The organism is Ralstonia pickettii (assembly GCF_000607165.1).
GTDB lineage: Bacteria > Pseudomonadota > Gammaproteobacteria > Burkholderiales > Burkholderiaceae > Ralstonia > Ralstonia holmesii.
In genome coordinates this window covers 686,607-801,949 of record NZ_JFZG01000024.1, presented here as the reverse complement: position 1 = coordinate 801,949, position 115,343 = coordinate 686,607, and the positions used below count along the sequence as shown (strand labels likewise).

General features: G+C 64.9%; 100 protein-coding genes and 1 riboswitch (1 of these 101 only partly in view). Of the genes, 55 read left to right on the top strand and 45 right to left on the bottom strand.

Features of this window, described 5'->3' with window-relative positions:
* The 5 genes from BG83_RS0121195 to BG83_RS0121175 form a co-directional block, all read left to right on the top strand.
* Positions 1–79, top strand: the end of a protein-coding gene (locus BG83_RS0121195; protein ID WP_024978603.1) for a MurR/RpiR family transcriptional regulator. 791 nt of this gene lie to the left of the window's left edge; 79 of the gene's 870 nt are visible here — the last part of the coding sequence; its start codon lies off the left edge, out of view; it ends in the stop codon at positions 77–79.
* 13 nt (positions 80–92) lie between these two features.
* Positions 93–1,589: a D-aminoacylase gene (locus BG83_RS0121190; protein ID WP_024978602.1), complete on the top strand. Its 1,497-nt coding sequence runs from the start codon at positions 93–95 to the stop codon at positions 1,587–1,589.
* Between the two features lie 42 nt (positions 1,590–1,631).
* The gene (locus BG83_RS0121185) at positions 1,632–2,018 is read left to right on the top strand and encodes a RidA family protein (protein WP_024978601.1); all 387 of its coding nucleotides are present in this window, start codon (positions 1,632–1,634) and stop codon (positions 2,016–2,018) included.
* Positions 2,019–2,109: 91 nt separating this feature from the next.
* A complete protein-coding gene (locus tag BG83_RS0121180) occupies positions 2,110–3,462 on the top strand; it encodes a gluconate:H+ symporter (RefSeq protein ID WP_024978600.1) in 1,353 nt (450 codons plus the stop codon).
* Positions 3,463–3,496: 34 nt separating this feature from the next.
* Complete coding sequence (locus BG83_RS0121175) at positions 3,497–4,123, top strand: bifunctional 4-hydroxy-2-oxoglutarate aldolase/2-dehydro-3-deoxy-phosphogluconate aldolase (protein WP_024978599.1); 627 nt, start codon at positions 3,497–3,499, stop codon at positions 4,121–4,123.
* Between the two features lie 36 nt (positions 4,124–4,159).
* Here BG83_RS0121175 and ribB read toward each other — a convergent pair whose 3' ends face one another.
* Positions 4,160–4,885, bottom strand: coding sequence for a 3,4-dihydroxy-2-butanone-4-phosphate synthase (gene ribB, locus BG83_RS0121170; RefSeq protein ID WP_024978598.1), 726 nt, complete (start codon positions 4,883–4,885; stop codon positions 4,160–4,162).
* A gap of 126 nt (positions 4,886–5,011) precedes the next feature.
* Positions 5,012–5,167, bottom strand: a riboswitch (FMN riboswitch).
* Positions 5,168–5,267: 100 nt separating this feature from the next.
* Positions 5,268–6,491 (bottom strand): Zn-dependent hydrolase, encoded by a 1,224-nt coding sequence (locus tag BG83_RS0121165; RefSeq protein ID WP_235193232.1) that lies wholly within the window; start codon positions 6,489–6,491, stop codon positions 5,268–5,270.
* Positions 6,492–6,876: 385 nt separating this feature from the next.
* Between BG83_RS0121165 and BG83_RS0121155 the strand changes: the two genes are divergently transcribed.
* Positions 6,877–8,571: a glycosyltransferase family 39 protein gene (locus BG83_RS0121155; RefSeq protein ID WP_024978596.1), complete on the top strand. Its 1,695-nt coding sequence runs from the start codon at positions 6,877–6,879 to the stop codon at positions 8,569–8,571.
* Between the two features lie 88 nt (positions 8,572–8,659).
* On the opposite strand, the gene BG83_RS0121150 is transcribed toward BG83_RS0121155, so the two are convergent.
* From BG83_RS0121150 to BG83_RS0121140, 3 genes are all read right to left on the bottom strand, one after another.
* Positions 8,660–9,100 (bottom strand): DUF333 domain-containing protein, encoded by a 441-nt coding sequence (locus tag BG83_RS0121150; protein ID WP_024978595.1) that lies wholly within the window; start codon positions 9,098–9,100, stop codon positions 8,660–8,662.
* Positions 9,101–9,227: 127 nt separating this feature from the next.
* Positions 9,228–10,514 (bottom strand): ATP-binding protein, encoded by a 1,287-nt coding sequence (locus tag BG83_RS0121145; protein WP_024978594.1) that lies wholly within the window; start codon positions 10,512–10,514, stop codon positions 9,228–9,230.
* Positions 10,498–11,229: a response regulator gene (locus tag BG83_RS0121140; protein ID WP_024978593.1), complete on the bottom strand. Its 732-nt coding sequence runs from the start codon at positions 11,227–11,229 to the stop codon at positions 10,498–10,500. The genes BG83_RS0121145 and BG83_RS0121140 overlap by 17 nt, the downstream gene beginning before the upstream one ends.
* Before the next feature lie 253 nt (positions 11,230–11,482).
* On the opposite strand from BG83_RS0121140, the gene BG83_RS0121135 reads away from it, so the two are divergent.
* From BG83_RS0121135 to BG83_RS0121115, 5 genes are all read left to right on the top strand, one after another.
* Positions 11,483–12,868, top strand: a complete 1,386-nt coding sequence (locus BG83_RS0121135) for an MdtA/MuxA family multidrug efflux RND transporter periplasmic adaptor subunit (protein ID WP_024978592.1) — start codon at positions 11,483–11,485, stop codon at positions 12,866–12,868.
* Positions 12,869–12,925: 57 nt separating this feature from the next.
* Positions 12,926–16,060, top strand: coding sequence for an MdtB/MuxB family multidrug efflux RND transporter permease subunit (locus BG83_RS0121130; RefSeq protein WP_024978591.1), 3,135 nt, complete (start codon positions 12,926–12,928; stop codon positions 16,058–16,060).
* The gene (locus BG83_RS0121125; protein WP_024978590.1) at positions 16,057–19,158 is read left to right on the top strand and encodes a multidrug efflux RND transporter permease subunit; all 3,102 of its coding nucleotides are present in this window, start codon (positions 16,057–16,059) and stop codon (positions 19,156–19,158) included. Before BG83_RS0121130 ends, BG83_RS0121125 begins: the two co-directional genes overlap by 4 nt.
* Before the next feature lie 2 nt (positions 19,159–19,160).
* On the top strand, positions 19,161–20,666 hold the full coding sequence (locus BG83_RS0121120) for an efflux transporter outer membrane subunit (protein WP_024978589.1): 1,506 nt from the start codon (positions 19,161–19,163) through the stop codon (positions 20,664–20,666).
* Between the two features lie 301 nt (positions 20,667–20,967).
* On the top strand, positions 20,968–21,531 hold the full coding sequence (locus tag BG83_RS0121115; protein WP_024978588.1) for an acyloxyacyl hydrolase: 564 nt from the start codon (positions 20,968–20,970) through the stop codon (positions 21,529–21,531).
* A gap of 80 nt (positions 21,532–21,611) precedes the next feature.
* Here the strand turns inward: BG83_RS0121115 and BG83_RS0121110 are convergent, their stop codons facing one another.
* Positions 21,612–22,952 (bottom strand): sensor domain-containing diguanylate cyclase, encoded by a 1,341-nt coding sequence (locus BG83_RS0121110; RefSeq protein WP_024978587.1) that lies wholly within the window; start codon positions 22,950–22,952, stop codon positions 21,612–21,614.
* Positions 22,953–23,605: 653 nt separating this feature from the next.
* On the opposite strand from BG83_RS0121110, the gene BG83_RS0121105 reads away from it, so the two are divergent.
* Entirely contained in the window at positions 23,606–24,088 is a 483-nt protein-coding gene (locus BG83_RS0121105; RefSeq protein WP_024978586.1) for a hypothetical protein, read from the top strand.
* A gap of 15 nt (positions 24,089–24,103) precedes the next feature.
* Here the strand turns inward: BG83_RS0121105 and BG83_RS0121100 are convergent, their stop codons facing one another.
* Positions 24,104–24,616, bottom strand: coding sequence for a GtrA family protein (locus BG83_RS0121100; RefSeq protein ID WP_024978585.1), 513 nt, complete (start codon positions 24,614–24,616; stop codon positions 24,104–24,106).
* Between the two features lie 118 nt (positions 24,617–24,734).
* On the opposite strand from BG83_RS0121100, the gene BG83_RS0121095 reads away from it, so the two are divergent.
* The gene (locus BG83_RS0121095; RefSeq protein ID WP_024978584.1) at positions 24,735–25,640 is read left to right on the top strand and encodes a flagellar brake protein; all 906 of its coding nucleotides are present in this window, start codon (positions 24,735–24,737) and stop codon (positions 25,638–25,640) included.
* Positions 25,641–25,863: 223 nt separating this feature from the next.
* Positions 25,864–27,279, top strand: coding sequence for a bifunctional diguanylate cyclase/phosphodiesterase (locus BG83_RS0121090; RefSeq protein WP_024978583.1), 1,416 nt, complete (start codon positions 25,864–25,866; stop codon positions 27,277–27,279).
* A 58-nt stretch (positions 27,280–27,337) separates the two neighbouring features.
* Here BG83_RS0121090 and BG83_RS0121085 read toward each other — a convergent pair whose 3' ends face one another.
* On the bottom strand, positions 27,338–28,906 hold the full coding sequence (locus BG83_RS0121085; protein WP_024978582.1) for a methyl-accepting chemotaxis protein: 1,569 nt from the start codon (positions 28,904–28,906) through the stop codon (positions 27,338–27,340).
* A gap of 289 nt (positions 28,907–29,195) precedes the next feature.
* Between BG83_RS0121085 and BG83_RS0121080 the strand changes: the two genes are divergently transcribed.
* Positions 29,196–29,336, top strand: a complete 141-nt coding sequence (locus BG83_RS0121080) for an entericidin A/B family lipoprotein (protein WP_024978581.1) — start codon at positions 29,196–29,198, stop codon at positions 29,334–29,336.
* 75 nt (positions 29,337–29,411) lie between these two features.
* On the opposite strand, the gene BG83_RS0121075 is transcribed toward BG83_RS0121080, so the two are convergent.
* Positions 29,412–31,139: a phospholipase D family protein gene (locus BG83_RS0121075; RefSeq protein WP_024978580.1), complete on the bottom strand. Its 1,728-nt coding sequence runs from the start codon at positions 31,137–31,139 to the stop codon at positions 29,412–29,414.
* Between the two features lie 189 nt (positions 31,140–31,328).
* Here BG83_RS0121075 and cls point away from each other — a divergent pair, with 189 nt between their 5' ends.
* Together cls and BG83_RS0121065 are read left to right on the top strand one after the other, a co-directional pair.
* Positions 31,329–32,762 (top strand): cardiolipin synthase, encoded by a 1,434-nt coding sequence (gene cls / locus BG83_RS0121070; protein WP_024978579.1) that lies wholly within the window; start codon positions 31,329–31,331, stop codon positions 32,760–32,762.
* A gap of 100 nt (positions 32,763–32,862) precedes the next feature.
* Positions 32,863–34,125 carry an MFS transporter gene (locus BG83_RS0121065; RefSeq protein WP_024978578.1) on the top strand — a complete coding sequence of 421 codons (1,263 nt, stop codon included), beginning with the start codon at positions 32,863–32,865 and terminating at the stop codon, positions 34,123–34,125.
* Here BG83_RS0121065 and BG83_RS0121060 read toward each other — a convergent pair.
* Positions 34,080–35,144 (bottom strand): AraC family transcriptional regulator, encoded by a 1,065-nt coding sequence (locus BG83_RS0121060; RefSeq protein ID WP_024978577.1) that lies wholly within the window; start codon positions 35,142–35,144, stop codon positions 34,080–34,082. The two genes, BG83_RS0121065 and BG83_RS0121060, sit on opposite strands and share 46 nt — an antisense overlap.
* 143 nt (positions 35,145–35,287) lie before the next feature.
* Between BG83_RS0121060 and BG83_RS0121055 the strand changes: the two genes are divergently transcribed.
* From BG83_RS0121055 to BG83_RS0121015, 9 genes are all read left to right on the top strand, one after another.
* A complete protein-coding gene (locus BG83_RS0121055) occupies positions 35,288–36,343 on the top strand; it encodes a 3-keto-5-aminohexanoate cleavage protein (RefSeq protein WP_024978576.1) in 1,056 nt (351 codons plus the stop codon).
* A 71-nt stretch (positions 36,344–36,414) separates the two neighbouring features.
* Positions 36,415–37,755, top strand: a complete 1,341-nt coding sequence (locus BG83_RS0121050; protein ID WP_024978575.1) for an MFS transporter — start codon at positions 36,415–36,417, stop codon at positions 37,753–37,755.
* Positions 37,756–37,886: 131 nt separating this feature from the next.
* Positions 37,887–38,867: a quinone oxidoreductase family protein gene (locus tag BG83_RS0121045; protein ID WP_024978574.1), complete on the top strand. Its 981-nt coding sequence runs from the start codon at positions 37,887–37,889 to the stop codon at positions 38,865–38,867.
* Positions 38,868–38,876: 9 nt separating this feature from the next.
* Complete coding sequence (locus BG83_RS0121040) at positions 38,877–39,725, top strand: TauD/TfdA dioxygenase family protein (protein WP_024978573.1); 849 nt, start codon at positions 38,877–38,879, stop codon at positions 39,723–39,725.
* A 57-nt stretch (positions 39,726–39,782) separates the two neighbouring features.
* Positions 39,783–40,916, top strand: coding sequence for a porin (locus tag BG83_RS0121035; protein WP_024978572.1), 1,134 nt, complete (start codon positions 39,783–39,785; stop codon positions 40,914–40,916).
* A gap of 92 nt (positions 40,917–41,008) precedes the next feature.
* Positions 41,009–41,584 (top strand): RBBP9/YdeN family alpha/beta hydrolase, encoded by a 576-nt coding sequence (locus BG83_RS0121030; RefSeq protein ID WP_024978571.1) that lies wholly within the window; start codon positions 41,009–41,011, stop codon positions 41,582–41,584.
* Positions 41,571–42,302: a DsbA family oxidoreductase gene (locus tag BG83_RS0121025; RefSeq protein ID WP_080693706.1), complete on the top strand. Its 732-nt coding sequence runs from the start codon at positions 41,571–41,573 to the stop codon at positions 42,300–42,302. The genes BG83_RS0121030 and BG83_RS0121025 overlap by 14 nt, the downstream gene beginning before the upstream one ends.
* Positions 42,303–42,307: 5 nt before the next feature.
* Positions 42,308–42,625 carry a Rieske (2Fe-2S) protein gene (locus BG83_RS0121020; RefSeq protein ID WP_024978569.1) on the top strand — a complete coding sequence of 106 codons (318 nt, stop codon included), beginning with the start codon at positions 42,308–42,310 and terminating at the stop codon, positions 42,623–42,625.
* A 47-nt stretch (positions 42,626–42,672) separates the two neighbouring features.
* Positions 42,673–44,319, top strand: a complete 1,647-nt coding sequence (locus BG83_RS0121015) for a fatty acid--CoA ligase (RefSeq protein ID WP_024978568.1) — start codon at positions 42,673–42,675, stop codon at positions 44,317–44,319.
* A gap of 52 nt (positions 44,320–44,371) precedes the next feature.
* Here BG83_RS0121015 and BG83_RS0121010 read toward each other — a convergent pair whose 3' ends face one another.
* The 10 genes from BG83_RS0121010 to BG83_RS0120965 all read right to left on the bottom strand — a co-directional run bounded on the left by BG83_RS0121010 (position 44,372) and on the right by BG83_RS0120965 (position 57,612).
* Positions 44,372–45,739 (bottom strand): MATE family efflux transporter, encoded by a 1,368-nt coding sequence (locus tag BG83_RS0121010; protein ID WP_024978567.1) that lies wholly within the window; start codon positions 45,737–45,739, stop codon positions 44,372–44,374.
* Entirely contained in the window at positions 45,736–46,350 is a 615-nt protein-coding gene (locus tag BG83_RS0121005) for a DUF2239 family protein (RefSeq protein WP_024978566.1), read from the bottom strand. Before BG83_RS0121005 ends, BG83_RS0121010 begins: the two co-directional genes overlap by 4 nt.
* Before the next feature lie 110 nt (positions 46,351–46,460).
* Complete coding sequence (locus tag BG83_RS0121000; protein WP_024978565.1) at positions 46,461–49,226, bottom strand: nitrate reductase; 2,766 nt, start codon at positions 49,224–49,226, stop codon at positions 46,461–46,463.
* 32 nt (positions 49,227–49,258) lie between these two features.
* Positions 49,259–50,491 carry an NAD(P)/FAD-dependent oxidoreductase gene (locus BG83_RS0120995; RefSeq protein ID WP_024978564.1) on the bottom strand — a complete coding sequence of 411 codons (1,233 nt, stop codon included), beginning with the start codon at positions 50,489–50,491 and terminating at the stop codon, positions 49,259–49,261.
* A 106-nt stretch (positions 50,492–50,597) separates the two neighbouring features.
* On the bottom strand, positions 50,598–50,936 hold the full coding sequence (gene nirD, locus BG83_RS0120990) for a nitrite reductase small subunit NirD (protein WP_024978563.1): 339 nt from the start codon (positions 50,934–50,936) through the stop codon (positions 50,598–50,600).
* A 25-nt stretch (positions 50,937–50,961) separates the two neighbouring features.
* Positions 50,962–53,517, bottom strand: coding sequence for a nitrite reductase large subunit NirB (gene nirB, locus BG83_RS0120985; RefSeq protein ID WP_024978562.1), 2,556 nt, complete (start codon positions 53,515–53,517; stop codon positions 50,962–50,964).
* Positions 53,518–53,538: 21 nt separating this feature from the next.
* On the bottom strand, positions 53,539–54,861 hold the full coding sequence (locus tag BG83_RS0120980; protein WP_024978561.1) for an MFS transporter: 1,323 nt from the start codon (positions 54,859–54,861) through the stop codon (positions 53,539–53,541).
* Between the two features lie 384 nt (positions 54,862–55,245).
* Positions 55,246–55,539 (bottom strand): hypothetical protein, encoded by a 294-nt coding sequence (locus BG83_RS0120975; protein ID WP_024978560.1) that lies wholly within the window; start codon positions 55,537–55,539, stop codon positions 55,246–55,248.
* A 161-nt stretch (positions 55,540–55,700) separates the two neighbouring features.
* On the bottom strand, positions 55,701–55,955 hold the full coding sequence (locus BG83_RS0120970; RefSeq protein ID WP_004627540.1) for a GlsB/YeaQ/YmgE family stress response membrane protein: 255 nt from the start codon (positions 55,953–55,955) through the stop codon (positions 55,701–55,703).
* Positions 55,956–56,067: 112 nt separating this feature from the next.
* Positions 56,068–57,612 carry a PAS domain-containing methyl-accepting chemotaxis protein gene (locus BG83_RS0120965; protein WP_024978559.1) on the bottom strand — a complete coding sequence of 515 codons (1,545 nt, stop codon included), beginning with the start codon at positions 57,610–57,612 and terminating at the stop codon, positions 56,068–56,070.
* Between the two features lie 705 nt (positions 57,613–58,317).
* Here BG83_RS0120965 and BG83_RS0120955 point away from each other — a divergent pair.
* The 5 genes from BG83_RS0120955 to BG83_RS0120935 all read left to right on the top strand — a co-directional run bounded on the left by BG83_RS0120955 (position 58,318) and on the right by BG83_RS0120935 (position 63,666).
* Complete coding sequence (locus tag BG83_RS0120955) at positions 58,318–59,718, top strand: GGDEF domain-containing protein (RefSeq protein ID WP_024978558.1); 1,401 nt, start codon at positions 58,318–58,320, stop codon at positions 59,716–59,718.
* 580 nt (positions 59,719–60,298) lie between these two features.
* Positions 60,299–60,859, top strand: coding sequence for a GbsR/MarR family transcriptional regulator (locus BG83_RS0120950; RefSeq protein WP_024978557.1), 561 nt, complete (start codon positions 60,299–60,301; stop codon positions 60,857–60,859).
* A gap of 18 nt (positions 60,860–60,877) precedes the next feature.
* A complete protein-coding gene (locus tag BG83_RS0120945; RefSeq protein WP_024978556.1) occupies positions 60,878–62,251 on the top strand; it encodes a cytochrome ubiquinol oxidase subunit I in 1,374 nt (457 codons plus the stop codon).
* Positions 62,248–63,279 carry a cytochrome d ubiquinol oxidase subunit II gene (locus tag BG83_RS0120940; RefSeq protein ID WP_024978555.1) on the top strand — a complete coding sequence of 344 codons (1,032 nt, stop codon included), beginning with the start codon at positions 62,248–62,250 and terminating at the stop codon, positions 63,277–63,279. Before BG83_RS0120945 ends, BG83_RS0120940 begins: the two co-directional genes overlap by 4 nt.
* A gap of 81 nt (positions 63,280–63,360) precedes the next feature.
* Positions 63,361–63,666 carry an NIPSNAP family protein gene (locus tag BG83_RS0120935; RefSeq protein ID WP_024978554.1) on the top strand — a complete coding sequence of 102 codons (306 nt, stop codon included), beginning with the start codon at positions 63,361–63,363 and terminating at the stop codon, positions 63,664–63,666.
* A 7-nt stretch (positions 63,667–63,673) separates the two neighbouring features.
* Here BG83_RS0120935 and BG83_RS0120930 read toward each other — a convergent pair whose 3' ends face one another.
* A complete protein-coding gene (locus BG83_RS0120930; protein WP_024978553.1) occupies positions 63,674–64,792 on the bottom strand; it encodes a helix-turn-helix transcriptional regulator in 1,119 nt (372 codons plus the stop codon).
* Between the two features lie 245 nt (positions 64,793–65,037).
* Here BG83_RS0120930 and BG83_RS0120925 point away from each other — a divergent pair, with 245 nt between their 5' ends.
* Positions 65,038–67,140: a hypothetical protein gene (locus tag BG83_RS0120925; protein ID WP_024978552.1), complete on the top strand. Its 2,103-nt coding sequence runs from the start codon at positions 65,038–65,040 to the stop codon at positions 67,138–67,140.
* On the opposite strand, the gene BG83_RS29910 is transcribed toward BG83_RS0120925, so the two are convergent.
* From BG83_RS29910 to BG83_RS0120905, 3 genes are all read right to left on the bottom strand, one after another.
* Entirely contained in the window at positions 67,112–67,459 is a 348-nt protein-coding gene (locus tag BG83_RS29910) for a membrane dipeptidase (protein ID WP_024978551.1), read from the bottom strand. The genes BG83_RS0120925 and BG83_RS29910 overlap by 29 nt on opposite strands.
* 117 nt (positions 67,460–67,576) lie before the next feature.
* Complete coding sequence (locus BG83_RS0120915; RefSeq protein ID WP_024978550.1) at positions 67,577–67,879, bottom strand: hypothetical protein; 303 nt, start codon at positions 67,877–67,879, stop codon at positions 67,577–67,579.
* A 421-nt stretch (positions 67,880–68,300) separates the two neighbouring features.
* On the bottom strand, positions 68,301–68,762 hold the full coding sequence (locus tag BG83_RS0120905; RefSeq protein WP_235193240.1) for a nucleoside deaminase: 462 nt from the start codon (positions 68,760–68,762) through the stop codon (positions 68,301–68,303).
* A gap of 261 nt (positions 68,763–69,023) precedes the next feature.
* On the opposite strand from BG83_RS0120905, the gene BG83_RS0120900 reads away from it, so the two are divergent.
* The gene (locus tag BG83_RS0120900) at positions 69,024–69,455 is read left to right on the top strand and encodes a PGDYG domain-containing protein (protein WP_024978548.1); all 432 of its coding nucleotides are present in this window, start codon (positions 69,024–69,026) and stop codon (positions 69,453–69,455) included.
* A gap of 4 nt (positions 69,456–69,459) precedes the next feature.
* Here the strand turns inward: BG83_RS0120900 and BG83_RS0120895 are convergent, their stop codons facing one another.
* Positions 69,460–70,377: a hypothetical protein gene (locus tag BG83_RS0120895; protein WP_080693717.1), complete on the bottom strand. Its 918-nt coding sequence runs from the start codon at positions 70,375–70,377 to the stop codon at positions 69,460–69,462.
* 188 nt (positions 70,378–70,565) lie between these two features.
* Between BG83_RS0120895 and BG83_RS0120890 the strand changes: the two genes are divergently transcribed.
* A complete protein-coding gene (locus BG83_RS0120890; RefSeq protein ID WP_024978546.1) occupies positions 70,566–71,462 on the top strand; it encodes an oxygenase MpaB family protein in 897 nt (298 codons plus the stop codon).
* A gap of 12 nt (positions 71,463–71,474) precedes the next feature.
* Here BG83_RS0120890 and BG83_RS0120885 read toward each other — a convergent pair whose 3' ends face one another.
* Together BG83_RS0120885 and BG83_RS0120880 are read right to left on the bottom strand one after the other, a co-directional pair.
* Entirely contained in the window at positions 71,475–73,055 is a 1,581-nt protein-coding gene (locus BG83_RS0120885; protein ID WP_024978545.1) for an MDR family MFS transporter, read from the bottom strand.
* An 89-nt stretch (positions 73,056–73,144) separates the two neighbouring features.
* A complete protein-coding gene (locus BG83_RS0120880) occupies positions 73,145–74,092 on the bottom strand; it encodes a LysR family transcriptional regulator (protein WP_024978544.1) in 948 nt (315 codons plus the stop codon).
* A gap of 127 nt (positions 74,093–74,219) precedes the next feature.
* Between BG83_RS0120880 and BG83_RS0120875 the strand changes: the two genes are divergently transcribed.
* Positions 74,220–74,846, top strand: coding sequence for an FMN-dependent NADH-azoreductase (locus BG83_RS0120875; RefSeq protein ID WP_024978543.1), 627 nt, complete (start codon positions 74,220–74,222; stop codon positions 74,844–74,846).
* Between the two features lie 143 nt (positions 74,847–74,989).
* Here the strand turns inward: BG83_RS0120875 and BG83_RS29730 are convergent, their stop codons facing one another.
* Entirely contained in the window at positions 74,990–75,136 is a 147-nt protein-coding gene (locus BG83_RS29730) for a hypothetical protein (RefSeq protein ID WP_037032136.1), read from the bottom strand.
* A gap of 447 nt (positions 75,137–75,583) precedes the next feature.
* On the opposite strand from BG83_RS29730, the gene BG83_RS30060 reads away from it, so the two are divergent.
* The gene (locus BG83_RS30060) at positions 75,584–75,715 is read left to right on the top strand and encodes a hypothetical protein (protein WP_024978542.1); all 132 of its coding nucleotides are present in this window, start codon (positions 75,584–75,586) and stop codon (positions 75,713–75,715) included.
* A gap of 37 nt (positions 75,716–75,752) precedes the next feature.
* Here BG83_RS30060 and BG83_RS0120860 read toward each other — a convergent pair whose 3' ends face one another.
* The 3 genes from BG83_RS0120860 to BG83_RS0120850 form a co-directional block, all read right to left on the bottom strand.
* Positions 75,753–77,462, bottom strand: a complete 1,710-nt coding sequence (locus tag BG83_RS0120860) for a S10 family peptidase (protein ID WP_235193231.1) — start codon at positions 77,460–77,462, stop codon at positions 75,753–75,755.
* Positions 77,347–78,945, bottom strand: a complete 1,599-nt coding sequence (locus BG83_RS0120855; RefSeq protein ID WP_024978540.1) for a S53 family peptidase — start codon at positions 78,943–78,945, stop codon at positions 77,347–77,349. Before BG83_RS0120855 ends, BG83_RS0120860 begins: the two co-directional genes overlap by 116 nt.
* 124 nt (positions 78,946–79,069) lie before the next feature.
* Positions 79,070–80,128, bottom strand: a complete 1,059-nt coding sequence (locus BG83_RS0120850) for a hypothetical protein (protein WP_024978539.1) — start codon at positions 80,126–80,128, stop codon at positions 79,070–79,072.
* Between the two features lie 887 nt (positions 80,129–81,015).
* Here BG83_RS0120850 and BG83_RS0120840 point away from each other — a divergent pair.
* Positions 81,016–81,357 (top strand): DUF1488 family protein, encoded by a 342-nt coding sequence (locus tag BG83_RS0120840; RefSeq protein ID WP_004627574.1) that lies wholly within the window; start codon positions 81,016–81,018, stop codon positions 81,355–81,357.
* 78 nt (positions 81,358–81,435) lie between these two features.
* On the opposite strand, the gene BG83_RS0120835 is transcribed toward BG83_RS0120840, so the two are convergent.
* The 3 genes from BG83_RS0120835 to BG83_RS0120825 form a co-directional block, all read right to left on the bottom strand.
* Complete coding sequence (locus tag BG83_RS0120835) at positions 81,436–83,133, bottom strand: AMP-binding protein (protein WP_024978537.1); 1,698 nt, start codon at positions 83,131–83,133, stop codon at positions 81,436–81,438.
* Positions 83,134–83,282: 149 nt separating this feature from the next.
* Positions 83,283–83,804 (bottom strand): hypothetical protein, encoded by a 522-nt coding sequence (locus BG83_RS0120830; protein ID WP_024978536.1) that lies wholly within the window; start codon positions 83,802–83,804, stop codon positions 83,283–83,285.
* Between the two features lie 145 nt (positions 83,805–83,949).
* Positions 83,950–84,834: a LysR substrate-binding domain-containing protein gene (locus BG83_RS0120825; protein WP_024978535.1), complete on the bottom strand. Its 885-nt coding sequence runs from the start codon at positions 84,832–84,834 to the stop codon at positions 83,950–83,952.
* 132 nt (positions 84,835–84,966) lie between these two features.
* On the opposite strand from BG83_RS0120825, the gene BG83_RS0120820 reads away from it, so the two are divergent.
* Both BG83_RS0120820 and BG83_RS0120815 read left to right on the top strand, forming a co-directional pair.
* Positions 84,967–85,725, top strand: a complete 759-nt coding sequence (locus tag BG83_RS0120820; protein WP_024978534.1) for a sulfite exporter TauE/SafE family protein — start codon at positions 84,967–84,969, stop codon at positions 85,723–85,725.
* A 17-nt stretch (positions 85,726–85,742) separates the two neighbouring features.
* Positions 85,743–86,027 (top strand): hypothetical protein, encoded by a 285-nt coding sequence (locus tag BG83_RS0120815; RefSeq protein ID WP_024978533.1) that lies wholly within the window; start codon positions 85,743–85,745, stop codon positions 86,025–86,027.
* 248 nt (positions 86,028–86,275) lie between these two features.
* On the opposite strand, the gene BG83_RS0120810 is transcribed toward BG83_RS0120815, so the two are convergent.
* The 4 genes from BG83_RS0120810 to BG83_RS0120795 all read right to left on the bottom strand — a co-directional run bounded on the left by BG83_RS0120810 (position 86,276) and on the right by BG83_RS0120795 (position 90,872).
* Positions 86,276–86,818 (bottom strand): redoxin domain-containing protein, encoded by a 543-nt coding sequence (locus tag BG83_RS0120810; RefSeq protein ID WP_024978532.1) that lies wholly within the window; start codon positions 86,816–86,818, stop codon positions 86,276–86,278.
* Positions 86,815–88,068: a sialidase family protein gene (locus BG83_RS0120805; RefSeq protein ID WP_024978531.1), complete on the bottom strand. Its 1,254-nt coding sequence runs from the start codon at positions 88,066–88,068 to the stop codon at positions 86,815–86,817. Before BG83_RS0120805 ends, BG83_RS0120810 begins: the two co-directional genes overlap by 4 nt.
* Positions 88,068–90,386 carry a TonB-dependent receptor gene (locus BG83_RS0120800; protein WP_024978530.1) on the bottom strand — a complete coding sequence of 773 codons (2,319 nt, stop codon included), beginning with the start codon at positions 90,384–90,386 and terminating at the stop codon, positions 88,068–88,070. Before BG83_RS0120800 ends, BG83_RS0120805 begins: the two co-directional genes overlap by 1 nt.
* Positions 90,387–90,470: 84 nt before the next feature.
* Positions 90,471–90,872, bottom strand: a complete 402-nt coding sequence (locus BG83_RS0120795) for a DUF2946 domain-containing protein (RefSeq protein WP_024978529.1) — start codon at positions 90,870–90,872, stop codon at positions 90,471–90,473.
* Between the two features lie 185 nt (positions 90,873–91,057).
* On the opposite strand from BG83_RS0120795, the gene BG83_RS0120790 reads away from it, so the two are divergent.
* Positions 91,058–92,236 carry a hypothetical protein gene (locus BG83_RS0120790; protein WP_419177615.1) on the top strand — a complete coding sequence of 393 codons (1,179 nt, stop codon included), beginning with the start codon at positions 91,058–91,060 and terminating at the stop codon, positions 92,234–92,236.
* Between the two features lie 12 nt (positions 92,237–92,248).
* On the opposite strand, the gene BG83_RS0120785 is transcribed toward BG83_RS0120790, so the two are convergent.
* Positions 92,249–93,703 (bottom strand): MFS transporter, encoded by a 1,455-nt coding sequence (locus BG83_RS0120785; RefSeq protein WP_080693704.1) that lies wholly within the window; start codon positions 93,701–93,703, stop codon positions 92,249–92,251.
* A 177-nt stretch (positions 93,704–93,880) separates the two neighbouring features.
* Here BG83_RS0120785 and BG83_RS0120780 point away from each other — a divergent pair, with 177 nt between their 5' ends.
* Positions 93,881–94,492 carry a TetR/AcrR family transcriptional regulator gene (locus BG83_RS0120780; RefSeq protein ID WP_024978526.1) on the top strand — a complete coding sequence of 204 codons (612 nt, stop codon included), beginning with the start codon at positions 93,881–93,883 and terminating at the stop codon, positions 94,490–94,492.
* Between the two features lie 41 nt (positions 94,493–94,533).
* Entirely contained in the window at positions 94,534–95,562 is a 1,029-nt protein-coding gene (locus tag BG83_RS0120775) for a TraB/GumN family protein (RefSeq protein WP_024978525.1), read from the top strand.
* Positions 95,563–95,580: 18 nt separating this feature from the next.
* On the opposite strand, the gene BG83_RS0120770 is transcribed toward BG83_RS0120775, so the two are convergent.
* Positions 95,581–95,889 carry a DUF1272 domain-containing protein gene (locus BG83_RS0120770; RefSeq protein ID WP_024978524.1) on the bottom strand — a complete coding sequence of 103 codons (309 nt, stop codon included), beginning with the start codon at positions 95,887–95,889 and terminating at the stop codon, positions 95,581–95,583.
* A 21-nt stretch (positions 95,890–95,910) separates the two neighbouring features.
* Complete coding sequence (locus BG83_RS0120765; RefSeq protein ID WP_024978523.1) at positions 95,911–96,864, bottom strand: sugar-binding transcriptional regulator; 954 nt, start codon at positions 96,862–96,864, stop codon at positions 95,911–95,913.
* A 192-nt stretch (positions 96,865–97,056) separates the two neighbouring features.
* Here BG83_RS0120765 and BG83_RS0120760 point away from each other — a divergent pair, with 192 nt between their 5' ends.
* The 11 genes from BG83_RS0120760 (at position 97,057) to BG83_RS0120710 (ending at position 109,120) form a co-directional block, all read left to right on the top strand.
* Positions 97,057–98,406 carry an ABC transporter substrate-binding protein gene (locus BG83_RS0120760; RefSeq protein WP_024978522.1) on the top strand — a complete coding sequence of 450 codons (1,350 nt, stop codon included), beginning with the start codon at positions 97,057–97,059 and terminating at the stop codon, positions 98,404–98,406.
* Complete coding sequence (locus BG83_RS0120755) at positions 98,406–99,395, top strand: carbohydrate ABC transporter permease (protein WP_419177613.1); 990 nt, start codon at positions 98,406–98,408, stop codon at positions 99,393–99,395. Before BG83_RS0120760 ends, BG83_RS0120755 begins: the two co-directional genes overlap by 1 nt.
* On the top strand, positions 99,392–100,213 hold the full coding sequence (locus BG83_RS0120750; RefSeq protein ID WP_024978520.1) for a carbohydrate ABC transporter permease: 822 nt from the start codon (positions 99,392–99,394) through the stop codon (positions 100,211–100,213). Before BG83_RS0120755 ends, BG83_RS0120750 begins: the two co-directional genes overlap by 4 nt.
* Entirely contained in the window at positions 100,210–100,926 is a 717-nt protein-coding gene (locus BG83_RS0120745; protein WP_024978519.1) for an HAD family hydrolase, read from the top strand. The genes BG83_RS0120750 and BG83_RS0120745 overlap by 4 nt, the downstream gene beginning before the upstream one ends.
* A gap of 34 nt (positions 100,927–100,960) precedes the next feature.
* Positions 100,961–102,061, top strand: coding sequence for an ABC transporter ATP-binding protein (locus BG83_RS0120740; RefSeq protein ID WP_024978518.1), 1,101 nt, complete (start codon positions 100,961–100,963; stop codon positions 102,059–102,061).
* Positions 102,062–102,089: 28 nt separating this feature from the next.
* A complete protein-coding gene (gene dalD, locus BG83_RS0120735; protein WP_024978517.1) occupies positions 102,090–103,505 on the top strand; it encodes a D-arabinitol 4-dehydrogenase in 1,416 nt (471 codons plus the stop codon).
* Positions 103,506–103,573: 68 nt separating this feature from the next.
* A complete protein-coding gene (gene xylB, locus BG83_RS0120730) occupies positions 103,574–105,073 on the top strand; it encodes a xylulokinase (protein ID WP_024978516.1) in 1,500 nt (499 codons plus the stop codon).
* Positions 105,070–106,017 carry a carbohydrate kinase family protein gene (locus tag BG83_RS0120725; protein ID WP_024978515.1) on the top strand — a complete coding sequence of 316 codons (948 nt, stop codon included), beginning with the start codon at positions 105,070–105,072 and terminating at the stop codon, positions 106,015–106,017. Before xylB ends, BG83_RS0120725 begins: the two co-directional genes overlap by 4 nt.
* A gap of 71 nt (positions 106,018–106,088) precedes the next feature.
* Positions 106,089–106,421, top strand: coding sequence for a YnfA family protein (locus BG83_RS0120720; protein WP_024978514.1), 333 nt, complete (start codon positions 106,089–106,091; stop codon positions 106,419–106,421).
* Positions 106,422–106,563: 142 nt separating this feature from the next.
* Positions 106,564–106,881 (top strand): hypothetical protein, encoded by a 318-nt coding sequence (locus BG83_RS0120715; protein ID WP_024978513.1) that lies wholly within the window; start codon positions 106,564–106,566, stop codon positions 106,879–106,881.
* 88 nt (positions 106,882–106,969) lie between these two features.
* Positions 106,970–109,120, top strand: a complete 2,151-nt coding sequence (locus BG83_RS0120710; RefSeq protein ID WP_024978512.1) for an ATP-dependent helicase — start codon at positions 106,970–106,972, stop codon at positions 109,118–109,120.
* Positions 109,121–109,145: 25 nt separating this feature from the next.
* Here BG83_RS0120710 and mdtD read toward each other — a convergent pair whose 3' ends face one another.
* On the bottom strand, positions 109,146–110,618 hold the full coding sequence (gene mdtD, locus BG83_RS0120705; protein ID WP_152543736.1) for a multidrug transporter subunit MdtD: 1,473 nt from the start codon (positions 110,616–110,618) through the stop codon (positions 109,146–109,148).
* Between the two features lie 135 nt (positions 110,619–110,753).
* Here mdtD and fumC point away from each other — a divergent pair, with 135 nt between their 5' ends.
* Together fumC and BG83_RS0120695 are read left to right on the top strand one after the other, a co-directional pair.
* The gene (gene fumC, locus BG83_RS0120700) at positions 110,754–112,139 is read left to right on the top strand and encodes a class II fumarate hydratase (protein WP_024978510.1); all 1,386 of its coding nucleotides are present in this window, start codon (positions 110,754–110,756) and stop codon (positions 112,137–112,139) included.
* 97 nt (positions 112,140–112,236) lie between these two features.
* Complete coding sequence (locus BG83_RS0120695) at positions 112,237–113,283, top strand: GGDEF domain-containing protein (protein ID WP_024978509.1); 1,047 nt, start codon at positions 112,237–112,239, stop codon at positions 113,281–113,283.
* 1 nt (position 113,284) lies between these two features.
* Here BG83_RS0120695 and speD read toward each other — a convergent pair whose 3' ends face one another.
* From speD to BG83_RS0120680, 3 genes are read right to left on the bottom strand one after another with little or no spacing between them, the layout of a single operon-like run.
* Positions 113,285–113,710 (bottom strand): adenosylmethionine decarboxylase, encoded by a 426-nt coding sequence (gene speD / locus BG83_RS0120690; protein ID WP_024978508.1) that lies wholly within the window; start codon positions 113,708–113,710, stop codon positions 113,285–113,287.
* Positions 113,707–113,892, bottom strand: a complete 186-nt coding sequence (locus BG83_RS0120685) for a hypothetical protein (protein ID WP_024978507.1) — start codon at positions 113,890–113,892, stop codon at positions 113,707–113,709. The genes speD and BG83_RS0120685 overlap by 4 nt, the downstream gene beginning before the upstream one ends.
* Positions 113,889–115,337 carry a DUF4178 domain-containing protein gene (locus BG83_RS0120680; RefSeq protein WP_024978506.1) on the bottom strand — a complete coding sequence of 483 codons (1,449 nt, stop codon included), beginning with the start codon at positions 115,335–115,337 and terminating at the stop codon, positions 113,889–113,891. The genes BG83_RS0120685 and BG83_RS0120680 overlap by 4 nt, the downstream gene beginning before the upstream one ends.
* Positions 115,338–115,343 lie beyond the last annotated feature (6 nt).

Sequence of the window (115,343 nt, the reverse complement as noted above, 5' to 3'; positions counted from 1 at the left end):
CAAGGAGCTCTTACGGCGCATCAAGTACGTGCTCGATGCGCATCGCGGCGGCGGCAATCGCCAGCCGCTCGGGGATTGAGCAGGAGCAGCACATGCAGCAGTACGACACTGTCATCCGTCAGGTCCGCATTGTGGACGGCAGCGGCCACGAACCCGAGGCCACGCTGTTCGACGTGGCCATCACCGACGGCCGCATCGCCGCCATCGCCACATCCGACTCCACCGCCTGGCTGGGGGATGCGGAAATCGCCGGCGAAGGCCGCGTCCTCGCCCCCGGCTTCATCGACGTGCATACGCACGACGACACCAACGTGATCCGCACGCCCGACATGCTTTGCAAGGTGTCGCAGGGCATTACGACGGTCATCGTGGGGAACTGCGGCATCAGCGCGTCGCCCGCTACGCTGAAGGGCGAACCGCCCGACCCGATGAACCTGCTCGGGCCCGCCAGCGCATTTGCGTACCCGACCTTCGCGTCGTACGTGGATGCCGTGGAGCGCGCCAAGCCGGCGGTGAACGTCGCCGCGCTGGTCGGCCACACGGCGCTGCGCAACAACCACCTGGACCGCCTCGACCGCCCCGCCACTCCTGATGAAGTCGAGGGCATGCGCACACAACTGCGCGAGGCGCTCGACCACGGCGCGCTGGGCCTGTCGACCGGTCTGGCCTACGCCAACGCCTTTGCGTCGACCACCGAGGAAGTGATGGGTCTGGCGGAGCCGCTGGCCGAGGCCGGCGCCATCTACACGACGCATCTACGTACCGAATTTGCCGCGATTCTGGATGCGATGGACGAGGCGTATCGCATCGGCAAGCATGCGCGCGTGCCCATCGTGATCTCGCACCTGAAGTGCGCGGGCGCCGCCAACTGGGGCCGTGCCGGCGAAGTGCTGGAATCGATCGAAGGTGCGCAGCGCTATCAGCCCGTAGGGTGCGACTGCTATCCGTACACCGCAAGCTCGTCCACGCTTGACCTCAAGCAGGTGACGGACGAATTCGACATCTTCATCACGTGGTCGGAGCCCGAGCCCGGCATGGCCGGACAGACGCTCAAGGAGATCGCCGCCGCGTGGGGCACCGACCTGATGGACGCCGCGCGCCGCCTGCAGCCGGCCGGCGCCGTGTACCACAACATGTCCGCGCAGGATCTGGACCGCATCATCACCCACCCTGCCACGGTGATCGGCTCCGACGGCCTGCCGAACGATCCGAAACCGCATCCGCGCCTATGGGGCGCCTTTCCGCGCGTGCTGGGGTACTACAGCCGCGAGCGCAAGCTGCTCTCGCTCGCGGCCGCCATCCGCAAGATGACAGGCCAGTCCGCCGAGCGCTTCGGCCTGACCGAACGCGGCCTGGTGCGCGAGGGCTATTGGGCGGATCTCGTTTTGTTCGATCCCGAAACGGTGCGCGATGTCGCCACCTTTACCGACCCGCAGCAACCCGCGGCGGGTATTGCGGCAGTGTGGGTCAACGGCCATCTGTCATATCAGGGTGGTGCCGCGCAGCCCGCGGTACAGACACCCGGCGCGGGGCGCTTTCTCAAGCGCGGGCCGCGTGCGCAGGCAGTTGCGGCCACCGAAGTCCACTGAAATCCGAGTTTGTTTGAGAGTTTTGAAAGAAGGAACGTAGCGATGACGATTACCCGAATTGGCGTTGAAGGCGGCACCGGCACCGGTGGCCAGCACCTGCCCTTTGCCCGCGCGGCCGGCGCAGACGGCTGGCTGTTTGTCTCGGGCCAGACGCCCATGGTGAATGGCGAGGTGGTCGGCAGCGGCATCGTCGAGCAATCGCACCAGACCATCAAGAACGTGCTCGCCATCCTGGCCGAAGCGGGCTACGGCCCCGAACACGTCGTGCGCTGCGGTGTGTGGCTGGATGATCCGCGCGACTTCCAGTCGTTCAACAAGGTGTTCAAGGAGTACTTCGGCGCCAACCCGCCCGCACGTGCGTGCGTGGTGTCGAGCATGGTGATCGACTGCAAGGTTGAAGTCGATTGCGTGGCCTACAAGAAGCCGTAACGCGCAATACAAGCGCAGTTCAAAACGGGCGCCCGCACAACGGCGCGCCCACGACAACAAGAGCCGTGAATATCCCTGAGGAGGAAACCCGATGGTCCCGATGCAAGGCAACTCGCTATTGCTGACCGCCGCGCTGGCGGTGGTTGCGCTGATCTACCTGATTGCTGTCCAGAAACTGAACCCGTTCGTCACGCTGATCGTCGTCTCGCTCGCGCTGGGCGTGGTGGTCGGTATGCCGATGGGCAATATCGTCAAAGCGTTCGAAACCGGCGTGGGCGGCACGCTCGGCCACATTGCACTGGTGGTGGGCCTGGGGACGATGCTCGGCAAGATGATGGCGGAATCCGGGGGTGCCGAGCGCATCGCCAAAACGCTCATCAGTGCCTTTGGCGAGAAGAACGCGCACTGGGCCATGATGGTCGTGGCGTTCATCATCGGTTTGCCGGTGTTCTTTGAAGTCGGTTTCGTGCTGCTGATCCCGATCGCCTTCAACGTGGCCAAGCGCACGGGCACGCCGATCCTGATGGTCGGCCTGCCGATGGTGGCCGGCCTGTCGGTGGTGCACGGTCTGATCCCCCCGCACCCGGCCGCGCTGCTGGCGGTGACGGCTTACCAGGCCGACATCGGCAAGACCATCATGTATGCGCTGATCGTCGGCCTGCCGACGGCCATTCTGGCCGGTCCGCTGTGGGCAATGCTGGTCTCGCGCTACGTCAAGCCGGACGAGAACAACCCGCTGGCCGCGCAGTTTGTTGAAGCCGACCAGAAGCGCGAACTGCCGGGCTTTGGCGTGACGCTGTTCACGATCCTGCTGCCGGTGGTGCTGATGCTGATCGGTAGCTGGGCCGACCTGATCGCCGCGCCCAAGACGCTGGCGAACGACATTCTCAAGCTGGCAGGCAACTCGGTGATGGCCCTGCTGATTGCTGCCATCGTGAGCTTCTACACGTTCGGCAAGGCACGCGGCTTCAACCGCGAGACCATCCTCAAGTTCACCAACGAGTGCCTGGCACCGATCGCCACGATCACGCTGGTGGTGGGCGCGGGCGGCGGTTTCGGCCAGATCCTGCGTGACTCGGGCGTGTCGAAGGCCATCGTGGCTGTCGCCACCGATGCCCATCTGTCGCCGCTGCTGCTGGGCTGGGTGGTGGCTGTGCTGATCCGTATCGCCACGGGTTCGGCCACTGTTGCAATGACGACCGCCTGCGGCATCGTGGCCCCGATCGCCGCCGCTTCGGGCGCCGCCGTCAAGCCGGAGCTGATGGTGCTGGCCACCGGCGCCGGGTCGCTGATCCTGTCGCACGTGAACGACGGCGGCTTCTGGCTGGTGAAAGAGTATTTCAACCTGACCGTGCCGCAGACCTTCAAGACATGGACGGTGCTGGAAACCATCATCTCGATCGTCGCGCTGCTGCTCACGCTTGCGCTGGCGACCGTCGTTTAAGCTTGTTCCGTTGAAGTTGATCTAGGAGAACGTTGTGGGTATCGATTCCGTCGTCAAGGCCGGCCCGGTCATCCCGGTGCTGCAGTTCCAATCTGTCGATGAAGGCGTCAAGGTGTGCCGCGCGCTGTACGAGGGCGGTATCCGCACGTTCGAGATCACGATGCGCACGCCGGTGGCGCTGGATGTGATCCGTGCGGTGGTGAATGACCTGGGCAGCGATGCCATCGTCGGTGCCGGCACGCTCACGCGGCCGGAGCATTTCCAGCAGGCGAAGGATGCCGGTGCGGTGTTCGCGGTGTCGCCAGGCATTACGCCCATGTTGGCCGTGGCACAAGCCAAGACAGAACTGGACTGGCTGCCGGGCATCGCTACGCCGTCCGAGCTGATCCTGGCACTGGAGTTCGGCCTGAACACGCTCAAGTTCTTCCCGGCCGAAGCGGCGGGCGGCATCCCGATGCTCAAGTCGATCTACGGACCGTTCGGCGATGTGCGTTTCTGCCCAACCGGCGGCATCACGCCGCAAAGCGCGCCCGACTACCTCGCGCTGCCCAACGTGGTGTGCGTAGGCGGCTCGTGGATGGTGCCCAAGGACAAGGTCGCTGCCGGCGACTGGGCAGGCATCACGGCGCTCGCCAAGGAAGCGGCCGCGCTCAAGCGGTAAGTCAACCTCGCCCCTTTCGCGCGGCCGGCTTTGGCGTTAGACGAAGCTGACCGCGCGCTCCATCTGCTCCCGGTATTGAACGATGTCTTCAATGGTCAGCACCGGCAGGTTGTGCTGATCAGCGAAACGCACCGCGTCGTCACGGCGCGCCATGGTGCCGTCGGGCAGCATCAACTCGCATAGCACGGCAGCCGGCGGCAGGCCCGCCAGGCGTGCCAGGTCGACCGAGCCCTCGGTATGACCGCGCCGCGCCAATACACCACCCTCCTTAGCCACCAGCGGAAACACATGCCCGGGGCTGACGACCGATTGCGTATCGGCGTCGTCCGCAATGGCTGCGCGGATGGTCGTGATGCGGTCCGCCGCTGACACGCCGGTACTGACGCCCGTGCGTGCCTCGATCGACACCGTGAACGCCGTGCCGTACTGGCTGCGGTTGTCTTCCACCATCGGGCGCAAGCCGAGCGATGCGCTCTTCTCCGCCGTCAGGCACAGGCAGACGATGCCGCTGCACTCGCGAATGAGCATGGCCATGCTGGCCTGCGTGAGCTTGTCTGCAGCGACGATGAGGTCGGCCTCGTTCTCGCGGTCGGCATCGTCGAGCACGACAACGGGCACGCCCAGCCGCACCGCATCGAGCGCAGCGGCCATGCGCGCGGGCATGTCGGCCGGATCAAAGCGGGCGTCGATGGCGTCAAGCATCACATTGCGGGCAGGCAATGCGGGCGGGTGAACTACAGGGGATTGCTGAGTGGACAACATGGAAACGCTCCTCGCAAGATTGGCGACAAGACGTTCCAGGGCAAGCAGACAAACACGCGCGCGCCATGCAGCGGCGCAGCCCGGCGCAAAGCCAAGCGCGCCCCTGTCGCACGGGCGTGTTGTTCCGCACATCTTCTTCCATCCGGACTCTGACCGTCGGCCCCGGCATCTCACCGGATCTGCTGACCCTTGCATGCAGGCGCATGCAAGGCGCTCGCGGGCTCACGGACGCACGGTCCGCATACCGCCGGTGGGGAATTCCACCCCGCCCTGAAGACGTACTGAACCGGCAGGATCGCCGGCAAGCGCAATGCTACCGCAACAAGTTGCAACGATTCGACCCTACTGACGGGGCGGGCAAAGTGCTATCTCGCTATCTCGTTCACTGCGCCCGGGCCAGCATGGCATGCAGCAGCACATCGGCGCCGCGCGTCACATCTTCGGGCAGCGCGTCTTCGGCTTCGTTGTGGCTCAGACCGTTGACGCACGGGATGAAGATCATCGCCGTCGGGCAATGCTTAGCGATGTGGATGGCGTCGTGCCCGGCGCCACTCACGATGCGCTGGTGCGGGTAGTCGAGTGCTTCCACCGCATCGGCCACCGCCTTCACGCAGGCCGCGTCGAACAGCGTGGCCGGGCTGACCCAATGCTGGTCGATCTGCACGGCCAGGCCACGGCGCTCGGCAATGGCGGCAAAACGCTCACGCAGCGCGGTTTCCATCTCGGCGATGCGAGCGTCTTCGTGGTGGCGCAAGTCCACCGTGAAGGTAAGATCGGCGGCGATGGTGTTGCGTGAGGCATTGCGGATACCGACTTCGCCAATGGTCACCAGACCATGCGGGGCAAACATCTCGACCAGCGTTTCCAGCGAGGCCGCCATCTCGGCGGCCGCGAACATCGCATCGCGCCGGAAGCGCATTGGCGTGGTGCCCGCATGCGCCGCCTGGCCCTGCACACGCACATCGAGCCAGCGGATCGCCTGCCCGCCGGTAACGACGCCAATCGGCACGCCGTTCTCTTCCAGGATCGGGCCTTGCTCGATATGCGCCTCGAAATACGCGTCGAACGGCGTACCGGGGATGGCGCGTTCGCCTGCGTAGCCGGTCGCCGCCAGCGCATCGGCCACGGAGACGCCCAGCGCATCACGCGAGGCCAGCGCCTGTTCCAGCGGCATCACGCCCGCAAATGCGGCAGAGCCCAACATGGCGGGCGTGAAGCGCGCCCCCTCCTCGTTGGTCCACACAACGATCTCGATGGGCTTGTCCGTTTCGATGCCCGCGTCGTTGAGCGTGCGCGCGACTTCCAGCGCGGCCAACACGCCGTAGACGCCATCAAAGCGCCCGCCTTCGGGCTGCGTGTCGAGATGGCTGCCGCTCGCCACAGCGCGGGCTTCGGCGGACTTGCCGGCGCGGCGTGCGAACAGATTGCCGACGCGGTCTGTGCTGAGCGTCATGCCCGCGTCTTCGCACCAGCGTGCGAACAGCGCGCGCCCAGCGGCGTCTTCTTTCGTCAGCGCGAGGCGCCGCACGCCGCCCTTGAACGTGCCCCCAACCGCTGCCATTTCCATCAGGCTCGACCACAGCCGCGCCCCGTTGACCTTCAACATGTCTCCATTCCTTTGCATGCACGCCGACCGGCTCGGCGCATCCAGCCGTCTTTATCTGGCAATCGCAAAATGCGCGTCAAATTGTGAATCTTTATTCGGGCTATAAATCGGGCAAATACGGCTGGCGCGATGCGTGCATTCCGTCGTTGCTGCGACCGGCGGGAAATGGCTATGTAGAGCTCAACGGCAATCGGCGGACTTCTTCGCCCGCGCGCATGATGTGAATGGCGGTGGCCTGGCGGCCGATCAATGGCACGTCGATGGCGAGAAACATGCGCAGCAGGTCAGGGGCAGAGTCTGGACATTTGGCCGGGCTAACCATCCGCTAATCCGGCATCGACTAGAATCCCCCCTTTCCGACCGTGCCCGCGAAGTTCACCCCAGCATGGAATCCCGCCTCGTTTCTTCCCGCCGCTCGCCATGGATGGCGCTGATTGTCATCGCGCTCATCGCCGTATTCCTCGCGCTGTGGACGGATGACCTGTTCCAACGTTCCACCCTCTTCCGGCCAGATGAAGGCCGCTATGCGGAGATCCCGCGCGAGATGGTGGTCTCGGGCGATTGGGTGACTCCGCGCCTAAACGACCTCAAATACTTCGAGAAGCCGCCCCTGCAGTACTGGACGACGGCCGCCACGTTCCAGGCATTCGGCGTCAATGCCTGGGGTGCGCGCCTGTGGCCGGTGCTGTTCGGCCTGGGCGGCATCCTGATGACGGCCTGGACGCTGGCGGTCTATCGTGGTGGGCGCGCGGCGGCAACCGGTGCGGCGATTCTCGCCTCATCGCTGCTGTATCTGCTGTTCGGCCAAGTCATCACGCTCGACATGGGCGTGGGCTTCTTCCTGACCGTCGGTGCGTGCGGTTTTGCGTTGGCCCAGCGGCCCGGTGCATCGAGTCGCGGGCAGCTCGCGTGGATGCTGGTGGTCTGGCTGGCGCTGGCGGGCGCGACACTCACCAAGGGCTTGATCGGGCTGGTCGTCCCGGGCTTGATCGGCGTGGCCTACCTGCTGATGACGCGGGACTGGGCACTGATCCGCCGCATGCATTGGCTACCCGGCCTTGCGCTGTACCTGATCGCCACGGTGCCATGGTTCGTCGTCGTGCAGGAGCGCAACCCCGAGTTCTTCCATTTCTTCTTCATCCACGAGCATTTCGAGCGCTTCCTGACCAACGAGCACCATCGCAGCGGCAAGTGGTGGTACTTCATTGCGGTGGGCCTGGCTGGGCTGCTGCCGTGGACGCCCCTGTTGTTTGCGGCCATCGGCCGGCGCATGGGGCGCGTGGCCGATCTCTTCGTTGGCACGCGACAGTTTGACCTGATGCGCTGGTCGATTGCGTGGGCGGGAATGATTTTCCTGTTCTTCTCGGTATCCAACTCGAAGCTGCCGGGCTACATCGTCCCGGCCTTCCCTGCGCTGGCGATTGCGCTGGCTTTGGCGCTGGAGAAGATGCCCACGCGCGCCGTTGCGTGGTCGCTGGGCGTCAATCTGCTGATCGCCATCGGCTTGTGGTTTGCGGTGCCGATGATCGGCGCCAAGGCCGGCGCGAAGATGCCCGCCGAACAGGTTGCGCTGGCCATGCCTGCGTTGCGTCAGGTGATGGCCATGCTGGCCGTCGGCACGCTGGCTGCACTTGTGGCGCTGCGCTGGCAAAGGCGCACCGTGGCCGTGATCGTGCTGTCGATCTCCGCCCTGCTCTGCTGGGACCGCGTGCTCAACGCCAGCGAGATCTTCCGCGACGCACTGTCTGCCCGCGACGTCATCGAAAAGACGCTGAGCGCGACGGGCCCGATTCCGGCCGAGACGCCGTTCTACTCGGTCGAGTGGCTAGATCAGACAGCTATCTACTACCTCGGTCGCCCAATGACGCTGGTCTCCGGCTTTGACGAACTGGAAATGGGCGCCGGCCTGGAGCCGAGCAAGGTCGTTGCCACCACAGACGAATGGATCAAGCGCTGGACCGACGGGCCACCCGCCTACGCATTCATGCGCCGCACCACGTGGCAGAAACTCCAAGCCGCCGGTGTGCCGATGCGCCTGGTGGCCGAATCTGCCGACAAGGTGGTGGTGGCGCGGCGGTAAGCGCATCTCCAAACCATTCGCCTCCTCCAAACAAAAAGGGCCGCAACATCTGCGGCCCTTTTTCATTGCCTGCGGCAACTGCCGGCACTTACCACGTACAACTTCCGCGCAGGAACGCCCATTCCTCGCATTCATCCCCGCCAGGGCTGACGCAGGTTCCCACGTCAGCGCCGTTGGCACGGGTGGAAAATTCAAGCTGACCTCCGCGCTGCAGGCAATACGTGGATGCCGGATTCGCCATGCCTGGCGTTGCGCGCGGGGGTTCCGTATCTGCGGCAGGCGGTGGAGCGTAGGCCGGCGGCTGAGACGGCGCCGGCTGCATGGCCGGGGATGGCGGCAGCGTGGTCACCGGCGCGGGTGCCGGTGCAGGCACAGGCGGTGGCGCGGGCTGGATGGTCATGCGCGGCGGCTGCCACGGAGGCATCGGCGACGAGCAGGCCGCCAAGCCCATCGCCAGCACACACGCGGCAACGGCGGCGACCATGCGGGCCTGGCCAGCATCCTTGACGAGACAGACAGCGCGATTCATGCGTTTTCCTCCCGGAGTTCTGGTGAACGCACGCAACAAGCGTGCTTGCCTCGCCTAGGATAGCTCACGCAATCGCTTGCCCGTGTGTCAGTCGGGCAATCAGTCGGGCGATCGGGCGATCGGGCGATCAAGCCGCCGCTGTTGAGACCGGAAACCGCATGGTGATGCGAAAACCCGGCGATGGCGCGTCCGCAGCCGACGGCCCGACCGCGAGCTCACCGCCCAGGTGACGCACCAGCCGATCGACGATTGCCAGGCCGAGCCCGCAATGCGCATTGCCGCCGCGCGCCGGGTCCAGGCGCACAAAGGGCCGCATGACGCGGTCAAAGTCGGCAACGGGGATGCCCGCGCCATGGTCTTCCACCGTCAGCGTGTAGCCGGTTTCATCCACCGTGGTGCGGATGTTGACAGGCTCGGCGCCATACGCGAACGCGTTGTCGAGCAGGTTGACGACGATGCGCTCCAGATGCGTCGGCTTGAGGCGGAAGCGGTCTCCCGCATGCAGATCGAGCGCGACATGCTTACCCTGCTCGGCAAACGGCTGCACCAGGCCGCGCAGATGGCGGTCGACCGACACCTCGCGCGCCTCGCTATCGCCGCTTTGCGCATAGGCGAGAAACTGTTCGACGATGGCCGACATGGATTCAACGTCGCGTTCGATACCGGCGCCTGCTTTCTGGTCGGCCAGCATTTCGGCGCGCAGGCGCAGGCGTGACAGCGGCGTCTTCAGGTCGTGCGCAATGCCGGCCAGCATGGTGTTGCGCTCTTCGTCGGCGGCCGACAGGTCAGCAGCCATATGGTTGAACTGATCGGTCAACTGGCGGAGTTCGTACGGGCCGCGCTCCTTAAGGGGGGCCACGTAACGACGCCGGGCCAGCGCACCGGCCGCATCGGCCAGCTCGCGCACGGGGCGCTGAATCTGCCACGCCGCAAACAGCGAGAACGCAATGGCAATCGCCAGCACCACCATCACGCCCGGCACAACGGCCGAGATGGTGGGCGGCGCATGCACCCACACCAGCGGCATGGCGATCCACTTGTTGCGCTGCGGAAAGCGCACGAACACGCGGGGCGTGGGGCCCGCTTCGAGCCGCAACTGCGTGTCGGATGGCAAACGGCGCGCAAGCTGTCGCACCAATTCCGCAGATTTGTCAGATGCCGACGACGCGTCGCCCGAAGGCGGCTCAGCGGTTTCGGTCACGAGGTCAGGGAGTTTGACCTTCAGATGACCATCCATCGCTGCCTGGAAGGCCTGCAACTGGAACGCCATCTGATCCACCGAAGCCTGGAACTGCCGCTCGCGCCGCTCCGCGCGCAGCACGCCCAGCCATGAGAAATGGCTGAGCACCAGCACCACCACGATCAGCACCGCCAGCCGGCCGAACAGCGTGTCGAATCTAGCCTTGAACTTCATTGACCTCTTCCCGCTCGTCCGGCACGAAGGTGTAGCCGCGGCCGCGCACGGTCTGGATGTACCGCGGGCGCTGCGCGTCTTCTTCCAGCACGCGGCGCAGGCGCCAGATCTGCACATCGATGCCCCGGTCGGACACGCCGCTGCCCGGCCCGTACATCAGCTCGACGATGTGCTCGCGCGTGAGCACCTGCATCGCATGCCCGATCAGCAGCTTGAGCAGCGCGAATTCGGTATCGCTGATGGAGAGTGCGGTGTCGCCGCGAAACAGCGTGCGCATGCGGAAGTTGAGCTTGAACGGGCCGAAGCTGAAGCTGTCGCGGTCTTCCGGAGCCGATGCCGGCACGGCCAGGCGCCGGCGCAGCACCGCGTTGATGCGGGCGAGCAGCTCGCGCGGCGAGAACGGCTTGCCGAGATAGTCGTCGGCGCCGATTTCCAGGCCGATGATGCGATCGATCTCGTCGCTGCGGGCGGTGAGCAGGATGACGGGCACGTCGTCGTTGCGGGCACGCAGGTCGCGCAGGGCGGACAGGCCGTCCACCTTGGGCATCATCAGGTCGAGCACGACGAGTGCGGGGCGCTCGCGTTCGAGCCGGGCGCCCAGCCCATCGCCGTCGTGCAGCACGGAAACGGCAAAACCCTGCTGGGTCAGGTATTCGCGCAGAAGGTCGCGCAGTTCGACGTCGTCATCGACGACCAGGATCTTGGTGCCGCTCATCTGTCTGGTGGAGTGTCTGGTATGCGCAGGAAGGTGTGCTCATGATAGCGATTGTGGCCACCACGAATCGCGCGCACTTTCACCATATTGTTTCGCCCGGTAACACCGCAATGGGTTTGTAATCTGCCGTAATAGAACCCGCTGCGCGACTCATTCTGCGCAAAGGCGTTGCCTTTAAGCTGCGGTCTGACTGGCACGGGCGCCAGCTATGATGTGCGCTCGTCCCCATATTGCTAAGAACAGGAACGCCAACATGTCCGATCCCAAGGACCAGAAGCCCGGCCAGTTTGACGACGCCGGCCGCCGTACGCACGAGGGGAAGGAGACGCCCAACGAGGTGTCTTCGACGCTGCTGCCGCCCCCGCGCGAGGGTGGCAAGGGCCGCCGCTGGGGCATCTGGGTGGTGATCATTATCCTGGTGCTGATCGGCTATGCGGTCTACCACGCGAAGTACCGCAATGCGGGCGGCCCGGCAGGGCGAGGTGGCCCCGGTGGGCGCGGGGCGGCCATGGCGGGCAAGCCGATGCCGGTGATGGTCGGCACGGCCGTCAAAGGCGACATCAACGTGGTGCTGTCGGCGCTGGGGAATGTCACGCCGGTCAACAACGTGACGGTCAAGACGCGTGTGGACGGCCAGCTCGTGCGCCTGGCGTTTACCGAGGGGCAGACCGTCAGGGCCGGCGACCTGCTTGCCGAGGTTGACCCGCGCACCTATCAGGCGCAGCTCGCCCAGGCGGAAGGTCAGCTTGCGCGCGATCAGGCGCTGCTGCAAAACGCCAAGCTCGACCTGCAGCGCTATCAGACGCTGCTCTCGCAGGATTCGATCTCCAAGCAGCAGGTGGACACGCAGGCCGCGCTGGTGCGCCAGTACGACGGCACGGTCAAGCTGGACCAGGGCAACGTTGACAACGCACGCGTGCAGCTTTCCTATACGCGCATCACCGCGCCGGTGTCTGGCCGGGTTGGCCTGCGCCAGGTGGACCCGGGCAACATCGTGCACGCCTCGGACACCAACGGCATCGTGGTCATCACGCAGATCGACCCGATCACCGTCATCTATTCCATTCCTGAAGACAACCTGCCCAAGGTCATGCCGCGCCTGCAGTCCGGCGACAAACTGCCGGTGGAAGCCTGGGACCGCGGCCAGACCACGCAGCTCGCGCGCGGCGTACTCATGACGGTGGACAACACCATCGACAACACCACCGGTACGGTCAAGCTGCGTGCGCAGTTCCCGAATCAGAACGCCATGCTGTTCCCGAACCAGTTCGTGAACGTGCGCATGCGGGTGGATACGCTACGCGACGTGGTGATCGTGCCGGGTGCGGCTATCCAGCGCGGCACGCAGGGCACCTTCGTCTACGTGGTCGGCGAAGACAACAAGGTGGCGCTGCGCGTGGTCAAGCTGGGCGTGACCGAAGGGGAACGCGTGTCGGTTGCGCAAGGCCTGCAGCCCGGCGAGCGTGTGGTGATCGATGGTGCCGACAAGCTGCGCGACGGCTCGCCGGTGGAGGTGATCCAGCCGGGCGCCGCCGCAAGCGCACCCGCCGCCGGCCAGGCCCACCAGGGCGGGCGTCATCGCCGTGGCCAGGGCGGCGCTTCGGCACCCGCCGCGAGTGCCCCGGCTGCCAAGCCGTAAGCCCTGAGTCGTGCATTGCGTGCACTCGCCTGACGAAGTCTTCTGTTCCGAGCTGGCATGAATCCCTCCCGAATCTTCATCCTCCGGCCCGTGGCGACCACGCTGTTGATGGTCGCCATCCTGCTCTCGGGCCTGGTGGCGTACCGGATGCTGCCGCTCTCTGCGCTGCCCGAGGTCGACTACCCGACCATCCAGGTCACGACGCTGTACCCGGGTGCCAGCCCCGACGTGATGACGTCGTCCATCACCGCACCGCTGGAGCGGCAGTTCGGGCAGATGCCGGGCTTGAAGCAGATGACGTCGTCCAGCTCAGGCGGTGCTTCGGTCATCACGCTGCAGTTTGACCTGTCCCTCTCGCTCGACATTGCGGAGCAGGAGGTACAGGCGGCCATCAACGCGGCCGGCAACCTGTTGCCCAACGACCTGCCGATGCCGCCGATCTACAGCAAGGTGAACCCGGCCGACGCGCCGATCCTCACGCTGGCGATCACCTCCAACACGATGCCGTTGCCCAAGCTGGAAGACCTGGTCGACACGCGCATCGCGCAAAAGCTATCGCAGTTGCCGGGCATTGGCCTGGTCAGCATCAGCGGCGGGCAGCGGCCGGCCGTACGCATCCAGGCCAATACGTCAGCGCTAGCCGCGCTAGGGCTGTCGATCGATGACATCCGCACCGCCATCGGCACCGCCAACGTGAATGGCGCCAAGGGCAGCTTCGACGGCCCGATGCGCGCCTCCACCATCGACGCCAACGATCAACTCAAGTCGGCCGCCGAGTACGGCAAGATGATCGTCGCCTACAAGAACGGCGCGCCCATCCGACTGACCGACGTTGCGCAGATCGTTGACGGCGCCGAAAACAGCAAGCTGGCCGCGTGGTCCAACACCACCCCCGCCATCATCCTGAACGTGCAGCGCCAGCCTGGCGCCAACGTGATCGAGGTGGTCAACCGTGCCAAGGCGCTTCTGCCACAGTTGAAAGAAACGCTGCCCGGCAACGTTGAGGTGTCGCTGCTGACCGACCGCACCACGACGATCCGCGCCTCGGTATCGGACGTGCAGTTCGAGCTGATGCTGGCCGTGGCGCTGGTCGTGATGGTGATCTTCCTGTTCCTGCGTAACGTGCCGGCCACGGTCATTCCGGCGGTGGCGGTGCCGCTGTCGCTGGTCGGTACGTTCGGCGTGATGTATCTGGCCGGGTTTTCGATCAACAACCTCACGCTGATGGCGCTCACGATTGCCACTGGCTTCGTGGTCGACGATGCCATCGTCATGATCGAAAACATCGCCCGCTACATCGAAGAGGGCGACCCACCGATGGAGGCCGCACTCAAAGGCTCCAAGCAGATCGGCTTCACGATCATCTCGCTGACGTTCTCGCTCATCGCCGTGCTGATTCCGCTGCTGTTCATGGGCGACGTGGTTGGGCGGCTGTTCCGCGAGTTTGCAATCACGCTGGCGGTATCGATCCTGATCTCGGCCGTGGTGTCGCTCACGCTTACGCCGATGATGTGCGCGCGCTTGCTCAAGCACATTCCCGAAGCCGAGCAATCGCGCTTCTATCACGCTGCCGGCGCGTTCTTCGACAACGTCATCGCGCGGTACGGCCGCATGCTGCAATGGGTGCTTGACCGGCAGAAGACGACGCTGCTGGTTGCCATCGGCACGCTGGTGCTGACGGGCCTGCTGTATGTGGTGGTGCCCAAGGGGTTCTTCCCCGTGCAGGACACCGGCGTGATCCAGGGCATTTCCGATGCATCGCAGTCGATCTCGTTCTCGGCCATGGCCGAACGGCAGCAGAAGCTGGCCGAGGTGGTGCTGAAAGACCCTGCGGTCGAGAGCCTGTCGTCGTTCATCGGCGTGGATGGCGTGAACACCACGCTCAACAGCGGCCGCATGCTGATCAACCTCAAGCCGAAGGATAAACGCGACGCCGACGCCACCGAGATCATTCAGCGCCTGCAGCCCGAATTGGCCAAGGTGGCGGGTATCTCGCTGTACATGCAGCCGGTGCAGGACCTGACGATTGAAGACCGGGTGAGCCGCACGCAGTACCAGTTCACGGTGGAAGATCCGGACCCGAACAACCTCTCGAAGTGGGTGCCGAAACTCGTTGAACGACTGCAGCAGACCAATGAGCTGCGCGACGTGGCGAGCGACTTGCAGGACAACGGCTTGCGCGCTTACGTGCAGGTCGACCGCGACAAGGCGGCGGTGTACGGCATCACGATGGCGGCGGTCGACAGCGTGCTGTACAGCGCCTACGGCCAGCGCCTGATTTCGACCATCTTCACGCAATCGAACCAGTACCGCGTGGTGCTCGAAACGGACCCGAAGATGCAGCTTGGGCCGCAATCGCTGTATGACCTGCACGTGGCATCGAGCAGCGGCCAACAGATTCCGTTGGGCGCGTTTGCCACGGTGGTGGAACAACCTGGCTCGCTGGTGGTGAACCATCAGGGCCAATTCCCGGCGGCAACCATTTCGTTCAACCTGGCGCCGCATGCTTCGCTGGGCGCGGCGGTCGACACGATCAATGCCGTCGAACAGGAAATCGGCTTGCCTGCCAGCATGCAAACAAGTTTCCAGGGTGCGGCGCTGGCGTTCCGTGCGTCGCTGTCGAATCAGTTGTGGCTGATCCTGGCGGCCGTCATCACGATGTACATCGTGCTGGGCGTGTTGTACGAAAGCACGATCCATCCGGTGACAATCCTCTCGACGCTTCCGTCGGCCGGCGTGGGTGCCCTGCTGTCGCTGCTGGTGTCAGGCAAGGACATGGGCATCATTGCGATCATCGGGATCATCCTGCTGATCGGTATCGTCAAGAAGAACGCGATCATGATGATCGACTTCGCGCTGGAGGCCGAGCGCGAGCAGGGGATGGCCCCGCGCGACGCCATCTACCAGGCGTGTCTGCTACGCTTCCGTCCGATTCTGATGACGACCATGGCCGCCCTGCTGGGTGCCCTGCCGCTGATGCTCGGCACGGGCGTGGGCTCCGAGTTGCGCCAGCCGCTGGGGATCACGATGGTGGGCGGCCTGCTGGTCAGCCAGGTGCTGACGCTGTTCACCACGCCGGTCATCTATCTGGCCTTCGACAACCTGGGCGAACGCCTGCGTGACTGGCGAGCGCGCCGTGCTGCCCGACGCCACGGCGCTCCGGGCGCCAACCAATCTGGCGGGCCGCGATGAATCTGTCCGCCACCTTCATCGCGCGGCCGGTTGCGACGGCGCTGCTGACTATCGGTGTGGCGTTGGCAGGTATCGCGGCGTTCCGCCTGCTGCCGGTGTCGCCACTGCCGCAGGTGGACTTTCCGACCATCTCGGTCAACGCGTCGCTGCCGGGCGCCAGCCCTGAGACCATGGCAGCCACTGTGGCGACGCCACTGGAGCGATCACTCGGCCGCATCGCGGGCATTACCGAGATGACTTCGTCCAGCTCGCTCGGTTCGTCGCGGATCACGCTCCAGTTTGACCTGTCGCGCGACATCGACGGCGCTGCGCGCGACGTACAGGCTGCCATCAATGCGTCGCGCAGCCTGCTGCCTTCGGGCTTGCCGAGCAACCCGACGTATCGGAAGGTCAATCCGGCCGATGCGCCGATCATGATCGTGGGGCTGACGTCCGACACCAAGTCGCGCGGCGAGCTGTACGACGCGGCCTCGACCATCCTTGCGCAGAAGCTGTCGCAAGTGAACGGCGTAGGCCAGGTCACCATCGGCGGTGCGTCGCTGCCGGCGGTGCGGGTGGAGCTGAATCCGATGGCACTGAACAAGTACGGTATCTCGATGGAGACCGTGCGCACCGTCATCGCCAGCACCAACGCGAACAAGCCCAAGGGCATGATGGAATCCGGCGAGCGCGTCTGGACCATCTACGCCAACGACCAGGCCAAGAAGGCTGCCGAATACCAGTCGCTCATCGTCGCCTGGCGCAAGGGCTCGCCGGTGCGGCTGGCCGACGTGGCGGACGTCAGTGACAGCGTGCAGGACATTCGCAACTACGGCTCAGCCAACGGCAAGCCATCGGTGCTGCTCATCATCAGCCGGCAACCGGGCGCCAACATCATCGACACGGTCGACCGCATCAACGACATCCTGCCGTACCTGCGCAACACCATTCCCGCGCAGATCAACCTCGATGTGATGATGGACCGCACGCCCACCATCCGCGCCTCGCTCAGGGATGTGGAGCGCACGCTGGTGCTGTCGATCGCGCTGGTGATCATGGTGGTGTTCCTGTTCCTGCGCAACGTGCGGGCGACGCTCATTCCGAGCGTGGCGGTGCCGGTCTCGCTCATCGGCACATTCGGGGTGATGTACTTGTGCGGCTACAGCCTCGACAACCTTTCGCTGATGGCCTTGACCGTGGCGACAGGCTTTGTGGTGGACGACGCCATCGTCGTGCTCGAGAACGTCTCGCGCCACATCGAGAACGGCATGCGGCCCATGCAGGCGGCACTCAAGGGCGCGCGCGAGGTCGGCTTTACCGTGGTGTCGATGAGCCTGTCGCTGATTGCCGTGTTTATCCCGCTGCTGATGATGGGCGGCATCGTGGGACGGCTGTTCCGTGAATTTGCGGTGACGCTGTCGGTCGCCATCCTGGTGTCGCTGGTGGTGTCACTCACCACCACACCGATGATGTGTGCGCGCTTGCTCAAGCCCGCTGCCGAGGAAGAACACGGCTGGTTCCACCGCAAGACCGAAGGCTTCTTCACCTTCCTGCTCGACATCTATCGCAACTCGCTGGCGTGGGCGCTGCGGCACAGCTGGCTCACGCTGCTGATCCTGTTTGCGACGGTTTGCCTGAACGTCTATCTGTACATCATCGTGCCCAAGGGGTTCTTCCCCCAGCAGGACACAGGCCGCGTGATCGGCAACATCCAGGCAGACCAGGCCATCTCGTTCCAGGCCATGCGCACGAAGGTGACCGATTTCATCCACATCATTCAGCAAGACCCTGCGGTTGAAAACGTGGTCGGCTTCACAGGCGGCAGCCAGCGCAACAGCGGCTTCATGTTCATCCAGCTCAAGCCATTGGCCGAGCGGAAACTCTCTGCCGATCAGGTGATCAATCGCCTGCGGGGCAAGTTGGCGCGCGAGCCAGGTGCGAGCCTGTTCCTTCAATCGGTACAGGACATCCGCGTGGGGGGGCGGGCGAGCAATGCGCAGTACCAATACACGTTGCAGGCCGATGACCTGAACGAGCTGCGCGCGTGGGATCCAAAAATCAAGCAGGCACTCACGCAGGTGAAATCGCTGACAGACGTCAACACCGATACGCAGGACAAGGGCTTGCAGACCTCCCTCGTCATCGACCGCGACAAAGCGAAATCGCTCGGCATCAACCCAAGCGATGTCGACAATGCGCTGAACAACGCGTTCGGACAGCGCCAGGTGTCGACCATCTACAACCCGCTCAACCAGTACCGCGTGGTGATGGAAGCCGCGCCGCAGTACTGGCAGAACCCCGACGGCCTGCGGGACATTTACCTCATCACATCGACAGGTGCGCAGGTGCCGCTGTCGACCTTCTCGCACTACGAGCCGACCAACACGGCGCTGGCGGTCAACCACCAGGGGCAATTCGCGGCGAGCACGATCTCGTTCAACCTGGCCCCCGGGGCATCGCTGTCGGGTGCCACGCAGGACATTCAGGACGCCATGAACCGCATCGGCGTGCCATCCTCCGTGCACGGCAGTTTCCAGGGCACCGCCAAGGCGTTCCAGGATTCGCTCTCCAGCCAGCCCGTGCTGATTCTGTTTGCGCTCATCACCATCTACATCGTGCTGGGCGTGCTGTACGAGAGCTACGTGCACCCCATCACGATTCTGTCGACGCTGCCTTCGGCCGGTGTCGGGGCGCTGCTGGCGCTGATCATTACAGATACGGACTTTTCGATCATCGCGTTGATCGGCGTGATTCTGCTCATCGGCATCGTCAAGAAGAACGCAATCATGATGATCGACTTCGCGCTGGAGGCCGAGCGCAGCCAGGGCATGAGCCCTGCGGATGCGATCTTCCACGCCTGCGTGCTGCGCTTCCGACCGATCTTGATGACGACGATGGCCGCGCTGCTGGGCGCCCTGCCCCTGGCGCTCGGCCATGGCGACGGCGCGGAGCTGCGCACGCCGCTGGGCATCTCTATCGTTGGCGGGCTGCTGGTCAGCCAGATCCTCACGCTCTACACCACGCCGGTGGTCTACCTGGCGCTTGACCGGCTGCGCCTGCGTCGCGCCGGGCGCACCAAGGACACACCGCTGCCCGCATTGGATTCGCAAGGAAGCTGAACATGACAAGAGGCACTCAAGCCCTTCGTACCTCGTTGCTCGTGCTAGCCGCGTGCGCGCTCGTCTCGGCGTGCGCGGTCGGGCCCGATTACAAGCGCCCCATCGCCGAAGTGCCGCAGCAATACAAGGAAGCCGGCGACTGGAAAGTCGCCGACCCGAGCGACGCCATAGCCCGCGGCAAGTGGTGGGAAATCTTCAACGACCCGCAATTGAACGCGCTCGAAGAACAGGTGGCCGCCGCCAACCAGAACATCCTGGTGGCCGAGGCGCAATACCGCCAAGCCCAGGCGCTGGTGCAATCGGCGCAGGCTTCGTTCTTCCCGACGCTGGGTGCCAATGCATCGGCCACGCGCAGCCGTTCAGTGCGCACCTCGGTCAACCCGGACGGCAGCCTGTCGACAGGCAACCCGAGTCTGCTCAACTCGCAAAGCCTGTCACTCAACGCCAGTTGGGAGCTGGACCTGTGGGGCCGCATCCGCCGATCGGTGGAGTCAAACAAAGCCAGCGCACAAGCGAGCGCCGGTGATTTGTCGTCCGCTTTGCTGTCCGCGCAGGCAACGCTTGCGCAGAACTATTTTCAATTGCGTGTCACGGATACCCAAAAGGCTGTCTTGCAACGCACGGTTGCCGACTACGAGCGCTTCCTGAAGCTCACGCAAAACCAGTACGCCGTGGGCGTGGCGCAGCGTTCGGATGTGTTGACCGCGCAGACGCAGCTCAAGCAGTCGCAGGCGCTGCTGTTGGATACCGAAGTCACCCGTGCGCAGCTTGAGCACGCCATTGCGGTGCTGATCGGCAAACCGCCGTCTGAATTCTCGCTGGCCCCGGCCACCGCTGCGAGTGCAGCCGACTTGCCGGCCCTACCCGCCATTCCGCTGGAAGTGCCATCGGCCGTGCTGGAGCGCCGCCCCGACATTGCCGCCGCCGAGCGCCGCATGGCCGCCGCCAACGCGCAGATCGGCGTGGCCAAGGCTGCGTACTTCCCGACACTCACGCTGGGGGCCTCGACCGGTTTGGCGGCCAACACGCTTTCGCGCCTGGCAACGCTGCCGAGCCGCGTCTGGTCGATCGGCCCAACGCTGGCCGCCACGCTGTTCGATGGCGGCGCGCGTGCAGCCGCCGTCGACAAGGCCGGTGCTGCTTACGATGCGTCGGTCGCGACATACCGCCAGACGGTGCTGGGCGCGTTTCAGGATGTCGAAGACAACCTCGCCGCGCTTCGCTGGCAGACGCAGGAATTTGGCGTGCAGGCCGATGCCGTCAAGGCCGCGCAGGAAGCCGCGCAACTCAATCTGAACCGCTATCGCGCGGGCACGGTGAGCTTCCTGGAAGTCATCACCGCACAGGCCACGGCCTACAATGCCGAGCGCACGCTGCTCACGCTGCAGGGCAAGCAGTATTCGGCAGCGGTGCTGCTGGTCAAGGCGCTGGGCGGCGGGTGGCACGGCGAAGTGCCGGTGGTTGGCCAGGCGGCGCTGCCGAGGGCATCCGCTCCTGCCGCGCAATAACCCTTCTGTTGTTGCCGGTGGCCGACGATGTTTCGCTACCGGCAATGTCCCCTTGTGCGTAAGCCCGCACGCAGTCGGATAGTTCCCCCTATAATCGACGGAATTTATTTCAGACCGCCCGACCATCCGGGCCGGCTGATGCAGCAGCGGGCGCGCAAATTGCGTCGCCCGATGCCTTGCAAGCCGCCCCGGTGCTATCCAGACCGTCTGTTTGCCAGCCACCATGTCCGCCGCGCGCGTGGTTGCCGACGCAGTTGCCCCGATTCACGCGCGCCGCTCAACTGACTCTGCTCTCTCTCTGATGATCCGATCCGCGCTTCCCCGTTCCGCCAAGCTGCTGGCTGCCGCCCTGGGCGCCGCCACGCTGTTTGCCGCCCTGCCCGCTCAGGCTGACCCGTCCGTGCGCGTCATCTATGGCAAAGACAACAAGCACGGCATCGAGAAATACGGCGTCGACCTCGACTTCGACTCGGGCTTCCACTGGGGCAACCCGGAAGGCTGGTTCGTGAATCTGGATTGGGAAGTCGCGCTGGGCCAGTGGCGCTCGACCAAGGGCACCAACCGCCAAAACATCACCGAATTCGGCGTGACGCCGCTGTTCCGCCTTGAAAAGCGCGGCGGCTCGTGGGTACCGTTCATCGAGGCTGGTGTCGGCCCGCGCTTGCTGTCGCACGTCAGCACGTCCAACGAGCACTATTTCAGCACGGCCTTCCAGTTCTCCGACATGATCGGCGTGGGCGTGGCCTTTGGCAGCAAGCAACAATTCCAAATGGGCTACCGCTTCGAACACCTGTCGAACGCGTCGATCAAGCGCCCGAATCCGGGCACGGACCTAAACGAGCTTTACCTGCGTTACACGTTCTAAAACCTGAACGTTTGCGACGCTTGAGAAAAAAAACGGCCTGCCTTGCGGCGGGCCGTTTTGTTTTGGCGCGCGGCGGTGAATCAACGCGCGTCGGCGTCGCCGTCAAGATCGCGATCGCGCGATCGCATGCCCATCAACCGCTCGTAATTGAGCGAGGCATGGAAGCCCAGGCCGTTGCCGCCGGCACGCTTGACTTCATACATCGCTGCGTCGGCATTGCGGATGAGCGTCTGCGCGTCATGCCCGTCGGTCGGATACAGCGCCACGCCGGCGCTCACGCCCATCGACAGCACATGGCCTTCCACGCGAAACGGCGTTTGCAATTCTTCGATCAGGCGTTCCACGGTTTGCGTCACATCGTCGCGCGTGGCGCAGTGCGTGAGGACGGCAACAAATTCATCCCCGCCCAAGCGCGCCACCGTGTCCGAGGCCCGCAGCCCGCTGCGCAACCGCATGGCCGTAGCCTTCAGGACGAGATCGCCAACCCCGTGGCCGTACTCATCGTTGACGGGCTTGAAGCGATCGAGATCGATGAACACGACCGCAACCTGGCCGCGCGCGCGACGTGCCGTCTGAATGGCGACGAACAGACGATCGCGAAGCAGACGTGCATTGGGCAAGTCCGTCAGCGGATCATGCAGCGCGAGGTGGTGGGCCCGATCCAGCGCAGTGCGCCGCTGTGTCACGTCGAGCAGCGTGCCGCTCACGCGCGTGGCCATGCCACGGGCATCACGCTCGGTCACACGCCCGCGCGCGGCCACCCAGATCCATTGTCCATGGCGTGCGCGCATGCGTTGCTCGATTTCAAAGCTGTCGGCATCGCCGCGCATATGGCGGTAGATGCGTCGCGCGCTCAACGCGGCGTCTTGCGGATGCACCATCGCGAACCAGGCATCCGGATCGTTGGACAGATCCGTTGGCTCGTAGCCGAGCATGTCAGCCGTCCGACGGTTGAACGACACATGCCGTGCACGCGTGGACCAGTCGAACGTACCCAGCCCGGCACCGTCCAGCACATAGGCCAACCGTTGCTCCGACGCGCGCAGCGATTCCAGCGCCAGGCGCCGCGCGGTCACGTCCTGCATCTGCACGACGAGATGCTCATTGCCGTCGTCGCGCGCCACCGCCACATCGGTCTGTACCCAGACGGTGGTGCCGTCCTGGCGGACCAGGCGCGTTTCCATCGACAGCGTGTCGCGCTGACCGGCGAGCAGCGACTCGACACCATGTCGTGTGCGTTCAGTGTGGTCGGGGTGGCACAGGTCGAACAGATCGCGCGCGCGCAGCGCCTGTGCTTCGTGTCCCGTTAGCGCGCACAGCGCTCGGTTCACGTCGAGGAAGCGACCCTCCGGCGCGCACAGGCCGATTCCTATCGGCGAATGTTCGATCGCAGCCTTGTACAAGTGGTGGTCCTCAAGCATGGCGATGCTGTTTCGCGAATGCGGCAGTCCCGGGGTGTGGTTGATGTGATGGCCATCGCGCCGCCGGGTGCTCCATGACGCAATCGTTGCGTCAGGCGCGCGGTGGCAGTTGGCGTGATCCCCGTAACCGGTCTCGTGGTCTGCGTGGCCCAGTTGGCGGCGGGCAATGACAGACCTTGGTGCGTTGCAAGCGCACGAATCGAGGCGGACTATAGAAGCCGCGAGTTAACGGGGCAATCCCTTCCCGCGAGGGGACATGGACCGCGTGCGCGCTTTGGGTCCCCTCGTGCGCGAGATGACGCGAAGGAAACGCGCCCCGCGTCATTCCCGTCTGCGTTTGTCGACCTCGATTGTCGACACTTGTCCGGCGTCGCCAGACATCCGGTGACTGTACACCGGCCCTCGCGGCGAAGCAGCTAGCCGTTCGGTTAGGTCGCGTAGACGCTGCCGCCCCGCAACCGTTTGCCATATGAACGAACGGCAATCTCCACATTGTGAATGTCTTAAAGTTAAGACAAGACCCCTCGGCCTCATCCGGAAAGACGAAAGGCGCAAACGGCCGGCTCCGTTACTATTCTTCAATATCGCTTCGGGGGGAGCGAATTCAAACACGGCGAGCCGCGGCACAAGCGCACGCGGTTGTGGGAGGTCGTATGGAATTGAGTTTTGTCGCCCCCGGCACGCAGACGCATCGATATGCGCTCAAGCTCGCGGGCCTGCCCGAAGGTAACGAGCCAGGTACGACGGCAGTCGACCCCACCTGGGTGGACGATGCCCTTACCGCTGCCGTGCGCGTATTCGATGCGCACCGCGTGCACTTTGCCGATGCCTACTTCGCCTATCGCGCACGTGAGACAGCGCAGCACCCCACGCGCGCTGCCGGCAAGACCCCACCCGCACGCGTTGCCGGCGATCTCCACGACGACACCCCGCTGCTCGCGGATACGTTTGCGATTGCGCAGTTGGCCGCACTTGTTTCGCTGGAGGCATCTGGCGTGGCCGATGTGATCGATGTCCATCTGGTGGTGGAGCGCTTGCGTGACGATGCCCCCACCCCGCCTGCCGATGGCATCGGCGAAGTGACGTTCGTCACGGAAACCGCGGCCGGCCTGCAAAGCGTGGCAAGTCGGCATTAAGGCGGGCAGGGCCGCTTACGGCCCATGGTGCGTGGGCCGCTCCGGCACGATGGTCGGCTGCGGCTCAGTTGGCGCGCCGACTGCGTCGGCGTCGCGAAACGTCCAGTACCGGTGCACCACGAAGTTGAAGATTGCCGTGATGGCCGAGGCGAACATCTGCGCGATCAGGTAGTACAGGCCAATTCCCAGGCCGATGGCCATGATGGTCGCGTTGCATCCCAGCGCGAGAAAGGCCACCAGGCCAAACCGCACCATCGCGCCGACGTGCCCGCGTGTGCTGTTGAAGACGGCCTGCCGGCTGATGAAGTAGTTGAGCGTGGCACCGATCACACTGCCTACCACCGACGCTCGCCACGGCGAGACTCCCACCTGCACGAGCCCGAACAGCACCACATAGTGCGCCAGCGTTGCGCCGCCGCCGATGACGACATAGCGAGCAAACTGCTCCACCGCCGCCCAGAAATGCCGCCGAGACGCCATGCGCACACTCACCCCATCTACTTTGGAACCGACATTGTGCTCGACCATGGTTCTCGGGCCGCAACTCGCGTGCCACCGACCCCGCACAATAAGTGCGCTTAAAGTTGTGCAACATTTGGCCGTATAGAAACGTGGGGCCCTGCGCAGTTGTTGGCTCCCCATTGCCATGCTCGAACTTCAACCTCTCGACATTCCGCTTGCGATCCCCCTGCCGTGGCCGATGCTTGACGCCGACGGGCAGTTGCTCGTCCCGAAGGGCGACGTCATCCACTCCCCGGAGGAGATCGACCTGCTGTGCACGCTGCACCGCCCGCATCGTATGGCGGACGGCACGCCCGCGCCTGCGCCAGCGTTTGCAAATACGCAGTTCCCGAACACGATGTTCCCCGACATGGGCGACGATCCTGACGGTGAACGCACGATCGCCATGGAGCTGCTGGGCCTGCGCCCCGGTGGCATGCTGACCGTGCGACTGACCGCAGGCGCCGGCCAGACCAAGGGCGCCGCGCGCGTGATGGGCTACAGCCCGCAGCGCCATCTGCTCATCACCATGCCCACCGACAGCGGCCGCTCGGTCATGCCGGTCAAGGACGAACTGGTGGAAGTCCACGCCTTCTCGGGCGAGGGCATTGCCAGCTTTGAATGCACGGTGATGGCGGTGTGCCGCATTCCGTTCGAATACGTCGTGTTGTCGCCGCCGCGGCGGATCAAGAACCGCATGTTGCGCAAATCGCTGCGCGTGCGCGCCAACGTGGTCGGCAAGATGCTGGTGAGCGGCGACCCGCCGCGCATGATCCATATCTCCGACATCAGCACGACAGGCGCGTCGTTCCGCTCCGTGCATCGGCTGGAGGTGAGCGGCGCGCCGGCGCGTCTGCGCTTCCGGGTGAAAACGCGCGACTATCACTCCGAACTGGTGGCAGCCGCCCTCGTTCGCAGTGAGAAACCGGCCGACCTGCCCAACGTCTATCAATACGGCGTGGAATTCGTAGAGCTGGTCGCGGCCCAAAAAATGCTGCTGCAATGCTTTATCTATGAACAGTTACTTTGGGGCGGCCAGCGCATGGTGTAGCGTGCAGGCAGAACTGATATTCGCCCCGCTTTGCTCAGAATTAACTGCCGCTAAAGGTTAAAAACATCTGCCGAAATCACGCAAAAAACGCCGCAAATCGGCCACCATGGCCGGTTTTCAGCTTATGATGCCGCAGGCATGCTTGTGACAAAGCTATACAATTGACAGCACATCAAGTGCAGGCATTTCCGTTTTAAAGGCATTTGCAGGACGATCCCCATTTATGAGCCGCGCAAGGTCTGCCGCGCCATCGAGTCTGGACCCAATCTCCGGATTGCCGGACCGCGAACGATTCGTCCAGCTGCTGGCTGCCATGCCGCAACCCGCACGCCAGGATGCAATCGGCGCACTGCTGCTGATCGGCTTCGACCATTTTGCCGAGGCCACCAACACGCTCGGGCCGCTGGCCGCGCGAGAGGTCATCGTCGAATGTGCATCGCGGCTTGAAGCGCTGAGCGTGCCACCTGCGGATGGCATCGCACCCATCGTCGGGCGCGTCGGCCCCGAGACCTTTGCCGTTGCCTGCGCAGACTTTGTCTCGGCACAGGATGTGCACGATCTCGCGCGGCGGATTTCCGCGGCGCTTACGCGACCTTTCATCACGCATGGTTACGAGCTGGTCTGCTCATGCAGCATCGGCATGACGCTTTTTGAGACCATGCCTTCGGATGCAGCGCGGCTGATTGAACAGGCCGACCGGGCGCTCTACGGGGTCCCGCACGGTGCCGAACAAAGCCCCGCGCTGTATGCCCCGGCGGCCATGCCTCCGATCTCGGGCGGCAACACCGCCGCCATCGATGGATACGACGCCGCCGCCGAGCATCCGCGCCTGGCCGCCCAGTTGCGTCATGCGCTTGCGCGCCGCCAGTTCAGCCTGAACCTGCAGCCGCAACTGAGCCTGACCGACGGACGGATCGTCGGTTACGAATTTTTGCTGCGCTGGATTTCACCGGAGCTGGGAGTCGTTGCACCGGCCGATTTTCTGCCAATCCTGGAACAGACAGGCGACATTCGTGAGGTGGGCCGCTGGGTGCTCGACAATGCCGCGCAGATGCTGGCCGGGCTGCTACGCGAAGAATCCCAGCGCGCGGGACGCAACAGCCGGCATCAGCCGGGCGTGCATGCAGCTGTCAACTTGTCGGTTGCGCAGCTACTCGATCCGCAATTGAGCGACGCCGTGCGCGACATTGCCGCACGCCACGCGGTGCCGACCGCACGCCTCGTCTTCGAGATATCGGAACACACGCTGCACCGTGCCAACGGCTCGGCGCAGAAAGCCGTGGAAGCCCTGCATGCCTGTGGCGCACGCGTGGCTGTGGAAGACTTTGGCGCCACCGCGCACAGCCTCGATTGCCTGGCAACGTTCCGCCCCGATCAGGTCAAGCTCGATCAGGCCATCGTCAACGCAGTGACCAAGGCGAGCGATCACGCGGTGCTGCAACGCCTGGTGGCTGCCGCACATGGCGCGGGGGTGCCCGTCACCGCCACGCGCGTGGAAACCGCCGCGCAGCTCCATGCGTTGCGTGCCTGCCGGTGCGACGTAATCCAGGGCTACCTGCTCTCGCAACCCTTCCCTGCCCGCTGGATCGACGACACACAAGACGTGATTGCCGAGCGCGCACGCGATCTGATGCCGTAAAAGAAAACGCCCTTCCGCCTGCACGGCGGAAGGGCATCGGCGCTGGCGCGCGTGCTGCTTATGCGTGCTCGACGCGAAAGACCGCCACTGCGCTGCGCAGCGCCTCGGCCTGTTCTTCCAGCGATTCCGCCGCAGCCGCAGCCTGTTCGACCAGCGCTGCATTCTGCTGCGTCACCTGGTCCATCTGCGTGACGGCCTGGTTGACCTGTTCGATGCCGCTGCTCTGTTCTTCCGACGCCGCGCTGATCTCGCCCATGATGTCCGTCACGCGGCGCACGGCCACCACCACCTCGTCGATCACCGTGCCAGCTTCGGCCACGAGGGTCGTACCGTTCTGCACACGGCCCACCGAATCGCCAATCAGCTCCTTGATCTCTTTGGCGGCCGTGGCGCTGCGCTGTGCAAGGCTGCGCACCTCTCCGGCAACGACGGCAAAGCCACGGCCCTGCTCGCCGGCGCGTGCGGCTTCCACCGCAGCATTCAACGCCAGGATGTTGGTCTGGAACGCAATGCCTTCGATCACGCCGATGATGTCGGCAATCTTTCGGCTGCTTTCATTGATGCCGGCCATCGTGTCCACCACGCGGCCCACGACTTCCCCTCCCTTGACCGCGATATCCGACGCACTGACGGCCAGCGTGCTCGCCTGACGCGCGTTATCGGCATTCTGCTTCACGATGCTCGTCAGCTCTTCCATGCTCGACGCGGTTTCCTCCAGCGACGAGGCCTGTTGCTCCGTGCGTTGCGAGAGGTCGGCATTGCCGGCGGCAATCTGCTTGGTAGCGCTGGCGATGGAATCGGAGCCAGTGCGCACCTGGCCGATGATCTGCTGCAGGCTCGTTTGCATGGACGACACCGCGTGCATCAGGCGTGCGGTTTCATCGCGGCGGCCCGCGGCTGTCTGGCCTTCCATACGCGTGGCGAGGTCGCCCGATGCCATGCGCTCGAACACCTGAATGGCGCGCTCCAGCGGACGCACCACCGTGCGGCCAAGCACGCCGCGCGCCACCACCGACAACACCAGCGCGGCGGCCAGCAAGCCACCCGAGATCCAGATGCTCATCGCATAGCGCGACTGGGAATGGTCAAAGCGTTGCTGGCCGTACTTGAAGCGCGCCCCGACCAGGGGCCCGAGCGCCGAGTCGTAATCGACGAACAGCTTCGGCACCAGGTTCGTGTTCAGTTCGCGGTACGTAGTGAGGTCGCTGTGTTCCAGTGCGGCAATGGCCGGCTCCAGCGCCGTCTTGACGAACTTGGTGCGTGCCGCGTCGGCGGCTTGCAACTGGGCGCGGTCCGCATCGGGAATCGGCAGCTTCATGAACTGGGCCCAGGCATCGTTGGCCGAGTTGACCATGGTGTGCGCATCGGACAGCAGTTTCTTGAGTTCTTCAGGCGTGGAGACCGCATCGAAATTGGTCAGGTGGATGCGCGCCCACAGCAGGTTGATGGTGTCTTTGGCCAGCAGATCCAGGCCCTTGGCATCTTCCAGATACACCGCCCGCAAATCGTCATTGGTCGCCCGGCCGGTGGTGATACCCGCGAAGCCCACCACGGCAATCATCACTGCAAATACCGCGACCAGAAACGTCAGCCGCGTGCGAATGCTCGTATCCATCCATTTCCACATATGTTTTCCCCTGCATGGTTGGGCCGTGTGCGCCGAGATCGTCTTCCCGCGCCCCTCTTCGGGCACCCTGTTCACTCCCAATGGTGCTAACGGCAAGGGACAGCGGAAATAGAGGGCATCACCACGAATGTCCGGAATGCGCCGCAAGTGATATGCAAGAAGGTAAAAAAGATACGACCGGCGCACCCCACGTGCGCGGGGTGGCACTAAAATGCGGGTTGCGCCACCGTCGTGGTGGCAATCACGCGAACATCGTGCGGGACACCGCACGGCTCACAAGGGGATCGAGATGAAGAAACTGATTGCACTGCTGGCCCTGGGCTGCGTCGTTCTGGCGGGCTGCAACACGATGGCAGGCATGGGCAAGGACATTCAGACGGGTGGTCAGAAGCTGGAAAACGCCGCTGACAACACCAAGCAGAAGATGTAATGAAGCGAAGGCCCGGAGAGTCCCTGGCCTGAGTTGAAAAAACGCCGCTGTTCGCGGCGTTTTTCTTTTGGGCCGCTACAGCAGCTCTTCCGGGGTAAACGGCGCCAGCATCTGAATCCACGTCCGGCGGCCAAGGCCCACTTCCGGCTCCTGATCGACGACGACCTCCTTGCCATTCTCATGCGTGGTCCAGCGCAAGTGGCCGTCGTCCTTGGTCACCCGGTAGGCGCTGTCGCGCACCGAATCGTCAAACAGCTTGGCTACCGCATCCGACAGCACCGGGCTGCGGATGATCAACCCCGTTTCGGTATTCAGCCCGATGGAGCGCGGGTCGATGTTCATCGAGCCGACAAACAGCGTGCTGCGGTCCACCACGATCGATTTCACGTGCAGGCTTGCCTGCGACGAACGGAACGTGCCGAACATCTTCGGGCGATCGCCCAGCGTCGGGCGCAGCTCGTACAGTTCAACACCATCGTCGATCAGCGCGCCACGATATTTCGCATAACCCACATGCACGATGGGTGCGTCGGTCGCTGCCAGCGAGTTGGTCAGCACACGCAGCCGCACGCCCCGATCCTGCAAGTGCCTAGCCACCTCGACCCCGCGCTTGCCCGGCACGAAGTACGGCGAGATCAGCACCACCTCGCGCTTGGCCTCGTCAATCAGACGCAGAAGCGTCTGGGCGAGGCGCTCGCCGCCAGGTTCCACCTCATCACCCGACACCTTGGCCGGACGGTCGACGATCACCTGTGCCTGCGCCCACTCCAGGCGCAGGCGGCCACGGGCGATCTGGTCAGCCAGGAACCAGTCGCGCGGTGCGGGCTTGAGCGGCAAAGGCTGCTCCGGCGCTGGGCTGGCCAGATCAGTCTGGTTACGGCGCTGCTCGAGCTGCGAAATCGTCTGGTCGGATGCCGGCTTGGCGGAATCGGAGCCCATGTTGATCGGCCGGGTCGGCACATCGATATGCTGCGGCGGCCCTTCCGGCCGGTGTGGCATCGTCACCGGCGGCGGATAGTTGCCCTCTTTCGGCTCGGGCGGATGCGCCATGCTCGGCTCGGGCGCCAGCGCCTGCACCGGATAGGCAAATTCGCTGTTCCAGTACGCATCGAACGCCGACGACAACTGACGCACCGCCGGCCCGGCAGCCAGCACGTCAAGATCGACGAAGTTGGTGGTCTGGTTCTGCGTGAAATACTCGGCGCCCAGATTGCGCCCACCTGTCACGGCCAGTGCGTTGTCGGCAATGAAGGCCTTGTTGTGCATGCGCCGATTGACGCGGCGGAACTCAGCGGCACCGCTCAGGTACCGTGTGACGTTCGACATCCGCCCGCCCGGAAACGGGTTGAACAGCCGCACGTCGATGTTCTTGTGCGACGAAAATTTCAGAAATGCCAGATCGCGCCCATCGCTGTGCAGATCGTCGACCAGCATGCGCACGCGTACGCCACGGTCGGCAGCGGCCCGCACATGGCGCATCAGTTCGCGCACGCTGTTGTCGCTCGCAATGATGAAGTACTGCAAATCCAGCGTACGCTCGGCCCGGTCGGCCAGCGTGAGCAACGTGGCGTAGGCTTCTTCGCCCGACGGGATCAGCCGGAAGCCGGACACATCGGCCGACGGCGCATTCGTCTGCACCAGGCGCCCCAGCGAAGAGGCCGATTCGGCATTGGGCAGCGCCGTCGTCACGGGGCGATCGACGTGATCTGGCAGGCTTGCGCAGCCCGTCAGCAGTGCGATGACCAGCCAGGCAAACCAGGCGCGCAGATACGCGATCGGGAGGTTCCTCGGGTGCCCTTGCATGTTCGATGTCGTGTTGGGTACGGCACAGGTCGAGAGGACGTCTACTTCACACCAGCATGCGGCGTGCCTGAACAGACGCCACGGCCAGACTACGCGAGATGTCAGCCGGGGCAGTATCCGTGTTTGTCCGACGCCACGTGGGGCGTGTCAAAATGGCGCAACGGTGCGCTTTTTCCCCCGCTGCTTTCCATGCTGACCAACACCACGGCATTTGCCGCCTTCCTCTTTGTTGTGCATTGCGTGGGCGTCCTCGCGGCCATGCATGCCGTGTTGACCGTGCGCACGTCGCAGGGTGCCATCGCGTGGGCCATCTCGCTGGTCACGCTGCCGGAGTTCACGCTGATCCCCTATCTAATCTTCGGGCGAAGCACCTTTGCCGGCTACGTGGACGCGCGCCGCTTTCACAACGCGCGTCTGCGCGAAATCACCCTGTCTGACGACTGGCGCCGTCTGCGCGACCATGAATCCAGCGTGGTCGCGCCGCAGCACACCTGCATGCAGGCCTTGCCGCGCCTGACCGGCACACCGTGTCTGGCCCGGAATCGCGTGCGGCTGCTCGTCAACGGCGCGGAAACCTTCGATGCCATCTTTGCGGCGATTGCCCAGGCGCGGCGCGTGCTGATCGTGCAGTTCTTCATCGTGCACGACGACACGCTCGGCCGCCGACTGGCCGAACTGCTGCTCGACCGCGCGCGGGCCGGGGTGCGTGTGTACTTTCTCTTCGACAGCATCGGCTGCCACGCGCTGCCGCGCCGCTATGTGCAGCGTCTGATTGAAGGCGGCGTGCTGGCCAAGCCGTTCTCCACGCATGCCGGGTTCGTCAACCGCTTCCAGCTCAACTTCCGCAACCATCGCAAGCTCGTCGTGGTGGACGGAGACCGTGCTTACGTTGGCGGTCACAACGTCGGCAACGAATACATGGGCGAAAAACCGCCGCTTGCCCCGTGGCGCGACACGCATATCGAGATCGTCGGTGCCGCGGTGATGGACTTGCAACTGACCTTTGCCGAAGACTGGTACTGGGCCGCGCACGAAGTGCCGCAACTGATCGTTCCTGAACTGCGGCCCGAAGAAGACATGGTTTGCCAAGTGGTCGCCAGCGGCCCGGCAGACAAGCAGGAAACCTGCTCGCTGTTTTTCATGGAAGCCATTCAATCGGCGCGCAAGCGGCTGTGGATCACGTCGCCATACTTCATTCCCGACGAAGCCGTGTTTGCCGCGCTGCGCCTGGCCGTGCTGCGCGGGGTAGACGTGCGCATCCTGATCCCTTCGCGACCAGACCATCGCATGGTGTTCCTGGCGTCTACGCTGTATGCGTATCAGGCGATCCGCGCGGGCGTGAAGATCTATCGCTACCTGCCGGGCTTCCTGCACCAGAAGGTCGTGCTGATCGACGACGAGGCCGCAGCCGTGGGCAGCGCCAACCTCGACAACCGTTCGTTCCGCCTCAACTTCGAGCTGATGATCATGACCGCGGACCCACGCTTCGCCAACGACGTCGCACAAATGCTCGAAGTCGATTTTGCCGAAGCCGCCCGCGTTGGCCGTGACGAATACGAACACGCACACCCGCTGCGCCGCGTGATCATGCACGTCGCCAAGCTGTTCGCCCCCATCTTGTAATCACGCTCCGAATTCCGAATTCCGAGTTCGCCCGCAAGAAGCGGAGCGCATCCAGGCATCGCCGTCCCTACCCTGAAGCGAACATTTTCAGGAGTGTGCGATGTCCGATTCCCATGATCTTGCTGTCGACCGTCTACCGCCGGGCTTCAATCGGCTGGCGGGTTCCAACCTGGCTGCGCAGTCAGCCGAGCAGATTGCGCTGGCCGCCATGCCAATGGTTGCGGTGCTCACCCTGCATGCCGACGCCAGCACAGCGAGCTGGCTGCAAGTCACCCTCACGCTGCCGTTTGTGCTGTTTGCCATTCCCGTCGGCATGCTGGCGGATCGTTGGCCCAAGCGTGCATTGATGGCCGGCGCGGAGGCGGTACGCGCGCTGGCCTTGTTTGCTGTGGCGGGTCTGCTGATGGCCGGACGCTTGAACCTGGCTGCGCTGGGTGTGCTGGGCTTTGTTGCTGTGTGCGGCACGGTGGTGTTCAGCGTGGCGGCGCCTGCGCTGGTGCCCTCGCTCGTACCGGCAGCGATGCTTGCGCGCGCCAACGGCCGAATCGAGCTAGCGCGCACGATTGCATTTGCTTGCGGGCCGGCCATCGGCGGTGCGTTGGTCGGCTGGACAGGCTCGATGGCGGCGTTCGCGCTGGCGGCGGCGTTGTCCGCCATGGCTGCGGCACTGCTGGCCGGCGTGGCCGCCCCGGAGTCAGTGGCGCGGCACGCGGCGCACCCGCTGCGGGACATAGCCGAGGGCGCGCGCTTCGTGTTTCACCATCCGCTGCTGCGGCCGGTGTTCATCACGCAGTTCGTCTTCACCATGGCGTTCTTCATGGTGATTGCCATCTTCGTTCCATATGCGGCGCATCGGTTGAACCTCTCTGCACAAGCGATTGGGCTGACGCTCGGCATGTACGGCGCGGGCATGGTGATCGGCGCGCTGCTGGCCGCCCGCATTCTGGCGCGCTGGCGCTTCGGCCATGTGGTGGCGACTGGCCCCGTGTGTGGACTGACGGGCGGTGTGCTGCTTGCGGCCACGCTCTGGCAGCCGTGGCCGGCACTGGCACAAGCGGGCTTCTTTCTGCTGGGTTGTGGGCCGATTCTGTGGGTGGTCAGCACCACCACGCTGCGGCAGACGGTGACGCCGCCCACGCTGCTGGCGCGCGTATCTGCAGTGAATGTGATGTCATATGGCGCTCGGCCAATCGGCGCGGCAATGGCCGCGTGGCTCGCCGCACACGCTGGTGCGGGGGCGTGCCTGCTGATGGCGGTGGCGGGCTTTGCGCTGCAGTTGCTGTGCATCCTGCAATCGCCCGCGGTGCGGCTGGTGCGTCAGCCGCGTGCGGACGATACGTCGGCCGGGCTCGAACCTGCCTGAGCCGCGTCGGCACCGCGATCACCGCGCTGCACGTCGCGCCACGCACGCGGCGTCATACCGAAGTGGGCGGTGAACCAGCGCGTGAACGACGCCTGCCGCGTATAGCCGAGCAACGCGGCCACCCGTCCGATCCGATAGCTCGGGTTCGCCATGTAGCGAACGGCGAGGTTGTGCCGGACCTCCTCCACCAGGTCAGAGAACGTCATGCCGGCTGCTTCCAACTGGCGTTGCAGGGTCCGCACGCTCAGGTGGAGATGATCAGCCACCTGTTCGACCGAGGCGCGCTCCAGCGGCAGCAACAGGTAGATCGCGCGACGCACGTCCTGCACCACCGCCTCTTGCGCCGATACATTGAGCGGCTCGGCAAGGCTTTCCGCGTAGCGCACGAGGGCCGGGTCAGCGGCAGGGTTGGGCGTCTCCAGATCGGCAGCGGCGCAGACGATGCCGTTGAAGTCGCTGCCGAACACGATGGGGCAACCGAACACGCGTCTGTGCAGGCTGACGTCAGTGGGAGCGCCATGTGTGAAATGGATGCTGCGCGGCTTCCAGTGCACGCCCAGCAGCGCGCTGCACGTCCTGGCGAGCACGCCAACGGCCAGCTCGTTGGCCTGCCGCAGCGGCACGGGCGTCTCGGTGATCACCTCTTCGCGAATGACCACCATATCGCCATCAGATTCCAGGTAGATCGCCAGCGCCTCGTTCAGCAGGTGGCGGTACTGGATGATGGCCTGCAGCGCCTCGCGCAGCGTGCGCTTGTGGGCGAGCAACAACCCGAGCACACCGAAATCCAGTTCCTGGCGCGCCTCGGCCATCTGCAGCCCGAGCGTCGGGCACGGGGCGCTGGCGGCGGTGATCTCCATCAACTGGCACGTCGCCACGACTGACACGAGCTGCTCGGGATCGGTCAGTCTGGCCGGGTCCAGCCCCACCTGCCGCAGTGCCTCCTGCGGGTTGAAACCAAGCCGCCGCACGACCTGGAAGTAGCCGTTGAGCGACCGGGCACGCACCATCGTTTCCATAGGTTTCAGTGGGCTTCGAGCCGTCTTGGTGTTTACACGGAATGGCGCGTAAAGAGAAAAACTTGGCGCCAATTGAGAAATTCAAAGCTACCGCTTCCCTATAGTGAAGTCCAGCCGAGACATCCCCTACAGGAGCCCCCAACATGCAATTCCTCGATGATTCGCTGCACCCGGAAAACCAGGACAAAGTCGTCATTACCGTTGCGCCGTACGGCCCGGAATGGATGCCGGAAGATTTTCCAGAAGACATTCCGGTCACGATGGAAGAACAGGTGCAGAAAGCCGTGGATTGCTACAACGCCGGCGCTACCGTGCTGCACCTGCACGTGCGTGAACTCGACGGCAAGGGCTCCAAGCGGCTCTCGAAATTCAACGAGCTGATTGCCGGCGTGCGTGCGGCGGTGCCCGACATGATCATCCAGGTGGGCGGCTCGATTTCTTTTGCCCCCGAAGACGAAGGGCAAGCCGCCAAGTGGCTGTCGGACGACACGCGCCACATGCTGGCCGACCTGACCCCAGCACCCGATCAGGTGACCGTGGCGGTCAACACCACGCAGATGAACATCATGGAGCTGCTGTATCCGGCGTATCTGGAAGGCACGTCGCTGGCCAATCCGGCGCTGGCTGCAGCCTATGCAGAAATGACCGTGCCCGCCGGCCCCGCCTGGCTGGAGGAGCACCTGCGCCGTCTGCAGGCCTCCGGCGTGCAACCGCACTTCCAGTTGACCGGCATCCACGCGCTGGAAACGCTGGAGCGTGTCGTCCGCAAGGGCGTCTACAAGGGCCCGCTCAACCTGACGTGGATCGGCATTGGCGGCGGCTTCGACGGCCCCAACCCGTTCAACTTCTTCAACTTCATCCACCGCGCGCCGGATGGTTGCACGCTGACGGCCGAGTCGCTGCTCAAGAACGTGCTGCCCTTCAACATGATGGCCATGGCAATGGGCCTGCACCCGCGCTGCGGCATTGAAGACACGATCATCGACCAGCACGGCAACCGCATGACATCCGTGCAGCAGATCGAGCAGTGCGTGCGCGTGGCGCATGAACTGGGCCGTGAGATTGCCAGCGGCAAGGAGGCGCGCGCCATCTACCGCATCGGCGTGCAATATGACAGCGTTGAAGAAACGCTGGCGAAGAACGGCATGTCCCCCAACCGTGCCCCGAACGTGAAAAACCTGCCGCTGCGCGCGGCCTAAACTAGAAGCCGCCGTATCACCGGGCCAACACAGGCGGCGCTCAACGCAAGCGCCGCCACTCGGAGACAACCATGAATCTGCATGCCGCCGACCCGCGCGCAGACCACCACGACGGCTATCTCGTCAGCCAACCCCAGGCGTGGTTTGCGTTTGCAATGACCTTTGCACTGATGCTGTTCGATTACATCGACCGGCAAGTCATCGTGTCGCTTTTCCCGCATCTGAAGACAGCCTGGGCGCTGTCCGACAAGCAACTTGGCGCGCTCGTCTCGGTCATCTCGATCGTGGTGGCGGTGGGTGGCCTGCCCGTGGCGTTGTTGGCCGACCGCTACAGCCGCGTCAAGAGCATCGTCGTGATGGCCACCGTATGGAGCCTGGCAACGATCTCCTGCATGTTCACGCGCAATTACGGACAGCTCTTCACCGCGCGCGCCATCGTGGGCGTGGGCGAGACCGGCTACGGCTCGGTGGGCGCGGCACTCATTGCCAGTCTGTTCCCCAAGCGCCTGCGCGCCACGTTGATGGGCGCCTTCTTTGCAGCGGCATCCGTCGGTTCGGTATTGGGCGTGTTGCTCGGTGGCGTGATTGCAGCGCGCTGGGGCTGGCAGGCAGCATTTGGCGTGGTGGGCATACCGGGTCTGGTGCTGGCGCTGCTCTATGTGTTCGTGCCGGACTACAAAACGGTGGCGATGGCAGCTGGCGGCACGCAAGTGCGTCAGCCCGCAGGCACGCTCCTGCAACGCGTTGCGGGCGCGCTCACCAGCTCGCGCACGCTGTGGTGGACGTGCCTGGGCGCAGCCTTCCAGTTGATCGTCGTGTCGACCATCTGGGCGTGGCTGCCTAGCTACCTGAATCGCTATCACGGGACACCGCCGGACCGTGCTGCCATGCAAGCCGCACTGGTGGTGCTGTGCGGTGCCCTGGGCGCCTTCGTGTGGGGTGTGGTGGCCGATGTAGTTGCAGCGCGCCGCCAGCGCAACCGGCTGATTGCGGTGGCTGTGCTGGCGGTGGTCACGCTGCTCGTGTTCATGACGGCCTTTGGTACCGCCATGCCGGCCAACCAGCAGTTCCTCCTGATCGCCTTCGGCGGCTTCTTGATGACGTGCACGGTGGCCCCGGCTTCCAGCGTGGTGTTCGACGTGGTGCACCCCGGCGTCCGCTCTACCGGAGCTGCGGTGCTCTCGCTGTTCCAGAACCTGTTCGGCTTGGCCATCGGGCCGTTTGTGGGCGGCGCCATGTCCGACGCGTGGGGCCTGCAGACCGCCCTGGCTGTGATGCCGATCTTCGGCGTGGTTGCAGCAGGCTGCTTCTTGCTGGCCGCACGCAGCTACGAAGCTGAACTCAAGCGCGTGGCCAACGTATCGATCGACGCGGCGCCCACCGCCGCACCAGCCGCTGTGGCTTCCGCATGACGGCCCGACTCCGCTAACCGCGCGCCGCCACAAGGCATCTCACCCCTCTCCCGCCTTGACCGCGTCTCGCCAAGCGAGCCGCGCGGGCGGCGCGCACCCCAAACATCTGAAGACGAATCCAGGAGATATCCATGGCAACCGCAGTCCGCTTTCATGAAACCGGCGGCCCCGAGGTCTTGCGCTGCGAGACCGTCGAAGTGGGCCAACCCGGCCCGGGCCAGGTCCGTCTACGCCACGAAGCCGTCGGCCTGAACTTTGCCGACACCTACTTCCGTTCGGGCCTCTACCCGGTACCCCGCCCCGCCGGCATGGGCGTGGAAGCAGCAGGCATCGTTGAAGCGGTAGGCGATGGCGTAAGCAACGTCGCCGTGGGTGATCGCGTGACCTATACCGGCTTCATCAACACGCTTGGCGCGTACAGCACCGAACGCCTCATTCCAGCCGCGCCGCTCATCAAGCTGCCCGCAGCCATTGCCTGCGAAACCGCCGCCGCCATGACCATGCGCGGCCTGACGTCGGCCTACCTGCTGCGCCGCATCTACCCGTTTGCGAAGGGCAACACGATCCTTCTGCATGCAGCCGCCGGCGGTGTGGGACTGATCGTCTCGCAGTGGGCGAAGCTGCTTGGGCTGACCGTGATCGGCACGGTATCGAGCGAAGCCAAGGCCGACATCGCCCGCGCGCACGGCTGCGACCACGTCATCAACTACGCGCACGACGACGTTGCAAAACGCGTGCGCGAACTGACCGACGGCGTGGGCGTGAACGTGGTGTTCGACAGCGTGGGCAAGGCCACCTTCGATGCCTCGCTCGATTCGCTCAAGCGACGCGGCCTGATGGTGTGCGTGGGTACGGCATCGGGCCCGATCCCGCCGTTCAACCCACAACTGCTGGCGATGAAGGGATCGCTTTACCTGACGCGCCCGGCCCTGGCCGATTACATCGCCGATCCGGCCGAGAAGGCCGAGCTTGCCGGCGAGTTGTTCGATCACGTGGCCGCCGGTCGCATCAAGATCGAAATCCACCAGCGCTATGCATTGGAAGACGCCGTGCAGGCACACCGCGATCTCGAATCGCGCAAGACGACGGGTTCATCCGTCTTCGTCATCTGAGGGGCTGTCATGCGCATCGAACAACTGACCAACGCCCTGGGTGCCGAGCTGACCGGCGTACAACTGAGTGACGCGATCGAAGACGAAGGCCTGTTCAGCGAAATCCGCACCGCGCTGCTCAAGCACCGCGTGATCTTCCTGCGCGATCAGGACTTGAGCCGTGCGCAGCATGTGGCGTTTGCCCGCCGCTTTGGCGAACTGGAAGACCACCCCGTGGCCGGTAGCGACCCGGAGCACCCCGGCCTCGTGCGCATCTACAAGACGCCCGACCACCCGAACGACCGCTACGAGAACTGTTGGCACGCCGACACCACGTGGCGCGAAGCGCCGCAGTTTGGCGCCGTGCTGCGCTGCGTGGAATGCCCGCCCGTTGGCGGCGACACGATGTGGGCCAACATGGTGCTGGCGTACGAGAAGCTGCCGGAAGACGTCAAGCGCGACATTGCCGGCCTGCGCGCACGCCACAGCATCGAGGCCAGCTTTGGTGCCGTCATGCCCATCGAAAAGCGTCTTGCACTCAAGGCGCAGTACCCCGATCCGGAACACCCCGTGGTGCGCACGCACCCCGAAACCGACGAGAAGGTGCTGTACGTCAACGGCTTCACGACGCACTTCACGAACTACCACACCCCTGCGCGCGTGCGCTACGGCCAGGACGCCACGGTAGGTGCATCTGAGCTGCTGCGCTACCTGATCAGCCAGGCCTACATTCCCGAATACCAGGTGCGCTGGCGCTGGAAGCCGAACAGCGTGGCCATCTGGGACAACACCGCCACGCAGCACTACGCGGTCATGGATTACGTGCCGTGCCATCGGAAGATGGAACGCGCCGGCATCATCGGCGGCAAGCCGTTCTAACGATCGTCGGGACACATCGGACCCGTCGGCGATAACACCAAGAGGAGACCCTGCAACATGAAGACGAAGCACATCGCCCCCGCTGCACTGCTGGCCTGCGCCGGCGCGGCCTGCGCGCAATCCGGCGTCACGCTGTATGGCGTGGTGGATACCAACATCGAATATGCGACCAACCTGGCGGGTGCCACGCCGGGCAGCTCGGGGCACCGCGTGTCGATGCAAAGCGGCGGCCTGTCGGGCTCGCGCTGGGGCCTGCGCGGGGTGGAGGATCTTGGCGGCGGCCTAAGTGCGCTGTTCGTGCTCGAAAGCGGATTTGCAAGCGACACGGGCCAATCGCAACAAGGGGGCCGGCTGTTCGGGCGCCAGGCCTACGTTGGACTCAAGAGCAGCACGATCGGGCAATTTACTTTCGGCCGCCAGTACACGACGCTCTTCCAGTTGCTGGCCAACTTTGAGCCGATGGCGTATTCCACGCAGTACGAACCAGCGGCAGTGCAGACCGGCGTGAATTTCCGGTCCGACAACACCGCCATGTACACGGGCAACTTCGGCCCGGTGACTGCGCAGGCGCATTGGTCATTCGGCACCGGCGCCCCGAGCGCCAACCCAACCGGCGGCGGCAACGGCGAGGTGCCCGGCCAAGCCCGGCGCGACAGCGGCTACGGCGCGGGGGTGGCGTACTCGGCTGGCCCGCTGGGTGCCACGCTCGTGTATGACCAGTACAACCCCAGCACCCCGCTGGGCGGTGGCGCGTTCAGCTCCGGCACCGTGCGCAAGGCGGCGCTGGCGGGCAGCTACCTCGTTGGCGATGTGCTCAAGGTCATGGGCGGCTACCGCTGGGGCCAGAACAAGAACGCCAACGGCAGTGTGGCGCTGCGCGACGACTACTTCTGGGCCGGCGTGAACTATCAGGCGACAAACGCCGTGATGCTCTCGCTCGAATACTCGTACCAGAAGATCAAGACCATCAACAGCGCGCCGTCCACGCAGGCCAACCCGTGGCAGGTCGCGTTCATTGCCGACTACACCATTTCCAAGCGCACCGATCTGTACCTGACCACGGCCTATGCGCGCAACGCGGGCCTGGCGCTCGACCAGGCCACGGTGGACCTCAACGCCACCGGCTACGGCCTGGCTACCGGCAAGACCAGCATGCTCGGCGCGGCCGTCGGTATTCGCCACAAATTCTGAGCGGCCCACACCACGGGAGGCGGACTCCGCCGTCTCCCCGGTCGGCATTCGAGGAGGGTGACCTCCTCGTTTTTTCTTCATGGCGTTTCATCATGACGTTGTCCAACCCTTCTCCCACCATCCTCATGGTGCCCGGCCTGCGCGACCACGTGGCCGAACACTGGCAGACGTTGCTCGAAGCCAAACTCCGGGCTGCAGGCCACAAGGCTGCGTCAGTCCCGCCGCTGGAAGCCGACAAGTTGAGCTGCGCGGCACGGGTAGTGGCCTTGGACAAGGCCGTCAGCGCCATCGAAGGGCCGGTGATCCTGGTGGCGCATAGCGCAGGCGTGATGATCACCGTGCATTGGGCCAAGCGGCACGCGCGCAAGATCCACGGCGCCCTGCTGGCCACCCCGGCCGATCTCGACACGCAGTTGCCGTCGGGCTATCCCACGCAGGACGTGCTGCAGAAAAATGGCTGGCTGCCCTGCCCCCGGCGTCCGCTGCCGTTTCCAAGCGTCGTCGCCGCCAGTCGGAACGATCCGCTGGCATCGTTCGAGCGCGTGGCCGGCATGGCGGCCGACTGGGGCAGCCGTCTGGTCGATCTGGGGGACGTCGGTCATCTGAATCCCGCCGCCGGCTTCGGCCCGTGGCCCATGGCGGAAGCCCTGATCCATGAACTCGATTGACCGGTCCATGCAGGCAAGTCCGCGCGGCGCAATCCACCCACGCACCAAGCTCACCGTCGATGTCTTCTTCGACTTCATCTGTCCGTGGTGCTGGATCGGTACGCGCCATCTGGCCAGCGCGCTGCGCACGTTCGCGATGCTGCATCCGGAGGTGAAGACCAAGGTGCGGTGGCGCCCGTATCCGCTGCTGCCGGACACCCCGGCCGAAGGCCTGCCGTACCAGGCGTTTTACCTCAGCCGTCTCGGCAGCCCCACTGCCGTATCGATGCGGCGTGCTCAGGTGCAGCGCGCCGGGCAAGCGGCCGGCATCGACTTCGATTTCACACGCATCAATGTCCTGCCCAATACCGAGCGCGCGCACGGTGTGGTTCGGAAATATCGCCGGGTCGACGCGGGCGGACAGCCAGCTCAGCTCATCGAACACATCTTCAGCGCCTATTTTTTGGAAGGTGCCGACATCGGCAACGAAGACGTGCTGCAGCGCCTGGAGTTCGAGCACAACCTTGCCACGGCCATGGCGCCCGCAGTGTGCGCGCCCAGCGTTTGCAAACCAGTGGGCCGCGGCGTGACCGTGTCAGGAGTGCCGTATTTCATCTTCAACTCGAACGTGGCGATCTCGGGTGCGCATCCGGCAAGCACGCTGGTGCGCGCCATGCAGAACGCGCTGTCGCTGTCGCTGTCGCTATCGCCACTGCAATCGCAAGAGGAAGCGCAGTGAACACCATGGCGTGCAATGTCACCGTGGCTTCGTCCGGCGAGCTGGGCGCCGGAGAACGCAAGCTCGTCTTCGTCAACGGCCGCAGCGTCGTCCTGTTCAACGTTGAAGGCCGGCTTCATGCCATCGACAACAGTTGCCCGCACAACGGCGCATCGCTGGCCTCGGGCCGTCTTGCCGGCAACGTATTGCAGTGTCCTGCGCATGGCCTGCGCTTCGATCTCGCCACCGGCTGCACGCCCGGGTCCAGCGGCTTGTGCCTGAAAACCTACCCCGTTCAGGAGACCGACGGCCACGTCGTCATCCAGCTCGAAGACGCCAGTTGATTCGCCACGCGCGATACGAACCTGCACACCGAACGAGACCACTCAACATGCATGCGAACCTCATCACCCCAACACCTTCGGCGTACACGTATCCGCTGCTCGTCAAGCACTTGCTGACCAATGCGCAATGTCTCTACGGCGAACAGGAAATCACCTATCGCGGTGCGCTGCGCTACAGCTATCGCACGTTTCGGGAACACATCGGCCGGCTCGCGTCGGCACTGAGCACGCTGGCGGTCCAACATGGCTCGACCGTGGCCGTCATGGACTGGGACAGCCACCGCTACCTCGAGTGCTACTTTGGCGTGCCGATGATGGGCGCAACGCTGTTCACCGTGAACGTGCGGCTCTCTGCCCAGCAGATTCTCTACACGCTCAACGATGCACAGGCCGAGGTCGTGCTGGTACACGCCGACTTCGTGCCGCTGCTCGAAGAGATCTGGGACGGACTGACGAACGTGCGCCACGTTGTGGTGCTGGCCGACAACGCGCCCATGCCGCACACCACGCTGCCTGTGGCGGGCGAGTACGAGGCGCTGCTCGCCCACGCCTCGCCCGATTTTGCATTTGCCGACTTCGATGAACGCACGCGCGCCGCAACCTTCTACACGACCGGCACGACCGGTGACCCGAAGGGCGTGAGCTACAGCCACCGCGACATCGTGCTGCACACCATGGCGACTGCCACGACGTTGTGCGCACCGCGCGATGGCCAGCGCCTGCACCGCGAAGACGTGTACATGCCCATCACACCGATGTTCCACGTCCTGGCTTGGGGCATGCCGTACATCGCCGTCATGCTGGGCTTGAAGATCGTCCTGCCGGGGCGCTACGCGGCCGATCTTCTCCTCAAGCTGCACGAGACGGAGCGGGTCACCTTCTCGCATTGCGTGCCGACGCTGCTGCAGATGCTGCTGCAGGCGGCGGAAGGCGGCATGCACGATCTGTCGGGGTGGAAGGTCCTTATTGGCGGCTCGGCGTTGTCTCCGGCGCTCTGCGAGTCAGCGCTTGATCGCGGCATTGACGTATTTGCGGGTTATGGCATGTCGGAAACCGGCCCGGTGGTTGCGCTGGCGCAACTGCCGCCGGGCCGCAAGCCCGCAGACCGGCAGGAAGAGATCCGCATGCGCTGCGCCACGGGGCGCCCGGTGCCGCTGGCCGAGTTGCGCATCGTCGACGAGCATCTGCGCGATGTACCGCACGACGGCAAGCACCAGGGCGAGATCGTGCTGCGTACGCCGTACCTCACGCAGGGCTACTTCAACAAGCCGGCAGCATCAGAAGAGCTGTGGGCCGGTGGCTACCTGCACACGCAGGACATTGCCGTCATGACGCCCGATGGCTTTGTGCAGATCGTCGACCGCATCAAGGACGTGATCAAGACCGGCGGCGAGTGGGTGTCGTCCATTGAAGTGGAAAGCCTGATTGCCCAGGTGCCGGGCGTGCAGGAGAGCGCAGTAATTGGTGTGCGCGACGCGAAGTGGGGCGAACGGCCGATGGCGTTTGTCGTCGGCAAGCCGGGGGCACGCCTGAAGGCTGAGGCCATCCGCGATTGCCTGCTGGCACACGCTGAAGCCAAGCGCATCAGCAAATACGCCGTGCCGGAACTGGACCGTATCGCCTTCGTGGCGGAGATTCCGAAGACGAGCGTCGGCAAGATCAACAAGAAGGCCCTGCGAGAGAACGCGGCGTAACCCACACGCGCTCCACCGCCGGCCGCACCTGTGGCAGCCGGCGGCAGTGTCGTCAAACCATGCGGCGGATGCCGAACCGCTGCGCGCGGCGGCGCCACACGAGCGCGTAATACAGCCCCTGCATCACGAACATGGCAAGAAAGGTGGCCGGGTATGCAGCCCAGATGCCGTCGGTGCCGATGTGTCGGCTCAACACCCAGGCCACCGGCACTTCCACCGCCGCAATGGCCAGGATGGAAATGGCCGTGGGCGCCATCACCGTGCCGCTTGAGCGCATCACGCCCGAGAAGACGCTCGCCATGCCAAAGATGACCGAGCTCCACAGCGAGATATGCAGCAGGCTCTGGGCAAGGCTCATCACTTCCGTGTTCGTGGTGAACCAGCCGATGACAGCGCGCGAGAACAGCAACGCCATCACCACCAGCACGCCGGTAATGGCCACGTTGAGCCACAGCCCGGTGCGCGTGATGGCGTCAAGCCGCTCCGTATTGCCCGAGCCGATGGCCTGCGCCCCGAGGATGGACGCCGTAATCGCAATCGACATGGCGGGAAACTGCACGTAGCTGATGATCTGCGTGCCGGCGCCGTAAGCGGCCGTCGCGTCGGAGCCGAAGCCGTTGACGAATGACAGCAGCGCCAGCTCGGCAATCGAGATCACCACAAGCTGCACGCCCGTCGGCACGCCGATCTTCAGCACGGTTTTGAGCACCCCAAAATCGACCCACAGGTGCCGCGCCAACACGGCATCCGGCGCGAGCGGATGATTGCGCCGGCGCAGGAAGAAGGCGAGCCACACCAGCGCCACCGTGAACGAGATGATGGTGGCCACGGCGCCGCTTGCCACACCCAGTTGCGGCAAGCCGAACCAGCCGCGAATGAAGGTCGGTGTCAGCACCAGCCCGATCGACGTCGACAGCGCCAGGGTGCGCAGCGGCGTGCGCGTGTCGCCCACGCCGCGCATCATCGCTGTGGCAAGCAGGTAGACGAACAGCCCTGGCATGGCATAGAGCATGACGCTGGCGTAGAGCGTGGCGTCTTGCAGGATGTCGGCCGGCGTACCGAGCCAACCCAGCAGCGCGTTTGCAAACGGGCCGCCCAGCAGCGCCACAGCCAGCCCGACGATGAAGCCCACCGACAGCGTGGTCCCTGCAACGGTCTTGACCGCCTCGGGCTTCTTGGCGCCCCAGGCTTGCCCGATCAACACTGCCGCCCCCGACCCCAGCCCGATGATGAAGGCGATGAAGAAAAACAGGATCGGGAAGAATGCCGACACCGCAGCAAGCGCCTTCACGCCCAGCATGTGTCCGACATAGACGTTGTTGAGCGTGCCCGACAACGATTGCAGGATGTTGGCCAGGATCAGCGGGCCGAGGAATGCAATGAATGTTCGCCACAACGGGCGAGCAGCAGGCGCTGTCATGCAGCCTCCTGTTGAGGATGGAATGCCCGGCTCGCCAGTTCGCGCGCAAAGTCGCGCACGTCGGCGGGCCAGGATTGGGTCAGGGATTGGAACGCCATGGCATCTGCGGCAAACAAGGCGCGCGTGGCGTCTTCAAAGCCCGCGGCGTTGCCGGCCATGGCAGACATGAAGCGGTACGCCGCCTCTTGCGCAACGCGACGGCGGTCTGCGCCTTCGGCGGCGCGGCGGGCGTCTTCCACCAGCTTGCGCAGCGTAACCGACGCCCCGCCCGGCTGCGCGGCCAGCCAGTCCCAGTGGCGCGGCAGCAAGGTCACCTCGCGGGCAATCACGCCCAGCTTGGGGCGGCCAGGGCCACGCGGGCGGCTTTCGGATTCGGCGGGTTCAGCGGCAGATGGGGCGGCGCGATCGACGCGCGCAAGCACGTCTTCAACCGTGCCGCGCAAGTCGAACTCCACAGGGCGCGCACTGGTGTTGTCGAACACAAGCACCTGCGATTCGGGGTGCGCATCGAGGTGCGCCTTGACGGCGCGTGCGACATCTCGGACGGGACCGCCGGCCAGGCGTTGGGTGCCGGCAAACGCCGTGCACGCGTGGATTGCTGCGACATCCATGAGAAACGCTCCTGCTGAAGTTTCAACAGGAACGGATTCTACCCGGGTTTAATTGATTGTCAATATTACCCGGGCATAAAATCGGTGCAGCGCGTAACGTGACGCAGAGGTCATGCCGCCTGCTGCACGCGCGCCTCCACCAGCAGCCGTTTGAGTTCCGGCACGCACGACCCGCAATTGCCACCCGCCTTCAGGCAGGCCGTGATCTCGCCAGTCGATTGCAGGCCCTTGGTGCGGATGGCATCGCAGATCGTGTTGCGACCCACGCCAAAGCACGAGCAGACGGTTGGCCCCACGTCGACGCCCGCTTCGATCGGCTGGCCGAGCAGCACGCCCGCGCGATCGACGTCTTCCAGGCGCTCTTGCGCGAACAGGCCCGCGAGCCAGTTGCGCGACGGCAGGTCCGGACGCGGTGACAAAAACACGCAGGCTTCGATGCGGTCATCCACCACGTGCACGGCGCGGTAGACACGCGCGGTGGTGTCTTCGTATTCAAGCCAATCGGCATGTGGGTCGGTCACGCCCAGCAGCGCGCGCGCCCAATCGTGTACGGAGCCAAGATGCTGGCGGCCGGCAAGCTCATAGCGCACGAACTGCTTGCCTTGAATGCGCGTCCACCAAGTTGCGTCGTCGGTGTCGAGTGCGCGGCGCGAGAGGACAAAGCCGTGCCACGCCACATCGAACGGCTCGACCATCACCGGCGTGTGCTTGAACTCAGGCTCGCCCGACACCGGGTCGACAACCGGATTGACGACCGCGCCCACGCGCGCATCGGAAGCAAACTGGCCGTTCCAGTGGATCGGCACGAACACGCTGCCGCGCGCGATGCCGCCCGTCATGCGCACGCGTGCCACCACACTGCCCCAGCGCGATGACACACGCGCCAGGTTGCCTTCGCGCACGCCGGCCAGCAGCGCATCGTGCGGGTGCAGATCGACAAACGGTTCGGGCACGTGGTCCGCCAGCTTGGGCGCGCGGCCGGTGCGCGTCATGGTGTGCCATTGGTCGCGCACGCGGCCGGTGTTGAGGATGAGCGGATATTCGCCATCTGCCGCATGCGCGGGCGCACGGGCAGGCGTCGGCACGAAACGCGCGCGGCCATCGGGGTGAGCGAAACGGCCATCGCTGAAGAGGCGCGCTTCGCTGTTGCCCGACGTTGCGATGGGCCATTGCACCGGCGACATGCCGTTGTATGCATCGGTATCGAGCCCCGCGAGGCCGCCCAGATGGAAGGCGCGACGCGTGCCGCTCGCATCGTTGGCGTAGGCGGACAGGCGTGCGTGTTCATCAAACACATCGCCGGGGCTCTTGAAGTCGAAGCCGTCGTAACCCATGCGGCGGGCAACGTCGGCGATGATGTCCCAGTCGGCGCGTGCCTCGCCGGGTGCGGGCAGAAAGGCGCGCTGGCGCGAGATGCGGCGCTCGGAGTTCGTCACGGTGCCGTCTTTCTCGCCCCAGCCCAGCGCGGGCAGCAGGATGTCGGCCAGAACGGTGGTGTCGGTGGCTTCAACGATGTCGGAGGCAACGACGAGCTCGCACTTGGCCAACGCACGGCGCGCCTGGTCAGCATCGGGCAGGCTGACCACGGGGTTGGTCCCCATGATCCACACGGCCTTGATGCGCCCGTCTTCAATGGCGTTGAACAGATCGACCGCCTTGAGGCCCACCTTGTCGGCCATGCGCGGTGCGCCCCAGAACGTCTGCACGAGGTCCCGATGCGAAGGCTCGTTCAGTTCCATGTGCGCGGCCAACATGTTGGCAAGACCGCCCACTTCGCGCCCGCCCATCGCATTCGGTTGGCCGGTAATCGAAAACGGCCCCATGCCTGCGCGGCCGATGCGGCCCGTGAGCAGGTGGCAGTTGATGATGCTGTTGACCTTGTCCGTACCCGCCGTCGATTGGTTGACGCCCATCGAAAACGCGGTGATGGTGCGCTCGGTCTCGGCAAACCAGTTGTAGAACGTCAGCAGATCGTCGAGCTTGAGCTTGCAGGCCTTGGCAACGGCTTCGATGTCGTGGCTCTCGGTGCCGGCGGCTTCCAGGGCAGCGTCCGGGCCGTTGGTGTGCTGCGTGACGAAGTTGCGGTCAACCACACCGCGCCGCGAGAGGAACGACAGCAGGCCATTGAACAGCCACACATCGGTGCCGGGCTTGATGGGCAGATGCAGATCGGCCAGCTCGCACGTGGCCGTGTGGCGCGGGTCAACCACCACCACCTTCATCTCAGGCCGCGCTTCCTTGGCGCGCACGATGCGCTGGAACAGGATCGGGTGGCACCATGCCGTGTTGGAGCCCACCAGCACGACGAGGTCTGCCGTTTCCAGATCGTCGTAGCAGACCGGCACGAGGTCTTCGCCAAACGCGCGCTTGTGCCCGGCCACGGCCGACGACATGCACAGCCGCGAGTTGGTATCGATGTTGGCCGTGCCGATAAAGCCCTTCATCAGCTTGTTGGCGACGTAGTAGTCCTCGGTCAGCAACTGACCGGAGACGTAGAGCGCCACGGAATCCGGGCCGTGCTCTTCAGCGATGCGGCGAAAACCTTGCGCCACGGCATCGAGCGCGGTGTCCCACGAGACGCGTTGCAATGGCGCCGGCTTGGTGAGCTGCGCAGCATCCACATCATGCGAGCGATGGCGCATGGCCGGGTATAGCAGCCGCCCGTCCAGGCTGACGGTCTCGCCCAGCGCCGAGCCTTTCACGCACAGGCGCCCGGCGTTGGACGGATGCGTGGGATCGCCTTGAATGCCGACACTGCCATCCGCCTGCGGGGTCGCGAGCACGCCGCAGCCCACGCCGCAGTACGGGCAGGTGGTGCGCACCGTGTTGGCGGCGGTATCGACTGCCGGGTGGATGGGGATGGTCGTCATCGTCATGAGATGGCCTTGGGTGTCAGGCAGATCAGAGATCAGGCGGCTTCTGCTTCGCACAGCGCGCGGCCAAACAACAAGCGCTGGCGAATCGGTGTGATGGGGGTCTGGCGCTGGATCATGTCGAAGTACCACGGGCCATCGGCCACATCCCCGTACAGTACCGCGCCGACGATGCGGTCTTCCTTCAGCACAAGGCGTTTGTAGACGCCGCGGCGCGGGTCGCGCAGCACGATGTCTTCGGTGCCGTCGCCGCCGATGAAATCGCCAGCGGAATACAAGTCCACGCCCGTGACCTTCAGCTTGGTCGCCGTGGCCTGCTGGATATAGCGGCGGTGTCCGGCGCCAGCCAGGTGCGCGGCACACACACGGGCCTGGTCCCAGATCGGTGCAACGAGACCGAACGTTGCGCTGCGGTGCTGCACGCATTCGCCCACAGCGTAGATGCGCGGGTCGTAGGTCTGCAGCGTGTCGTCGACGATGATGGCGCGTTCGCAATGCAGGCCGGCGGCCTTGGCAAGCTCAATGTTCGGCCGTACGCCGGCAGTCATGACGACGAGGTCGGCGGGAATCTCAGTGCCGTCCTTGAAGCGGACCGTGGTCACGCGGTCGGTGCCAAGCAGCTCCGCCGTATGCGCGCCCAGCAGGAAGCGCAGGCCCTTGGCCTCCAGCGCCTTCTGCAACAGCTTGGCGGCCGGCTTGTCGAGCTGGCGCTCCATCAGGCTGTCGGGCAGGTGCACCACGGTCACGTCCATGCCCTGGCGCATCAGGCCGTTGGCGGCTTCCAGCCCAAGCAGGCCACCTCCGATGACGACCGCGTGCCGGTGATTGCGGGCCGCCTCCAGCATCGTCTCCACGTCTTGAATGTCGCGGAAGGCGATCACGCCCGGCAGCAGGTGCCCCGGCACCGGCAGGATGAACGGCCGCGAGCCGGTGGCGATCAGCAGGCGGTCGTAGCGCACCTCCACGCCGTCGCGCGAGCGCAGCGTGCGGCGGGGGCGGTCGATAGCGACCACCGGGTCGCCCGCATGCAGCGTGATGTGGTTCTCGTCGTACCACTCACGCGTGTTGAGCATGATGTCGTCAACCTGCTTCTCACCCGCCAGCACAGGCGAGAGCAGGATGCGGTTGTAGTTGCCGTGCGGCTCTTCGCCGAACACGGTCACGTCGTACAGGTCCGGCGCCAGCTTGAGCAACTCTTCGACCGTGCGCATGCCGGCCATGCCGTTGCCGATGACGACCAGCTTGGGGCGTACGGTCTTGGCGTTCATGCTGTCCTCTCCTGAAGGTTGTCGGTCATTTGATTCACTCAGTGCCGGCGGCCATCGGCATGCGCCGCCGTGTGTCTGCCCACTGCGCAGGGCAGCCGCTTACGGCTCATGCCGCTACCCAGACCTTGCCGTCTTCCACCTTGGTCGCGTAGGCATGCACGGAGTTGGCCGGCGCTTCCAGGCACTCGCCGGTGGTCAGGTCGAAATGCTGCTTGTAGATGGGCGAGGCGACGACAATGCGCTCGCCCAGGTTGCCGACCAGCCCGCGCGAGAGCACTGCGGCATCGGAGTTCGGATCGTAGTTGCCGATGGCGTACACGCTTTGCGGCGTGTTGCCGCCCACACGGAACACGGCAACCTGGTCGCCTTCCACCAGCGCGCAGACGCCGGTGTTGGGAACGATGTCGTCCAGGGCACAGATCGGGGTCCAACGGGATGCTTGCATGACGTCCTCCTCTTCCTCTATCCGCTCAAGCGGCTTCAGCAACAACAGGAATGCGCACGGGCCGCGTCTTGGCACGCTCTTCCACCGTGGCGGGGCGGATCTGGCCGCGCTCCTCAACGAACACGACGTTCGCGTCCTTCGCCTCGCTGTTGACGAAGTGACGGAAGCGCTTGCGCACCTCGGGGTTGGTCACGGCCGTCTTCCACTCGTCTTGATAGGTGTCGACCACGTGCTGCATGTCGGCTTCGAGTTCTGCGACGATGCCCAGCTTGTCGTTGATGACCACGTCCTTGAGGTAATCCAGGCCGCCTTCGAGGTTGTCGCGCCACGTGCTGGTGCGTTGCAGACGATCAGCCGTGCGCACGTAGAACATCAGGAAGCGGTCGACATACTTGATGAGCGTTTCCTGGTCCAGGTCTGCCGCCAGCAGTTCGGCATGACGAGGCTTCATGCCGCCGTTGCCGCACACGTACAGGTTCCAGCCTTTTTCGGTAGCGATGATGCCGACATCCTTGCCCTGCGCTTCGGCACATTCGCGCGTGCAGCCCGACACGCCAAACTTCAGCTTGTGCGGCGAGCGCAGGCCCTTGTAGCGGTTCTCCAGCGCCACCGCAAAGCCCACCGAATCGCCCACGCCATACCGGCACCATGTGGAGCCCACGCACGACTTCACCGTGCGCAGCGACTTGCCATAGGCATGGCCCGACTCGAAGCCGGCCGCAATCAGTTCTTCCCAGATCAGTGGCAACTGCTCCAGACGCGCGCCGAACAGGTCGACACGCTGGCCGCCGGTGATCTTGGTGTACAGGCCGTATTTCTTGGCGACCTGTCCTACGGCGATCAGGCCATCTGCCGTCACTTCGCCGCCCGCCATGCGCGGCACCACGGAGTACGTCCCATCCTTCTGGATGTTGGCGAGGAAGTAGTCGTTGGAATCCTGCAGGCCGGCGTGCTCTTCCTTGAGTACGAAGTCGTTCCAGCACGAGGCGAGGATGCTCGCAACGGCCGGCTTGCAGATGTCGCACCCCATGCCGCTGCCGTGCGCTTCCAGCAGCCCTTCGAACGACTGGATACGGCCCACGCGCACCAGGTGATACAACTCCTGGCGCGAATACGGAAAGTGCTCGCAGATATGGTTGTTGACGGCCAGGCCTTGCTTCTTCATCTCGGCCTTCATCACCTGCGTCATGAGCGGCACGCAGCCGCCGCACGAGGTGCCGGCCTTGGTCGCATCCTTGAGCGCGCCCACGGTGGTGGCGCCGGCGCACACGGCCTGGCACAGCGCGCCTTTCGATACGTCGTTGCACGAGCAGATCTGCGCGCTATCGGGCAGCGCATCCACGCCCAGTGCGGGGCGCGCATTGCCATCGGCCTGCGGCAGGATCAGGAATTCCGGCGCCTCGGGCAACTCGATGCGGTTGAGCATCATCTGCAGCAGCGTGCCGTATTCGGCCGCATCGCCCACCAGCACGCCGCCCAGCAGGTACTTGCCGTCTTCCGACACCACCAGTTTCTTGTAGATCTGCTTGCGCTCGTCGGTGAACTGCACGCTGCGGCTGCCCGGCGTGATGCCCTGCGCATCGCCCAGGCTGGCGACGTCCACACCCATCAGCTTGAGCTTGGTGCTCATGTCGGCGCCGCTGAACTCTGCCACATCGTCGGCCGCCAGGATCTGCTTGGCGGTGATGCGCGCCATCTCGTAGCCCGGCGCAACCAGGCCGTAGACCTTGCCGCCCCACAGCGCGCATTCGCCAATCGCGTACACGTCCGGCGCCGAGGTACGGCACTCGGAGTCGATCACGATGCCGCCGCGCTCGCCCACTTCCAGCCCGCAGGCGCGCGCCAGTTCATCGCGCGGGCGGATGCCAGCCGAGAAGACGACCATGTCGGCTTCCAGGTGCGTGCCATCGGCAAAGTTCAGACGGTGCGTCGCCGTTTCACCGTCGACGATCTCCGAGGTGTTCTTCTGCGTGTGAACGGTCACGCCCAGGTCTTCGATCTTCCGGCGCAGCATACGGCCGCCGCCGTCGTCCACCTGCATGGCCATCAGGCGGCCGGCAAACTCGACCACATGCGTTTGCAGGTTCATGTCACGCAGCGCCTTGGCGCATTCCAGGCCCAGCAGACCGCCACCGATGACAACACCGGTCTTGGCGCGCTGGCCACATTCGGCCATCGCTTCGAGGTCTTCGATGGTGCGATAGACGAAGCAGTCCTTGCGGTCCTTGCCCGGCACCGGCGGCACAAACGGCGACGAGCCCGAAGCGATGACCAGCTTGTCGTACGGCAGCACCTCGCCGGTGGAGGCCGTTACCGTTTTGGCAATGGTGTCGATGGCCGTGGCGCGAGCGTTGAGCTTGAGCACCACGTCATCGCGATCAAAGAAACCCGGGGCCACGAGCGAGAGATCTTCGGCCGTCTTGCCCGTGAAAAATTCCGACAAGTGCACGCGGTCATATGCGGGGCGCGGCTCTTCGCACAGCACCGTCACCTGAAGGTGATGGCCCGGTGTGTGCAGAAGGCTTTCCAGAAACTTGTGGCCCACCATTCCGTGGCCAATGACGACGATCTTCATGGTCATGGTGATGTCTCCTTGACTGCGTTAGGCGTTGGCGGCGGCGGCCAGCGTGTTGTCGTACAGCGCTTGCTCGCGCGCCTTGTGTTCTGGCGAGAAGCGCACGGCAATCGCGCAGATGGCAGACAGCGCCACAAACACGCCGAGCACCGACAACGTGGCTTGCGTGTCGGCCATACCCTTGAGCAGGAAGCCCGCCGCCACCGCGCCGGCGTTGCCGCCCGCGCCGATGATGCCGGCCACGCCGCCCAGGGCGCGGCGATCAATGAACGGCACCAGCGCATACGTGGCGCCGCATGCCATGTGGGTGAACAGGCCGAAGCCGAGCATGGCGAGAATGGCCACCGGCACGCTACCGGAATGGGCGAAACCGAACAGGCCCAGGCCCTCGCCCACCATCAGCACGCACAGCAGTTGAGTACGCGCATCCAGGCCACGCTTGGCTGCCACGCGGTCCGACACGATGCCGCCCAGCGCGCGTGCAAACAGCGCCAGCAGACCGAAGCTCGCCGCAGCCATGCCCGCCCCCGACAGCGACAGGCCAAAGTGATCGACGTAATAGGTGGCGGCGATGTTGTGGATGAAGATCTCCACGCCAAAGCACGCGCCGTAGGTGATGAACAGCAGCCACACGCGATAGTTGCCGGCGGCCGCCACGAAACTGCCCCAGCCGCCCTTCTTGCCGCCTTCGATGGTCTTGCCGGCGGCGCGCAGCGCGCTGAAGTTGCCTTCCGGGCAGTCCTGCGTATAACGCCAGTAGAGCGCCGCGACGATCAGCATCGCCACGCCCGGCACCACCATGGCGAGGCGCCAGCCCATGCTCTGCGTCACGCCCATCATCACGATGGCGGTCAGCAGCAGCGGCATCGTGCCTTGTGCCACACCGCCGCCCGCATTGCCCCAGCCTGCAGCCGCCGCGTTGGCCGTGCCCACCACGTTGGGCGCGAACATGACCGACGTGTGGTATTGCGTGATGACGAAGCTCGCGCCAATCGCGCCGATCGCCAGGCGGAAGAACAGGAAGGCCTCGTAGCTCTGTGCCAACGCCACGCCCAGTACCGGGAGGGCACCCAGCGCGAGCAGGCCGGTATAGGTCTTGCGCGGGCCGAAACGGTCGCACAGCGGGCCGACAATCAGCCGCACCAGGATCGTCACCGCCACCGCGGCGATGTTGATGTTGGCGATCTGGCCGGGCGTGAGGTGGAACTCGCCCTTGAGCACCGGCATGAGCGGCGCGCAGGCAAACCACGCGTAGAAACACACGAAGAACGCGAGCCACGTCAGATGGAAGGCGCGCATCTGCGGCGTACGCAGGCTGAACAGGTCGATTCGGGTGGCTTTGCCGGTCATGTTGAATCCCAATCAGGGGCCGAAAAAAAAGAAAGGCGTCCGAGAACCCGACTGCACTAGCCAGGGTCTGGGACGCCGTTGTCCAAGTAGCCCTGAGCACCAGGGCCTTCACCACGAAGAGCACGGATCGCCTTTGACCCGCGCAATGTTGCTATGCAACAGGTATGCCAGGCGCGCAAAGCCTTGTGTTATCGCGGTTTGCAGGAAATGAGCTCGAAATCGGCCGGTGCGCGTGCCTCATGCGCGAGCACTACATCGCACGGTTTCGGTGCAGATGCGATTCGGGATGGTGCGGCACAGCAAATGCGTCGGCGGCCGCCAGGGGCGACCGGCACGCCACGTGGAGGACTGCTTGGGAGGAAAGCGCCGGATCCGGTATCGGCGTCAGTAGCCGTGCGTCACGATCGACAGCACCGACAGATCCGGGTGCGTCCCGTCGACAATGCTGCGCGCCACGTGCACGGCTTCCTCCATGGCCTCTTCGGGGCTGCGGAAGGTGTCGTCCCCGTCGGCATGAAAGGGCACGACGTGACCAGGCAACTGCGGATCGGCGCCGGGGTGGCACACGTAGCCGGTGTAGGTGTAGCGCGTGGAGTTTGCCCGCGTCGGGCTTGGCACAACGTGGATCTCGAACCCTTCGTAGAGTTCTTGCGGTGCGGTGATGAGCTGGTCAGACATGGTGGCCTCGCTGGGTTAGCGTGTACCGGCCGCGCTGGTGCTTGTGGCGTGGCGCGACTGCCCTTGGTTCAACCAGTCTAGGTGATGAGGTGCATGTTGAAATCCGGCGGTTGGATGACATCCGCATCCACCGCCGTTCTTGGGTCTGGTGCTGCCTTGCGCTATGCGCGCTTGATCAGCCGAATGATGAACAGCAGGATCACCGCACCGATCACCGCCGTGATGATCGAGCCGATCCACCCGCCGCCCAGCGAGATGCCCAGCACCCCCGCCAGCCATCCGCCGATGAAGGCACCGACGATGCCGACCACGATGTCGACGAAGATGCCGAAACCACCACCCTTGACCAGGATGCCGGCCAGCCAACCCGCCACCGCGCCGATGATCAACCAGGCAATCAAACCGTGTGAGGCCATGTTCGCGCTCCAAAGAATGTGCGTTTTGAGGGACGTTACCGCACAGGCATAGTAGGCGAAGACAGCACAATCGCGATGTGGCGCTCACACGGTTTTTGCAATTGCATCGTGCTCAACGGAACACGTTGACCGCCTCCACCAGGCGCGTAGCCTGAATGCGCAGGCCCTCGGCCGCCGCCGCGCTCTGGCCGACCAGCGTGGCGTTCTCCTGCGTGACCTGATCCAGATGGTTGACCGCCTGGCTGACCTGCGTGATGCCGTCGGTCTGCTGCGCCGTTGCCAGGCTGATGTCGGCAATCATGGTCGAGACCTTTTTGACCTGCTCGACGATGTCGTCCATGGTCTTGCCGGCATCGTCCACCAGCCGCGAGCCCGATTCGACCTTGTCGACGCTGGTGCCGATCAGCTCCTTGATCTCCTTGGCTGCACCGGCGCTGCGCTGCGCAAGCGCACGCACCTCGCCCGCCACGACAGCAAAACCTCGCCCTTGTTCGCCGGCGCGCGCCGCCTCCACGGCCGCATTGAGCGCCAGGATGTTGGTCTGAAAGGCAATGCTGTCGATCACGCCGATGATGTCGGCAATCTGCTTGGCACTCTGCGTGATGGCGCTCATGGTGGCCACGACCTGCTCCATCGCACGGCCGCCATTGACCGCCGCCTGCGTAGCCACACTCGACAACGTGTTTGCCTGCCCAGCCGTTTCGGCATTGCTGGCCACCGTGGCGGTCATCTGCGTCATGGAGCTGGAGGTTTCTTCCAGGCTCGCGGCAGCCTGCTCGGTGCGGGTGTTGATGTCGCCGTTGCCCTTGGCGATCTCCTGGCTGGCCGATTGCACATTGATGACCTGCTCTGCCACGTCGTCGATCAACCAGCGGAACATCAGCCCGAGCTGGCTGATCGTGCGCAGCGTCATGCCGATCTCGTCCACGCGGTCTGCGATGGCGACTTTCCGGCTCTCGCCCGAGGCCACGCTCAGCGCAAGTTCCTGAAGCTTTTCAAGCGGCGTGGCGATCTGCACCTTCAATGACCACGAGGCCAGCGCCAGGGCCACGAGCAACGCACCGGCAAAACCGCCGAGCGCCGCACCGGAGAGGCCAAACGCCCACGCCGTGGCCAGCAACGCGGGCAGCAATGTAAGAAAAGTGAGCCGGATGCGCCAGCGCACCGGCATCACCTGAAACACCGAACGCCAGGCCATCAACCCAGTTCGCACGATCAGGCCCTTGTGAAACTTGCGGTTACCCGCCTGGCCGGCGCGGAAATCCTTATAGAGCGCCTCGGCCGCCGCGATTTCCTCGCGCGTGGGCTTGGTGCGTACCGACATATAGCCGCTGGCCCGTCCGTTACGCACCACGGGCGTGGCGTTGGCACGCACCCAATAATGGTCGCCGTTCTTGCGACGGTTCTTGACCAGCGCCGTCCATGGCTGCCCCGCCTTGAGCGTGGCCCACATATCGGCAAATGCCTCGGTTGGCATATCCGGGTGGCGCACGATGTTATGTGGCTGGCCTTCAATCTCTTCGCGGGAAAAGCCGCTCACCTCCACAAACGCTGCATTCGCATAGGCGATGTAGCTTTGGGTGTCGGTGGTCGACATGAGCGTGGCGTTGTCGGGGAACTCGTATTCGCGCTGGGTGACAGGTTCGTTGACACGCATGGGGGGGATCTCCTTTGATGATTTACTTCGCAACGGATTATCGGCACATAACTGGATTTATTAAGACCGAATACCCTTTTTTTGCGCTCACCAGATCCCAATCCGTTCGCTTGCCAGAGCAGATACTACGTCATGAAAATGATTCTTATCCGCTTTATCCTGCGCATTTACGGCAAGCAGCCGGAAACACCGCAGCACACAAAGCTCGTTAATACCTTATTCACATTAATTATCGGCGGCTCGATAAAATATAAAACGTAATAGCGAGACACCATACGTTTTCTTGTGAGCCCGTCTCACATCAGGCCCTTCCAGGGCCTGAGAGCCCCCATGCGCCCGGTCGCCTCTCAACGTGGTTGCTTCCGAGCCCGTAAGATTAAGCACTTGGCGAGCACAGTCTTACAGTGGGTGCTGCACAACCTCAAAGTTGCGGCCACCACCCGGCCACCGCCTCAAAGTTGTCGCGACAAGTCGGATGTCTTCGTTTTCGGGATGACCCTCACCCGGAGACACTGCCCCTGAGAAGTACAAAAAGCGCCCCTTCCTCTATCCGCTGCGACCGGAAGACATTGATAGAGAGCGGCGTTGTAGATGGATGGTCTCATCGCGCAATTTGAAGTCATTTCCGCGGTAGCGCACTGCGAAAACTAAAGACTGCGGCGGGACCGTCGATACTTCACATTGACCACCCGCGCCCCCAGATTCATGACCGAGACCGTACAAGTGGAAGGCATCGCTCCTTCCCGACCTGAGCTTTTTACTGCCGCAGCGGTTTCGGCGGCCATTGTTGCCTTGGCAGTTTTAGCCTTCAGCTACGCACGCGTCCTGCTGCCGGAAGTCAGGCCGTTCCTCCCTATCTTCCTCACGACGGTCGTCATCTTTGAAGGCTTGACCGGCTATCTTCTCCTGCAACGCGCCCGCTTGACGGGAGCCCCCTTCTACGGAGCACTTGCTGGCGCCTACGTGTTTGCTGCGGCCGGGGCCGCAGCGCAGCTCCCCACTTTTCCGGGCGTGTTTTCAGAAGGAGGCTTGCTCGGCGCCGGCGCCCAAACAGCCGTGTGGCTGTGGACGTTCTGGCATTCCGGCTATCCCCTTTTGGTGTTGCTAGCCGGACTGAGCCGAGGTCTCTATGCGCGCGCACAGCCGCAAACACGTATGTTCCCTGACGTTCAAGCTGTGCGCTGGGTCGGCCCAATCGCGGCGGCAGTCGTGGTGCCGCTTTCCATCTGGGGCACGAGCGTTTTGCCGCAACTCATTCAGGGCGGAACCTACGCAAACCTTGTTCACACTCTTGGCTTGCCCGTAATTGGCGCGAATGCCGCTGCCCTTGTCGGCTATGTCGTGCTGACCCGACTACGCCGCTCGGTGGATGTATGGGTTTGCGTGGCACTCGTGGCCAGCCTTGCTGACGCAGTACTGACCCTGCACGGCGGCGCGAGGTACACGTTAGGCTGGTATGCAGCCCGACTCCTGAGTGTTCTGTCATCGGGCGTGGTGCTCTCAATGTTGATTGCAGAAATCACTCGCCTGTACCGCGCGCTCATTACTGCCAATCGGCAACTCGAAAAACAGGCACTGCTGGATGGTTTGACGCAGATAGCGAACCGCCAAGCGTTTGACACGCGTTGGGAAACGGAATGGCGGCGGGCCGAACGAGATGGAACTCCGCTGTCGGTTCTGATGATCGACATTGACCACTTCAAACGAATTAACGATACCTTCGGCCATGGCCGCGGCGATGCCTATCTGGTGGCGGTCGCGAGCATCCTCTCAGGCGTCGCCACACAGCGTGGGAGCGACTTCGTTGCCCGGTATGGCGGTGAAGAATTTGTCGTGCTGCTCCCAAACACCGAGCGCTCCGGTGCGCAACAGGTTGCCGAGAGGGTACGCAGTGATGTAGAGGGTGCGGCCTTGCCTGCGCCGTCTGCGGGTCGCGTTGTGACGATCAGCATTGGAGTAGCGACCTACATTCCAACCGAGCGCGACGTGGTCGGCCAGACTTACCAAGGCACCGCCGCACGGGTTACAGCAGAGGTCCTCGCCCGAGCTGATATGGCGCTCTATGACGCCAAGCGCGCAGGCAGGAACGCCGTCGCCATTCGCTAGAGCGAACGCGCTTCACAGCACTTTCCGCATGGTGCGCGACCTTCAAGGGTAGCCGGCACGATATTCAGGGCCTGGCAGGCCGACATCGTTCCCCGCAAAGCGCGGCGCATTTCTCTACTTCACAGATAAGCGCACATGCTGCAGCGGGTGCAACACAGCGCTCCATCGCCGACGAAAGACAAACTTGGCAGCAGGATGCTCGTCGACCGCGCTGATTGCTGCTGGCACGTCGCAGATATCGCTACATTCGCGGGCCGCTTGAACGATGTGCGCCGTCACGCTCGGCAGCAGTGCGAGGCATTCGCATTCCTGCGCGCGCCCTAAAAACGAGCCGACACCTAGACACCAGGACGGGCTGCGCGCCCGGAAGAAAAGTCCTGCGCGAAAGACATGGCGTGAAAAGAAACGTTCGTCAGACGCTCTTTCTTCAGCACCTTCCGCAATTTTCTCGCCAGCCTTGGATTACGTCTGCCGGCTATCTGGCCGCGCGAGAACGCCCCGCGACAGCGCGTCACATCCCAAGTCCGGCAAGGGGGGCTAAACTTTCAGAAATTACTGAAAGTTGAGAAAGATCAAAACAATGCAACTCTCCCCCTTGAAACAGCGCTTCGTCCTGCATTTCGGCGAGATGGGCAGCCGCTGGGGCATCAACCGCACCGTCGGGCAGATCTACGCATTGCTCTACGCCGCGCGCGAGCCGATCAACGCGGACGAGATCGCCGAGGCGCTGGGCTTCTCCCGCTCGAACGTGAGCATCGGGCTGAAGGAGCTGGAGTCGTGGAAGCTCGTGCGGCTGTCGCACAAGCCGGGCGACCGGCGCGAATACTTCTCCGCCCCGGACGACGTTTGGACCATCTTCCGCACGCTGGCCGAGGAGCGCCGCAAGCGCGAGATCGACCCCACGCTCTCGCTGCTGCGCGACGTCATGCTCGAATCCCCGACCGATCCGGATGACCGCCACGCCCAGGCGCGCATGAAAGAGATGTACCAACTCATCACGCTCATGACCAACTGGTTTGACGACGTGCAGAAGCTCGACGCCGAATCGTTGCAGCAACTCATGAAGATGGGTGCCAAGGTGCACAAGCTGCTGGAGATGAAGAACAAGCTTGCCGTTGTCGTTGGCGGCAAATCGAAGTAGCCCGTATCAAGAAAAACCATGTCGCTCGATCCCGTTGTCCTGGCGCGCATCCAGTTTGGCGCCAACATCACGTTCCACATCCTCTTTCCCACCATCAGCATCGCGCTTGCATGGGTACTGCTCTTCTTCAAGCTGCGCTATCGCAAGACCGGTGACGAGGCCTGGATGGCCGCATATCGCCTTTGGGTGAAGGTCTTTGCATTGACGTTCGCGCTGGGCGTGGTGTCCGGCGTGACGATGAGCTTCCAGTTCGGCACGAACTGGCCAGGCTATATGAATACCGTCGGCAACATCGCCGGGCCGCTGCTGGCGTATGAAGTGCTGACTGCGTTCTTTCTGGAGGCCAGCTTTCTCGGGATCATGCTGTTCGGAACAGGCCGTGTGAGCCCGCGCATCCATACATTTGCGACGTTCCTCGTCGCGCTGGGCACGACCATCTCGGTGTTCTGGATCATCGCGCTCAACTCGTGGATGCAGACACCCGCCGGCTACGTGATGATCGACGGCCGCGCTCATCCGCAAAGCTGGCTGGCGATCATCTTCAACCCGTCGTTCCCGTATCGGTTCACGCACATGCTGCTGGCCTCGGGGCTGACGGTGTCGTTCCTGCTGGCGGGGGTATCGGCTTACCGCTGGCTGCGCAACGACCGCGGTGGCGATGTGCGTGCAGCGCTCAAGACAGGCGTGGTGCTCGCCGCCATGCTGATCCCGCTGCAGATTACCGCCGGTGACGCGCACGGTCTCAACACGCTGGAGCATCAACCGGCCAAGCTGGCCGCGATGGAAGGCATCTGGCAAACCGAACGTGGCGTGCCCGCCGTGCTGTTTGGCATCCCGGATGCGGCTTCGCGCAGCAACCGCTACGAGATCGCGGTGCCGAAGTTGGCGTCGCTGTATCTCACGCACTCGCTCGACGGCGAGGTGCGGGGGCTCGATCAGTTCGACCAGCACCCGCCCGTGCTGCCGGTGTTCTTCGCCTTCCGCCTGATGGTGGGCGTGGGGCTGCTGATGCTGGCGGTGTCGTGGACCAGCACTTGGCGCCTCCGCCGCAATGGTGAACTGCCGAACTGGCTGGCACGCGCCCTCGTCGCCATGACGTTCTCCGGCTGGGTGGCCGTGGTGGCCGGCTGGTACGTTACCGAGATCGGCCGGCAACCGTGGCTCGTCTATGGCGTGCTGACCACCGCGCAAGCTGCGTCGTCCGTGCCCGCGCGGATGATCGGCAGCACGCTGGCGATGTATCTCGCGCTATACGCGTTCCTCATCGCCTCGTATGTTGGCGTGGTCTTCTATTTGGCTCGCAAGGCCGGGGGCGCCATCGATCCGACGGATGCCGACATCCCCGCCAAGCACACCTCCCAACTTTCTGCGCCCGTCGCGAGCCACGCATGAGCACCATTCCTGACCTCACCCAACCTGCCGGCTGGCTGCCGGTGGTCTTCATGGCCCTGATGGGAATTGCCGTGCTCGCCTACGTCGTGCTCGACGGCTACGACCTGGGCGTCGGCATCCTGCTGCGCCGCGCGGACGACGCCGAGAAAGACACCATGATCGCCTCCATCGGCCCGTTCTGGGACGCCAACGAAACCTGGCTCGTGCTCGGGGTCGGACTGCTGCTGGTGGCGTTTCCGGCCGCGCATGGCGAGATTCTGGGCGCGTTGTATTTGCCGGTGGCGCTGATGCTGTTCGGCCTCATCCTGCGCGGGGTGGCCTTCGACTTTCGCGTCAAGGCGCGCGCGCACCACAAGCCGTGGTGGAACCGCGCGTTCTATGCCGGCTCCGTCATCGCCACCGCTGCGCAGGGCCTGATGCTGGGGCTGTACATCACGGGCTTCCAGTACGACGCGGCCAACGTCATCTTTGCGATCTGCACGGCGGGCGGCCTGATTGCCGGCTACCTGCTGCTGGGCGCCACGTGGCTCATCATGAAGACGGAAGGTGCGCTGCAATTGCGCGCGGTACAGTGGGCACGCGGCAGCCTGTGGTTCACTGCGCTAGGCGTGGCTGCGGTGTCGCTGGCAACGCCGTGGGTCAGTACGCGCGTGTTCGACAAATGGTTTGCGCTGCCGAACATCATCCTGCTGGCGCCCGTGCCGCTGGTGACGATCGTGCTGTTCCTGCTGATCGACTGGGTACTGCGCCGCCTGCCACAGCAGATTGCCAAGGGTGACGAACACCTGATCTGGGCGCCGTTCGTCGGCACCGGCGCCATCTTCCTGCTGGCCTTCAATGGCCTGGCTTACAGCCTCTTTCCGTATCTTGTGGTGGACAGGCTCGACATCTGGCAGGCCGCCAGCGCGCCGGAATCGCTCGAGTTCATGCTGGTGGGCGTGGCCATCGTGCTGCCGACCATCGTTGGCTACACGATCTATTCGTACAAAGTGTTCCACGGCAAGGCGACGGAGCTGCGTTACTACTGAGCACGCCGCCCGCATGCGGCATTGACCGGACTGCGGGCGGACGTTTAGGCTGGCGCGCTCACCCACACGCATGCACACGCCATGATCACCTGCCACGTCCGCTACATCATCAACCCGGCACGGCTCGCTGAATTCGAAGCCTACGGAAAGATGTGGATCCCGCTGGTCGAGAAATTCGGCGGCCAGCACCACGGCTACTTCCTCCCGTCGGAAGGGGCCAACAACGTCGCGCTGACACTGTTTTCGTTCCCGAGTCTGGCGGCTTACGAGGTCTACCGCGAACGCGCGAAGACCGACCCCGATTGCATGGCGGCCATCCGCTACGCCGAGGAAACCGGCTGCATCGTCAGCTACGAGCGCAGCTTCTTCCGCCCCGTGCTTTCTTGACGCTCGCCTAGCCCTGCGGCCTGCGCTGCGACAGCACCCAAAGCATCGCCCCCACGGCTTCTGCCTGGGAGCGCGTGCAGGTCTTCTCGAAGATGGCCCGCAGTTGCGAGCGCACGGTCGACATGGCGACGTTGGCGTCGGCCGCATATTCGTCGGGTGTCTTGCCGGCGATCAGCGCTTCGCCCACCGCCGCCTCTGCCGCTGACAGACCGAACGCCTGGCGCAACTGCATGGCTGTCACCGGTGCGGCATCGCCCTTGCGCCGGGCCGTAACCAGCATGGCGGCATCGCCAAACGCGGCCTGCGCGGCATTGACGGGCAATTGCGAAATACCGAGAAATATCTCGTGTGGCGCCCCGAGCGCCGGCCGCACGGCAAAGCTCTCGCCCTTGCGTGACTTCGTCACCCGCGCCAGTGCGGCTTGCAGACCGTCGTTGTCGGCAGCAAACGCCGCAGCCAATCGGCCATGCTCCAGCCGCAGGCAAGTCGATGCGCGCAGCAACGCTTCGGCTTGCGCATTGGCAAACAGCACGCGCTGGTCTCGCCCGAGCGCGAATACGGCCAGGCCAAGCTGCTCCATCAATTCGGCGCCGAGTGCTGCATCGCGATGCAGCACGCGTGTATCCCGCCAGAGGTTGATCGTGCGCTGCAGGTGGTCGGTCATGCCGGCCGCGTTGAAGCGATCCTGGTCGGAAAATGGCGTCCGGCCGTGTGCTCGCAACATACCGAGCAGGATGTCGCTGCTGCCGGGACGCTCCAAGCGCACGCCCATCAGGTAACGGAAGCCCGCCGGAATCTGATAGTCCTGGAAGAATTCGCTGCGCTCAACATACGCATCGGACAGGTGATCCTGGCAGAAGGCAAACTCGCGCACGCCCGCACGTTCGACAAAACTGCGGCGGGGGTCCAATGCGCCGTAGTACCTGTCATACAGTCCGATGGTGTCGTCCAGTCCCCGCTTCGGGGAGTAGACCGAAAGCTGAGGCGCATTGCGCACGGCATCCCAACTGAACATGTGGAACAGGTCGGCACCAAGCGATTCGGTCACGCCCTGGAACACGTCCAGAAACCCTTCCTGCGTTACCGCAGCTTCGTACAGATCACCAATAAGCTGGTCTTTGAGCACGCGTCCCTCCCCCGAAGGATGGCTGTCTGGCCTTGGCGCCCGCCATGCTCACTCGGTGAGAGCCAAGTGGCTGCGGTCATGTTATGCGCGCAAACGTAACACGTGTGTGCGTTGCTCAACATCGTTCTTTTGGCGACGCTTTCCTCCAAATGAATGATGCGGGCGCGTGGTGCCCCCTTTGAGAATCTCCGTGCCGAATAACGGCGCCGCATGCACGGCGCACCCACGATCCAGCGGAGGACTCCATGAAACTCACCCCCATTGCAATCGCACTGGCCACGCTTGCCCTGTCGGGCTGCGGCGGCAGCGATTCCGGCAGCAGCGCCAGCACATCGCCCGGCACCAACGTTCCGGCAGCACAGACCGTCAGCGGCGTCGCCGCCGCGGGCGCGGCCATGCAAAGCGCGACGGTCACGCTGATGGACGCAGCCGGCAAGTCGGTCGACTGCCCGGCCAACGCCACCACGGGGGCTTTCCAGTGCACGGTCACGGGTCTTGCCGCGCCGTTCGTGCTGTCGGCGGCCGGCAACGTGGCCGACTCGCAAGCCACGCTGATCGCGCTGTCCGCCAGTGCCGGCAGCCAGACGATCAACATCACGCCCATCACCAATGCCATTGCCGCCACCATCGTGGGCGACAACCCGAGCAAGCTCCTGGGCAACACGGGCCTGCTGCAGAGCAAGGTGACCGCGCAAACCGTCTCAAGCACGGTGGCCGCCTATGCCGCCGCCCTGGCCGACCTGCTGGCCGCCACCGGCAACACCGGAGTGGATCTGATCTCGGGCCCGTTGACGGCCGGCGCACCGGGCCTCGATCGCCTGCTCGATCAGCTGAAGGTGAACGTGCTGCCGGACGGCAGCGTGCAGATCAGCTCCGTGGCAGGCGCGTCCAGCGATACGCCTGCGCAATTGCAGCTCGCGCCGGGCGTCGCTCCACAGCCCAGCGACAAGGCGAGCCTGCCGAGCGTGGCGACCATCAATGGCAACCCCGTCGCCAATCTGCCGACCGCCTCGGACCTGGCCGCGTTGCAAACCGCGCTCAACCAGTGTTTTGCCGGCTCGACAGGCTCGGCGCGCACAGGGGGCAGCGTGCCCGTTTGCGGCCAGATCTTCGTGGATGACGTGGCCAATGGCGCGCTCATCAACGGCGTGCCGTCGGCCTACTTGAACAACGGCATGACGGCCGACCAGGAATTCGGGCCCGCATCGGGCGGGGGCAACCCGGGCCTGTTTGCCGATGACGCGATGAACAACGCCAGCTTCAGCCTGCCGGAGATCATCCGCGTGGCGTCCAACAGCGGTGACACGCTGTGGGTCAAGCTCGCCTGGACCCGCGCCGATGGCCTTCGCGACGGCATGCAGCAGCATGTGCAAGTGGCGGTACAACCTGCCTCGCGCGCCAGCGGCGACAATGGCTGGCGCATCGTCGGCAACCAGCGCGCCGTGTTCACAAAAGTCAATGCCAATGCGCAGAAGTGGGACTGGCTGAACAGCGCCACCGCAATGACGGGCACCAACGCGTTTGTCGATTCGATCAACATGCAGGTGGGCGTCGTGGATGCCGCTGGCACGCCCGTCGACTTTGCGATTGTTACCGGCCCCGGCCTGCGCAATGGCGTGTTCCTGCAGCCGTCGTCAGGCACGTGCGACACACTCAACATCCGCGCCCAGGTTGGCGCGAGCCAGACGGCAGCACAGCTTGCCTTGCTGGCCAAGCAAAGCGCCTGCCGCAATAACTTCCGCCTGGCAGGCGTGGCACAAGACCCGGCCAACCAGGGCAGCTTCACGTGGCCCGGCGATGCACCGCGCAACAACACGGCCTGGGCCAAGCCGCAACTGACGGCATCGGAGCTGGCGACCATCACGCCGTTCAGTGCGTACACGATCGCCATCTATCAGGGCGGTGTCACCAGCCAGCCGTCCAAGACGTACACGGTGCGGCTGCGCACGCCGTCGCCCTCGCCCGATGCGCTGCGCCAATACACGTGGCAGGACATCTCGCAGACCACGCGCGACATCCTCACCCCGGGCACGGCATCAACGTTTGCAGGCGGCGCCACCTTGCCCGTCACGTGGACGACCAAGGCGGGCGTGCCCTTCGTGAAGCGCGTCAACGTGCAGATTCGCGCAACGGCTTCGGGCCAGCCGACGGTATTCGTGAACGGGGTGGGCCGCGCCGCACCGGCCGCGCCCGGGACCACGCTCACCGTCAATGTAGCGGGCGACCAGGGGGTGGCTTTCCCCGCAGTGACGGGCTGGTCGGGCACGCAAGACATGTCGTTCACCAACATGTCGTGGGCAGACCCGCTGGATCTGAACTTCACCACGTCGGTCGAATACGACCGCTAATACGCAGGAACGCAGCAACGCAGGGCACACACGGGGAAGTGCGGTGATCGGGCCCGCAAGGCGTCATGCCGGGCGCCCTGCGGGCCACGATCAACCCACCGTCGTCTCGAACACGCGCCGGCAACTGCGCATAGCTGGTGAACACCGGCGGCCGGGTAAAACCGCGCATGTCGGTGTCCAGCCCCACGTGCGCCACGCCCACCACATCGGCCATGCGCTTGATGCCCATCGCCATGGCATCGAGATTGGGAAGATCCGCCGTATTGGGCCACACGCCAATCACACCGCCAATGTCCGCTACCGCGCGCGCATGCGGCATTGACCGGACGGCGGGCGGACGTTTAGGCTGGCGCGCTCACCCACCCGCATGCACGCGCCACGATCTTCTACTACGTCCGCGCCATCATGGGCCGGGCGCCGCTGCCCGGTTCCAAGCCTACCAATCGACCTCAATGTTGGCATTGGTGGCGTTGTTCACGATGTTGTTGATCTGCGTCCAGACGGCGCGGTCGTAGTCATCTCGGTCGGTGTGCTCGACACGCATGATGGCGGGGCCGTTGGAGTAGAAGTGTCCGAGCAGATCGCGGAGTCCGCGCTCGTTGAGCCGAATACCGACGATGAAACGCTGATCACTCAGGGCGATGGGCGCAGCGTACGTCTGCAGATTGGTATGCAGGCTGCCGGCCGAGACGTTGTTCTGGGTGAATTCCAGTTGATAGATGCGCAATGCTTGGGGCATGGTGGGCTCCGCAAAGAGTGAAAGAAATGCCCCCGACAGACAGCAAACCGCAGAGGGCGAGACCACTCTATGGGCGCCATCGCTTCTGCCCTATAGCGCTTGCGTACCACGCGTTGGCCCGTGAGAAAGAGCACGGGCCTCGATCAATCCACCGTCGCCTCGAACACGCGCCGGTAGTTGCCGCCCAGAATCTGGCCAGTCTCGACTGACGGGTCAGCCTCAAGCGGCATCGCCCAGCCTTACATGTGGACGATCGTGTCTTGCAGCGCGTCGGCCTTGTACGTGGCGATGACGGACCGATCGATGAGCATGCGCACCCCGCAAAATTGAGCTGCGGTCTTGTGCGCGCGATCGGCCCATCGCTCTATCGCCGTTGCTTACACGCCCCTACAAAGCATGACGATCTTGACGTTCATGGCGCTCACTCCCAGAAGCCGATGTGCGATTGCGCGGCTTCGTCTTCGATGAGCGGGCCGTGCACGTCGATTTGGCGCTGGCCGCGTACAAACACCTCGCGGCACGGCAGCGAGAACGTCGGGTTTTCTGGGTGGTCGCCCGTAAGCGTCAACAGGTGATGCTCCGACAGCGCATAGACCACGCGGCCGATGTTGCACCAGTAGATGGCGCCCGAGCACATGCAGCAAGGCTCGGCACTGGTGTACAGCGTGCAACGCGCAAGCTGCTCAGGAGACAAGATCTTGGCTGCTGCCGCCGCGGCCGCCAGCTCGGCATGCTGCGTGGGGTCGCCTTCGGGCGGCATCGAGTTATTGCCCGCGCTGGCGATCACGTTGCCGTGTTCATCGGCCACCAGTGCGCCGAACGGATGACGGCCGCGCTTGCGTGCGTCGTCGGCCACCGCAATCGCCTGGCGCAACAGTGCCATATCGAGATCGGTCAGTTGGGATGGCGTGTGGGGTTCACGTGCGTTCACGATGGAATCCTTGGTGTGAGACATCGACGAAAGAAGCCGGTGTCATTCAGCGAATGCTGTCTGGGCAAAATCGCGCACGATCTGACTGTCCGACACGCCACAAGATGCTGGAAAGCAGCCGCAACGGCAATCCCACCACGCTGTAGCGACGCCATTTGCGCTACGCTTACGGCCTTCCGCCTGACCTCGCTTTCATCGCCTTTGCGTCACCTCATGCCCACGCTGCAACACGTCGACCTACGCACGGACCCCGCCGCCCGCCCCTTCGTCAAGGACGAGACCGTCCACGTCGACTTTGCCACCGAAGCCGGCGAGCTGATGAGCCTGGAAGGCCCCAACCGCTATGCTCCCGACGATGCGCTGATCACCGGTTCAACGGGCGACCGCTGGGTGGTCTCGCGCGAACGTTTCGATGCGAAGTACGTCCCCGCCGATGCATCGCTCGCACATGGGCAGGCCGGCGCTTATCGCAACCGCCCGAGCGTGGTGCTTGCCAGGCAGATGAGCGAAGCGTTCTCGATGGCGCGCTCCGAAGCCGGCGATGTGCTGCACGGCCAGGCCGGTGACTGGGTACTCCAATACGCCCCCGGCGACTACGGGGTCGTGCAGGCGCAGCGCTTCGCCAAGGTCTACCGGCCCGTCTGAAGCGTTACTGCGCCGTCTGCTGGCGCTCGGCTTCGTGGCGCTTCATCTGCAGGTAGTCCTGCCGCTCCACTTCATGCAACTGGCGCGGGTACTGCTCGGTGGCGTTGAACCACGTGTTCAGCCGCTGCTGCAGGCGCTTGTCGGGCGGCGCCGACAGCGCCTTCAGATAGGCATCGATGGCGAGGTAGTAGCGCATTGTGTTGCGCTCAAGCAAGCCGCGCACCCCGCCCACGTATTCAGGTGTGGCGGCTGAGGATTCTGCCGTCTTTGTAAAACCCACTTTGTCGCTGCCGACCGTGCCCAGATACGTGCGCATGGCGAGCCGCCCTGCGGTGCCATAACCGTACGAGTACGTCAGATGCAGAAAGGTGTGATTGCCGCCGGCCGGGGCCGGAATGGCCTCCAGCATGATGCGGTAATCCTTCGTGCTGAACGGGCCGGACCCGGCATTCAGTTCCACGCGGAAGTAGCCCGCGCTGCTGGCAACGGGGCGGTAGTTGAACTCCAGCCGATAGCTGCTCGACAAGCTCTGCTCAACCTTGCGGCCCAGATTCACGTCGAGCACGGTGCCACGGGGCCCGGACCCGGCGCGGCAATACTTGATGTTCAGGTGCAGGATCAGCACGTCGCACCAGTTGCCGGGGCCTTGCGTCGCGTCACTCAAGGCGCCGCTCACCGTAGCGAACGGGTAATCGATCACGCTGTAGATGTCGCCCTGGAGCATGTCGGGCGTCTCGGTGGATTCCAACACCAGCGGGCGGTGGAACGGGTTGTCAGCCAACTGGGACGCCACGCTCTCATATTTGTCGCGCAGGCCCTGCGCATTGTCTGCCGCGCGCGAGGCAGTGCTCAGGCATAGGCCGGCCACGAGCGCAAGCAGGGCAATCGGGCGCAGCCAAGCGGGATGTCGGTGCAAGGTCATAAACGGCGTTTTTGTGGAATTGGTCTTCATTCTAGGAGGCGCTAACGCCCACAGTCTCGCAACAAATGGGCCTGCGGATGCACATCGGCCATGCGGCGTTCTGTCATCACGACAGCCAAGGCGTGCTCCGATGCGGCTCGGTAAAATGAACGCTTCTTCGCCTCGTGCTTCCCGGCACTTCCGGCACCATGCCCTCGCCACTCGCCGCCATTCGCGAACGCATCGCCAACCAGGTCCGCGGCCTTACGCGTGCCACCGGCAGCCTCACCCTCGACATTGCCTCGCCGCCGGGCGATCCGGGCCTGTTTGGCCCCGACGCCGTCTGCTGGAAGGTGCATGCCGATTTTCCGGCGATGATGGCCGGTGGCATCAGCGCGCTGTTGTTGCAGGCGCTGCACCCGCGCGCGCTGGCCGGCGTATGGGACCACTCGAACTTTCGCGAAGACCTGCAGGGGCGCCTGGGCCGTACCGCGCAGTTCGTAGCCGGCACCACGTATGGCAGCCGGCATGATGCCTTGGCGCTCATCGAGCGCGTGAAGACCATCCACGACCGCGTGCAGGGCATCGCGCCCGATGGCCGGCCGTATTCAGCCAACGACCCAGACCTGCTCACCTGGGTGCACGTGGCCGAGATGTCGAGCTTCCTGGCAGGCTATCTGCGCTACGTGGATGGCAACCTGAGTATCACCCAGCAGGATCGTTATTTTGAAGAGACCGCGCTTGTGGCCGAGATGCTCGGCGCGCGCGACGTGCCGAAATCGCGGGCGGCCGTGCAGACCTATCTGAATGCGATGCGCGCCGAGCTGGTGGCCAGCGATCGCACGCGCACGGTGGTGGAGGTGTTGATGACGTGGCAGGCGCCGCGCCCGGGGTTGCGCCCGGCAGTACGCCTCTTCCTGGATGCGGGCATCCAGTTGCTGCCGCCGTGGGCAATACAAATGCTCGATCTCAAGCGGCCGCCGCTGCAGGCGGCCATTGCGTCAGCGGCCATGCGCACCGTGGCGCCCACGCTGCGCTGGGCGCTCTACGAGGGTAGCGTCGCGCGCCGGGCTCGACACCGCGCACTGGCGCCCGCCACGAGCTAGTGCGTCCGCGCGCTACTCGATGGCTTCGGCAAGCGACACCTTGCCGCGCAGCACCTTCTCTTCCAGCCGGATGATCAGCAGCGGCGAGACCACCGACACCGCAGCCGCAAAGAAGAACAGATGCCTGAAGGCGCTCTCGCCCGCGCGCTGCAAGGCCTCGGCATCGGCACCGCTGCTGGCAAGCGCTGCGTGAAAGAGGTCCATCAGCACATCGCCGCCGGCCGCCACATGCGCTTCAGGCGCAGCCTGACGCAGCAGCGCAATCAGCACGGAAGTCAGCACCGCCACACCCACCGCGCCACCCAGCAGACGCGAGAAGGCGGTAAGCGCCGTGGCCAGGCCCACCGTCTGCGGCGGCACCGCATTTTGCGTGGCCACCAGGCCGGTCGGAAACTGCACGCCAATCGCCAGGCCGAGCACGATCATCGCCAGGGTCAGCGGTAATACGCTGTGCGGGTCCAACAAACCCAGCGAAGCCACGGCAAACGGCACCACGCATGCGCCACCCAGCATGAGCGGCTTGTAGCGGCCGCTGTGCGTCATCCACTTGCCGGCAATGAAGGCGCCAAGCGGAATCGACAGCGTGAGCGGCACGAGGCGCAGCGCCGCAGCATCGGGGCTGGCACCCGCCACCATCTGGAAACGCAGCGGCATCAGCACCGACGTGGCAATCAGTTGGAAGAAGCAGAGGAACAGCGCCAGGCAGCAAATCGTGACCGTGCGCACCCGGAACATCGACAGCGGAATGATCGGCTCGACGGCACGGTTCTCTTGCCAGACAAATGCGCCCAGCAGCAGCACGGCACCCGCCAGCAGGCCAAGGTTTTCGGGCTGCGTGAGCGGCGTGCCCTGCCCCACACGGGTAATCATCAACAACAGCGCAGTCAGGCCCCCGGCAAACAGCACCACGCCCGGCACGTCGATGGGGCGACGCTGATGCGCCACCGGCAGATGCCGCAGCGTGCGGCGCACGACCAGCAGCGCGACGATGCCCAGCGGCAGGTTGATCCAGAAAATCCAGCGCCACGACAGGTAATGCGTGAGATAGCCGCCGATCACCGGACCGGCGAGGCTGGCCATTGCCCACATGCCGCTCACGTAGCCCTGATAGCGCCCACGCTCGCGCAGCGGCACCACATCGGCAATCGTGGCCTGCGATACCGAAATCAGCCCGCCGCCGCCCAGCCCTTGCAGCACGCGTGCGAACAGCAGCATCGGCATGCTGGTCGCCAGTGCACATGCCACCGAAGCCAGCACGAACAGGACAATGGCCGTCGTCAGCATGGCGCGGCGGCCGTAGAGGTCACTCAACTTGCCGTAGATGGGCGTCACCACCGTAGACGCCACCAGATACGCCGACACCAGCCACGCCATCAGCGCAAAGCCGTTGAATTCGCCCGCGATCACGGGCAACGCCACGGCAACAATGGTTTGCTCCAGCGCGCCCAGCAAGATGGCGAGCATCAGCCCGCCCATCACCGCCATCACCGGAATTTCAGCCACCGGTGGCGTATCCAGCGGGCTGGATACCGCTGCGATGGGCGCGGTAGGCGTGTCTGGCTTGGGCGGTTCAAGGCTGGGGCGGGAAGACATGGGAATGTGCGCGAATGCCGCTCAGGCACCCGCGCCAATGGGAGAAGCGAAGCCGTTGATGATACTGCCGATTCCCATTCGTTGCAGAGTCAACGATCGGGTTGCCGGACGATGTCCTCATAACAGCGGCTGACATTTGCCGTCATGCCGGGCAACTCTTCTGCGAGGAATTCGATGAACGCGCGCACGGCCGGCACCAGCCCGCGGCGTGACGGAAACACCGCGTGAAACTGGTGCACTGGCAAGCGATATTCCGGCAGCAGCACGACCAGCCGGCCATCGCGAACCGGCTCCGCGCACAGGTTGAACGGCAGTTGCGCAACGCCAATGCCGGCCAGCGCCGTCTGCCCCATCAGGTACAGATCATCCGTCACCAGCGCGGGGGTGTATTCGATATCGACCGCGCCGCCTTCCGGGGCGGTCAGGCGCCAGCGCGTGCGCTCCCCGGCCGCACCGTCAACGCCCACGCCAATCGCGCCGCGCATCGATTCCGGCGTCTCGAACGGGCCATGCTCGGCAACAAATGAGGGGCTGGCGACGAGCACCTGATCGCTCACGCCAAAGCTGCGCACGACGAGGTTGGAGTCGTCCAACGCCGAGCGCACGCGCAGCGCCACGTCGTAGCCGTCGCCAATCACGTCGACACGACGGTTTGTCACGTCCAGCTCCAGTCGTACATCGGGCTGCGCGCGCAGGAACTTCGACAGCACGGGCGCGATGAACACGTGCGCAACGCCCACCGGACAGCTCACGCGCAAGCGGCCGGAAGGTTTTTCGCCGGCGTGCTCGGCCACCTCAAAGGCAGCGCGAGCGGCCTGCGTCATCGATTCGCAATGCGTAAAGAACGCCGAGCCCACGTCCGTCACATGCACCGCCCGCGTTGACCGCTGCAGCAGCCGCACACCCAGACGCGTTTCGAGATCGGCCACGCGGCGGCTCACGCGCGATTTTGGAATCCCCAGCGCCCGAGCGGCGCCGGAAAAGCTACCGTGCGTCACCACACTGGCAAACAGGACGAGGTCGTTCAGGTCTTCCATGGCCGTTCTCCGAAGCACGGGCGCATTGTCTCACCGGTAGAACGATGTGTGTCGATTAGACCCACTACTGGAACTCGCTGCATCGCACTATCTTTCCAGCAACCCACCTTTTTCTTGGAGAGACACCATGCAAGTCCTTCACATTGATTCCAGCATCCTCGGTGACGCCTCGGCCTCGCGCATCCTGAGCGCCGCCATTGTCGACGAGCTGCGCCGCGAACACCCGAGCGCCACCGTTGTCCACCGTGACCTGTCGGTCGAAGCGATTCCGCACCTGGACGGCGCCATTGCCGCCGGCTTCCGCGCCACGGGCGCCGATGATTTTGACGACGCCACCCGCGCCGAGCACGCCCGCTCGGAAGCGCTCGTAAACGAACTGCTCGCCAGCGACGTGATCGTGGTTGGCGCGCCGATGTACAACTTCTCGGTGCCGAGCCAGCTCAAGGCCTGGATCGACCGCGTGGCGCAAGCCGGCCGCACGTTCAAATACACGGAAAACGGCCCTGTTGGCTTGGCCGGTGGCAAGAAGGTGATCGTTGCGTCGACACGCGGCGGCATGTACTCCGCCGGCCCCGCAGCCGCCATGGATTTCCAGGAGGCGTATCTGAAGACCGTGTTCGGTTTCTTCGGCATCACCGATGTGCAGTTCGTACGCGCAGAACGCCTGGCGATGGGCCCGGACGCCCGCACGCAAGCGTTGGAAGCAGCACACGCAGCCATGCGCGACGTTGTGAGCCAGGCCGTGGCTGCCTGAGCGAACGCGATTGCGGAGCAACGGGACGCGCCGCACTCCGCCTCGCAGAATGCCAAACGGGCGCCAGCAGCAATGCGGCGCCCGTTTTCGTTTTTACTGGCGTGGCTAGAAAGTGGGATCGGCGCAGATGGCCGATCGACAAATCACTCGTCGCGGTGTTCGCGTGCCTGGTGCATGGCTTCGAGCAGACGGCGCGTACGCAGCTTGCTCCACATGACCGGCACGATGATCGCAGTGGCAATCAGGCACGGTGCGACCCAGGCAATGGTGGATTCCAGAAAATTCGTCATGATGCGTCCCCCGATGTGTTGCCGATGCGCACGGTTGGGCGGCGCGCATCGCATAGTCCCCGCAGGGCTTCGCTGTCTCGACTGGGCCGAGACGCCCTGACATCTATATGGACGGCTATCGGCGCCGGGCGTTCAAACCTGAAGCCCAACGTTTGCCGTTTGTTGTATTTCCCGCCGATCTCGACGATCTGTCAATAGTGTGGCGGTAAGTTCGTGGAACATTGTGGCGCTGCGCTGACAGTGCCTGACCGCACCCGATCCGCTCCACAGTCTGATCGCAAAAGTAACGGCAAATTACGGCGGCCGCGGTGCAAGCGTTGCCACCCCTGGGGCAGACGGTGAATTACCGGCCTGGGCGTCACAGTTTTGCTTACAAACGGTAAAGCGCAGTTGCGAGCCGTTTCCATACAGTGAGGCCAAGTCCAACGATCACTACGGAGCCTCACCATGAAACGCACCATCGCCCTGCTCATCCTTGCTGCTGCCGCTACCTCTGCGCTGAGCGCATGCGTGGTGGTGCCGGCTGGCGGCTATTACGAACGCCCGCACTACTACCATCCGTATTACCGCGGCTATTGATCCACGCATTGCGCGGCGCGGCCTGCATGCCCGCCGCTTATGCCTTGCGCGCCTGCAGCATGCGGATGCGCGCGACGGCCTGGTGGTCGGTCGTGGCGGCGTCGTAAAGGCGCGCCAGGTCCGCCTTCAATGCCGTGCGCGAGCCGCCGTCGAGGTACACCATGTGCCCCGATGGATAAAACCCCGCCGAGAGGTTCTTGCGCACACCCGCATCCAGCAACGGCATCGCCTTCAGGTCCAGCATGGTCTGGTAGAACGGCGTGACGAAGTCGTAGTAGCCGTTGGCTGAGAACACTTTCAGATCCACGTTCAGGCTCATCGTGGCGGCCAGGTCGCCGGCGGTGTAGAGCGCGACATTGCCGTTGGCGTCGAGCCCCTTTTGCGCGCCGGTGGGGTCGGTGTGGCGGAAGTCCCAATGGCGGAAGGCCTGGTCGTTCAGATCCGTGAAGGCCGAGTTGGACGTGAACTTCAGGTCGTCGTTCAGGTAGGTGTTCCACATGGCGGTGTAGACGCCGGACACCGCCGTCATGGTCGGATCGTTGCCACCGGAGTTCGGATCAACACTGGCCGCAATGCCGGTGTGGATGCCCGTGACGCGGCCGTCGTACGCACCCAGCGACAAGCCCTTGTCTGCCAGCAGCGTGGTCAGGAACAGCGACGTGCCCGCGCCGTCAGACGCTGCCACATCCAGCCGCCAGCCTTGCAACGTAGCCGCATCGATGCCGGTGTAGGCAGACAACGCTTTCAGCACGGCCGGATCGGCATGCGTGGGTTTGGCGAGCGCTTTTTCGTAATCGGTGCTGGCAAATACGGCGGCAGCTTCGGCAAAGTCGCCCACGTCGGCGGGCAGCGGGCCGCCTTTGGGTGAAGTTGCACGCTTGTGGAACCACGCATCTGCGGCACACGTCGGCAAGAGCCCAACCGGGTTGCCCGCCTGCGTGTAGTCGAGGATGGACGACTGCAGCGTGATGCCGTTCAAGTCCACCCCGTCTTCATGCAGCACGTACGAGAGCACGCAGGAACGCGCCGTGCCATAAGACTCGCCAAACAGAAACTTGGGCGAATTCCATCGATCATTGGCCGTCAGCCAGCGCTTGATGAACTGAGCGATGCTGCGTGCGTCCTGATCGACGCCCCAGAAATCGAGGTTGCGCTTGGGCGCAATGGCCGTCGAATAGCCGGTGCCGACCGGGTTGATGAAAACAAGGTCGGAGCGATCAAGCAGGCTGTCGGGGTTGTCTTCCATGCGATACGGCGCGGGCGGCGTGAACGACGGCATCGACGTCACGATGCGGCGCGGTGCAAACGACCCCAGCAGCACGAACACCGCCGAAGACCCCGGCCCGCCGTTATAGAAGAACGTCACCGGCCGCGCCTGCGCGCCGCCCGCGGGCGTGTCCGCCACAAATGCCACGTGGAACATCTTGGCCACGGGCTGCGAGCTGCTCGGGTCTACCGTGACGAGGTGGCCGGCATGCGCGGTGTAGGCGATGTCGCGTCTGCCAATGCGCACGGTGTGGTGCGTGATCGCCATGCCCTCGCTGGTGTCGGTCACGCTGTCGTCGGGGCCGTTGCCGTAAGCGGTCGGGTCGAAGAACGGCTGGTCAGTGGTAGTCATGCGTGCCTCGCTGCTAGAAAAGGTTCGCGATCGCGTCGCCTTTGGGGCTGCCCAGGCCTGTGCAGGCGTCCCAACCGGGCGCGGCGGCAAAGGTGCCGTTGTTGCCCTGCTTGATGTCGTTGAACGCACCGGGGTTCTGATACAGCCGTGCATGCAGATAACCCGCCGGCCGCCCCTTGATGGCGTTGATGCGTGCGATGAGCGCGGCCCACAGCGGTGCCGCGGCGCTGGTGCCACCTACCACGCCGGACTCGCCATCCACGCGGACGGCATAGCCGGTCAGCGGGTCGGCATCGGCCGAGACATCGGGCACGCCGCGCCGCGCCAGCGGCACACTCTCGCCGCCGGTCTGCTGCGCGGCCAGGCCCTGCTGCCAACTCGGCAACGCAAAGACGGTGCTCACCCCGCCGCCGCCCGCACCGCCTCGTGCGCCGTCGTTCCAGACGGTTTCCTCTGCGATGCGGTTTCCGCTGGCGCGCACGCTGGTGCCGCCGCATGCCAGCGCGTACGGGCTGGAGGCGGGAAAGTCGACGTGATCAGCGCGATCAGGCTGGCCGTCACTGGAGCCGCTGTCGCCCGAGGCCACACACACTGTCACGCCCATCGTTGCGGCGCTCTGCAACGCGGCGTTGACGGCCTGCATGGCCTGCGGCGTCCAAGCGCTCTCAGGCGCGCCCCAACTGATGGACACCACCGAGGGCCGCAGCTTGGTGTCATGGATAGCGGCGTTGATGGCCTGCACAAAACCGGCGTCGGTATTGACGGTGAAGTACACGGCCAGCGTGGCGCCCGGCGCCGCGGCGCCTGCCACTTCCAGGTCGAGCATGACTTCGCCGTCGGGCCCGCTTGGGTCGCCCGTTGGGCGGTTGGCGCCCTGCCCGACCGGTATGGCCGTCACTTTGGGCGTCGGCACGCCCAGCTCTTGGAAATACGCACGCAGATCGTCTTCCCGATAGCCACCGCCAAGCTCAACAAACGCAATGCACTGACCTGCGCCGTCGCCCTGCGGAAAGCCGTAGAGCTGCGCGAGCTGCACTGGCGTGTACGACGCGGCGGGCGCCGCGCGCGCGGGCCGGATGCCTCCCGGCTCCATCACCCCTGTTGGCAACGGCACAAAGCGAAAGTGCGGCGCCGCCTGCGGCCGCGAGTCGAGCCCCAGCACGGCCACGACCACGTCCTGCAACGACTCCGGCAACCGCAGCGGGCCGGAACGCCCACGGTATTCGCTGCCGCCATGTGCCACGCGATGCAGGTGCGTATCGAACGCCCGGCAGAACTGTTCGACGGAGCCTTCGAGCATGACGGTAGCGGCGGCCACGTTCACTTCGACCACTTGCAGGCCATGTTCGCGGGCAAACGTGCGGATGGCGTCGATGTCGTCCGTGGTGGCGCCAAACTGGGCGGCCCACTCTTCGCGGGTCAGGGGTGTGGGCGATGGCGTCCCGGCGGCATGCGCGTGGACAAATCCGGACAGGCGCGCATTGAGTTCAGCCTCGTTGGGGCGGCGCAATTGCACGAGCGCCCGGATCTGCTCGGTCGGATGCGCATCGCCGAGGATGCGTGCGTCTTCAGGAATGGTGCGCTCGCTGCCGCGCAGGGGGTGCCGGACCATGGGCCATCTCCATGTAGGTAGGTGGCCCGTGCGTCGCAACCGGCGTGCCGAGGGTGCCGACAGGATGCGGCGCCACCTGCAACCACGTTAGGCGATGGCTCGTCCGCTTGATCTACGGGGTTCGTCAGTCGGCGAAATCGGGGCTGCTGGCACCTTCTGCGGCATGCTGCGGCTTGCCCTCGGTAAAGGCGCGGCGGATCAGTGCGCCGCATGCCGCGCTGCGCACATAAGCCCGGGGGGCAAGGGTCTCGCGCACGAGCATGCCGTAGTGGCGCTTGTCAGCGGTGATCCACGGGTAGAAGCCGAATGCGCCGGCCGAGCTGAACGCGCCGTCGCCGCCGGGCTGGTCCTCGATCCAGTAGTTGAGCGCGTAATGCCACGGCAGCGCGGCCGGGGTGCTGACAGCGGTCGAGCACGTGCCCGGCTCGGTGCACACGGCATGCTGGCCGAGCATCTTGCCGAGCTGGTATTCGCCGCGAATGAGGCGACGCAGGAACTGGCCATAAGCCGCCGGCGTGGCGATCATTCCGCCCGCCGGCTCGGGTGCGAGGTAGCGGATGCCGAGCGGCCGGCCGGCATCGCGCAGGCCCGGCGCATTGGCAAGCTGGCGGTCGAGGTCGTTGTTGAGTGCCTCGGCGTCGGCCCGGCCCAGACCGAGATCCATCAGCAGCTTCTGATCATGGCCGCCGTTGTAGCTGAAACGGCCGACGTGGCCCGGCGTGAAGGTGGCGTTGCGACCGCGCCCAAAGCAGCTTTGCACGGTGTCGTTGCGATTGCACAGCAACGGATTGAGCCCGTCGTAGCCAGAGCGCATGGTGAGGGCGTCGATTTCGGCAGGTGTGGGCTTGCCTTGCGCACGCTCCACCACGTAGGCACCAAACACCCATTTGGATGCCGATGCCAGCCGCACCGTCTTGTTCGGGCCGATCCGCTGGCCCCGCTGCCCGTGCATCAGCTCGCCATGGGCGTCACCGATTTCCCAGTAGTAATCGCCCAGACGCTGACAACTGCCGGCATTCGCGAGTGTGGATTCCACGGCGGCACGGCGCATTGCCAGGCTCGGCGCGGCAGCGTGCGCGGCGGCCGTTGCCACCAACGCTGCCAATGCCATCAAAGCGGCGCTCCCCCCTCGCCCGAATCCTGCGAACGCCCTGCTATTTCGGGCGCGTCTTGCTTGCGTCATGTCGATGTCCTGCTCGTTCTCTGGTGCCTTGCCAGCCCGGCGGCACTGTACCGCAGCGCGCGCGGCATTTCGCTGTTTTACGCTGGGGCGCCTGTTGCTGTGCAGTCTTGCAACATATGGGACCCGGACGCGCATGACTGTATCGACGGTACCTTGCGGGCAGGTTGCGAGGCACGATCGGCGTGCGTTTCAAACGTAAGCGTTTGCGCATCGATTAATCATCTTGGCAGGTGATGAAAATCGCTTCATATTTGAACCCCCAATATGTCCTAAACCTCCCGTTATGAGCCAAATGGAGGATAAGAATCATGCCAAGGGTCGCTAGCGGTCTGCGTAGAGTGTCCTAGAATGCAACCCAAGAATAGTAGAGTTAAATATAAGTAAATACGCGGCAGCGGCGAGCTTTCGGGAGCGGGCCATGGGAACAATCAAACGGGGAACAGTGAGCTTGAGTGCTCGCCTGGGGTGGGAACGTCACCCTGCTAATTGGCAGGTAATTCCTACGCGTCGGCGCCTTTTTCAAACACGCCTTCCGGCGACGCGCGCCTCCACCGTTTTGCTTTGGCTTCTGGCCATCTCGATTACCGTCGGTGTCGGGCTGATGCACCAATTGTGGTAACCAAAAAAACATAACGGAATTTTGTACGGGGAAGGTCGCAGCGCGAGAGCGAACCCGCAGTCAACTACCGAATTGACAGACCGTATAACGGCACCGAGGGATAGTCCGACCCGCTTCACTGGGTCAATCGCATCCGGATGGATTCAACATCTGGAGCATCGTCATCCCTCCATTCGGAAATAACGCTCCTGCATGTGGCCACTGCGCCGCGAAAGCGGCATGTGGGGCACGCCGCTCAAACGGCACGCCTGATCAATGGGGGAGCATCATGAACATTTCATTCACCGGCAAGACCTTCAGGTCCGTAGGCGACCTGTTCTTCCAAGCCATTGTCGACGGCAAGGTCGTGAGTTGTTTCGTCACGTCCGAAGCGCTGTCGCTCTGCGATTGCGCGCATCAGAAGATCACGGCCGAAGAGGTCTATCGCAATTACCGCGACTGGATCGAACTGGCGGCGTCGGACCTGATCCGCGCTGGCTCGCTCGCCCCGGTCATCGTGCGCGGCCGCGACCTGGCCGCTTCACGTGCATCGCTGCCGCACGGTGGCGTGCCGGCTTACGATCTGGATCGCGCGCGTCAACTGCGCCTGGTCCCACGCTCGTCGCGCTGATATCCGTCAGCGCTGGCGCAGCGGAACGTGCGGTCGGGGGGCCGCACGTTCCGTGGGTGCCAAAGCGCAACGCTCGGATCAATCGGCCGGGAAATCCTCTTCCCAATATTCCTGCAGGTTGCGTACGCCCGCGGCGCTTTCGCTGCGCGTGGCTTCACGCATGCGCAGTTCGACGCGCCGGATTTTGCCCGAGATGGTTTTGGGCAGATCGGCAAATTCGATGCGGCGCACGCGCTTGTAGGAAGCCAATCGGCTGCGGCAAAACCGGAGGATGTCGCGCGCCAGCTCCGGGCCGGCTTCGTGTCCTGCACGCAGGACCAGGAACGCTTTCGGCACGGCCAGGCGCAACGGGTCGGGGCTTGGCACGACGGCGGCTTCGGCGATGGCCGGGTGTTCGATCAGCACGCTCTCCAGCTCGAATGGGCTGACACGGTAATCCGATGCCTTGAACACGTCATCGGCGCGGCCGACGTAGGTCAGGTAGCCGCCGGCATCGCGCGCGGCAATGTCGGAGGTGTGATACACACCGCCGCGCATGGCTTCGGCGGTTTTGTCCGCATTGCCGGCGTAGCCCTCCATCAGGCCGGTCGGGCGTGAATTCAATTCGATGCAGATCTCGCCCTCTTCCGCCTCGTGGCCGTCGGGGTCGCGCAGCGTGATGCGGTAGCCCGGCAGCGGCCGGCCCATCGAGCCTGCCTTGACCGGTTGCCCGGGGCTGTTGCCGATCTGACAGGTGGTTTCGGTCTGGCCGTAGCCGTCGCGGATGGTGATGCCCCAGGCCGCGCGCACGCGTTCGATCACCTCGGGATTGAGCGGCTCACCGGCGCCCACGAGTTCGCGCAGCGCGGGCTTCCATGCGGCCAGGTCTTCCTGGATCAGCATGCGCCACACCGTGGGCGGTGCGCACAGCGTCGTCACCTTGGCGCGGCAGAGCACATCCAGCGCCGCCTTGGGCTCGAAGCGCGCGTAGTTGTAGACGAAGACGGTGGCGCCGGCATTCCACGGCGCGAAGAAGCAGCTCCACGCGTGCTTGGCCCAGCCCGGCGAACTGATGTTCCAGTGCACATCACCCGGGCGTAAGCCGATCCAGTACAGCGTGGACAAATGCCCGACCGGATAGCTCGCATGCGTATGCATCACGAGTTTGGGTTTGGACGTGGTGCCGGAAGTGAAGTACAGCAGCAACGGATCGTTGGCCTGCGTTGGTGCATCGGGCGTGAATTCGGCGGATGCCTCGTAGGCATCTTCAAAGCGGTGCCAGCCGGGCGGCGCCTTGTCCGCACCGACTGCGATGCGTGTGAACGTGCCCGATACGGCGTCCAGCTTGGCGCAATCCGATGCGCCCGCCACCACGTGGCTCACCTCACCCATGGCAATGCGCTCACGCAAGTCTTCGGCGGTGAGCAGTGTCGTGGCCGGGATGATGACCGCGCCGATCTTGATGCTGGCGAGCATCACATCCCAGAGCCCCGGCACGTTGCCGAGCATGAGCAGGATGCGATCACCGCGCTGCACACCAAGCGCCCGCAAGTGGTTGGCCACGCGCGCCGAGCGCTCGGCCATCTGCGCGAACGACAGCCGCGTCTCGTTGCCCTGATCGTCGACCACCCAGAGGGCGATGCCGTCGTTGCCGCGCGCCATGGCGTCGAAATAATCCAGCGCCCAGTTGAAGCGGTCCAACTCGGGCCACGCAAAATCGCGCACAGCGGTGTCGTAATCCTCACGGTGCGCGAGCAGAAAGTCGCGGCACCGCAGGAAGGCGTCCAGCGATGTCATGCCTGTCTCCTGGGGTTCGGAGCGTGTTGTGCACGCTCTAACTGCACGCGCCTCGTCCGGGCGCTACGGAAACGCACCTGCAACCGACATCGCCACTTATAGGAGGAATTCTTCCGCCAGACCAGCCCGGATTCTCCCGAGCCATGCACTCATTGCGAGCGCGGCGGAAAACGCAGCGAGCGGCCGCCACCCAGGCTCAGCCACGCCCAGGCCGTTGCGGCAACCACGACACCCAGCACGACGATCCACTGGGCGCTGACCAGCATCAGCTCAATCGTGCCGGCCATGTCCGGGAGAATCTGCGGCCAGGCGGGCGCAAGCCAGCCGTCGGCGTCGAACCATGCACCGCGTCCGGCACCCGTGGCCAGCTCCACCGCCAGCAGCGCCGCATTGATCGCCGCGAACGCCATGCCGCTGTGTGCCAGCAGGCGGCTGAACACCGGCAGTTCATACAGGGGCTTCAGATATTGGATGTGCCGCGTGAGCGACCACGCGCACACGATGAGCAACGCAACGCTGATGGCCGCCATGGGCGCCGGAGTGCGCAGGCACACGCCCAGCGCGATCCACGCCAGCGCATTGATCTCGTGGCGCCGATAGATGCGCAACGCACGCGCCGCGTGCAGCAGGCCAATCGGCGGAACACCAGGGGGAACACCGGCAGACGCCATGATGTGCTCCATGAGCGGAGGGTTGGTGCGGCACCGCACGTCTATGGCGCTGTGCGGCCCGCAACTGCTTGCAGTGTACCGACGCGTTTTCACCCGCGCGAGTTCAAACAGCATCCCTCCGCCAAATGACGGACGCGCCACGCACTCAGGCCTCGCGCAAATGCTCGATCAACTGGCGTGCGAAGGCGGGCAGATCATCGAAATGGCGCACGCAGATGCGCAGCAGGCGCGTCGCCCAGGCGTCGGTCAATCGCACGCGGCGGATGCCCATGGAACGCTGCAGGCGGATTGCCGCATGCTCGGGAATGACGCCCACGCCCACGTTGCGCTCCACCATGCGGCACACGGCGTCGAAACTGCGCAGCCGCACGCGGTATTTGAGCCGATGGCCGGCGCGCGCGGCATGCCCCGCCAGATAGGCCTGCAAGGCGTTATCGCCTGTCAGCCCAACAAAATCTTCCTGCAAGGTTTCAACGAAGGCCAGCTCGCGGCGCTCGGCCAGCGGGTGGTCGCGCGCGGTCACCAGCACCAGACGGTCGTGGCGGAACGGAAAGGTCTCCAGCCCGGACAAGTCGACCGCATCGTTGACGATGCCGATGTCTGCCCGCCCCTGCGCAATCGCTTCGACAATCTCATGGCTGACCAGCTCTTCCAGGTCGATGTCGACTTCAGGATGTGCAGCCAGGAAAGCGCTGAGCGTTTCCGGCAAGAACTCGGTCATGGCCGCCGTGTTGGAAAGCAGCCGCACGTAGCCCTTGAGGCCACGCGCGTATTCGCCAAGCTCACCGCGCATGCGATCCATCTGCTGCAGGACAACGCGCGCGTGGTGGACGAGCGTGCGGCCGGCGGCGGTCGTTTCCACGCCGCGCCGGTTGCGCGTGAGCAACGGCACGCCGAGCGTGTCTTCCATGCCGCGGATGCGTGCGCTGGCCGACGCCAATGTCAGGTGCGCACGCTCGGCCCCCGCAGTGATGCTGCCGGCTTCGGCGGTATGGAGGAAGAGTCGGAGGTCGGTCAGGTCAAAGCGCACGATGCATCTCAAAATTGGCATGAGCCTCAGTTTCGTGCTGAGGCAAGGTCAATTTATCGCAGATTGCAGCGTAACCACCAGTGCCGGAAACTGAGGCATCTCAAAAACAAAACATATCCAAATTCGCCCCCCATGGAATCCGCCACGCTGCTGCTTTTTGGCGCGGGCCTGCTCGCCGGCATGATGAATGCGCTGGCGGGCGGTGGCTCGTTTGTCACCCTGCCTGCGCTCATGTTCGCGGGTGTGCCGTCGGTGTTTGCCAATGCGTCGAGCACGGTCGCGCTGTTACCCGGCGCGGCCACTTCAGCGTGGGCGTATCGCGCGGACTATCGCGGGTTCGGGCAGGTCTCGATGCGCGCCATGGTGGGGATCAGCCTGGTGGGCGGGCTGCTCGGCGCGCTGCTGTTGATGAACACGTCGTCCCGCGCGTTCGATTTCATCGTGCCGTGGCTTCTGCTGATCGGCTCGCTCGCATTCACGTTCGGCAAACAGGCCGGTGTGTGGCTGCGCCAGCGCATGCAGATCGGGCGGACAACACTGCTCGTCGCGCAAGGTGCGTTGGCCATCTATGGCGGCTATTTTGGTGGCGCGGTGGGGATCATGATGATGGCGGTCTGGGCACTGTTCGGCCACGACGACATCAAAGCATTGAACGCCTCGCGCACGCTGCTGGTGGGCGCGACGAACCTCGTGGCCGTAGCCTGTTTTGCACTTGCCAGGATGGTGTGGTGGCCACAGACGCTGGTCATGCTGGTGGCTGCCGCACTGGGCGGTTATCTGGGCGCGCACGTCGGCAAGCGTTTGCCGGTGCCGGTTGTCCGGGCGTTGATTTCCACCTTCGGCTTTTCGATGACAGCGCTGCTGTTCTGGCGCGCCTGGTCGCACGTTTAAGCATGAGGAGAACCGCCATGTCGCACATGCAGCCTCATCCGACGCACCGCACGCACGCACCACGCGCCTATCGTGATCCGCTGCCCCATCGGGATCGGGCCACGCGCAATACCTGGCACGCCCATCTTGGTGATACCCCATCTGACAAGCCGGAAATGGCCGGTGCGCAAGCGGTGTTCTACATCGCGCGTGGTGTTGCTCTCTTGCTGGCCGCCGTGGCGGTGGGCCTGGGTGCGGCATCCAATGATGCGGAGCGCGCGTCCGAGCAATACCCCCCTTCTTCGCACGCGACAACGCGCTGAGGGCGCGCTATCATCCGCCCCCCGCAGCACAGGCCCGTTCAATACAAATCCAGTATGGACCGGGCAAAGAAAAAGCCCGCGGGCCGGGGGGCGGGCGGGCTTAACATCTTCAGCCTTTGACGACGAAAGATGGTCGGGTGTGCTTTGTGAACGAGCAATGCGCCGGAATTCACAAAGCGAGGCCATTATAAAAAGTGCGCGCCCCCCGCCATACCCCAACAACGAGGGGGGTCCGCGTCGTTTTCTGATTAATCCCTGAGCGCCGTGTCCAGCGCCTGCAGCGTCAGCAACCCGCTCGATACATGGCGCTTGCCGTCAGGACGCAGGATGATCGTGCGCGGCATCTCGCCCTGCCAGCCAGGGTCGAGCGCAGCACGCAGGCGCTCCGGCATGTCTTCGGCATTGGCGTATTGCGGCACACGTGTAATGCCGATCTTTCCGTCGCGGGCCAGCGGCGCCAGCGCGCGGTTCAGCATCTCGGCCTGGTCGGGGCCGTCCATCGACACCATCACCACATCCACATCTTGCTTGGCGGTGCGCCGCCATTGCGCGATACGGGCGATGTTCTCGCGGCAGTAGCTGCATTCCAATGACCAGATTTCGACGATGAGCGGGCGCGCGTGCGGCGTCTGCAGCAGCGCAGGCACATCGCGCGCACGCAGCGGCTGGAACTGCAGCGCGCCTGCGGCCTGCGCGGCGAAGGTGGCGGCGAAGGTGGCGGCGAAGGTGGCGGTGAAGGCGGCGGCGGATAGCGCCACGCCCATCGCAAAAGATTTCCATCGAATGTTCATTTCGATGCCTCCAATGATGGATTGGACAGGGCGACATTACTGACATCGATCAGCCGATAGCCCTCGGCCTGCGTGCGCCACGACAGGTAGACATGGCCATCGCGCGCGAGCAGTTGCGGGTGATCGCTGCCGCCATCGGTGTTTGCAATGCTGGCCGGCGCTGTCCAGTGCGTGCCGCCGTCGGTGGATTTGCGCAGCAGGATCTGCATGCGGTCTTCGGCAAACTGTTTCCACACCAGCCACAGTGCGCCGTCCGCCGCCAGCAGCGCGGGGTGCGATGCCTGCGCACCGGCCTGTGCCGAACCGGCAAAGGACCATGCGCCGCCGATCGGCTTGCCGTCGGCCGAGAGCCGGCGGTAAAACAGGCCAGGCTTGTCCTGCAGCACCGAGAACCACGCCATGTGCCGCACGCCATCGGCCGTGACGGCCAACGCGGGGCCATGGTGCGGACACGCATCGACGCGCCATTCCGAGAACGTTGCGCGCGTGACGGCAAGCGGCGTGTTATCGATCGGTAATGTCGCCAATGCGTGGTCGCGAATCTGCCCGGCAAACACGTTGCGCCACAGCGCGAGCATGTGGCCGTCGGCATCGGGCGCCAGCGCAATGCGGCAGCATTCGCAGGTCTGGTCGATGACCTTGCGCTCGGGCGCGAAGGTGGCGCCGCGGTCGGTCGAAACGGTGTAGTACACCGCCGCGCCGTCGTACGGCTGTTTAGCCGCCTGCGCGCGCAGCAGGTCGCGCTTGTCGATCCACGTGATGAAGATGTGGCCCGCGCTGTCGACCGCGATCGAATCGAAGCGGTGCGTGATCGGCTGGCGGTCGTGGTGGACGGTGATCGGCGCGCTCCACGTCGTGCCGCCGTCAAGCGAGCGCGAGAAACGCACGAAGCCCGTGTACGGCGCATCGAGCGGGCGCGACCAGCTCACATACAACGCACCGTCCGGGCTGACGATGACCTTCGGACGGTTCTCGCCGTCGGTATAGATCGGCTCGGGTTGGGGGTTGATGCGCTGCGGCCTGGAGAACGTCTTGCCGAGATCGTCGGACGAGGCGATCACTACGTGCTGGCCTTCCGCCCAGGTCACCCACAAGCGCCCTGCCTTGTCGAACGCCGCGGTCGTCGCAAGCTGCGGTTTTGCGGCAGCCTTGCCTGCCATGGCGCCGTGGTCATGGCCTTCGTGCGCAAGCGCCACCGTTGCCGCAAGAGCCAGCAGCGCACCGGCAAGGAATCGAGGAATCGACTGCATTACAGGCGCCATTTCAGTTGTCCATAGAGGGTGCGTGACGGATACGGGTGGTACACGAAGTACCGCCGGTCGGTCAGGTTGTCGACGCCCAGCGCCAGCGTGATGTGCTTGTCGATGCGGTAGCTGGCCTTGAGGTCCACGGTGAAGAAGCTGCTGGTGCCACCGTAGACGTTCGGCAGCACATCGGTGTTGTCGAGGGTGCCGTATTGCCGCCCCGAATAGCGCACGCCTGCGCCCACCGTCCAGTCCTGCGTGGCGTGCCAACTGGCAAACAGGTTGGCACGCACGCGCGGCATGCGTGGCCAGGTCTTGTCGACGTAGGTGGGGTTGGCGGCGTCGGCCAGCGTTTTCGATTGCGTGAAGGCGACGTTGGCTTCAACGTCCACGCCGCGCACACCCGCATCCTGCAGAACGTCCTGCCCCGAATACGCCAGTTCGATGCCGCGCGTGCGCACGTGGTCCACGTTCTGTACGTTCGTCACGTTGGGCGTGACCGTGATGTTGGTCTGCGTGTAGATGCTGTCGCGCACGTCGCTCTGGAACAGGCTGGTACGCAGCACGCCGTAGGGCACGGCCTGTTCGACGGTGAAGTCGAGATCATTGGCGCGTTCAGGCTTGAGGTTCGGGTCGTTGTTGACGATCGTGTTGCCGCTGATCGTGCCCTGGAACAGTTCGGCCACCGTCGGAAAACGCACCGCACGGCCGTACGACAGGCGCAGCAGCGTGTCTTGCGTGGCCTGCCATTGGATGGCGGCCTTGGGCGAGAACGCGTCTTCGGTGCGGCTGGCGTAGCCCAACGTGCTCGTGCCGTTGCCCAGTTGGCCGTTGTAGGCGCGCCAGCTTTCGTAGCGCAGGCCCAGCGTGGCGAGCCAGCGCGGTGCAAACGCCCACGCGTCCTGCATGAAGACGGCCTGCGTTTGCGTGTCGCCCTGGTAGCTGGATTTGAGCGTCGATAGCGTTTCCGTCGACCAGTTGGTCGCGTTGAAGGTCTGGTTACGCAGGTGGTATTGGTCGTAGTGGTAGCCGGTCGTGAAGGTATGGCCGGACACCGTGGGCGACGTCGCCTTGATGTCGAAGTTGGACCAGCCCGTGCCGTCGCCGTAGAACACCGTGCCGGGCCCATTGCCAGCCGCCGTGTTGGACGCGCGCAGGATGTCGCGCGTGACGTTGTAGGCCGACGCGTTGGTGTCGATCTTCCAGCCACCGATCTTGCCTTTCACGCCCAGGCCGTAGAGCCAGTTTTCCTGATCGCCGTTTTGCGGCGCAAAGGTGTTCGGGGCGATGGTGTACGGCGTGCCGTTGATCAGCACATTGCCGCCCGTGACAGTGTTGCCGGCGGCATCGCGCAGGAAGCTGAGCGCCTGATCGTTGAAATGGTTTTCCCAGTGGCCCAGCGTGAGCGACGCCTCCAGGCTGTCGCTGAAGACGTAACCCAGGCGCACCGTCTCTTGCAGTTGCTGGGTCCGCTCCAGCATCTGCGGCCCGAGAATCACGCGCGGCTGGCCGTTGGGGCCCACATCCTGCCGCGCACCCGTGACCGGCACCGGCGTACCGCCTGCCGTGAACCTGGAGTTGGGCGTGGCGTATTGCATCGGCTGGCTATCGTTCTCCAGCCGGTCGACTGACAGCGCATACCAGAACTTGCCGATGCGGTCGCCCAGCGATGCGCTTTCGTGGTTTCCGGTGACGTTGCGCGAAAAGCCATATGCATCGTTGTAATGCTGGCTCATCACCTGCGTCTGCGCGGCGGCCTCGAATTTTTCGGGGCGGCGCAACGTCATCGCGATGGTCGTACCCATCGAGTTGCCCGGCAGCAGCGCCGAGAACGGTCCATACAAAATATCTACGCGCGCAAGGTCATCCGGCCCGACCATCGACCAGCGCGGCGGGTAGCTGTAGCTGGAGCCAAGCAGGTTCGAGAGCAGGATGCCGTCGGCATACAGCAGGCCGCGTGCACTTTGAATCTCGTTGAAATCGCGGCCGGCAAAGATGGAGTTGCGGTCGCCGATGAAGCGGCGGCGCACCATCACGTTGGGCTGGTATTTGACCGCGTCTTCGGTGGTGACGACGTTGCGGTCAGCCAGTTGATCGGCCGTCACGTTTTGCACGACCGCCGGCGTATTGCGGGCGAATGGAGTGGGGTTGGCGTTGGCCCGCACCACGGTGGGCGCGAGTTCCTGTGTAACAGGCACGGGCACGGGGGCCGCGTCTTCAGCAGCGACAACAGACAACGGTGCCGCCGCGCTCAGGGCGAGCGCAGCACGGCACACCAGCGTGCGCTTAGGGGCGGCGGCCCTGGCGCGCTTGTGGAATGACATCGGAAAGATCTCCGGATTGCGATGGCGTTGGCCCCAGGCGGGGCCAGACGCAAAGGCGCCACGGAGCTCATCCCCGCAGGCGCGTCAGATCGACAACGACGGAGACACAGGAGGCGCGCGCGACTCGGCCACGCGCAGCGCGCTGCGCGCGTAGACGGGCGCCGGGGTGGCCGGCTGCCGCACGCGATAGACGAAATGGGCGGAAGGAACATCCAGCGCCGGCAACGAGGCCAGCGCCAGCCCGGCTGCAAACCCCGGGCAATACAGACAGTGCGCCACGCTGTGGTGGGCCGCCGAATCGTCGGCGGAGCCATCGCCTTGGAGGTCGATGGCAACCTGCACGGTGGTGCCATGCGGTGCCGTTGCGCTGCACAGCTCGACGGCAAGCGTGCCCGTGGCCGCCGCGCGAGCGGAAGCGAGCACCGGCGACAGTACGTTCAGTACGATCGCAAGCCAGACGAGGAAGAGCCAGCGGCGAGAGAACATGGAGACGGGTGGCAAGCTGCGCGAGTATAGCGCTACACAAGATTCCACAATTTGCCTGCGACGGACTGCCACGCAGATCAAAGAACGTTCAATTCGAGCCGAATTAGGCCTAATTATAGATTCGACTATAATTTATACCGATTTCCATAATCAGGTCTAAAACAGGGCTTTCCATGGATTCCCGAATCGACTCCGGCGACACCGGCCGCTTCAACTTCCACCGCCAGGACCTTGCCAACACGCTGTGCGACAGCCTGGAAGGCAAGGGCTTGGCCGACGCGCGTTCGGGGCTCTTCCTGGCGGCGCCCCGGCGCACGGGCAAAAGCACGTTCCTGCGCGAAGATCTGGTGCCCGAGGTCGAGCGCCGCAAGTGGATCGCCATCTACGTGGATTTATGGGCCGACCGCGCGCGCGACCCAGGCCTCCTGATCGCCGATGCCATCAAATCGAAGCTGGCCCAGTTCGACGGGCCGATCGCGAAGCTCGCCAAGCAGGCCGGCATGGAAAAGGTCGACGTGCTGCGCACCTTCACCTTCAACCTCGGCAAGATTGGGCTGCCGCCGGGCATCACGCTGGCCGACGCGCTGGACGTGCTCTACAAGGCGGCGCAGCGGCCCGTCGTGCTGATCATCGATGAGGCGCAGCACGCGCTGTCTACCGAGGCAGGCACCAACGCCATGTTCGCGCTCAAGGCAGCGCGGGACCAGATGAACCAGGGTGTGGACGAGCCCCGCCTGTTCCTCGTCTTTACAGGGTCGAACCGCGACAAGCTTGCCAACCTGCTGCTCAATCGCACGCAGCCGTTTTTCGGCTCGCGCGTGACCAACTTCCCGCTGCTGGGCCGGCCGTATGTGTCGGCGTACACGGCGTGGGTCAACCAGCACCTGGCGCCGAATAACCAGTTCAAGGAGGACGACATGTTTGCCGCCTTCCAGTTGGTCGGCCACCGGCCGGAGATGCTCAAGGGCATCGTCAGCGAGATCGCCCTGGAGCTGGGCGAAGCCGCCAGCCTGGGCGAGTTGCTCAAGCGCGGCGCGCAGGGTTTTCGCGATCGCATCTGGGGCGAGATCGAAAGCGATTACAGCGCGCTGACGGAAATCCAGCGTGCCGTGCTGGCGGTGCTGATCGAGCGCGGGCAAGGCTATTCGCCTTTTTCTGAAGACTCGATGAAGGCGTATGCGGCAAAGCTGGGCCACAGCGAGTTTTCCACCGCCACGGTGCAAGCCGCGCTTGACGCGCTACGCGACAAGAACCTGATCTGGAAGGAGTCACGCGGCGCCTACGCGCTGGAAGACGAAAGCCTGGCGCTGTGGTTTCGCGAGACGCGGGGCGCCCATGCCGTGCCGCCGCGGTTGAGCAAGTAGCGCCTCTGATCGTCAAACCGCTGCCACCGGCACCGCCTGCGTGCGGCCGAGCAGGCCCCACACCACCGCCGCCGACACCACGGATACGACGGCCAGCGCATGGGCAATCTGCGCAAACGCGACAACGTAGGCCGAGATGAGCGTCGGCGCCGATCCGGCCGGCAGCAGCGCCAACGCTGCGGGCACGTTGCCCATGGCGGTGCGGTGTGCGGCCTCCATCCAGGTCGCCACGTTCGCGCTGCCGGACGCGCCGGCCTGCGAAACGATGAGCGCCGTCAGCACTGCGCCCACCACGGCCAGCGTAACCGCTTCCCCAGCCACGCGCGTGGTGCTGAAGATGCCGGTGGCCATACCCGCGCGCTCATTGGGCACCACGCTCACCGACAGGCCATCCATCAGCCCCCACGCGAAACCGGTGCCGAAGCCTGTTAGCAGCATCGGCAGAATCCATGCGGCTGCCGGCTGACCTGGCGCGACATCGCCCAGCCACCAGAAGCCCATCGCCGCCACCAGCAGCCCGCCACACGTGAGCGCCGCCGCGGACCACCGATGCGCGAGTTGCACCGCCAGCAGCGGCACCACCAGCAACGGGAGCGACAAGGCAATCATCGTGATGCCTGCCTCGGTTTCGCCCTGCCCCTCGATGCCGATGAGGCGTGCGGGCAGCAGCACCAGCATCGCCACATAGCACGCCGTGGCGAGCGGCAAGAACTGCACGCCGACAAAACGACGGAAACGGAAGAGCGAGAGATCGAGCATCGGCCTGACCACGCGCTGCTCGATGGCGACGAACACGGCCAGCCCAAGCGCTGACGCAGTGAACAACGCCAGCACCATGCCGTCGCCCCAGCCGCGCTCGGGCACTTCCATCAGCGCCCACGTGAGCAGGACAAGCGTGGCCGTAAAGCTTGCGGCGCCGGCCCAATCCACGCCACGCGCATCGGGATCGCGCGTTTCCCGCATGCGCGGCACGCCAAACACAAAAGCCAGCGCGCCCACCGCCGCGCACAGCACGAAGATGGCGCGCCAGCCTTGCGTCTGCACCAGCGCGCCCGCAATCAACGGCCCGAAGGCCAAACCCACGCCAAAGGTCGTCCCCAGCAGGCTGAAGGCGCGAATGCGCGCATGCCCATCAAACTCCTGTGCCAGCGCAGCCGAGCCACCCGCCAGCGACATCGCCGCCGCCACGCCCTGCAGCGCGCGCAACCACCCGATGGCGTTCACGCTGGGCGCCAGCGCGACGCCAATCGATGCCAGCACGAACAGCGCGATCCCGCTGGCGAACACGCGCTTGCGGCCATACGAATCGGCCATCGCTCCTGCCACCATCAGGCAACTGCCGAAGGCCAGCATGAAGCCGTTGACGACCCAGTTGAGCGCCGTGGCACTGCCGCCCAGCGCACGTCCGATGGCCGGCGTGGCCACCGCCGCACCGGTGAAAGACAGCGGCAGGACCAGCCCCGCCATGCAAACCGCCGCGAGCACCAGCCAGCGCCCGGCGTGCTCTGGGCGATGCGAAATCGTCGTATTCAAGGGAGCCTCTTATTTTTGTATCGATCGGTATACAAATTAACGAGGCGACACGACCGGCGTCAAGGATTAATATATTGACCAGTACAGAAATAGGGATTTCAGGACTTCATCATGGCGACACGAGGACGCCCCCGCACCTTTGATCGCGACGAAGCCTTGCGCCAGGCCATGACCGTGTTCTGGGCGCGCGGCTACGAAGGCACCACGCTCGACGAACTCAAGCTGGCGATGGGCGGCATCACCGCGCCAAGCTTCTACGCGGCATTTGGTTCGAAGGAAGCGCTCTTTCGCGAGGCCGTTGCGCTGTACCGGCAGACGGCGGGCAGCACCACGGCCATCGCCCTGACGGAACCTGCTACGGCGCGCGAATCCATCGACGCGCTTTTGCGCAGCAACGCCCTTGCCTTCAGCCAGCCCGACGCGCCGCGCGGATGCATGGTCGTGCTCGGCGCGCTGCTGTGTTCGGCCCCCAATCGGCAGGTGCAGGAGGACTTGCGCGCGATCCGGTTGGAAACCATCGAGGCCATCCGAACGCGCATCCGCCGCGGTATGGATGAAGGCGACGTGCCTGCCACGGCCAACGCCGATGCACTTGGCGGTTACTACGCGACCGTGCTCAACGGCCTGTCGATCCAGGCGCGCGACGGCGCCCCGCGTGAAGCATTGATCGCGACCGTCGATTGCGCGATGGCCGCGTGGGACGCGATGGTCTGCGCCCGCTAAACTGCACAGACGACCACAACAATATTTCGGGGAGCAGCCAAATGGCAGGCAATCGCACCACGTGGCGCGCGCTGGCGGCCGCGTTTTTTCTGCTGACGGGCGCAGGCGCCGCCCTCGCGCAAGACGCAACGCCCGCACAAACACAAGCACAGGCCCCGGCCACGAACTGTCCGCCCCCGGCCTCCAGCTTCATCCCCAAGGACGGCTGGGCCGCCGCCGCGCAACGCGCGACCGACCACGGCCTGCTCTGGCGTATCGAAAAGAACGGTCACACCTCGTGGCTCTACGGGACGATCCATGTCGCGCGGGCCGACTGGATGCTGCCCGGCCCGGCCGTGCGCAGCGCGCTTCAGCAGGTTGACAGCATCGCGCTCGAACTCGACCTGCTCGACAAGGACACCGACCGCAAGCCGCTCACCACGAGCAACCCCGCCGAAGACCGCCGCCTCATGGCGGGCCGGCGCGGTGAACGCTTCAACAAGCTGCTCTCTGCGGCGTGCCTGCCCGACACGGCCCTCATACAGATCCGCAAGTTCCAGCCGACCATGCAGTTGGCCTCGCTGGCGGTGCTGGGGGTGCGCACGGACGGGCTCTATCCCGATTTCGGCATCGACCTGTTTCTCACGACCTACGCCAAGAGCGTGCACTTGCCCATCGTGCCGCTCGAAACGCTGGCGCAGCAGGTGCGCGTGCTCAACGAGATCGTGCCGAAGAACGAGGTTGCGCAGCAATTCGATACCGTGCTCGACGCGATTGAATCGGGCGAGGCGCGCACGCAGACGCTCACGCTCGCCAATGCCTGGGCCGACAGCGACATCAGCACGCTGGAGCACTATCCGCAGTGGTGCGATTGCCTGAAGACGGCGACGGATAAACGCGCCTTCCAACGCCTGGTGACGAACCGCAACCGCGCCATGGCTGAAAACATTGCACGCGTGCACAACAGCGGCCAGCGCGTGTTTGGCGCTGTGGGCGCGTTGCACATGATCGGGCCCAAGGGGATTCCGGCGCTGCTGGCCGCGCGCGGATACAAGGTCACGCCAGTGTTGCCGCCGGCGGTACCGCGTTAGCCCGTACGCGTTATCCGGTCAGCGCCTTTGCGGCGGCGTCGATCCGACAGCCGCTGCCAGTTCGGCATGCGCGGCCAGGTCGGCCCGACGATGCTTGACCATCGTGCTGGCCGGGTGCCCGCCGAGGAAATTGCCGTTCTTCCAATCTTTCGACGGGCGGATCGGCCGTGCCGTAAAGCCGCCCCCGCAGTTCGGGCACACATTGCCGAACACGCCGTCCGCGCACGTCGTGCAGAACGTGCATTCGAATGAGCAGATGCGCGCGTGGGTCGCATCGGGCGGCAGCGCCGTGTTGCAGTGTTCGCAGGTTGGGCGGAGTTCCAGCATCACGTCCTCGGTGGGGTGAGTTCAGTCCGTTGCAGCCAGCATCCGCTGCGCACACGCTTCGTCGGTCACAAGACCGGTCAGCCAGCCGCCTCGCAACGCCGCCCCGATCGCGCCCGCCTTGGCCACGCCGCCAGCAATGGCGATTACCGGGCGAGATGGCATCGGCTTGAGCGGCAAGCTGGTGGTGCGGGTCTGCAGTGGCACATCCAGCAAGCGCCCCTGGGCGTCGATTGGCCGGCCAATCAGCTCGCCTGCCGCGCCATGGGCAAGCAGATCTTCCACATCCTTCGCGCTGATGAAGCCATCGACCTGCAATGCGCAACCGGGGCCGATCGTGCCGACACCAATGAAGGTGACATCCGCCTGCGCAGCCAAATCGGCCACCACGCCGTAGAGCCTGTGCTGGCACCACTGCCGTGTGTCTTCGGCGCTGTCGGCAACGAGCGGCGCAGGGAGCAGGTAATAGCGGCTGCGGGTTTTCTCCGCCGCGGCGAGCGCGACATCGTAGCGGTTGGACGAGCCATCCGCCGCAATCGCCCCGACCATCGAGACGATGCGATGCTGCGGCCGGTCAAGGTCCGGCAATTGGTCGATCGCGGCGCGCAGCGTGCGGCCCGAGCCGACATTCACCACGCGCGGCGCGTCGGCCAACAGGTGGCGCTCCATGATTTCCGCGGCGGCCACTGCAATCATGCGTTGTGCGGCGCCTGCATCGTCGGCACTGGCCGGCACCACATGGCAGGTCTCCAGCCGGAAACGGCTGCGCAGGTTCTCTGCCAACTCCAGACACGCTGACACCGGGTGCGTCACACGCACCTTCACCAGCCCATGCTCTACCGCATAGGCAATCAGCCGCTGGGCGATCTGGCGCGACACGCCCAACTGCTCGGCGATGTCGTGTTGCGTGTGGTTGCCCACGTAGTAAAGCCACGCCGCGCGCGCGGCCTGGTCTCGTTTTTCCTGCTGCTTGGACACGCAGCGCCTCCTCTAGAACCCTGGCGATATCGCATGCATCGTAGCGTGCTTTTGCCCTTTCACCGAGCATTTGCTTGACAAGCGCAAACTCACATCCGATTATTTGCTCACAACAAGGACAATTGCTCAAATCCTGAAGCAAGTCCAGGCGGTGCGCCCGCATCGCCAAATTCCAAGAAAGGAGACGACTGCATGTTCCGCACGCTTCTGCGCGGGATGGCCCGCCCATCCCAACTACTCAAGCTGACCGCCCTCGCTGCCCTCCCCGCTCTCTGCGCTGTCTCTGCGCACGCCGCGCCCACCACGCTCACGATCGCCACGATCAACAACCCCGACATGATCGTGTTGCAGAAGCTGTCGAGCCAGTTCGAGCAGGCGCACCCCGACATCAAACTGCGCTGGGTCACGCTGGAAGAAGGTGTGCTGCGCCAGCGCGTGACCACCGACATCGCCACCGGCAGCGGCCAGTTCGACCTGATGACGATCGGCGGCTACGAAGCGCCGCTGTGGGCCAAGAAAGGCTGGCTCGCCCCGCTGGACATGCCCGCCAGCTACGACACGGCCGACCTGCTGCCGACCGTGCGCGACGGGCTCTCGCAGGGCGGCAAGCTCTTCGCCGTGCCGTTCTATGCCGAAAGCTCGATGACGTATTACCGGCGCGATCTGTTCAGCGCGGCGGGCCTGAAGATGCCCGAGCAGCCCACGTATGACGACATTGCCAAGTTCGCCGCCAAGCTGCACGACCCCGCCAAGGGTGTGTACGGCATCTGCCTGCGCGGCCGGGCGGGCTGGGGCGAAAACATGGCGCTGGTGTCCACCATGGTCAACACGTTCGGCGGCCGCTGGTTCGACGAGAAATGGCAACCGACCATCGACACGCCGCAGTGGAAACAGGCGGTCAACACGTATGTCGACCTGCTGAAGAAGTACGGCCCCCCTGGCGCGAGCAGCAACGGCTTCAATGAAAACCTCGTGCTGTTCTCGGGCGGCAAGTGCGGCATGTGGATCGACGCGACCGTCGCCGCGGGTATGGTCAGCAGCGCGAAGGATTCCAAGGTGGCCGACAAGGTGGGCTTTGCGAATGCACCCATCGCCAGCACACCGAAGGGCTCGCACTGGCTGTGGATCTGGGCGCTTGCGGTGCCGAAATCGTCGAAATCACCGGAGGCCGCCAAGACGTTTGCGGCGTGGGCGACATCCAAGGAATACATCCGCGCCGTCGCAAGCGCCCAGGGCTGGGGCGAGGTGCCGCCGGGCACGCGCGCATCGACGTATGACGACCCGGCCTACCAGAAGGCCGCGCCGTTCTCGAGCTTCGTGCGCCACGCCATCGAGACCGCCAACCCGAACGATCCGTCCGCGCAGAAGGTGCCGTACACCGGCGTGCAGTTCGTGACGATTCCTGAGTTCCAGTCGCTGGGCACGGTGGTTGGCCAGGCGATTGCCGGCGCGCTCACGGGTAAGACGACCGTGGACGACGCGCTCCGTGTCTCGCAATCGCAGGCACAGCGGGCGATGCGCCAAGGCGGCTATCTGAAGTGATGCAGCCGCTGCTGCGCCCCGGAGGTTTCATGGAACACGTATTGGAGTCGCACCCGAAATCGCAGATGAGCGGCGTGGGTGGCACGCCCTCACCGGCATCGGTGCCAGCCCAACGCGCCCGGCACTGGCTGCCAACGCTGCTGGTGTCGCCGTCGGTGCTGGTCCTGCTGTTGTGGATGACGGTGCCGCTGGCGATGACGCTGTATTTCTCCGTCAGCCGCTACAACCTGCTCAACCCTGATCAGACCGGCCTGGCAGGGCTCGACAACTACCGCTTCCTGATCGAAGACCCCGCCTTCTGGCCGGCCATCGGCAACACGCTAGTGCTGATCGGCTCGGTGTTGGTGATCAGCGTCGTGGCGGGCACGTTGCTGGCCGTGCTGTTCGACCTGCCGTTTGCGGGGCGCGGTGTGGCGCGCATTCTGGTGATCAGCCCGTTCTTTGTCATGCCGACGGTGGCAGCGCTCATCTGGAAGAACATGATGCTGCACCCCGTGTACGGTCTGGCCGCGTGGGTGGCGCGCCTGTTCGGCGTCGAGCCGGTGGATTGGCTCGCGACACAGCCGATGCTCTCCGTGATCATCATCGTTGCGTGGCAGTGGACGCCATTCGCCTTCCTGATCCTGTTGACGGCGTTGCAATCGCTCGACCCCGAGCAGAAGGAGGCCGCGCAGCTTGACGGCGCGAGCCCCGTGCGCATCTTCTGGCACATCGTGCTGCCACACCTGAAGCGCGCGATTGCCGTGGTGGTGATGATCGAGACCATCTTCCTGCTCTCGATCTTTGCCGAAATCCACACCACCACCGCAGGCGGCCCCGGCACGGCCACGACCAACCTCGCCTACTTCGTCTACAGCCTCGGCTTGCAGCAGTTCGACATCGGCATTGCGTCGGCGGGCGGCATCGTGGCAGTCGTGCTGGCAAACGTGGTGGCGTTCTTCCTCGTCCGCATGCTGGCCCGCAACCTGAAGGGAGTGCACGAGCAATGAGCGCCCTCACCTCAACCTGGCGCACGCGGCTTGCCGGCGTGCTGGCCTGGGCGATCGCCCTGGTGCTGTTCTTCCCCATCGCGTGGGCAGCGCTCACTGCCTTCAAGACCGAGCAGGACGCCTATACGCCCACGCTGTGGTTTACGCCCACGCTCGACAGCTTCCGCGAAGTGCTGGAGCGCGCGCACTACCCGAGCTTTCTCGGCAACTCGCTGGCGGTGTCGATCCTCTCCACGCTGCTGGCGCTGGCGATTGCCATTCCGGCGGGATATGCGATGGCGTTCTTCCCGAACAAGCGCACGCAGCAGGTGCTGCTCTGGATGCTGTCGACCAAGATGATGCCGGCCGTGGGCGTGCTGCTGCCGGTGTACCTGCTGGCGAAGACGGCGGGGCTGTTGGACTCGATCACCGCGCTCGTGATCGTCTACACGCTCGCCAACCTGCCGATTGCCGTGTGGATGGTCTTCACCTACTGCAACGACGTGCCGCGCGAGATTCTGGAGGCCGCGCGCATGGACGGCGCCAACCTCTGGCAGGAACTGGTCTACGTGTTGCTGCCGACGATGCTGCCGGGGCTGGCCTCCACCGCGCTGCTCCTGCTCATCCTGTCGTGGAACGAAGCGTTCTGGAGCCTGAACCTGACCAGCATCGACGCTGCGCCGCTCACCGTGTTCATTGCGTCGTACTCCAACCCCGAGGGGCTGTTCTGGGCGAAGCTGTCGGCGGCCTCGGTACTGGCCATTGCGCCGATCCTGGTGCTGGGTTGGCTGGCACAACGGCAACTTGTGCGCGGCCTGACATTCGGGGCCGTGAAATGACGCCACACGCCAACGAATATGCCAACGAACGCGCCCCCGCCTACCTGATCTGCGACTGCGACGGCGTCTTGATCGACAGCGAGTCGGTGGCGTTGCGCGCGCTGATCCGCACGCTGGGTCCGCACATACCGCATCTTTCATCCGCCGCGCTGGAAGACATGCTTGAACCGCGCCTGGGCATGAACACCATGGCACTGCTGAGCGAGTTGCAGAGCAGCATTGGCTTTCATCTGTCCGACGCGCAACTGGCCACCGTGCTGGCCGATGTCGAACACGACTGCGCCACGCAATCGCAGCCGGTGCCCGGCATTGCGAACCTGCTCGCCACCCTGCCGCAGCCGAAGGCCGTTGCCAGCAACAGCAGCCGCCCGCGCATTGAAGCGAGCCTGCGCCGCGCCGGGCTGCGCGAGCTGTTTGGCGACCATATCTATAGCGCCTACGAAACACCGCGGCCCAAACCGGCACCCGACGTGTATCTCGCCGCGTGTGCGGGCCTGGGTGCCAGCCCCGCGCAATGCCTCGTCATTGAAGACAGTGACACCGGCGTGCGTGCCGCGCGAGCCGCCGGCCTGACCGTATTCGGCTTTGCCGGCGTCGCGCATGTGCCGGCTGTCGCCACGCAGCGTCTGCTGGCCGCCGGCGCGCGGCACGTCTTTACCGACATGCGGGCACTCGCCGACGCGCTTTCGTCGACCCTCGCCACGCCCGCCTGATCCGCACACCGAACACGCACAAGGAGACCTCGACATGGCCAGCCTGACCCTGCGTCACCTGCAAAAGCGCTACGAACAGAACACCGTCCTGCACGACATCAACCTCGACATTGCCGATGGCGAATTCGTCGTCTTCGTCGGGCCTTCGGGCTGCGGCAAATCGACATTGCTGCGCACGATTGCAGGCCTGGAAGGCATCGACGGCGGCGACCTGCTGATCGGCGATACGCGTGTGAACGATGTGGTGCCCGCCAAGCGCGGCATTGCGATGGTGTTCCAGTCGTACGCGCTGTATCCGCACATGAGCGTGTACGACAACATGGCCTTCGGGCTAAAGCTGTCGGGCATGAAGCGCGAGGCCATCGACGCTGCCGTGCGCCGCGCTGCCGAAGTCCTGCACATTGATGCGCTGCTCGATCGCAAGCCGCGCCAACTCTCCGGCGGTCAACGCCAGCGCGTGGCCATCGGCCGTGCCATCACCCGCGAACCGAAGGTCTTCCTGTTTGACGAGCCGCTCTCAAACCTGGATGCCGCATTGCGCGTGAAGATGCGCCTGGAGTTCGCCCGCCTGCACAACGCACTGAAGACCACCATGATCTACGTCACGCACGATCAGGTGGAAGCCATGACGCTGGCCGACAAGATCGTCGTGCTGCGTGACGGACGCATCGAACAGGTGGGCTCTCCGCAAACGCTGTATCACCACCCGGCCAGCCAGTTTGTGGCGGGCTTCATCGGCTCGCCGAAGATGAACTTCCTGCGCGGCACCGTCGCGCGTGCCGATGCCTCGGGCGTGGCCGTGGCGCTCGCTGGCGGCCAACAGCATGTGGCCGTATCGCCGGGTGAGCTGCGTGAGGGGGATGCCGTCACGCTCGGCATCCGTCCAGAGCATCTGCATCTGGACGCGGCCGGCGCGCTACAAGGCACCGTTACGCATATCGAGTCCCTGGGCGACGTGGCTTATCTGCACGCCGATTGTGAGGCAGCACCCGACGGCCTTGTGCTGCGCGTACCGGAATCCACCAGGCTCGCGCACGGCGGCGCCATCACGTTGTCTGCGGATGCCACGCACTGCCACCTGTTCGACGCCGAGGGCCGCGCGCTGCCGCGCCTGCAAGCGCAACTGGCCGCCTGAGGCCCATACCCCAACGTTGCACACGATCATGCCTTCCCCCAACTCCTCCACGTGGCTGCACCTGGGTGCCGGCTCCTTCCATCGCGCGCACCAGGCGTGGTATCTGCATCGCCTTCGCGAGAGCGGCGACACGTCGTGGCGCCTGGCGCTTGGCAATATCCGCGACGATGCCGGCACGCTGCTGCGTGACCTTGCCGCCCAGCACGGCGCCTACACGCTGGAGACCGTCGATACCGCCGGGCATCGCGCGTACACGCCCATCCAGTCCATCGATACCGTCGTGCCGTGGGATGCCGAACTCGCGGCGCTGTGCGAGATCGGGGCGTCGCCCGACACGCGGGTGATCTCCTTCACCGTGACGGAGGGCGGCTACTACCTCGACCAGCAGCACCAACTCGACGCAACACAGCCGGACATTGCCGCTGACCTGCGCGGCGGTACCGGCACGCTCTACGGTGCACTGGCCCGTCTGCTGCACCTGCGCTTGCAGCGTGGCGGCGCGCCCCTCACGCTACTCAACTGCGACAACCTGCGCCACAACGGCGAGCGCTTCCGCAGTGGCCTGCGCCAGTTCCTCGCGTTACGCGGCGAGCCTGGCGACAGCGGCCTCGTTGCATGGCTCGACGCACATGCAAGCACGCCCAACACGATGGTCGACCGCATCACACCACGCCCAACCGACGCCCTGCGCAATCGCGTGGCCGCACAGACCGGCTGGCAAGACCGCTGCCCCGTGATGGCCGAAACCTTTGCGCAATGGGTGGTGGAAGATGACTTCCGTGCCGGGCGGCCTGCGCTCGAACGCGTGGGCGTCGAGTTCGTCCCTTCGGTGCTGCCGTACGAGGAAGCGAAGATTCGCGTGCTCAACGCCAGCCATAGCTGCATCGCCTGGGCCGGCACGCTGCTGGGGCTGCACACCATTGATGAGAGCGTTGCTGTGCCGTCCATCCACCGCATGGCGGGCAACTACGTGACCGACGATGTCATCCCGTGTCTCACCGCCAATCAGCCCAGCCCCATCGATTTGGCCGCCTACCGCGACACAGTGCTCGACCGTTTCGCCAATCCGCACATCGGCGACACCAACCAGCGCGTGGCAGCAGACGGCTTTTCGAAAATTCCCGGGTTCATCACGCCCACACTGGCGGAGTCCTTCGCTCGCGGGCATGTGCCGCTTGCCACGGCGATGCTGCCGGCGCTGTTCTTCGTATTTCTGGAGCGCTGGCATGCGGGCGCCCTGCCGTATGTCTACCAGGATGGCCAGTTCGATCCGGTTGCCGCGCAAGCCATGCTCTCCGCAGATGACCCGGTTGCGGTGTACTGCCGGAACGCCGCACTGTGGGGCAACCTCGCGGGCACGGAAGCGCTCACCGGCCTTGTTCGCAACGCCATCGAGCGTGTGAGGGCGTGGCTGGCAGTCGAGCAAGCCGCCACGGCCGGTTAGTTGCCAACAAACGTATCAGCGGATTCGCGCGACAATCCACGGTTCAAGCAACCGGACCCGGCGGCCCCATGTACCTCGGCATCGATCTCGGAACCTCGGAAGTCAAAGTGCTGCTGCTTGATGCAGCGGGCGCCATCCTCGGCACGGCGGGCGAGCCGCTCACCGTATCGCGACTGCACCCGGGCTGGGCCGAGCAGACGCCGGAAGATTGGTGGCAGGCCACTAGTGCCGCCATCGGAAAACTGCGCGAGGCCGCACCGGAAGCTTTTGCCGCCACACGCGCGATCGGCCTGTCGGGCCAGATGCACGGCGCGGTGCTGCTCGACGCACGCAACCGCGTGCTGCGTCCCGCCATGCTCTGGAACGACACGCGCAGCACCGCCGAATGCCTTGAACTCACCCGCCGCGTGCCCAACCTGCACACCGTCGCCGGCAACCTGGCGATGCCCGGTTTTACCGCGCCGAAGCTGCTGTGGAGCGCACGCCATGAGCGCGATGTGTTCAACGCCATCGATTGCGTGCTGCTGCCCAAGGATTACCTGCGCCTTCGCCTGACGGGCGAGCGCGCATCCGACCCATCCGATGCGGGCGGCACGCTGTGGCTGGACGTTGCACGGCGCGCGTGGTCAGACGAACTGCTCGCCGCGACGGGCTTGTCACGCCGCCAGATGCCAAGCCTGGTGGAAGGCAGCGCGCCCAGCGGCACGCTGCTGCCCGAGGTGGCCGATGCGTGGGGCCTGGCGCATGGCGTCATCGTTGCAGGCGGCGGCGGCGACGGCGCGGCCAGCGCTGTGGGCATCGGCGCGACACAGCCCGGCGATGGCTTCCTCTCGCTGGGCACGTCGGGCGTGATCTTTGTGGTCAACGACCGCTTTCGCCCAAACCCTGCCCAAGCCGTGCACGCGTTCTGCCATGCACTGCCGGGGCGTTGGCACCAGATGAGCGTGATGCTGTCTGCTGCAAGCTGCCTGCGCTGGTTCTGCCGTCTGACGAGCGTGCCGGAAGCCACGCTGCTGCCGGAGATTGCCGCGCTGGCCGAATCCGAACGCCAGTCGGCGCCGTTCTTCCTGCCCTACCTCTGCGGTGAGCGCACGCCGCACAACGATGCGTTTGCGCAGGGCCATTTCCACAACCTCACACACGCCAGCGACCGTGCCGCACTCGGTTACGCCGTGATCGAGGGCGTCGCCTTCGGCATGGCGGATGGCCTGGACGCATTGCGCGCGGCGGGCACGCAGGTTGCATCGCTCTCGTTTGTGGGCGGCGGCTCGCGCAGTCCATTCTGGGCGCAGTTGCTGGCCGACACGCTCAACACCGAACTGACAACGCATATCGGCAGCGAAGCCGGTGGCGCGCTCGGTGCCGCGCGCCTGGGCTGGATGGCCGATGGCGGCATCGAAGCCGCCGTCTGCGCCAAACCACCCGTGCAAGCCACGTATCGGCCCGATGCCGCACGCCACGCGCGCCTTGCTGAACGGCTGACGACATTCCGTGCGCTGTATCGGCGTGCCTCGCCGCTGCCGGTTACGCCTTCCGCCCACACGACTGACCTGCCCTTGCCCGCATGACCGACGCCCTGCCATTGCCCCGCCTCGTCGTCTTTGGCGAAGCGCTGACCGATTTTCTGCACCAGGGCAACGGCCAGTGGCTCGCCCGGCCGGGCGGCGCGTGCTGGAATGTGGCGCGCGTGGCGGCGCGTCTGGGTGTGCCCACGGGCTACGCGGGCGCCATCAGCAACGACGTGTTCGGCGATGCGCTCTTCGCAGATTCCCAGGCGGCTGGCCTCGACCTGCGCTTTCTGCAGCGCGTCGACCGATCGCCGCTGCTGGCAATGGTCACGTCCACCCAGCCGCCGCACTATTTCTTCGTGGGCGATGACAGCGCCGATCTGCATTTCGATGCGCAAGCCCTGCCCGCCGGCTGGCAAACCGCCGTGGAGATCGCCCACTTCGGCTGCATCAGCCTCGCGCGCGAGCCGCTGGGCAGCCGCCTGGTGGCGCTGGCCGAGACGCTGGCCGCGCAAGGCACGCGCATCACCTTCGACCCGAACTGGCGCACGGCGATGGACGCACCGCACTACGCGCCGCTGCTGCTGCGCATGGCCGCCATCGCGTCTGTCATCAAGGTGTCCGATGAAGATCTGCGCCAGCTTTTTCCCAGGGATGCCGATCCGCTGAGTACGCTGCGCACCCTCGCGCCGCAAGCCGACATCCTGCTCACGCTCGGGGCCGATGGCATGGAATGGCTGGCAGCGGCGCACCGAGGGGAAGACGATGCCCGCATCCCGCAACCGGCCTTTGCCGTGCCGGTGGCGGACACCGTCGGCTGCGGCGATGCCGCCATGGGGAGCTGGCTGGCGAGCCTGCTGCAATCGCCCGACGCGCCCGTGCAAGCGCACTTGCGCCAAGCCGCTGCAGCGGCCGCCCTCACCGCCACGCGCGCCGGCGCGTATGCGGGCACGCAAGAGGAAGTCGATGCACTGCTGCAGGCGCACGCCGCCTCGCACGCCTAAGACCACGTGGCATCGTGGCGGCGCATGCCACAATCTGCGCCGTCCGCGTTTTGATTGCTTCGGGGCCCGCTTTGGAACTGCTTCGCATTGCCATGCTGTTTGCCGTCACCGCCGTGGCGGAAATCGTCGGTTGCTATCTGCCCTGGCTCGTGCTGCGGCAGGGCAAGCCGGTCTGGCTCTTACTGCCGGCGGCCGCCTCGCTGGCGCTGTTTGCATGGTTGCTGACATTGCACCCGACCGCAGCCGGCCGCACCTATGCCGCATACGGCGGCATGTATATCGCCGTGGCGCTGGCGTGGCTGCGCCTGGTCGACGGGGTGACGCTCACGCGCTGGGACATCGGCGGCGCGGCCATTGCGCTGACGGGCATGGCGGTGATCGCCCTGCAACCGCAGGCCAACTGATCGAATTGCGCAGATATTTAGGTTTTCCTGAGCGAAACGGAACCCTAAGCCACCGCCAGGATCGGAGGGGGGATCATGGCTGCGGCCATCGCGCTGCGCGCCGGTCACCTACTCACCCAACCGTTCTGTTCTGGAGGCCACGATGCCTGCCAACACCCTCAAACACCTTGTCGTGGCCGCCACGCTGATGTCGGCAGCAATGTCCGCTTCGGCCCTGACCACGTCGACCTTCACGTTCACCGATCAGGACTTGCAGGGGATGCTCGCGCACAGCCAGCCGGCCCAGCCGATCCAGCCCGCCAAAGCCGCCGAACCGGCATCTCCTGACCGGCTACGCGTCGGTCTGAGTGATCCGGGCACGCAGCTCGTGCTGCCCTGGTTCCTGGCGGACCTGGTGGAAGCCGTCAACCGGCGGGCTTCACCGCAGGACTTCGCGAAGACGCTGCGGGACGGGATCTGATCGGCCCTTCCATTCACCGCCCTCACTTTCCGAAAGCAGGCGACACAGTGCTGTATATTCATACAGTTATTTTTTGTGACGCCCTGCCGTGCTTGCCGCCTCCTCCCCCCCAGACACCGCCAATGCCCCGGCCAGCCCCGGTTACCTGGCCCAACTGAACGACCAACAGCGCCAGGCGGTCGAGTTCGGCATTTCCGGGGCGGACGCGGCGGAAACCGGGCCGCTCCTCGTGCTGGCCGGTGCTGGGTCCGGCAAGACGCACACGCTGGGCTGGCGCGTGGCGCATCTGGTAGCCAACGGGGCCGATCCGCAACGCATCCTGCTGCTGACGTTCTCCCGGCGGGCGGCGAGCGAGCTGTCCAACCGCGCCGGCCACCTGCTGGCGCGCGCCATGCAGGGCGAGCGATCAAACAACGCCCTCAATTCGGCCGGCACGTCCTACAAAACCACCCTGCCCTGGGCCGGCACCTTCCACGGCATCGGCGCGCGCCTGCTGCGTGAATACGCCGAGCGCGTCGGCCTCGCGCCCGATTTCACCATCCATGACCGCAGCGACTCGGCCGATCTGCTCAACGTCGTGCGCCATGAGCTCAACCTGTCGACCAAGGAGCGCCGCTTCCCGCTCAAGCAGACGTGCATCGCGATCTACTCGCGCGCCATCAACGCCGAGAGCCCGCTGAACGCCGTGCTCAAGCACCACTTTCCGTGGTGCGCGATGTGGGAAACGCAGTTGCGCACGCTGTTCGATGCGTATGTCGAAGCCAAGCAGGCGCAGCACGTGCTCGACTACGACGACCTGCTGCTCTACTGGCACGCGATGGTGTCCGACGCGGAACTGGCGGCCGAGATTGGCGCACGCTTCGACCACATCCTCGTCGACGAATACCAGGACACGAACCGGCTGCAGTCGTCCATCCTGCGTGCGCTGCGACCCGACGGCCGCGGCGTTACCGTGGTGGGCGATGACGCACAATCGATCTACGCATTTCGCGCCGCGACGGTGCGCAACATCCTCGACTTTCCGCGCCACTTTTCGCGGCCCGCGCACACGGTGCTGCTGGAGCGCAATTACCGTTCGACGCAGCCGATTCTGGATGCCTCCAACGGCGTGATGCGCTTCGCAACGGAGCGCTTTGCCAAGACGTTGTGGACGGACCGCGCATCGACGCATCGTCCGCGTTTGATTTCGGTGCGCGATGAAGCCGAGCAGGCGCGTTGCGTGGCCGAGCAGGTGCTGCATCACCGGGAAGGCGGGCTGACGCTGAAATCGCAGGCGGTGCTGTTCCGCACCGCGAGCCACAGCGCGCCGCTGGAGATCGAACTCACGCGCCGCAACATCCCGTTCGTGAAATACGGCGGCCTCAAGTTTCTGGAAGCCGCGCATGTGAAGGATGTGCTCTCGGTGCTGCGCTGGGCCGAGAACCCGCGCAACCGCATCGCCGGGTTTCGCGTGATCCAGCTGCTGCCGGGTGCAGGCCCTGCCACGGCGGCACGCGTGCTCGACGCCATGGCCGAAGCGGCGGACCCGATTGCCGCTCTGCTTGCCTACGAGCCACCGGCACGCCTGGCCGGCGACTGGTCTACGCTGATCGCGCTCATGCAAACCCTGCGCGCGCCCAAAGACAGCCTGCAATGGGCCGGCGAACTCGAAGCCGTAGGCGCCTGGTACGCGCCGCACATGGAACGCCTGCACGACGACGCAGCCGTGCGCCAGGGCGATCTGGATCAGCTCGCCCGCATGGCCGCCACGTACGCCACGCGCGAGCGCTTCCTGACCGAGATGACACTCGACCCGCCCGAGCTGACCAGCGATGAATCGGGCGACCCGTACCGCGATGAGGACTACCTGATCCTCTCGACCATCCACTCATCGAAAGGCCAGGAGTGGAAGGCGGTGTATGTGCTGAACGCCGTGGACGGCTGCATGCCGGCCGATCTGGGCGCCGGTTCGCATGAAGAACTGGAAGAAGAACGCCGGCTGCTCTACGTGGCGATGACCCGTGCGCGCGAGCACCTGGACATCCTGGTGCCCCAGCGCTTCTACGTCACGCAGCAAACACCCAATGGCGATCGGCACATCTACGCGTCGCGCACGCGGTTCATTCCGCCTGCGCTGCTGCCGATGTTCGAAGCGTGTGCATGGCCGGAACCGGAGCCCGGCGCGGACCCTGCGGCAGAAGCGCGTGCCGCAGCCAAGGTAGACCTGAGCCAGAAGATGCGCGGCTACTGGAAAAAGTAGCCAGCGCGGCGGCCGAAGCGCGCAATCAATGCACTTCCATCTCGGGCCGCTTGACGACGTGCGTTGACTCGAAGCGCGAGAGCTGCGCGAAGATCCACGCGGCCGCACAGGTCATGACGCCCACGCAGACGAACGTCTTGTGGAACGCAGCCAGCGTGTCGCGCCCTTCCGGCCCGGCGGTGAAGTCGGTAAAGCCCGTGAGCAACGCGCCCGCTGCGGCCACACCCAGACTCATCGACAGCATCATCACCATCGAGAGCATGCTGTTGCCCGCGCTGGCCAGCGGGCCGCTCAGGTCTTTGAGCGTGAGCGTGTTCATGGCCGTGAACTGCATCGAATTGAACGTGCCGAACACCGCCAATTGCACGATGCGCAGCCACACCGGCACATTGGGCGTCATCACGGCAAAGCTGGCCATCATCAGGCCGACCATGACCGTGTTGACAGAGAGCATGCGGCGATAGCCGTAGCGCTTGATGGCCCACGTGCCCAACGGCTTGGCGGCCATGCCGGCGGCAGCCACCGGCACCATCATCAGCCCGGCCTGCAGGGGCGTATACCCCAGGCTCACCTGCAGCAGCAGTGGAATGAGGAACGGCATCCCGCCGCTGCCGATGCGCGCAAACAGGTTGCCCAGCACACCAATGGAAAAGCTCGGAATGCCGAACAGCGTGCGCGGAAAGAGCGGCCCGGCCACGCGCCCCGCGTGCAGCCAGTACGCCGTGAGCGCGGCCAGACCGAAGACCAGCAGCACCAGCACCGTCGCGTGCTGGAAGCCCAGCTCGGACAGCCCATCGAGTGAAAACGACACCGCCGCCATGCCAAAGGCCAGCATCAGGTAGCCGGACCAGTCGAAACCGTTGTCATCTTCAGCGTGCACATCGGGCATCACCTTGAGCGTCACCAGCGCGCCGATCACGCCCACGGGAATGTTGATCAGGAAGATCCAATGCCACGACACCGCCTCCACCAGCCAGCCCCCCAATGTCGGGCCGATCAGCGGGCCGATCAGCCCCGGGATGGTGACGAAACTCATGGCGGGCAAGAACTGCTCGCGCGGCACCACGCGCAGCACCGTCAGCCGCCCCACAGGCATCAACAGCGCGCCGCCCACACCCTGCACCACGCGCGAGGCAATCAGCATATCGAGGCTGCGTGATTCCGCGCAGAGCAAGGAACCAATGGTGAACAGGAAGATGGCGGCGAAGAACATCTTTCGCGTGCCAAAGCGATCGGCCAGCCAGCCTGAAGCCGGCATCAGCATGGCGGTCGTCAGCGTGTACGCGATGATGACCGACTGCATCTTCAGCGGGCTTTCGGACAGGCTGCGCGCCATGGCCGGCAGCGCGGTGTTGACGATGGTGGAATCGAGCGTCTGCATGAACAGACCCATCGCCACCAGCCAGAGGAGCGGTTTCAGCGATTTGTCGACGGAGGCGGAGGGCGTGGCGGGCATGTGGCGGGGCAGGGGCAGCACGGTGTGCGAGGCAGCCGTCATTGTGGCGTGCCTCGCCCGAGCCCGCAAACGCTGTACCGGGCCGAGCAGACGTATCCGCCCTACCGCCAACAAGGGCACTGGGCTCTGCCTATACTGGAGCGTTCATCCCAGTCACCTCGTGCCTTTCCTTCTGCCATGACCACCCGTACCGAACGCGACACTTTTGGCCCCATTGAAGTCCCTGCCGACCACCTGTGGGGCGCACAAACGCAACGCTCGCTGCAGAACTTCGACATTGCCGGCGACCGCATGCCGCGCGAGCTGATCGACGCGCTCGCTCGCATCAAACGTGCCAGCGCCGTCGTCAACCAGCGGCTCGGGCTGCTGCCCGCGGAGAAAGCCAACGCCATCGTGGGTGCAGCCGATGAAGTCATCGCCGGCAAGCACCCGAATGAATTTCCGCTGGTGGTCTGGCAAACGGGCTCGGGCACGCAGACCAACATGAACATGAACGAGGTGCTAGCCAACCGCGCCAGTGAACTGCTCGGCGGCGAGCGTGGCGAAGCGCGCCTCGTGCATCCGAACGATGACGTGAACCGCAGCCAGTCGTCCAACGACGTGTTCCCCACGGCAATGCACGTGGCGGCCGTGACGGCCATCACCCAGCACCTGCTGCCCTCGCTGCGCACGCTGCGCGAGACGCTCGCCAAGAAAGCCGAGGACTTCAACGACATCATCAAGATCGGCCGCACGCATCTGCAGGACGCGACGCCGCTCACGCTGGGCCAAGAGTTCTCCGGCTACGTCGCCCAGTTGCAGCACAACGAGACGCACCTGAACGCCGCCCTGCCCCACCTGTGCGAACTGGCGCTGGGCGGCACGGCCGTCGGCACGGGCCTGAACGCCCCCAGCGGCTACGCAGAACAGGTGGCGGCAGAACTGGCGCAACTGACCGGCCTGCCCTTCATCACCTCGCCGAACAAGTTCGAGAGCATGGCATCGGCCGACGGCCTCGTGCATGCGCACGGCGCGCTGAAGACGCTGGCCGCCAGCCTCACCAAGATTGCCAACGACATCCGTTGGCTGGCCAGCGGCCCACGCAGCGGGCTGGGCGAGATCTCCATTCCCGAAAACGAGCCGGGCTCGTCCATCATGCCGGGCAAGGTCAACCCCACGCAGAGCGAAGCCGTAACGATGCTGTGTGCACAGGTCTTCGGCAACGACGTTGCAGTGAACATCGGCGGCGCGTCGGGCAACTTCGAACTGAACGTGTTCCGCCCGATGATCGCCTACAACTTCCTGCACAGCGTGCGCCTGCTGGCCGACGGCATGCGCAGCTTCAACGACCATTGCGCGGTGGGAATCGAGCCGAACCGCGACCGTATCGACGAGTTGGTGCAGCGCTCTCTGATGCTGGTGACGGCGCTCAACCCGCATATCGGTTACGACAAATCGGCGCAGATCGCCAAGAAAGCGCACAAGGAAGGCACGAGCCTGCGCGAAGCCGCCCTGGCGCTGGGCTATGTCACGCCCGAGCAGTTCGATGCGTGGGTGCGGCCAGAGAACATGGTCGGCCGCTGACGTGATGTATGGCGGGCCTGCGGCTTGCTATGCGTGGGCGATTCCTCTCCCATTGCCCGTTTCAAGCGCGCCGGCCCGACCGGCGCCCCCCCTGCGCATGAAACCCGCCCCGATTCCGGATAACGAAGCAGAACGTCTGGCCTCCCTCCAGGACATGCTGTTGCTGTCCACGCCGGATGAGGAACTGTTCGACCGCGTCACGCGCACAACCAAGCGGGTGTTTGACGCCCCCACGGTGCTCGTGTCGCTCATCGACGCCCAGCGCCAGTGGTTCAAATCGTGCATCGGTCTGAGCGTGCGCGAGACCCCGCGCGACATCTCGTTCTGCGGACATGCCGTGGCCGAAGACCAGATGCTGGTCATTCCCGACACCATGGCAGACCCCCGCTTTGCCGATAACCCGCTCGTTACCGGCGCGCCGCACATCCGCTTCTACGCCGGGCGGCCCGTCAGGAACCTCGCGGGCTACGCCGTCGGCACGCTCTGCGTGATCGACCAGAAGCCGCGCACATTTGGCCAGGCCGAGCAAGAACTGCTCAACGACTTGGCCAGTTGGGTGGAATCGGGTTTTCGCGAACGCGAACTGAGCGAAACGCAGCGGTCCATCCTGACCGAGCTGCAGGTCGCGCGCCATGAGAGCCTGACCGATCCGATGCTGAGCATCTGGAACCGGCGCGCCGCAATGGAACTGCTCGCGCGCGAATGCGGCCACGCGATGCTGCATAGGCAGCCCCTTTCATTGCTGGTGGTGGACGTTGACCACTTCAAGCGCGTGAACGATACCTACGGCCATCCCGCAGGCGATGCGGTCTTGATTGAGATCGCACGCACGCTGCGGGTGAATTCGCGCCCCATCGACTCGGTGGGCCGCTACGGCGGCGAAGAATTCCTGGTGGTGCTGCCCGATACGACCACCCTGCAGGCCACCAGCATTGCGGAGCGCTTGCGCAGCACGGTGGAGGCTCTGGAGATTGCCACACTGGAGGGCCCCATCCGCTGCACCATCAGCCTGGGCCTGGCGAGCTGCGAGCCGGGGCGCAACCTCTGCACACCCACAGACCTCATCATGCGTGCCGATGCCGCGCTGCTGGCTGCCAAACGGCTGGGGCGCAATCGCGTGATATTCGACGGCCAGCCGGTGTAAATCAATTCGGGGCCGGCTCGCCGCCGCGGCGGGCGACGCGCACGTCAACACGTTCCGGCGCCAACGCACGCTCGAACACCGCGCGCGCGGCATGCGTCGTGCCAGTGCCGCACATGAACGCGTCGATGGCCGCAAAGCCGTGCTCGGGCCACGTGTGAATGGAAAGATGCGATTCAGCAAGCAGCAACACGCCGGTCACGCCGCCTTGCTCGCCAGCGGACAACCCCGTGCGCACGGAATCGAAACGATGCAGATGCGCATGCAGGATCGTGGCGCCGAGCGCGTCGGCAGCATCGCGCAGCGCGGCTTCCAGTGCAGCGGCATCGCGCAGCAACGCAGGCGCCACGCCGTACAGATCGAGCAGAAGATGCTCACCCACGGCGGCGGATGCTTCCTCCACTGAAAGCGCTGCGTCAGTCCGCGTCACTTGTGGCCCCCGCTGAAGCCGCCGCCATAACCGCTGCCGCCCGACGAGCCGCCCCAGTAAGACGAGCCGCCCGTGCTGCTGCCGTACGACGGCGTGCGCGGCGCGGTAAAGCCGGCCTTCCAATCCATATAGGTCGCGCCAATCACCACGGCCACGGCGTAGAGAACGAACCAGTTCTTCATTCACCGCCCCCGATCTTGGCAACCAGCCACGCGGGCACCAGCAACAGCAGTGCCGCGAAGAACGTGATACCGAACACCGAACCCGGCGCCATGAAGAACGGTACGAGGTTCAGCAAACCGAGCAATACGCAGGCGACCACAGCCACCGTCATGTAGCTCGACGACGAAGTCTTGGCCGGCTCCGCCACCACCTTGCCGAACCAGGCCTTGATCTGCGCAGCGCTCACCGGCGTGCTTTTGGACCACGTCAGTTCATGCGCGTCGCTCTCTGCAGCCAGGCTTTCCTGGCCCGCGGTGTATTCGACAACACGCGTCTGGTCACCAGCCTGAACGCGCCAGTTGAAGGCGCCAGCGGCGTAGGTCACGCGCGAGGTGTAGTCCTCGTCGCGGGCGTAGACCTTGCCGTCGAGCACCGCGGTGCGGCCGTCCTTCTGGGTGGGCCAGCGGTCGAGCACACTCGCGCGGAACCAGCCGTCATCGGTTTCGACCATCCAGCTGAAACCGCGCTTGGGCGTGTACAGCAGGTATTCGAACCATCCGCCGCCGCCGTCGACCACCGCGCGGCGCATCACGCCGATCACCTGCCACTGCTGGCCGTCGATGAGCGCCTTGTCGCCCAGCTCCAACGTGGTGGCCACCTGCGGCACCGAGCGTGCGCGCGCAATGATGTCGCCGCGCGGCGTGGCCGCATCGATGGCGGCGCCGCAGCCGGGGCACAGCACGTGGCCCGTCAGGCCGGGGCTGAACGGAATCGACGTGCCGCACTGCGGGCAATCGAGATTCGTGAGCTTGCGCGGGACGCGGCCGGCGGTTTCCTTGATCTCGGCGTCGGTACGCAGAAGCTGACACTTGAGCACGTCGAGCGTGGTGGCTTCACCCACGTAGAGCGTGGGGGCCGTGCCGTCGGAGTAATCCAGCGTGATGAAGGCGTCTTCGCGACGCCCGTCGGCCACGCGCGCATGCCAGCCCTCACCCACGCGGAACGGCAATTCCCCCTGACCGCCTGTGCAATCGGCCTCGCGCACGTCGGACAGCGTGAATTGCGCGCCCTCGGCGTCATAGAGCTGGCCGGGGCGCAGCGCCTCGAACGCCACCGCATTGGCCGGCGTGCCTCGCGCGAACGTCATCGTGACCTGCCCCGACGCTTCTGCGAGCCAGCCATCGGTGCCGTCGTCAAACAGCACGTACCACTCGTTCCAGAAACCCGCGTCGTAACGCAACTGGATGCGCCCGACGACTGTGAACGCCTTGTTCTTGTAGCGCCCGGTGGTACCGATCTGCACGCGTGCGTAGTCCTCCAGCACGGCAGACATCTTGCCGATGTCGGACAGCGTCTCGCCGTCGCGCAGCAGCGTGCTTTTGCAGAAGCTGCACACCGCCATGACGGCAGCAGCAGACTTCAGTTCCACCGGCGCGCCACACGCCGGGCAGTTGGCATGAAACATGGTCAG

Excerpts from the sequence above, each read along its gene's own strand:
- BG83_RS0121190 (WP_024978602.1), top strand. The coding sequence starts at position 93 with ATGCAGCAGTACGACACTGTCATCCGTCAGGTCCGCATTGTGGACGGC.
- BG83_RS0121185 (WP_024978601.1), top strand. The coding sequence starts at position 1,632 with ATGACGATTACCCGAATTGGCGTTGAAGGCGGCACCGGCACCGGTGGC.
- BG83_RS0121180 (WP_024978600.1), top strand. The coding sequence starts at position 2,110 with ATGGTCCCGATGCAAGGCAACTCGCTATTGCTGACCGCCGCGCTGGCG.
- ribB (WP_024978598.1), bottom strand. The coding sequence starts at position 4,885 with ATGTTGTCCACTCAGCAATCCCCTGTAGTTCACCCGCCCGCATTGCCT.
- BG83_RS0121165 (WP_235193232.1), bottom strand. The coding sequence starts at position 6,491 with ATGTTGAAGGTCAACGGGGCGCGGCTGTGGTCGAGCCTGATGGAAATG.
- BG83_RS0121155 (WP_024978596.1), top strand. The coding sequence starts at position 6,877 with ATGGAATCCCGCCTCGTTTCTTCCCGCCGCTCGCCATGGATGGCGCTG.
- BG83_RS0121150 (WP_024978595.1), bottom strand. The coding sequence starts at position 9,100 with ATGAATCGCGCTGTCTGTCTCGTCAAGGATGCTGGCCAGGCCCGCATG.
- BG83_RS0121145 (WP_024978594.1), bottom strand. The coding sequence starts at position 10,514 with ATGAAGTTCAAGGCTAGATTCGACACGCTGTTCGGCCGGCTGGCGGTG.
- BG83_RS0121140 (WP_024978593.1), bottom strand. The coding sequence starts at position 11,229 with ATGAGCGGCACCAAGATCCTGGTCGTCGATGACGACGTCGAACTGCGC.
- BG83_RS0121135 (WP_024978592.1), top strand. The coding sequence starts at position 11,483 with ATGTCCGATCCCAAGGACCAGAAGCCCGGCCAGTTTGACGACGCCGGC.
- BG83_RS0121130 (WP_024978591.1), top strand. The coding sequence starts at position 12,926 with ATGAATCCCTCCCGAATCTTCATCCTCCGGCCCGTGGCGACCACGCTG.
- BG83_RS0121125 (WP_024978590.1), top strand. The coding sequence starts at position 16,057 with ATGAATCTGTCCGCCACCTTCATCGCGCGGCCGGTTGCGACGGCGCTG.
- BG83_RS0121120 (WP_024978589.1), top strand. The coding sequence starts at position 19,161 with ATGACAAGAGGCACTCAAGCCCTTCGTACCTCGTTGCTCGTGCTAGCC.
- BG83_RS0121115 (WP_024978588.1), top strand. The coding sequence starts at position 20,968 with ATGATCCGATCCGCGCTTCCCCGTTCCGCCAAGCTGCTGGCTGCCGCC.
- BG83_RS0121110 (WP_024978587.1), bottom strand. The coding sequence starts at position 22,952 with ATGCTTGAGGACCACCACTTGTACAAGGCTGCGATCGAACATTCGCCG.
- BG83_RS0121105 (WP_024978586.1), top strand. The coding sequence starts at position 23,606 with ATGGAATTGAGTTTTGTCGCCCCCGGCACGCAGACGCATCGATATGCG.
- BG83_RS0121100 (WP_024978585.1), bottom strand. The coding sequence starts at position 24,616 with ATGGTCGAGCACAATGTCGGTTCCAAAGTAGATGGGGTGAGTGTGCGC.
- BG83_RS0121095 (WP_024978584.1), top strand. The coding sequence starts at position 24,735 with ATGCTCGAACTTCAACCTCTCGACATTCCGCTTGCGATCCCCCTGCCG.
- BG83_RS0121090 (WP_024978583.1), top strand. The coding sequence starts at position 25,864 with ATGAGCCGCGCAAGGTCTGCCGCGCCATCGAGTCTGGACCCAATCTCC.
- BG83_RS0121085 (WP_024978582.1), bottom strand. The coding sequence starts at position 28,906 with ATGTGGAAATGGATGGATACGAGCATTCGCACGCGGCTGACGTTTCTG.
- BG83_RS0121080 (WP_024978581.1), top strand. The coding sequence starts at position 29,196 with ATGAAGAAACTGATTGCACTGCTGGCCCTGGGCTGCGTCGTTCTGGCG.
- BG83_RS0121075 (WP_024978580.1), bottom strand. The coding sequence starts at position 31,139 with ATGCAAGGGCACCCGAGGAACCTCCCGATCGCGTATCTGCGCGCCTGG.
- cls (WP_024978579.1), top strand. The coding sequence starts at position 31,329 with ATGCTGACCAACACCACGGCATTTGCCGCCTTCCTCTTTGTTGTGCAT.
- BG83_RS0121065 (WP_024978578.1), top strand. The coding sequence starts at position 32,863 with ATGTCCGATTCCCATGATCTTGCTGTCGACCGTCTACCGCCGGGCTTC.
- BG83_RS0121060 (WP_024978577.1), bottom strand. The coding sequence starts at position 35,144 with ATGGAAACGATGGTGCGTGCCCGGTCGCTCAACGGCTACTTCCAGGTC.
- BG83_RS0121055 (WP_024978576.1), top strand. The coding sequence starts at position 35,288 with ATGCAATTCCTCGATGATTCGCTGCACCCGGAAAACCAGGACAAAGTC.
- BG83_RS0121050 (WP_024978575.1), top strand. The coding sequence starts at position 36,415 with ATGAATCTGCATGCCGCCGACCCGCGCGCAGACCACCACGACGGCTAT.
- BG83_RS0121045 (WP_024978574.1), top strand. The coding sequence starts at position 37,887 with ATGGCAACCGCAGTCCGCTTTCATGAAACCGGCGGCCCCGAGGTCTTG.
- BG83_RS0121040 (WP_024978573.1), top strand. The coding sequence starts at position 38,877 with ATGCGCATCGAACAACTGACCAACGCCCTGGGTGCCGAGCTGACCGGC.
- BG83_RS0121035 (WP_024978572.1), top strand. The coding sequence starts at position 39,783 with ATGAAGACGAAGCACATCGCCCCCGCTGCACTGCTGGCCTGCGCCGGC.
- BG83_RS0121030 (WP_024978571.1), top strand. The coding sequence starts at position 41,009 with ATGACGTTGTCCAACCCTTCTCCCACCATCCTCATGGTGCCCGGCCTG.
- BG83_RS0121025 (WP_080693706.1), top strand. The coding sequence starts at position 41,571 with ATGAACTCGATTGACCGGTCCATGCAGGCAAGTCCGCGCGGCGCAATC.
- BG83_RS0121020 (WP_024978569.1), top strand. The coding sequence starts at position 42,308 with ATGGCGTGCAATGTCACCGTGGCTTCGTCCGGCGAGCTGGGCGCCGGA.
- BG83_RS0121015 (WP_024978568.1), top strand. The coding sequence starts at position 42,673 with ATGCATGCGAACCTCATCACCCCAACACCTTCGGCGTACACGTATCCG.
- BG83_RS0121010 (WP_024978567.1), bottom strand. The coding sequence starts at position 45,739 with ATGACAGCGCCTGCTGCTCGCCCGTTGTGGCGAACATTCATTGCATTC.
- BG83_RS0121005 (WP_024978566.1), bottom strand. The coding sequence starts at position 46,350 with ATGGATGTCGCAGCAATCCACGCGTGCACGGCGTTTGCCGGCACCCAA.
- BG83_RS0121000 (WP_024978565.1), bottom strand. The coding sequence starts at position 49,226 with ATGACGATGACGACCATCCCCATCCACCCGGCAGTCGATACCGCCGCC.
- BG83_RS0120995 (WP_024978564.1), bottom strand. The coding sequence starts at position 50,491 with ATGAACGCCAAGACCGTACGCCCCAAGCTGGTCGTCATCGGCAACGGC.
- nirD (WP_024978563.1), bottom strand. The coding sequence starts at position 50,936 with ATGCAAGCATCCCGTTGGACCCCGATCTGTGCCCTGGACGACATCGTT.
- nirB (WP_024978562.1), bottom strand. The coding sequence starts at position 53,517 with ATGACCATGAAGATCGTCGTCATTGGCCACGGAATGGTGGGCCACAAG.
- BG83_RS0120980 (WP_024978561.1), bottom strand. The coding sequence starts at position 54,861 with ATGACCGGCAAAGCCACCCGAATCGACCTGTTCAGCCTGCGTACGCCG.
- BG83_RS0120975 (WP_024978560.1), bottom strand. The coding sequence starts at position 55,539 with ATGTCTGACCAGCTCATCACCGCACCGCAAGAACTCTACGAAGGGTTC.
- BG83_RS0120970 (WP_004627540.1), bottom strand. The coding sequence starts at position 55,955 with ATGGCCTCACACGGTTTGATTGCCTGGTTGATCATCGGCGCGGTGGCG.
- BG83_RS0120965 (WP_024978559.1), bottom strand. The coding sequence starts at position 57,612 with ATGCGTGTCAACGAACCTGTCACCCAGCGCGAATACGAGTTCCCCGAC.
- BG83_RS0120955 (WP_024978558.1), top strand. The coding sequence starts at position 58,318 with ATGACCGAGACCGTACAAGTGGAAGGCATCGCTCCTTCCCGACCTGAG.
- BG83_RS0120950 (WP_024978557.1), top strand. The coding sequence starts at position 60,299 with ATGCAACTCTCCCCCTTGAAACAGCGCTTCGTCCTGCATTTCGGCGAG.
- BG83_RS0120945 (WP_024978556.1), top strand. The coding sequence starts at position 60,878 with ATGTCGCTCGATCCCGTTGTCCTGGCGCGCATCCAGTTTGGCGCCAAC.
- BG83_RS0120940 (WP_024978555.1), top strand. The coding sequence starts at position 62,248 with ATGAGCACCATTCCTGACCTCACCCAACCTGCCGGCTGGCTGCCGGTG.
- BG83_RS0120935 (WP_024978554.1), top strand. The coding sequence starts at position 63,361 with ATGATCACCTGCCACGTCCGCTACATCATCAACCCGGCACGGCTCGCT.
- BG83_RS0120925 (WP_024978552.1), top strand. The coding sequence starts at position 65,038 with ATGAAACTCACCCCCATTGCAATCGCACTGGCCACGCTTGCCCTGTCG.
- BG83_RS29910 (WP_024978551.1), bottom strand. The coding sequence starts at position 67,459 with ATGCCGCATGCGCGCGCGGTAGCGGACATTGGCGGTGTGATTGGCGTG.
- BG83_RS0120915 (WP_024978550.1), bottom strand. The coding sequence starts at position 67,879 with ATGCCCCAAGCATTGCGCATCTATCAACTGGAATTCACCCAGAACAAC.
- BG83_RS0120905 (WP_235193240.1), bottom strand. The coding sequence starts at position 68,762 with ATGGCACTGTTGCGCCAGGCGATTGCGGTGGCCGACGACGCACGCAAG.
- BG83_RS0120900 (WP_024978548.1), top strand. The coding sequence starts at position 69,024 with ATGCCCACGCTGCAACACGTCGACCTACGCACGGACCCCGCCGCCCGC.
- BG83_RS0120895 (WP_080693717.1), bottom strand. The coding sequence starts at position 70,377 with ATGACCTTGCACCGACATCCCGCTTGGCTGCGCCCGATTGCCCTGCTT.
- BG83_RS0120890 (WP_024978546.1), top strand. The coding sequence starts at position 70,566 with ATGCCCTCGCCACTCGCCGCCATTCGCGAACGCATCGCCAACCAGGTC.
- BG83_RS0120885 (WP_024978545.1), bottom strand. The coding sequence starts at position 73,055 with ATGTCTTCCCGCCCCAGCCTTGAACCGCCCAAGCCAGACACGCCTACC.
- BG83_RS0120880 (WP_024978544.1), bottom strand. The coding sequence starts at position 74,092 with ATGGAAGACCTGAACGACCTCGTCCTGTTTGCCAGTGTGGTGACGCAC.
- BG83_RS0120875 (WP_024978543.1), top strand. The coding sequence starts at position 74,220 with ATGCAAGTCCTTCACATTGATTCCAGCATCCTCGGTGACGCCTCGGCC.
- BG83_RS29730 (WP_037032136.1), bottom strand. The coding sequence starts at position 75,136 with ATGACGAATTTTCTGGAATCCACCATTGCCTGGGTCGCACCGTGCCTG.
- BG83_RS30060 (WP_024978542.1), top strand. The coding sequence starts at position 75,584 with ATGAAACGCACCATCGCCCTGCTCATCCTTGCTGCTGCCGCTACCTCT.
- BG83_RS0120855 (WP_024978540.1), bottom strand. The coding sequence starts at position 78,945 with ATGGTCCGGCACCCCCTGCGCGGCAGCGAGCGCACCATTCCTGAAGAC.
- BG83_RS0120850 (WP_024978539.1), bottom strand. The coding sequence starts at position 80,128 with ATGACGCAAGCAAGACGCGCCCGAAATAGCAGGGCGTTCGCAGGATTC.
- BG83_RS0120840 (WP_004627574.1), top strand. The coding sequence starts at position 81,016 with ATGAACATTTCATTCACCGGCAAGACCTTCAGGTCCGTAGGCGACCTG.
- BG83_RS0120835 (WP_024978537.1), bottom strand. The coding sequence starts at position 83,133 with ATGACATCGCTGGACGCCTTCCTGCGGTGCCGCGACTTTCTGCTCGCG.
- BG83_RS0120830 (WP_024978536.1), bottom strand. The coding sequence starts at position 83,804 with ATGGCGTCTGCCGGTGTTCCCCCTGGTGTTCCGCCGATTGGCCTGCTG.
- BG83_RS0120820 (WP_024978534.1), top strand. The coding sequence starts at position 84,967 with ATGGAATCCGCCACGCTGCTGCTTTTTGGCGCGGGCCTGCTCGCCGGC.
- BG83_RS0120815 (WP_024978533.1), top strand. The coding sequence starts at position 85,743 with ATGTCGCACATGCAGCCTCATCCGACGCACCGCACGCACGCACCACGC.
- BG83_RS0120810 (WP_024978532.1), bottom strand. The coding sequence starts at position 86,818 with ATGAACATTCGATGGAAATCTTTTGCGATGGGCGTGGCGCTATCCGCC.
- BG83_RS0120805 (WP_024978531.1), bottom strand. The coding sequence starts at position 88,068 with ATGCAGTCGATTCCTCGATTCCTTGCCGGTGCGCTGCTGGCTCTTGCG.
- BG83_RS0120800 (WP_024978530.1), bottom strand. The coding sequence starts at position 90,386 with ATGTCATTCCACAAGCGCGCCAGGGCCGCCGCCCCTAAGCGCACGCTG.
- BG83_RS0120795 (WP_024978529.1), bottom strand. The coding sequence starts at position 90,872 with ATGTTCTCTCGCCGCTGGCTCTTCCTCGTCTGGCTTGCGATCGTACTG.
- BG83_RS0120785 (WP_080693704.1), bottom strand. The coding sequence starts at position 93,703 with ATGGCGGGGCTGGTCCTGCCGCTGTCTTTCACCGGTGCGGCGGTGGCC.
- BG83_RS0120780 (WP_024978526.1), top strand. The coding sequence starts at position 93,881 with ATGGCGACACGAGGACGCCCCCGCACCTTTGATCGCGACGAAGCCTTG.
- BG83_RS0120775 (WP_024978525.1), top strand. The coding sequence starts at position 94,534 with ATGGCAGGCAATCGCACCACGTGGCGCGCGCTGGCGGCCGCGTTTTTT.
- BG83_RS0120770 (WP_024978524.1), bottom strand. The coding sequence starts at position 95,889 with ATGCTGGAACTCCGCCCAACCTGCGAACACTGCAACACGGCGCTGCCG.
- BG83_RS0120760 (WP_024978522.1), top strand. The coding sequence starts at position 97,057 with ATGTTCCGCACGCTTCTGCGCGGGATGGCCCGCCCATCCCAACTACTC.
- BG83_RS0120755 (WP_419177613.1), top strand. The coding sequence starts at position 98,406 with ATGCAGCCGCTGCTGCGCCCCGGAGGTTTCATGGAACACGTATTGGAG.
- BG83_RS0120750 (WP_024978520.1), top strand. The coding sequence starts at position 99,392 with ATGAGCGCCCTCACCTCAACCTGGCGCACGCGGCTTGCCGGCGTGCTG.
- BG83_RS0120745 (WP_024978519.1), top strand. The coding sequence starts at position 100,210 with ATGACGCCACACGCCAACGAATATGCCAACGAACGCGCCCCCGCCTAC.
- BG83_RS0120740 (WP_024978518.1), top strand. The coding sequence starts at position 100,961 with ATGGCCAGCCTGACCCTGCGTCACCTGCAAAAGCGCTACGAACAGAAC.
- dalD (WP_024978517.1), top strand. The coding sequence starts at position 102,090 with ATGCCTTCCCCCAACTCCTCCACGTGGCTGCACCTGGGTGCCGGCTCC.
- xylB (WP_024978516.1), top strand. The coding sequence starts at position 103,574 with ATGTACCTCGGCATCGATCTCGGAACCTCGGAAGTCAAAGTGCTGCTG.
- BG83_RS0120725 (WP_024978515.1), top strand. The coding sequence starts at position 105,070 with ATGACCGACGCCCTGCCATTGCCCCGCCTCGTCGTCTTTGGCGAAGCG.
- BG83_RS0120715 (WP_024978513.1), top strand. The coding sequence starts at position 106,564 with ATGCCTGCCAACACCCTCAAACACCTTGTCGTGGCCGCCACGCTGATG.
- mdtD (WP_152543736.1), bottom strand. The coding sequence starts at position 110,618 with ATGACGGCTGCCTCGCACACCGTGCTGCCCCTGCCCCGCCACATGCCC.
- fumC (WP_024978510.1), top strand. The coding sequence starts at position 110,754 with ATGACCACCCGTACCGAACGCGACACTTTTGGCCCCATTGAAGTCCCT.
- BG83_RS0120695 (WP_024978509.1), top strand. The coding sequence starts at position 112,237 with ATGAAACCCGCCCCGATTCCGGATAACGAAGCAGAACGTCTGGCCTCC.
- BG83_RS0120685 (WP_024978507.1), bottom strand. The coding sequence starts at position 113,892 with ATGAAGAACTGGTTCGTTCTCTACGCCGTGGCCGTGGTGATTGGCGCG.
- BG83_RS0120680 (WP_024978506.1), bottom strand. The coding sequence starts at position 115,337 with ATGTTTCATGCCAACTGCCCGGCGTGTGGCGCGCCGGTGGAACTGAAG.